Origin of the sequence: Pacificibacter marinus (assembly GCF_900109555.1) — a bacterium.
In the GTDB taxonomy this organism is placed as follows: Bacteria; Pseudomonadota; Alphaproteobacteria; order Rhodobacterales; family Rhodobacteraceae; genus Celeribacter; species Celeribacter marinus_C.
Map to the genome: position 1 here is coordinate 115,344 of NZ_FNZV01000001.1, position 115,343 is coordinate 230,686.

General features: G+C 52.9%; 110 protein-coding genes and 1 pseudogene (2 of these 111 cut by a window edge). 44 read left to right on the forward strand and 67 right to left on the reverse strand.

Annotated features, from left to right (window positions below; all coding sequences use genetic code 11):
- Together BM025_RS00525 and BM025_RS00530 are read left to right on the forward strand one after the other, a co-directional pair.
- On the forward strand, window positions 1–1,078 hold the 3' portion of the coding sequence (locus BM025_RS00525; protein WP_085847427.1) for a CoA-acylating methylmalonate-semialdehyde dehydrogenase. 422 nt of this gene lie to the left of the window's left edge; the window shows 1,078 of its 1,500 coding nt (coding positions 423–1,500); the start codon falls outside the window, past its left edge; its stop codon occupies window positions 1,076–1,078.
- Window positions 1,079–1,250: 172 nt separating this feature from the next.
- Window positions 1,251–1,454 (forward strand): YgaP family membrane protein, encoded by a 204-nt coding sequence (locus BM025_RS00530; RefSeq protein WP_085847426.1) that lies wholly within the window; start codon window positions 1,251–1,253, stop codon window positions 1,452–1,454.
- A gap of 6 nt (window positions 1,455–1,460) precedes the next feature.
- Here BM025_RS00530 and BM025_RS00535 read toward each other — a convergent pair whose 3' ends face one another.
- From BM025_RS00535 to BM025_RS00585, 11 genes are all read right to left on the reverse strand, one after another.
- Window positions 1,461–2,117: a Crp/Fnr family transcriptional regulator gene (locus BM025_RS00535; RefSeq protein WP_085847425.1), complete on the reverse strand. Its 657-nt coding sequence runs from the start codon at window positions 2,115–2,117 to the stop codon at window positions 1,461–1,463.
- A 50-nt stretch (window positions 2,118–2,167) separates the two neighbouring features.
- Window positions 2,168–2,602: a DUF302 domain-containing protein gene (locus BM025_RS00540; protein WP_085847424.1), complete on the reverse strand. Its 435-nt coding sequence runs from the start codon at window positions 2,600–2,602 to the stop codon at window positions 2,168–2,170.
- Between the two features lie 93 nt (window positions 2,603–2,695).
- A complete protein-coding gene (locus BM025_RS00545) occupies window positions 2,696–3,766 on the reverse strand; it encodes a c-type cytochrome (RefSeq protein ID WP_085847423.1) in 1,071 nt (356 codons plus the stop codon).
- On the reverse strand, window positions 3,750–5,045 hold the full coding sequence (soxC, locus tag BM025_RS00550; protein WP_085847422.1) for a sulfite dehydrogenase: 1,296 nt from the start codon (window positions 5,043–5,045) through the stop codon (window positions 3,750–3,752). Before soxC ends, BM025_RS00545 begins: the two co-directional genes overlap by 17 nt.
- A gap of 93 nt (window positions 5,046–5,138) precedes the next feature.
- A complete protein-coding gene (soxB, locus tag BM025_RS00555) occupies window positions 5,139–6,836 on the reverse strand; it encodes a thiosulfohydrolase SoxB (RefSeq protein WP_085847421.1) in 1,698 nt (565 codons plus the stop codon).
- A 141-nt stretch (window positions 6,837–6,977) separates the two neighbouring features.
- Window positions 6,978–7,838, reverse strand: coding sequence for a sulfur oxidation c-type cytochrome SoxA (soxA, locus tag BM025_RS00560; protein ID WP_085847420.1), 861 nt, complete (start codon window positions 7,836–7,838; stop codon window positions 6,978–6,980).
- Between the two features lie 29 nt (window positions 7,839–7,867).
- Window positions 7,868–8,197 (reverse strand): thiosulfate oxidation carrier complex protein SoxZ, encoded by a 330-nt coding sequence (gene soxZ / locus BM025_RS00565; RefSeq protein ID WP_085847419.1) that lies wholly within the window; start codon window positions 8,195–8,197, stop codon window positions 7,868–7,870.
- A 30-nt stretch (window positions 8,198–8,227) separates the two neighbouring features.
- The gene (gene soxY, locus BM025_RS00570; RefSeq protein WP_085847418.1) at window positions 8,228–8,644 is read right to left on the reverse strand and encodes a thiosulfate oxidation carrier protein SoxY; all 417 of its coding nucleotides are present in this window, start codon (window positions 8,642–8,644) and stop codon (window positions 8,228–8,230) included.
- Between the two features lie 39 nt (window positions 8,645–8,683).
- Complete coding sequence (soxX, locus tag BM025_RS00575) at window positions 8,684–9,157, reverse strand: sulfur oxidation c-type cytochrome SoxX (RefSeq protein WP_085847417.1); 474 nt, start codon at window positions 9,155–9,157, stop codon at window positions 8,684–8,686.
- A 142-nt stretch (window positions 9,158–9,299) separates the two neighbouring features.
- Entirely contained in the window at window positions 9,300–9,905 is a 606-nt protein-coding gene (locus BM025_RS00580) for a thioredoxin family protein (protein WP_085847416.1), read from the reverse strand.
- Between the two features lie 3 nt (window positions 9,906–9,908).
- Window positions 9,909–10,664 carry a cytochrome c biogenesis CcdA family protein gene (locus BM025_RS00585; RefSeq protein ID WP_085847415.1) on the reverse strand — a complete coding sequence of 252 codons (756 nt, stop codon included), beginning with the start codon at window positions 10,662–10,664 and terminating at the stop codon, window positions 9,909–9,911.
- Window positions 10,665–10,798: 134 nt separating this feature from the next.
- Here BM025_RS00585 and BM025_RS00590 point away from each other — a divergent pair, with 134 nt between their 5' ends.
- The 4 genes from BM025_RS00590 to BM025_RS00605 are packed head-to-tail and all read left to right on the forward strand — an operon-like array spanning window position 10,799 to window position 13,243.
- Window positions 10,799–11,239: a thioredoxin domain-containing protein gene (locus BM025_RS00590; RefSeq protein WP_244515367.1), complete on the forward strand. Its 441-nt coding sequence runs from the start codon at window positions 10,799–10,801 to the stop codon at window positions 11,237–11,239.
- A gap of 22 nt (window positions 11,240–11,261) precedes the next feature.
- Window positions 11,262–11,762 (forward strand): GlcG/HbpS family heme-binding protein, encoded by a 501-nt coding sequence (locus BM025_RS00595; RefSeq protein ID WP_085847414.1) that lies wholly within the window; start codon window positions 11,262–11,264, stop codon window positions 11,760–11,762.
- An 18-nt stretch (window positions 11,763–11,780) separates the two neighbouring features.
- Window positions 11,781–12,146: an ArsR/SmtB family transcription factor gene (locus BM025_RS00600; RefSeq protein ID WP_085847413.1), complete on the forward strand. Its 366-nt coding sequence runs from the start codon at window positions 11,781–11,783 to the stop codon at window positions 12,144–12,146.
- Window positions 12,147–12,178: 32 nt separating this feature from the next.
- On the forward strand, window positions 12,179–13,243 hold the full coding sequence (locus BM025_RS00605) for a YeeE/YedE family protein (protein WP_085847412.1): 1,065 nt from the start codon (window positions 12,179–12,181) through the stop codon (window positions 13,241–13,243).
- On the opposite strand, the gene BM025_RS00610 is transcribed toward BM025_RS00605, so the two are convergent.
- The gene (locus BM025_RS00610; RefSeq protein WP_244515369.1) at window positions 13,244–14,491 is read right to left on the reverse strand and encodes a glycerate kinase type-2 family protein; all 1,248 of its coding nucleotides are present in this window, start codon (window positions 14,489–14,491) and stop codon (window positions 13,244–13,246) included.
- Window positions 14,492–14,578: 87 nt separating this feature from the next.
- Between BM025_RS00610 and BM025_RS00615 the strand changes: the two genes are divergently transcribed.
- Window positions 14,579–15,154: a pyridoxamine 5'-phosphate oxidase family protein gene (locus BM025_RS00615; RefSeq protein ID WP_085847410.1), complete on the forward strand. Its 576-nt coding sequence runs from the start codon at window positions 14,579–14,581 to the stop codon at window positions 15,152–15,154.
- A 9-nt stretch (window positions 15,155–15,163) separates the two neighbouring features.
- On the opposite strand, the gene BM025_RS00620 is transcribed toward BM025_RS00615, so the two are convergent.
- Window positions 15,164–15,814: a response regulator gene (locus BM025_RS00620; protein WP_085847409.1), complete on the reverse strand. Its 651-nt coding sequence runs from the start codon at window positions 15,812–15,814 to the stop codon at window positions 15,164–15,166.
- Between the two features lie 372 nt (window positions 15,815–16,186).
- On the opposite strand from BM025_RS00620, the gene BM025_RS00625 reads away from it, so the two are divergent.
- Entirely contained in the window at window positions 16,187–16,594 is a 408-nt protein-coding gene (locus BM025_RS00625; protein ID WP_139204520.1) for a putative pterin-binding protein, read from the forward strand.
- Entirely contained in the window at window positions 16,591–19,218 is a 2,628-nt protein-coding gene (locus BM025_RS00630; protein ID WP_085847407.1) for a hybrid sensor histidine kinase/response regulator, read from the forward strand. The genes BM025_RS00625 and BM025_RS00630 overlap by 4 nt, the downstream gene beginning before the upstream one ends.
- A gap of 5 nt (window positions 19,219–19,223) precedes the next feature.
- Here BM025_RS00630 and betA read toward each other — a convergent pair whose 3' ends face one another.
- Genes betA through betI form a run of 3 tightly spaced genes read right to left on the reverse strand, consistent with a single transcriptional unit; the run spans window position 19,224 to window position 22,991 of the window.
- Window positions 19,224–20,882 (reverse strand): choline dehydrogenase, encoded by a 1,659-nt coding sequence (gene betA, locus BM025_RS00635; protein ID WP_085847406.1) that lies wholly within the window; start codon window positions 20,880–20,882, stop codon window positions 19,224–19,226.
- Window positions 20,882–22,354 carry a betaine-aldehyde dehydrogenase gene (gene betB, locus BM025_RS00640; RefSeq protein WP_085847405.1) on the reverse strand — a complete coding sequence of 491 codons (1,473 nt, stop codon included), beginning with the start codon at window positions 22,352–22,354 and terminating at the stop codon, window positions 20,882–20,884. Before betB ends, betA begins: the two co-directional genes overlap by 1 nt.
- Window positions 22,355–22,382: 28 nt before the next feature.
- A complete protein-coding gene (gene betI / locus BM025_RS00645; protein ID WP_085847404.1) occupies window positions 22,383–22,991 on the reverse strand; it encodes a transcriptional regulator BetI in 609 nt (202 codons plus the stop codon).
- 111 nt (window positions 22,992–23,102) lie between these two features.
- Here betI and choX point away from each other — a divergent pair, with 111 nt between their 5' ends.
- The 3 genes from choX (at window position 23,103) to choV (ending at window position 26,001) form a co-directional block, all read left to right on the forward strand.
- The gene (choX, locus tag BM025_RS00650) at window positions 23,103–24,023 is read left to right on the forward strand and encodes a choline ABC transporter substrate-binding protein (protein WP_085847403.1); all 921 of its coding nucleotides are present in this window, start codon (window positions 23,103–23,105) and stop codon (window positions 24,021–24,023) included.
- A 95-nt stretch (window positions 24,024–24,118) separates the two neighbouring features.
- Complete coding sequence (gene choW, locus BM025_RS00655) at window positions 24,119–24,955, forward strand: choline ABC transporter permease subunit (RefSeq protein WP_085847402.1); 837 nt, start codon at window positions 24,119–24,121, stop codon at window positions 24,953–24,955.
- Complete coding sequence (gene choV / locus BM025_RS00660) at window positions 24,952–26,001, forward strand: choline ABC transporter ATP-binding protein (protein WP_085847401.1); 1,050 nt, start codon at window positions 24,952–24,954, stop codon at window positions 25,999–26,001. Before choW ends, choV begins: the two co-directional genes overlap by 4 nt.
- 70 nt (window positions 26,002–26,071) lie before the next feature.
- On the opposite strand, the gene BM025_RS00665 is transcribed toward choV, so the two are convergent.
- Genes BM025_RS00665 through BM025_RS00675 form a run of 3 tightly spaced genes read right to left on the reverse strand, consistent with a single transcriptional unit; the run spans window position 26,072 to window position 31,229 of the window.
- Window positions 26,072–29,110, reverse strand: coding sequence for an efflux RND transporter permease subunit (locus BM025_RS00665; protein WP_085847400.1), 3,039 nt, complete (start codon window positions 29,108–29,110; stop codon window positions 26,072–26,074).
- Window positions 29,107–30,180, reverse strand: a complete 1,074-nt coding sequence (locus BM025_RS00670; RefSeq protein ID WP_085847399.1) for an efflux RND transporter periplasmic adaptor subunit — start codon at window positions 30,178–30,180, stop codon at window positions 29,107–29,109. Before BM025_RS00670 ends, BM025_RS00665 begins: the two co-directional genes overlap by 4 nt.
- Entirely contained in the window at window positions 30,177–31,229 is a 1,053-nt protein-coding gene (locus BM025_RS00675) for an efflux RND transporter periplasmic adaptor subunit (protein WP_170842077.1), read from the reverse strand. The genes BM025_RS00670 and BM025_RS00675 overlap by 4 nt, the downstream gene beginning before the upstream one ends.
- A gap of 169 nt (window positions 31,230–31,398) precedes the next feature.
- Between BM025_RS00675 and BM025_RS00680 the strand changes: the two genes are divergently transcribed.
- The 6 genes and pseudogenes from BM025_RS00680 to BM025_RS19690 form a co-directional block, all read left to right on the forward strand.
- Window positions 31,399–32,037, forward strand: a complete 639-nt coding sequence (locus BM025_RS00680) for a TetR/AcrR family transcriptional regulator (RefSeq protein WP_085847397.1) — start codon at window positions 31,399–31,401, stop codon at window positions 32,035–32,037.
- A gap of 527 nt (window positions 32,038–32,564) precedes the next feature.
- A complete protein-coding gene (locus BM025_RS00685; RefSeq protein ID WP_090875121.1) occupies window positions 32,565–34,163 on the forward strand; it encodes an OpgD/OpgG family glucan biosynthesis protein in 1,599 nt (532 codons plus the stop codon).
- Window positions 34,160–34,354, forward strand: a complete 195-nt coding sequence (locus BM025_RS00690) for a hypothetical protein (protein ID WP_085847396.1) — start codon at window positions 34,160–34,162, stop codon at window positions 34,352–34,354. The genes BM025_RS00685 and BM025_RS00690 overlap by 4 nt, the downstream gene beginning before the upstream one ends.
- Before the next feature lies 1 nt (window position 34,355).
- Window positions 34,356–36,152: a glucans biosynthesis glucosyltransferase MdoH gene (mdoH, locus tag BM025_RS00695; RefSeq protein ID WP_085847395.1), complete on the forward strand. Its 1,797-nt coding sequence runs from the start codon at window positions 34,356–34,358 to the stop codon at window positions 36,150–36,152.
- Window positions 36,139–37,278, forward strand: a complete 1,140-nt coding sequence (locus BM025_RS00700) for an OpgC family protein (protein WP_244515371.1) — start codon at window positions 36,139–36,141, stop codon at window positions 37,276–37,278. The genes mdoH and BM025_RS00700 overlap by 14 nt, the downstream gene beginning before the upstream one ends.
- 4 nt (window positions 37,279–37,282) lie before the next feature.
- Window positions 37,283–37,432, forward strand: a pseudogene (locus BM025_RS19690) (IS30 family transposase); the annotation flags it as partial.
- Here BM025_RS19690 and BM025_RS00705 read toward each other — a convergent pair.
- The 5 genes from BM025_RS00705 to BM025_RS00725 form a co-directional block, all read right to left on the reverse strand.
- On the reverse strand, window positions 37,421–38,461 hold the full coding sequence (locus BM025_RS00705) for a DUF475 domain-containing protein (RefSeq protein WP_090875157.1): 1,041 nt from the start codon (window positions 38,459–38,461) through the stop codon (window positions 37,421–37,423). The pseudogene BM025_RS19690 and the gene BM025_RS00705 sit on opposite strands and share 12 nt — an antisense overlap.
- A gap of 68 nt (window positions 38,462–38,529) precedes the next feature.
- Window positions 38,530–40,143 (reverse strand): dipeptide ABC transporter ATP-binding protein, encoded by a 1,614-nt coding sequence (locus BM025_RS00710; RefSeq protein ID WP_085847393.1) that lies wholly within the window; start codon window positions 40,141–40,143, stop codon window positions 38,530–38,532.
- Window positions 40,136–41,059, reverse strand: a complete 924-nt coding sequence (locus tag BM025_RS00715) for an ABC transporter permease (protein ID WP_085847392.1) — start codon at window positions 41,057–41,059, stop codon at window positions 40,136–40,138. The genes BM025_RS00710 and BM025_RS00715 overlap by 8 nt, the downstream gene beginning before the upstream one ends.
- An 11-nt stretch (window positions 41,060–41,070) precedes the next feature.
- Window positions 41,071–41,985: an ABC transporter permease gene (locus BM025_RS00720; protein ID WP_085847391.1), complete on the reverse strand. Its 915-nt coding sequence runs from the start codon at window positions 41,983–41,985 to the stop codon at window positions 41,071–41,073.
- Between the two features lie 87 nt (window positions 41,986–42,072).
- On the reverse strand, window positions 42,073–43,584 hold the full coding sequence (locus BM025_RS00725; RefSeq protein ID WP_085847390.1) for an ABC transporter substrate-binding protein: 1,512 nt from the start codon (window positions 43,582–43,584) through the stop codon (window positions 42,073–42,075).
- A 345-nt stretch (window positions 43,585–43,929) separates the two neighbouring features.
- Between BM025_RS00725 and BM025_RS00730 the strand changes: the two genes are divergently transcribed.
- Genes BM025_RS00730 through BM025_RS00740 form a run of 3 tightly spaced genes read left to right on the forward strand, consistent with a single transcriptional unit; the run spans window position 43,930 to window position 47,182 of the window.
- Entirely contained in the window at window positions 43,930–45,150 is a 1,221-nt protein-coding gene (locus BM025_RS00730; RefSeq protein WP_085847389.1) for a sialidase family protein, read from the forward strand.
- A 1-nt stretch (window position 45,151) separates the two neighbouring features.
- Window positions 45,152–46,267, forward strand: coding sequence for an iron-containing alcohol dehydrogenase (locus BM025_RS00735; RefSeq protein ID WP_085847388.1), 1,116 nt, complete (start codon window positions 45,152–45,154; stop codon window positions 46,265–46,267).
- 33 nt (window positions 46,268–46,300) lie between these two features.
- Window positions 46,301–47,182 (forward strand): dihydrodipicolinate synthase family protein, encoded by an 882-nt coding sequence (locus BM025_RS00740; RefSeq protein ID WP_085847387.1) that lies wholly within the window; start codon window positions 46,301–46,303, stop codon window positions 47,180–47,182.
- 16 nt (window positions 47,183–47,198) lie between these two features.
- Here the strand turns inward: BM025_RS00740 and BM025_RS00745 are convergent, their stop codons facing one another.
- Both BM025_RS00745 and BM025_RS00750 read right to left on the reverse strand, forming a co-directional pair.
- Window positions 47,199–47,933, reverse strand: coding sequence for a FadR/GntR family transcriptional regulator (locus BM025_RS00745; protein WP_085847386.1), 735 nt, complete (start codon window positions 47,931–47,933; stop codon window positions 47,199–47,201).
- On the reverse strand, window positions 47,933–49,066 hold the full coding sequence (locus BM025_RS00750; protein WP_085847385.1) for a four-carbon acid sugar kinase family protein: 1,134 nt from the start codon (window positions 49,064–49,066) through the stop codon (window positions 47,933–47,935). The genes BM025_RS00745 and BM025_RS00750 overlap by 1 nt, the downstream gene beginning before the upstream one ends.
- Before the next feature lie 164 nt (window positions 49,067–49,230).
- Here BM025_RS00750 and pdxA point away from each other — a divergent pair, with 164 nt between their 5' ends.
- Window positions 49,231–50,205: a 4-hydroxythreonine-4-phosphate dehydrogenase PdxA gene (pdxA, locus tag BM025_RS00755; RefSeq protein ID WP_085847384.1), complete on the forward strand. Its 975-nt coding sequence runs from the start codon at window positions 49,231–49,233 to the stop codon at window positions 50,203–50,205.
- 243 nt (window positions 50,206–50,448) lie between these two features.
- Here the strand turns inward: pdxA and BM025_RS00760 are convergent, their stop codons facing one another.
- From BM025_RS00760 to deoC, 8 genes are all read right to left on the reverse strand, one after another.
- Window positions 50,449–50,859 (reverse strand): putative quinol monooxygenase, encoded by a 411-nt coding sequence (locus BM025_RS00760; protein ID WP_085847383.1) that lies wholly within the window; start codon window positions 50,857–50,859, stop codon window positions 50,449–50,451.
- 14 nt (window positions 50,860–50,873) lie between these two features.
- Window positions 50,874–51,962: an ABC transporter ATP-binding protein gene (locus BM025_RS00765; RefSeq protein ID WP_085847382.1), complete on the reverse strand. Its 1,089-nt coding sequence runs from the start codon at window positions 51,960–51,962 to the stop codon at window positions 50,874–50,876.
- Window positions 51,963–52,050: 88 nt separating this feature from the next.
- The gene (locus tag BM025_RS00770; RefSeq protein WP_085847381.1) at window positions 52,051–53,502 is read right to left on the reverse strand and encodes an extracellular solute-binding protein; all 1,452 of its coding nucleotides are present in this window, start codon (window positions 53,500–53,502) and stop codon (window positions 52,051–52,053) included.
- Window positions 53,503–53,551: 49 nt separating this feature from the next.
- The gene (locus BM025_RS00775; protein ID WP_085847380.1) at window positions 53,552–54,580 is read right to left on the reverse strand and encodes a carbohydrate ABC transporter permease; all 1,029 of its coding nucleotides are present in this window, start codon (window positions 54,578–54,580) and stop codon (window positions 53,552–53,554) included.
- Entirely contained in the window at window positions 54,577–55,452 is an 876-nt protein-coding gene (locus BM025_RS00780; protein WP_085847379.1) for a carbohydrate ABC transporter permease, read from the reverse strand. Before BM025_RS00780 ends, BM025_RS00775 begins: the two co-directional genes overlap by 4 nt.
- Entirely contained in the window at window positions 55,449–56,411 is a 963-nt protein-coding gene (rbsK, locus tag BM025_RS00785) for a ribokinase (RefSeq protein ID WP_085847378.1), read from the reverse strand. The genes BM025_RS00780 and rbsK overlap by 4 nt, the downstream gene beginning before the upstream one ends.
- Window positions 56,412–56,455: 44 nt before the next feature.
- Complete coding sequence (locus tag BM025_RS00790) at window positions 56,456–58,819, reverse strand: aldehyde dehydrogenase family protein (RefSeq protein WP_085847377.1); 2,364 nt, start codon at window positions 58,817–58,819, stop codon at window positions 56,456–56,458.
- Window positions 58,820–58,824: 5 nt separating this feature from the next.
- Complete coding sequence (deoC, locus tag BM025_RS00795) at window positions 58,825–59,829, reverse strand: deoxyribose-phosphate aldolase (RefSeq protein WP_085847376.1); 1,005 nt, start codon at window positions 59,827–59,829, stop codon at window positions 58,825–58,827.
- 131 nt (window positions 59,830–59,960) lie between these two features.
- Between deoC and BM025_RS00800 the strand changes: the two genes are divergently transcribed.
- Window positions 59,961–60,725 carry a DeoR family transcriptional regulator gene (locus BM025_RS00800; RefSeq protein WP_085847375.1) on the forward strand — a complete coding sequence of 255 codons (765 nt, stop codon included), beginning with the start codon at window positions 59,961–59,963 and terminating at the stop codon, window positions 60,723–60,725.
- Window positions 60,726–60,824: 99 nt separating this feature from the next.
- On the opposite strand, the gene pcaF is transcribed toward BM025_RS00800, so the two are convergent.
- Genes pcaF through BM025_RS00815 form a run of 3 tightly spaced genes read right to left on the reverse strand, consistent with a single transcriptional unit; the run spans window position 60,825 to window position 63,426 of the window.
- On the reverse strand, window positions 60,825–62,030 hold the full coding sequence (pcaF, locus tag BM025_RS00805; RefSeq protein ID WP_085847374.1) for a 3-oxoadipyl-CoA thiolase: 1,206 nt from the start codon (window positions 62,028–62,030) through the stop codon (window positions 60,825–60,827).
- A 2-nt stretch (window positions 62,031–62,032) separates the two neighbouring features.
- Complete coding sequence (locus BM025_RS00810) at window positions 62,033–62,707, reverse strand: 3-oxoacid CoA-transferase subunit B (RefSeq protein WP_085847373.1); 675 nt, start codon at window positions 62,705–62,707, stop codon at window positions 62,033–62,035.
- Window positions 62,707–63,426 (reverse strand): 3-oxoacid CoA-transferase subunit A, encoded by a 720-nt coding sequence (locus tag BM025_RS00815; RefSeq protein ID WP_085847372.1) that lies wholly within the window; start codon window positions 63,424–63,426, stop codon window positions 62,707–62,709. The genes BM025_RS00810 and BM025_RS00815 overlap by 1 nt, the downstream gene beginning before the upstream one ends.
- A 131-nt stretch (window positions 63,427–63,557) precedes the next feature.
- Between BM025_RS00815 and BM025_RS00820 the strand changes: the two genes are divergently transcribed.
- A complete protein-coding gene (locus BM025_RS00820) occupies window positions 63,558–64,316 on the forward strand; it encodes an IclR family transcriptional regulator domain-containing protein (RefSeq protein WP_085847371.1) in 759 nt (252 codons plus the stop codon).
- Window positions 64,317–64,326: 10 nt separating this feature from the next.
- Here BM025_RS00820 and BM025_RS00825 read toward each other — a convergent pair whose 3' ends face one another.
- The 4 genes from BM025_RS00825 to pcaC all read right to left on the reverse strand — a co-directional run bounded on the left by BM025_RS00825 (window position 64,327) and on the right by pcaC (window position 67,179).
- Complete coding sequence (locus tag BM025_RS00825; RefSeq protein ID WP_085847370.1) at window positions 64,327–65,397, reverse strand: 3-carboxy-cis,cis-muconate cycloisomerase; 1,071 nt, start codon at window positions 65,395–65,397, stop codon at window positions 64,327–64,329.
- 72 nt (window positions 65,398–65,469) lie between these two features.
- Window positions 65,470–66,069, reverse strand: a complete 600-nt coding sequence (gene pcaG, locus BM025_RS00830) for a protocatechuate 3,4-dioxygenase subunit alpha (RefSeq protein ID WP_085847369.1) — start codon at window positions 66,067–66,069, stop codon at window positions 65,470–65,472.
- 2 nt (window positions 66,070–66,071) lie between these two features.
- Window positions 66,072–66,800, reverse strand: a complete 729-nt coding sequence (gene pcaH / locus BM025_RS00835) for a protocatechuate 3,4-dioxygenase subunit beta (RefSeq protein ID WP_085847368.1) — start codon at window positions 66,798–66,800, stop codon at window positions 66,072–66,074.
- Entirely contained in the window at window positions 66,793–67,179 is a 387-nt protein-coding gene (pcaC, locus tag BM025_RS00840; RefSeq protein ID WP_085847571.1) for a 4-carboxymuconolactone decarboxylase, read from the reverse strand. The genes pcaH and pcaC overlap by 8 nt, the downstream gene beginning before the upstream one ends.
- 166 nt (window positions 67,180–67,345) lie before the next feature.
- Between pcaC and BM025_RS00845 the strand changes: the two genes are divergently transcribed.
- Window positions 67,346–68,260: a LysR substrate-binding domain-containing protein gene (locus tag BM025_RS00845; RefSeq protein WP_085847367.1), complete on the forward strand. Its 915-nt coding sequence runs from the start codon at window positions 67,346–67,348 to the stop codon at window positions 68,258–68,260.
- Between the two features lie 20 nt (window positions 68,261–68,280).
- On the opposite strand, the gene pobA is transcribed toward BM025_RS00845, so the two are convergent.
- Window positions 68,281–69,450, reverse strand: coding sequence for a 4-hydroxybenzoate 3-monooxygenase (gene pobA / locus BM025_RS00850; protein ID WP_085847366.1), 1,170 nt, complete (start codon window positions 69,448–69,450; stop codon window positions 68,281–68,283).
- A gap of 94 nt (window positions 69,451–69,544) precedes the next feature.
- Between pobA and BM025_RS00855 the strand changes: the two genes are divergently transcribed.
- The gene (locus tag BM025_RS00855; protein ID WP_085847365.1) at window positions 69,545–70,408 is read left to right on the forward strand and encodes a helix-turn-helix domain-containing protein; all 864 of its coding nucleotides are present in this window, start codon (window positions 69,545–69,547) and stop codon (window positions 70,406–70,408) included.
- Here BM025_RS00855 and BM025_RS00860 read toward each other — a convergent pair.
- From BM025_RS00860 to BM025_RS00900, 9 genes are all read right to left on the reverse strand, one after another.
- On the reverse strand, window positions 70,405–71,979 hold the full coding sequence (locus tag BM025_RS00860; RefSeq protein ID WP_085847364.1) for an acyl-CoA dehydrogenase family protein: 1,575 nt from the start codon (window positions 71,977–71,979) through the stop codon (window positions 70,405–70,407). The two genes, BM025_RS00855 and BM025_RS00860, sit on opposite strands and share 4 nt — an antisense overlap.
- Before the next feature lie 146 nt (window positions 71,980–72,125).
- Window positions 72,126–73,001, reverse strand: a complete 876-nt coding sequence (locus BM025_RS00865; RefSeq protein ID WP_085847363.1) for an amidohydrolase family protein — start codon at window positions 72,999–73,001, stop codon at window positions 72,126–72,128.
- A gap of 11 nt (window positions 73,002–73,012) precedes the next feature.
- Complete coding sequence (locus tag BM025_RS00870) at window positions 73,013–74,827, reverse strand: feruloyl-CoA synthase (RefSeq protein WP_085847362.1); 1,815 nt, start codon at window positions 74,825–74,827, stop codon at window positions 73,013–73,015.
- Window positions 74,828–74,836: 9 nt separating this feature from the next.
- Window positions 74,837–75,283 carry a MarR family winged helix-turn-helix transcriptional regulator gene (locus tag BM025_RS00875; protein WP_085847361.1) on the reverse strand — a complete coding sequence of 149 codons (447 nt, stop codon included), beginning with the start codon at window positions 75,281–75,283 and terminating at the stop codon, window positions 74,837–74,839.
- A gap of 24 nt (window positions 75,284–75,307) precedes the next feature.
- A complete protein-coding gene (locus BM025_RS00880; protein ID WP_085847360.1) occupies window positions 75,308–76,630 on the reverse strand; it encodes a TRAP transporter large permease in 1,323 nt (440 codons plus the stop codon).
- Window positions 76,630–77,121 carry a TRAP transporter small permease gene (locus BM025_RS00885; protein ID WP_244515373.1) on the reverse strand — a complete coding sequence of 164 codons (492 nt, stop codon included), beginning with the start codon at window positions 77,119–77,121 and terminating at the stop codon, window positions 76,630–76,632. Before BM025_RS00885 ends, BM025_RS00880 begins: the two co-directional genes overlap by 1 nt.
- Before the next feature lie 50 nt (window positions 77,122–77,171).
- Window positions 77,172–78,209: a TRAP transporter substrate-binding protein gene (locus tag BM025_RS00890; protein WP_085847358.1), complete on the reverse strand. Its 1,038-nt coding sequence runs from the start codon at window positions 78,207–78,209 to the stop codon at window positions 77,172–77,174.
- Between the two features lie 121 nt (window positions 78,210–78,330).
- The gene (locus BM025_RS00895; protein ID WP_085847357.1) at window positions 78,331–79,122 is read right to left on the reverse strand and encodes a crotonase/enoyl-CoA hydratase family protein; all 792 of its coding nucleotides are present in this window, start codon (window positions 79,120–79,122) and stop codon (window positions 78,331–78,333) included.
- Window positions 79,123–79,157: 35 nt separating this feature from the next.
- Entirely contained in the window at window positions 79,158–79,925 is a 768-nt protein-coding gene (locus BM025_RS00900; RefSeq protein WP_085847356.1) for an SDR family NAD(P)-dependent oxidoreductase, read from the reverse strand.
- 308 nt (window positions 79,926–80,233) lie between these two features.
- Here BM025_RS00900 and BM025_RS00905 point away from each other — a divergent pair, with 308 nt between their 5' ends.
- The 6 genes from BM025_RS00905 (at window position 80,234) to ptsP (ending at window position 86,925) form a co-directional block, all read left to right on the forward strand.
- Window positions 80,234–81,568, forward strand: a complete 1,335-nt coding sequence (locus BM025_RS00905; protein WP_085847355.1) for a 3-deoxy-D-manno-octulosonic acid transferase — start codon at window positions 80,234–80,236, stop codon at window positions 81,566–81,568.
- A 177-nt stretch (window positions 81,569–81,745) separates the two neighbouring features.
- Window positions 81,746–82,171, forward strand: a complete 426-nt coding sequence (locus BM025_RS00910) for an NUDIX hydrolase (RefSeq protein WP_085847570.1) — start codon at window positions 81,746–81,748, stop codon at window positions 82,169–82,171.
- 89 nt (window positions 82,172–82,260) lie between these two features.
- On the forward strand, window positions 82,261–82,755 hold the full coding sequence (locus BM025_RS00915) for a DUF1178 family protein (RefSeq protein ID WP_085847354.1): 495 nt from the start codon (window positions 82,261–82,263) through the stop codon (window positions 82,753–82,755).
- Window positions 82,756–82,913: 158 nt separating this feature from the next.
- Window positions 82,914–84,149: an aspartate kinase gene (locus tag BM025_RS00920; RefSeq protein WP_085847353.1), complete on the forward strand. Its 1,236-nt coding sequence runs from the start codon at window positions 82,914–82,916 to the stop codon at window positions 84,147–84,149.
- 100 nt (window positions 84,150–84,249) lie between these two features.
- Window positions 84,250–84,444 carry a DUF6500 family protein gene (locus tag BM025_RS00925; protein ID WP_244515375.1) on the forward strand — a complete coding sequence of 65 codons (195 nt, stop codon included), beginning with the start codon at window positions 84,250–84,252 and terminating at the stop codon, window positions 84,442–84,444.
- 228 nt (window positions 84,445–84,672) lie between these two features.
- The gene (gene ptsP, locus BM025_RS00930; RefSeq protein WP_085847351.1) at window positions 84,673–86,925 is read left to right on the forward strand and encodes a phosphoenolpyruvate--protein phosphotransferase; all 2,253 of its coding nucleotides are present in this window, start codon (window positions 84,673–84,675) and stop codon (window positions 86,923–86,925) included.
- 21 nt (window positions 86,926–86,946) lie between these two features.
- On the opposite strand, the gene BM025_RS00935 is transcribed toward ptsP, so the two are convergent.
- Window positions 86,947–87,723 carry an EcsC family protein gene (locus BM025_RS00935; protein WP_085847350.1) on the reverse strand — a complete coding sequence of 259 codons (777 nt, stop codon included), beginning with the start codon at window positions 87,721–87,723 and terminating at the stop codon, window positions 86,947–86,949.
- A gap of 48 nt (window positions 87,724–87,771) precedes the next feature.
- On the reverse strand, window positions 87,772–88,263 hold the full coding sequence (locus BM025_RS00940) for a GNAT family N-acetyltransferase (RefSeq protein WP_085847349.1): 492 nt from the start codon (window positions 88,261–88,263) through the stop codon (window positions 87,772–87,774).
- 149 nt (window positions 88,264–88,412) lie between these two features.
- Here BM025_RS00940 and BM025_RS00945 point away from each other — a divergent pair, with 149 nt between their 5' ends.
- Window positions 88,413–88,997: a flavin reductase family protein gene (locus tag BM025_RS00945; protein WP_085847348.1), complete on the forward strand. Its 585-nt coding sequence runs from the start codon at window positions 88,413–88,415 to the stop codon at window positions 88,995–88,997.
- Between the two features lie 101 nt (window positions 88,998–89,098).
- Window positions 89,099–89,509 (forward strand): DUF6641 family protein, encoded by a 411-nt coding sequence (locus BM025_RS00950; RefSeq protein WP_085847347.1) that lies wholly within the window; start codon window positions 89,099–89,101, stop codon window positions 89,507–89,509.
- 108 nt (window positions 89,510–89,617) lie between these two features.
- On the opposite strand, the gene BM025_RS00955 is transcribed toward BM025_RS00950, so the two are convergent.
- The 3 genes from BM025_RS00955 to BM025_RS00965 form a co-directional block, all read right to left on the reverse strand.
- Entirely contained in the window at window positions 89,618–91,162 is a 1,545-nt protein-coding gene (locus BM025_RS00955) for a SulP family inorganic anion transporter (protein ID WP_170842101.1), read from the reverse strand.
- A 260-nt stretch (window positions 91,163–91,422) separates the two neighbouring features.
- On the reverse strand, window positions 91,423–92,058 hold the full coding sequence (locus BM025_RS00960; protein ID WP_085847345.1) for an aminotransferase class IV family protein: 636 nt from the start codon (window positions 92,056–92,058) through the stop codon (window positions 91,423–91,425).
- Window positions 92,055–93,200, reverse strand: a complete 1,146-nt coding sequence (locus BM025_RS00965) for an aminodeoxychorismate synthase component I (RefSeq protein ID WP_085847569.1) — start codon at window positions 93,198–93,200, stop codon at window positions 92,055–92,057. Before BM025_RS00965 ends, BM025_RS00960 begins: the two co-directional genes overlap by 4 nt.
- A 161-nt stretch (window positions 93,201–93,361) precedes the next feature.
- Between BM025_RS00965 and BM025_RS00970 the strand changes: the two genes are divergently transcribed.
- Both BM025_RS00970 and BM025_RS00975 read left to right on the forward strand, forming a co-directional pair.
- Window positions 93,362–94,234, forward strand: a complete 873-nt coding sequence (locus BM025_RS00970; RefSeq protein ID WP_085847344.1) for an S-methyl-5'-thioadenosine phosphorylase — start codon at window positions 93,362–93,364, stop codon at window positions 94,232–94,234.
- 4 nt (window positions 94,235–94,238) lie between these two features.
- Complete coding sequence (locus BM025_RS00975) at window positions 94,239–94,775, forward strand: adenine phosphoribosyltransferase (RefSeq protein ID WP_085847343.1); 537 nt, start codon at window positions 94,239–94,241, stop codon at window positions 94,773–94,775.
- A gap of 91 nt (window positions 94,776–94,866) precedes the next feature.
- On the opposite strand, the gene BM025_RS00980 is transcribed toward BM025_RS00975, so the two are convergent.
- From BM025_RS00980 to coxB, 10 genes are all read right to left on the reverse strand, one after another.
- Entirely contained in the window at window positions 94,867–96,282 is a 1,416-nt protein-coding gene (locus BM025_RS00980; RefSeq protein WP_085847342.1) for an FAD-binding oxidoreductase, read from the reverse strand.
- 21 nt (window positions 96,283–96,303) lie between these two features.
- The gene (locus BM025_RS00985) at window positions 96,304–96,894 is read right to left on the reverse strand and encodes a GNAT family N-acetyltransferase (protein WP_085847341.1); all 591 of its coding nucleotides are present in this window, start codon (window positions 96,892–96,894) and stop codon (window positions 96,304–96,306) included.
- A 2-nt stretch (window positions 96,895–96,896) separates the two neighbouring features.
- Window positions 96,897–98,153 carry a M16 family metallopeptidase gene (locus tag BM025_RS00990; protein ID WP_085847340.1) on the reverse strand — a complete coding sequence of 419 codons (1,257 nt, stop codon included), beginning with the start codon at window positions 98,151–98,153 and terminating at the stop codon, window positions 96,897–96,899.
- Complete coding sequence (thrC, locus tag BM025_RS00995) at window positions 98,150–99,532, reverse strand: threonine synthase (RefSeq protein ID WP_085847339.1); 1,383 nt, start codon at window positions 99,530–99,532, stop codon at window positions 98,150–98,152. Before thrC ends, BM025_RS00990 begins: the two co-directional genes overlap by 4 nt.
- A 26-nt stretch (window positions 99,533–99,558) precedes the next feature.
- Window positions 99,559–100,227, reverse strand: coding sequence for an SURF1 family protein (locus BM025_RS01000; protein ID WP_085847338.1), 669 nt, complete (start codon window positions 100,225–100,227; stop codon window positions 99,559–99,561).
- A 98-nt stretch (window positions 100,228–100,325) separates the two neighbouring features.
- Window positions 100,326–101,129, reverse strand: a complete 804-nt coding sequence (locus BM025_RS01005; protein ID WP_085847337.1) for a cytochrome c oxidase subunit 3 — start codon at window positions 101,127–101,129, stop codon at window positions 100,326–100,328.
- Window positions 101,130–101,171: 42 nt separating this feature from the next.
- Window positions 101,172–101,753 (reverse strand): cytochrome c oxidase assembly protein, encoded by a 582-nt coding sequence (locus BM025_RS01010; protein ID WP_085847336.1) that lies wholly within the window; start codon window positions 101,751–101,753, stop codon window positions 101,172–101,174.
- Window positions 101,753–101,917, reverse strand: a complete 165-nt coding sequence (locus BM025_RS01015) for a cytochrome C oxidase assembly protein (RefSeq protein ID WP_085847335.1) — start codon at window positions 101,915–101,917, stop codon at window positions 101,753–101,755. The genes BM025_RS01010 and BM025_RS01015 overlap by 1 nt, the downstream gene beginning before the upstream one ends.
- Window positions 101,918–102,868: a heme o synthase gene (gene cyoE, locus BM025_RS01020; RefSeq protein ID WP_085847334.1), complete on the reverse strand. Its 951-nt coding sequence runs from the start codon at window positions 102,866–102,868 to the stop codon at window positions 101,918–101,920. It abuts the gene before it with no gap.
- 127 nt (window positions 102,869–102,995) lie between these two features.
- A complete protein-coding gene (gene coxB, locus BM025_RS01025; RefSeq protein WP_085847333.1) occupies window positions 102,996–103,862 on the reverse strand; it encodes a cytochrome c oxidase subunit II in 867 nt (288 codons plus the stop codon).
- A gap of 177 nt (window positions 103,863–104,039) precedes the next feature.
- Between coxB and tldD the strand changes: the two genes are divergently transcribed.
- The 8 genes from tldD (at window position 104,040) to BM025_RS01065 (ending at window position 114,518) form a co-directional block, all read left to right on the forward strand.
- Window positions 104,040–105,461, forward strand: coding sequence for a metalloprotease TldD (gene tldD, locus BM025_RS01030; protein WP_085847332.1), 1,422 nt, complete (start codon window positions 104,040–104,042; stop codon window positions 105,459–105,461).
- Between the two features lie 248 nt (window positions 105,462–105,709).
- Entirely contained in the window at window positions 105,710–106,852 is a 1,143-nt protein-coding gene (gene dprA / locus BM025_RS01035) for a DNA-processing protein DprA (protein ID WP_085847331.1), read from the forward strand.
- Between the two features lie 223 nt (window positions 106,853–107,075).
- Window positions 107,076–109,709: a type I DNA topoisomerase gene (gene topA / locus BM025_RS01040; protein WP_085847330.1), complete on the forward strand. Its 2,634-nt coding sequence runs from the start codon at window positions 107,076–107,078 to the stop codon at window positions 109,707–109,709.
- A gap of 158 nt (window positions 109,710–109,867) precedes the next feature.
- On the forward strand, window positions 109,868–110,572 hold the full coding sequence (locus tag BM025_RS01045; RefSeq protein ID WP_085847329.1) for a CoA transferase subunit A: 705 nt from the start codon (window positions 109,868–109,870) through the stop codon (window positions 110,570–110,572).
- Window positions 110,572–111,201, forward strand: a complete 630-nt coding sequence (locus tag BM025_RS01050) for a 3-oxoacid CoA-transferase subunit B (protein WP_085847328.1) — start codon at window positions 110,572–110,574, stop codon at window positions 111,199–111,201. The genes BM025_RS01045 and BM025_RS01050 overlap by 1 nt, the downstream gene beginning before the upstream one ends.
- Before the next feature lie 182 nt (window positions 111,202–111,383).
- Window positions 111,384–112,430: a lysylphosphatidylglycerol synthase transmembrane domain-containing protein gene (locus BM025_RS01055; protein WP_085847327.1), complete on the forward strand. Its 1,047-nt coding sequence runs from the start codon at window positions 111,384–111,386 to the stop codon at window positions 112,428–112,430.
- Window positions 112,411–113,757 (forward strand): FAD-binding protein, encoded by a 1,347-nt coding sequence (locus BM025_RS01060; protein WP_085847326.1) that lies wholly within the window; start codon window positions 112,411–112,413, stop codon window positions 113,755–113,757. Before BM025_RS01055 ends, BM025_RS01060 begins: the two co-directional genes overlap by 20 nt.
- The gene (locus BM025_RS01065) at window positions 113,754–114,518 is read left to right on the forward strand and encodes an SDR family oxidoreductase (RefSeq protein ID WP_085847325.1); all 765 of its coding nucleotides are present in this window, start codon (window positions 113,754–113,756) and stop codon (window positions 114,516–114,518) included. Before BM025_RS01060 ends, BM025_RS01065 begins: the two co-directional genes overlap by 4 nt.
- Window positions 114,519–114,590: 72 nt before the next feature.
- Here BM025_RS01065 and BM025_RS01070 read toward each other — a convergent pair whose 3' ends face one another.
- Window positions 114,591–115,343, reverse strand: the 3' portion of a protein-coding gene (locus BM025_RS01070) for a lytic transglycosylase domain-containing protein (RefSeq protein WP_244515377.1). The gene runs 102 nt beyond the window's last position; 753 of the gene's 855 nt are visible here — the last part of the coding sequence; its start codon lies beyond the right edge, outside the window; it ends in the stop codon at window positions 114,591–114,593.

The following is a 115,343-nucleotide window of genomic DNA, read 5'->3' on the forward strand; positions in this document are numbered from 1 at the left end:
TGTTGTCACAGGTATTACACCATTTAACTTTCCAGCGATGATCCCATTGTGGAAAATGGCCCCTGCAATTGCGTGTGGCAATGCGATGATCTTAAAACCATCCGAGCGCGTGCCCTCAACCGCGTTGCGTTTGGCAGAACTGTTCACCGAAGCGGGCCTGCCAGATGGGGTTTTACAAGTTGTGAATGGCGACAAAGAAGCCGTTGACGCGCTGCTTGACAATGACACGGTCCAAGCTGTTGGTTTTGTTGGCTCGACCCCAATCGCGCAGTACATCTACGGGCGTGCGGCCAACAACGGCAAACGTGCGCAGTGTTTCGGCGGTGCGAAAAACCACATGGTCATCATGCCCGATGCAGACCTTGATAAAGCGGCTGACGCTTTGATCGGTGCTGGTTTTGGCGCGGCTGGCGAACGCTGCATGGCGATCTCGGTGGCTGTGCCTGTGGGCAAAGACACGGCTGACAAACTGGTGGCAAAATTGCTGCCCCGTATCGAAGCATTAAAAGTCGGTCCATACACTTCAGGCGACGACGTTGACTACGGCCCCGTAATCACTCCAGCGTCTTTGGAACGCATCACAGGTCTGATCGCTTCTGGCGTAGACCAAGGCGCAACCTTGGTCACAGATGGCCGTGATTTGAAGTTGCAAGGTTATGAAAATGGCTACTTCATCGGCCCATCATTGTTTGATGATGTAACGCCAGACATGGACATCTATAAAGAAGAAATCTTTGGCCCTGTGCTGTGCAACGTGCGTGCAGAAACCTATGAAGAAGCGCTCAAATTGGTCATGGACAACGATTACGGCAACGGCACTGCGATCTACACGGCGGATGGCGACACGGCCCGCGATTTCGCATCCCGCGTCAATGTTGGCATGGTCGGCATCAACTTCCCTGTGCCTGTGCCCTTGTCTTACTTTAGCTTTGGTGGCTGGAAGAAATCTTCCTTCGGCGATTTGAACCAATATGGTCCAGATGCGTTCAAATTCTACACCAAAACAAAAACAGTCACAGCCCGCTGGTTCTCTGGCATCAAAGACGGCGCAGCTATGGCATTCAAAGAACTCGACTAAGATCACTATCACAAATCGAACATTTTGGGCGGTCTTTCAAATGAAAGACCGCCCTTTTTATATCATATCAAACATTTCGTGATCTTGACGTAACTTATCTGCCTTTGTGATCTAGTCACAGAAGCCCGCGCCCATGTGTGCTATACTAAGGTGAACACAAAAGGAGAGAACCATGTTTTCTAAGAATGTCGGCAAAACGGATCGTCTAATCCGCATCATTGTTGGTCTTGCACTGCTCGCAGGATTTGTGGTCAGCCCCGATGCAAGCTACCGCTGGCTCTACCTGATCGGCATCGTGCCTTTGGCAACTGGCCTGATGAGCAGTTGCGCATTGTATTCGCTCTTTGGCCTCAACACCTGTTCAGCCAAAAAGTAGCCAATATTACGCAGCTTCGGACAAAGCAATCAAAGCTGATCTGTCCAACAAAGTCACTGCGCCGCGGGCCGTTGCAACCCATCCGCGGCGTTGAAATTCTTGCAACTGACGTGAAATCACTTCACGTGCAGTGCCCAACTCTGCGGCCAATTGGGCGTGTGTTGCGGTCAATTTTTGATCTGCCCCCGCCAGTTCAACCAACTTATGCGCCAATCGAATATCGACCTTTTGAAAAGCGACCTCTTCGATCACATGAAACAGATCAGTTATGCGGCGCGAATATGCAGCAAACACAAAGTTGCGAAACGATTTTGATCCAGCAACAAGATCATCGAACACAAGGCGCGGGATCGCCACAGCCTGCACCTCGGTCTCGGCGATGCCCTCTGCAGAGTAATCTTCATAGGCCAGCAAACACGCCGTGGTCAAAACACAGCTTTCGCCCGCATGAACGCGGTACAGCACAATTTCACGCCCGCCTTCGGTGACCTGCTGCACCCGAACAACGCCTTCAAGCAGCAAAAGCAAGTTGTCAGGCGACTTGCCTGGACCAAACAAAACAGTGTTTTTGGGCAACGTCACGATGTTAGATTTCGACACCAAAGTCTTTCGCAAGCTGTCATCAAGTTGGGACAGCCCCGCAAACCGATCAATCCAGTCCATTGTTATCCCTGATGTCTTGTGCCGCATTTTTGCGGTGCATCTATTTGTTTTTAAAATGAAATAGCTTCAGATGCGATCTCGCCCAGCAGGTCTTCGACCAACTGCATCGGTCCCTCGGGATAATCACGGTGGCCGATGGTCACTTTGCCATTTTGGTCGGCCACGAAAATCGAATATGGGCAATGCACGATGTTCATCGGATCGGCTTCCATCACCTGACGCGAGACAACCGCAGAGCAGAACAAAAACACATCAGCATGATCGAACAGCACCACATCAGACCCCACATCTTTGCGGGTACGTTCCAACATATCGCCCGTGTACGAGCGGTAGTCGATCACCAGACCTTTAGACACAATCGCATCTTCGACAGCAAAAGTAGCATCCTCGAATGTGCCGTCATAGTCGTACAAAATCGCTTCTTGCGCGATGGCAGGTGCGGATAGACCAAGCACCAACCCCAAGGCAAACAGAGTGTATTTCATGGCAAGACTCCCTTTTTAATCATCATAGCATAGACCAACCCCAAAGACGAAAAAAGACGGCATGATGCCGCCTTTTCGTAATTTCAAGACTTCTTACTGTGACACAGATTTAAGATATTCAATCACAGAGGCAATCTCGCTGTCTTTTTTCAAACCAGCGAATGACATCTTGGTTCTTTTGAAAACGGCTTTGGGTTTGGCCAAAAACTCAGCCAGCAGAGCCTCATCCCACATGCGACCTTGTTCTTTGGCTGCCAGAAAATCTTTGGAGTATTTAAAGCCATCAACATGGGCGATCGGCGCACCGATGACACCATTCAAAATGGGTCCCGTTTTGTTTTTGGCATCCTCGCCCACTTGATGGCAGGCTTTACATTTCTTAAAAACCTTTTCGCCTTTGGCTGCCAAATCGGCGTCAAATGAGGCCACAATATCCACTGGTTCAAGTGGCGCGACTTCAACGGCGGGCTCTTGAGGCGCTGTCTCAACGACTGCAGCTGGTGCCAGTGCGGGTGCCGGTGAAGACGTTTCTTCGGGTGTCACATCCAACACCGCAGCCCGCATTGTAATTTCAACACTGTCTTTGCAATTGTCGTAACAGGCAGTGTCCGAGGTGAACTGTGAATACTCGGTCTGCGGCCGATCATCGATGATAAACCCGTCGGCGTTTGGCATCTCGACCTCAAGAAAATTATCTTGGGACAGTACGAAATCTTCTTCAACCAAATCGTTGGAATACAAAATATACGCCACCATGGCATAGACATCATCATCCGATATGGTTTGCGCCGCGCCAAAGGGCATAGAACGGCGCACATAGTCAAAGGTGGTCGACAGATAGGGCCAATACGATCCAACCGTTTTCGTCGGGTCCTCATGATCAAGTGTGTCCATGCCGCCAGCCAGTTTGGGCCAGTTGTCAACACCTTCGGCAAATTCACCATGGCAGCTAGCACAAGTTTCTGAGAAAATCATTTCACCATCTTCGACAGATCCAGACCCAACGGGCAGTCCCGTGCCATCAGGTGACACGTCTTTGTCCCACGCTGCAATTTCTGCAGGCAACGCTGCGCGGCCAAGGCCCAGATCGGCAGCAAAACTTGGGGCCGCGCCACCTGTGACACAGGCAGCAGAGATCAAGGCTACTTTAAGATACTTCGACATTTTCTGCCTCCCCAGTTTCTTTCACCCACCACGTTTGAATGCAGTTGTTATGGTAAACAGAGTTGAGCCCACGCACATCGCGCAGTTGATTTTTGGTCGGTTGCACATAGCCGGTGTCATCATGACAACGACTTTGCACGAACATCTCAGACCCATCCCAATCGATATCCAAATAGAACCTTGTCAACGCCATAGGCTGGCCAGCGGCGGCCAAACGCGCCTTTTGCCACGTCTTGCCACCATCAATTGTCACATCAACGCCAGTGATCGCTCCACGCCCAGACCACGCCAGTCCGGTAACGACCAAAGGCCCTTTGCCGTGCGTGATCGGCGCTTGTGGGCTTGGCGAGGTCACAACAGATTTTGCATCCATCACCCACGTCCATTTACGCGCTGTGCCGTCTTCCAATGTATCGGTGTATTTTGATGTTTCTTCACGGGATTCAATAGCTTGCGCGGTGACTTCGATACGACGCAGCCATTTGACCCATAGATTGCCTTCCCAGCCGGGCACGACCAAACGCACAGGGTATCCGTGTTCTTTGCGCAGCGCTTCACCGTTGGCTTTGAACGCGATCATCACATCGTCCAGCGCCTTTTCCAGCGGAATTGAACGCCCGTTTGACGAGGCATCCGCGCCCTCGACATAAATCCATTTGTCTTTGAAATCGCCAGCAGAGGTCAAGCCCGCTTCATCCAAAAGCGTGCGCAAGGACACGCCGGAGTATTCCATATTATGGATCATCCCATGGGTGAACTGCGCGCCATTCAACTGCGCGCCGGCCCATTCCATGCCCGTGTTGGCAGCACATTCCAAAAAGAACGTTTTGTTGACACGAGGGAAGCGTTCCAGATCAGCATAAGTAAACACCAAAGGCGTATCGACCAAGCCGTGAATCATCAAACGGTAGTCTTCTTTACGCAGTTCAATCGCCCCTGAGTGGTGTCGCTCAAACGCGCACCCTTGGGGGGTGATAGTGCCATCAAGCGCATGAATTGGCGTAAAGTTGATCGAAGAAATCGTATCAGCTGTCAGCCATTCCACATTGCGGCGGATGACATCAGATTCAAACTCAATCGGCATCCCGTAAGGCGTTGCATCAACGCCATCCCCCGTGCCCGAGGCCCAATCTTGCACTTGGGTGATCAAGGGATCAGGAGCATTTTGCGCAGCCGCGCCGCCCGCCGCAAGCCCTGCGCCTGTGGCCGCAGCACCGCGTAAAAATGCGCGTCGTGATGGCACTGGCCCCTGTTTTGGATCGTGTGATGTGTCACTCATGGGGATGTCTCCCTTAGGTATTCTTTCATTCAATTATGTGAATGAAATTGGAATTAAAACGCCGCTTGCCCAGACCAGACAAGCAGCAAGCTCTTAGGCGCCGGCCACTTTGACCGACGTATTTTCAGTGGGGCGCACTGTACCAATTTTACGAATGTGATCTTCCACCACGTTCCAAATTTCGGGGCCCTCAGTGCCTTCATTGACCGACGCCCAGCCCGCAACCACATAGGATTTCGCGGGATCAAGCGCTTCGCCCGTTTTCAGCATAGTGATTTCTGAAATTCGCGACCCTTGGGGTTTGGTCACATCGATCCGATACCCAAGCCCACCAAGGCGCACCATATCGCCGCCCTGTTGATAATAGGGATCGGGGTTAAAGATGTTATCCGCCACGTCTTCCATGATGGTTTTGATATACTCCCCCGTCATTTCCGTGCGGTAAGCATTTGGGTAACTCATTGATGTCGCGTTAAAAATATCTTCACGGGTGATTTGATCTCCGGGCATCAAAGACGGTCCCCAACGCACACCGGGGCTCATGGCAATGTCTGCTTCGCGTTCAGACAACAGCGCATCACAGATCAGATCATCCCAAGTGCCGTTGAAATTACCACGCCGATACAGCACGCCATCTGTTTCGCCGATCACTTCGGACATCTCAGTCTCGTAAGGCGCGCGCTCTGCATCAATCACCGCAGTGACCGCTTTGTCTGGCTCGATCACATCGGCGAAAATCGGTATCAATTTGTGACGAAAGCCCATCATCCGCCCGTCACGCACATCCAAATCGACGCGGGACACGAATTTGCCGTTGGACCCAGAGGCAACGATAATCGTCTCGCCCACAAGCACAGGTTCGGGCAGCGCATCATGAGTGTGACCCGACAAGATCACATCAATGCCAGTGACCAAGCTGGCCATCTTTTTGTCCACATCAAAACCATTGTGCGACAAGAGCACCACAAGTTCAGCCCCCTGCCCGCGCACTTCATCCACAACCTCTTGCATCCGCTCGGTGCGAATGCCGAATGAATATTCGGGGAACATCCACCCCGGATTGGCAATGGGCATATACGGAAAGGCTTGGCCGATGACGGCAATTTTCACGCCACCGCGCTCAAAGAATTTATAGGGGGCGAAATCTTCGGCGGGCTCATCCCATTCCGCGTCAAAAATATTCGCCCCAAGCGCAGCAAAAGGCAGGTCTTGCACAATTTCACGCACACGATCAGAGCCAAGCGTGAATTCCCAGTGGAACGTCATTGCATCAGGTTTCAACGCATTCATCACGTTGACCATGTCTTGGCCTTGGGTGTGGTGGCAGGTGTAAGACCCGTGCCACGTATCACCGCCGTCCAGCAACAAAGCGTCGGGGCGCGCAGCACGGATGGAATTGATCACCGTAGACACTCGGTCCAACCCGCCAACTTTACCGTAAGCCTGCCCCAAGGCGGCAAAATCATCATAGGTCAGCGCGTAATGTGATGGGGAGCCATCTTCAATGCCATACAATTTACGAAAATCAGCGCCCGTGACATGCGGCACTTGGCCTTTGTTGCCACCAACGCCGATGTTGATTTCGGGTTCGCGGAAATGGATCGGCTTGAGTTGCCCATGGATATCGGTGACATGAATCAACGACACATTCCCAAAGGTGTCAAAATCAAGCAATTGGTCTTGGGTCAAAAGCTGCTGCGCCGCAAGACGCGACCAATTGCCAAAACCAGACGCGCCGACAAGCGCTGAGGTGGCCATGGACACTTGAAGAAAATCACGACGATTGATCATGCTGGGCTGCTCCGTATTTTGCATAACTCTGAGCTAAAATTCACAGGCCTAAGCCTTATGTCTCACAGTTTCATGCGTAAACTTGAATATGTCAAAGAAAATAAAACCCCGCTCGGACAAATCCAGCGGGGCCTTACAGATTTAGTTGCGCACTGACGGTCCTTCGACCGACAAACCATTGCCGCGTGATGCAACATAAAGTTCAAGCGCGATAAACTCGGGCGATCCCGGGTTAAAGGTTTCCGCACGCGTATCGCGCACACAGCCTTTAAACCGTGACTGGATGCCATTGAGTTTGGCATTTTTCAAACGGTACGTTGGGAAACCGTTGACCTGACCTTGGGACAAATGGTCCGCGCGGATCATGTTGCCATAGTTGTCTTCGTGGCAATTGGCACAAGACAATTCAAGCTGGCCAAAGCGCGTGTAGTATAGCTCTTTGCCCGTTTCCCACACAGATTGCGCAGGGCCGTCGATAGCAACGTTCACAGGTGTCCCACGTGCAGCGACAGCCAACATAGCTTCGAAATTCAACATCTTAGCGCTGTCGTATTTCTCAGCTTCAGCGCCCATCTGATTGGTCAGACAATCGTTGATTTGCATCTGCATGGTGCGCACTTCGCCAGCGGCCTCATTCCATTTTGGATATGTGGCACGCACGGTGGACAGGCTTTCAGGCCCATCATGACAGTCCGCACAGGATTTACCCTCAGAGCCCATCACAGCTGCGAACTGGTCGAGACCGACATCTGCGCCAAGCATCCCTGGGTTGTCAAAGTCATCCATTTGCATGACCTGCGTGTCATCGTTGCGAAAGCGCCAACCAGATAAAATCTCATCAAGACTGTCCGACAAATGCGCCGGAGCGGCAGTTTTCGTCACGATACTCAGATCGCCGTTGACGATCAGTTCTGCGTCTTCATCGGCAAGCACAGGTGCTGCAAATGCAAAAGCCGAAAGAGCCGCCGCGCCGAGCACTGTGCGATGCATTTTCGTTTTCATGCGTGTTTCCTCCCTAAGCACTTGGTGATTTATGCGACTGCGATGTCTTTTGTTTCTTCGTAAATATCGCCGTCATCATCATACCAAGTGAATTTAAATTCGCCTGCTTCGGGAACCATCGCGTCGAATTCAAAATATGGATTGGTCGAAATCGCCGCTTCCATTTTAATATCGATGACGGACTGGCCGTTAAAGTCGCAGGTAAAGCGATTGATGATCGAACGCGGAATGACGTTGCCGTCACTGTCTTTGCGTTGACCGGATTCCATCTTGTGAGAGATGAGTGTTTTGATGGTGATTGTCCCGCCAGCTGCTGCCGACTTGGGGACTTTCACGCGGGGTTTTACACCTGATGCCATTGATATGGTCTCCTAAATTAGTCGGTTGAATTAGCCGCCGCAGCCGCCGATGGTCACTTTCACAAGGCTCGACGCTTTCACGAACGACCCATCTGCAAGTTTCGCAATCGCAACCACGTCTTGCGTGCCAGCCAACCGCATCCGTGTGGACGCAGATTGCGACCCTGCCAACGGACCAAAGTTAAAGGTCGCCACGCCAGGCGTTGGATTGCCCGTCGCAAGAACCATAATAGATGTCGCACCGGGGGCATCGACAGCAACAGGTACAGTGTTACCATTTTCAGCAATTTCAGGCGCCGTCAAAGTGATCCCGCCTGTGCCAACTTTAGCACCGCCAGTGAAGACAGCAATCGCATCATCGGCAGCAGCCACAGCGCGCAGCGGCAGCAAAGATGCAGCAGTTGCACCAAGTCCGAGCGCCAAAGCGTCACGTCGTGTGAGATTCATAGTGTTCTCCTCAAAAATTCTCTTGGACTGACAAAACGATCACTCGTCTTTCAGTGTCATCAAGTAGGCCACCACATCTTCGACCTGCTGCGCAGACAAAAGAGGGGGCAAATCACCCTCGGCAGCTTTGCCAGTGTAGGCATTGCCCGGACGGATGTAGCCGTTGGTTTTGTAAAAAGCGGGCATCATTGTGCCCTCGAAGATCATCTTGGCGTTAGCCACGATGCCGCGCAATTGCGCCTCTTCCCAGCGAGAACCTGCACCATCTAGCATAGGGCCGATTTCGCCGTGGAACGGAACATCCGCATAAGCTTCGGCGGCGTGACAAGAAACGCAGTTTCCGAGACTTTTAGTGGTTGCGATTTTGCGACCGTTTTCAGCATTGCCAGCTGTGCCAGACAAAGATTGTTCGATTGCGCCATCTTCAAAAGCGACGTCATTTGGCGCCACCTCTGCGAGTGCAGCACCGGCGGTTAGGCCAAGTACGACGAGTGTCGTTGCGATGCGTTTCATGTCTCCTCCCAAGAAAGACTTGTTTATTATGGTGTACCGTAGCCCACCGTTTCGGTTTCGCGCAAGAACAAATTCAAAAAATGGAATTTTTTATGTGTTCGGGCAGTTTAGCAAAGCTTTACCCACTCGCGTTACCTTAGAATCATTCGACATTAACCTTGAGTGTACCAGTTTCTTGCTGCTGAACCACTTGCTGTGCATGATATTTTTGAAATGGTAGCGCATCATCGTAGCCATGCTCTAAAACCCACGTCATCATATTATAGGTGGTCAGTCGACCAAAGGCACCGGGCACGGTGGACACTGCGGCTTGTGGTGCGCTGAGCCCCTGTTCAACGGTTTCGGGAAAGAAAAACGTGGTGGGCGTGAACAAGACACGCCACTTTTGCACCATCTCTTTTTCAGGCAAAACCTCGCCATCAAAATCGGTCACTTCGATGTCACCAAACATGTTGATCTGCACAACGAAAAAGTTGTCTTCGATCAATTGCGTGATTTCAGGATCAGGAAACACCTGTTCGTGCATTTTGGTACAATAGATGCATCCACGCTGTTCAATCATCACCATCAAGCGTTTGCCCTCGGCCGTGGCTTCGGCCAGATCTTCGCGCAAATCTTTGAACGTATCACGCTGCCACGAGGTTTTGTGCAGACCGTCATCGCCCAACTCGACCGCCCCCGCAGACACAAGCCCACAAGTCATGATAAAAGCAGCAAGGCCCAAGGCCCGTCGTGTGAATTTAAACATCGATCAAAGACTCCCTGTTGATCCGATTTTGGTAAATGCAGGAAAGGTTTCCAGCATCCAAGCCGCGATCATGTTGACGGAATTTGTGAGAATAAGAATGGCAAAGACAATCAAGAACACGCCCATTAGCTTTTCAACTTTAGGCAAATGACGGCGGAACTTGGCCGCAAAGCGCAAGAAAGGCTTGATGAAAATGGCCGAGATCACGAATGGCAAAGTCATCCCGACACCAAAGACAAGCATCAGAATCAATCCTTTAACCGCCGTTTCTTCGATAGAGGCCGTAAACACAACAGCCGTCAAAACGCCGCCCACACAAGGCGTCCATCCCGCAGCGAACGCAAGCCCGACCACATAAGAGCCAAGCACGCTCATGTTAGACGTATCGCCAGCGTCCATCTGAAACTGTCGGTTTAAAAAGCCGATCCGAATAACGCCTAAGAAATGCAGCCCCATGATGAAAACAATCGCACTGGCAAGGATGCGAAACACGTCTTGTTGGCCGCGAAACACCTGACTGAATGAAAAAGCGGCAGCGCCAAGCCCCACAAACACGGTGATAATCCCCAGTGAAAACATGATGGACGACACCACAGCACGACGCCGCACACCGGCAGCAAGTTCGCCATCTTCATTGATTTCGCCCATGGACGTGCCTGCCATATACGACAGGTAAAACGGCACAATCGGCAAAATACACGGGGAAAAAAACACGATCAACCCGCCTATAAAAGCGGAAATCACGGTTACATCTAGCATCTTAACCCTTCCCTGCTTGCACGAATATGTGGCTTTAACCTTTGGTTCGGCAAGCTTGTATTTCGAACACATTCAAATTATGTTGATTGTTAACGACCCGTCAACATATCATTGCGCAATGGCCAGAAATACATATGCACACACGCCGCCAAATCCTAGTCAATATGGCATCTGTCCTGCTTGCGGGCGCTCTGAGCGTGATCGCGGTTGCGACACAAGCTGAAAACGCCTCATTGCAAAGCGGCGCACAACACGGTGCCGCTTTGATTATGGTTGAACAACAAGGGTGCATCTATTGTGCCCGTTGGAATGCTGAAATTGCGCCAATTTACCCTAAAACGCCCGAAGGACATTTCGCGCCGCTGCGCCGGATTGATTTACACGATCCACGCCCAGACGACCTAACATTCGACGGCCCTCTGGTCATCACGCCGACCTTTGTTCTGACCATCGACGGACAGGAAACCGCACGCATTGAGGGCTACGGCGGTGATGAATTGTTTTGGGCCATGCTGACTGTCACTTTGCGAAATCACAGTGATTTTGCCGCATATATGATTGACGAAAAACAATAAACCGAAACGGGAGGAAACTGATATGAACCGGATTTTGACAGGGCTTGCCCTTTTGATTGCAACCGCAGCACCCAGCTTTGCCGATGAAGACGACGCGTTCGTGTCCTTCAAAGTGCTCAAACCAGAAATCGCCCGCGTTGCGGCTGTGGCGGCCATGGAAAGCTGCCGCGCGCAAGGCTACCAAGTCGGCGTGATGGTGGTGGATCGCTTTGGCATCCCCCAAGTTTACGTGCGCGATCGCTTTGCTGGACTGCATGTATTTGAAACAGCGCGGCGCAAAGCATGGACCGCCGTTTCCTTTCGCACATCGACGCTTGATCTTGGTGCTATCACGGCCCCCGGCGAGATGATGGCAGGTATCCGAGAGCTGACAGAACCGCTCGCACTTGGGGGCGGACTTATGATTGAAGCTGCGGGTTCTATTGTCGCTGGAATCGGTGTATCAGGGGCACCGGGCCCCGATATTGATGAGCGCTGTGCTCAGGACGGGATTGATGCGATTATCGATGATATCGCATTTTAATGATGAGGGACTGGGGCGATGAATTCTCCTTTGCCAGTATTTTCGGACGATCTGTCTGAGGCGGAACTCGACAAAATGATGTCGAACGCTTGTGAGGCGTCAAACTTGCTTAAGGCGCTGTCACACGAGGGCCGCTTGATGATTTTGTGTCATCTTGTCACTGGGGAAAAATCTGTCACGGAGCTTGAGGATCTTTTGTCTGCGCGCCAAGCCGCCGTCAGCCAACAACTGGCTCGGTTGCGACTTGAGGGGCTTGTGACGCCTCGGCGCGATGGCAAGGCGATTTATTATTCCTTGACCGATGATCGTCCCAAACGCATCCTTGAAGTTATCTACGAGCTGTTTTGCAACGTGGCTGATGGTGCGGAAAAGCGCGGCGACTAGCCCCTGTTCTCCCACCATGAGGGAGGTTCTACATGCTTGATACTCTAAGCTTTGACAATTTAAGTCCGGGCGCGATTGCGGCTGCACTGGGCTGTGCTGGCGGCATTGGTTTGGGCCTTGCCGCACGCCTTGGGCGTTTTTGTTCATTGGGGGCGATTGAAGATGTCCTTTATCAAGGCTCAAACACCCGCGCACGCCAATGGGGCGTCGCGATTGGTGTCGCTGTCATTGGCGTTTTTGCCCTTGTCAGTTTGGGATTATTTGATCCGCGCCAAACCTTATACCTTGCCAAACAGTGGTCCCCCACCGCGTCCATTCTGGGCGGGCTGATGTTCGGCTATGGCATGGCGTTGGCTGGCAATTGCGGCTTTGGCGCTTTGGCGCGGCTTGGCGGCGGCGATCTGCGTAATTTTGTCATCGTCATTGTTATGGGCTTGGCAAGTTACATGACGTTGAATGGCCCGCTGGCGGCCTTGCGCGTGGCGATATTTCCACCGCAACCAGCCGAAAGTCCCGCTGGCGCAGCGCATTGGCTTCACGCCCATGGGATGCCATTGGGCGCTTCAGGCATGATCATAGGACTGGTGATTTTGGCCATTGCGCTTGCCTCGAAACACTATCGTCAAGAGCACAAGTCTATCGCTTGGGGCGCAGTCGTCGGGGCTGTGATTGTGGCTGGCTGGGCCAGCACATCTTGGGTGTCTTATGCCACATTTGACGCCTTGCCCGTCGAGTCGCACAGTTTTGCCGCCCCAATCGGTGACACACTGTTTTACATCATGACCTCCTCTGCAACATCGCTCACATTCGGGGTTGGGTCCGTGATTGGCGTGCTTATTGGTGCGGCCATCGGCGCACTGATCAAAGGTCATTTCAGATGGGAATCTTGCGATGACCCGCGTGAATTGAAACGTCAAATCGGTGGCGCTGTACTGATGGGAATCGGGGCGGTTTTGGCCTTTGGATGCACCATCGGCCAAGGTATTTCCGCCTTTTCTGTCCTTGCGTTTTCGGCACCAATCACCGCAGCCTCAATCATCGTTGGGGCTGCCGTGGGATTGCACCAGTTGATTTATGGCTTTTCGATCAAAGCCTAATCAATTTAAGATAAACACCTGAAGGTCCGCTACGTTTGTGCCTGTCGCGCCTATTTTCAACAGATCACCCGCAGCTTCCAAGCCATGATAGCTGTCGTTTTGGTCCAAGATTGCATCCAGATCGACGCCCGCATTTTCGAGACGGTCCAATGTGGTTGCATCAACAAGCCCGCCCGCTGCGTCGGTGGGACCATCACGCCCATCAGTGCCGCCAGACAAAAAGACATAGTCGCTTAGACCACGCTCTTTCGCCAACTTAGCCACGCGTAAAGCAAGCTCTTGATTGCGCCCGCCAAGCCCCTGCCCTGTCACCTTAACTGTGGTTTCACCACCGAAAAGATAGACGCCCTTTTCACGCACACATTCCAAAATGGCATGCGCGGCACGATCCACATCGCCCACCAAAGGCGCGGGAAACACGTGAACGCCCTGCGCCACACCGCCACCAGCAGCGCGCGCCATAGCAGATACGGACCGACGGTTGGACCCAACAAGGAACGTATCACTTGGCGGCAAAGGGCCAAGTTCAGGTTCGGGCATTTGTAAATGAGCGCGGACAGAATGAGGCACACTGTCCCAAATATTCAAGGCTTTCAAAGCGTCAGCCGCGTCTTCTCTGCTGCCAATGGGCGACACAGAAGGACCAGATGCGATCGCACGCAAATCATCATCCACCACATCAGACAACACCAAAGTGGTCACATGCGATGGGGCGGCTGCACGCAAAAAACCACCGCCTTTGAGGCGCGACAATTGCTGGCGAATAAGGTTCATCATCACGATATCTGCCCCAGACGCCAAAAGCAGCGCATTCACAGCGGCTTTGTCTTCAAGACTGACGCCCATGACGGGCGCGGGCAGCAAGGCCGATCCACCGCCAGAAATGAGAGCAATCACATCGCCCTTAGCCATACTCAGCGCCCCTTCCACACGAAGTGCCGCGCGCGCGCCTTCGGCGTCGGGCACAGGGTGGGCCGCGGCCAGCACCTCAGCTCCGTCAATAGGGCACGCATTTTCATAATTGGTGACAACGACGACTTTTTCAGCATTGATATGTCGCATCGCAGCTTGCGCCATGCTGCACGCCGCTTTGCCAACAGCTATGATCGTTGGACGCGAAAACGTCTTGTTTTTCAGCGCCTCTTCAACGCCGCGCGCAGGATCTGCGGCACGGACGCCTGCCATAAATATATCAAGAGCGCGCTGTTTCATGTCGGGGGAATTCGATGTCTCGGTCGGTTCGGTCATATCAATATGCATATGTAATCGTCGCATGTCGACGACAAGACGTCCAGCTTACTTGCAAAACGAATTGTCACACGGCACTTTAAATTTATGACTGATGACATCAACGCACCACATCCGACAGACCTTGCACAGGTTTTGAACTTTGCTTGGGCTGCCTTGGCGCCGCAAATCGTGCAAGATAGGCGTAAATCGCAGGTCGTCACGCTGTCCACCATTGATGCCAGCGGTGCCCCTGCTGCGCGCAGTGTGATTTTGCGCGACAGTGATAGACCCCGTGGATCAATCGATATATTTACGGATGCCGCTACACCCAAATGTACTGAAATCGCGAATGATCCGCGTGTTGCTCTGACGCTTTGGCGGGCAGATATGGAACTTCAGTTGCGCATAACTGGCTTGATGGACATCATCGAAGGGGCTGCTGCCCACGTGGCATGGTCTAAGCTACCGGAGCATGCTTTGCCCAACTATGGTGTAACCCCTGCCCCCGGTGCGCAGATTGCGTCAGCCACATCTTACCAACGCAGTCCTGATGCCGCGCGCTTTGCGATTTTACGACTGACGATTGCAGACTTGGATGTTGTCTCACTCAAGTCTCCCACACATACACGCGCACGTTTCGAGCGCCGTGATGGTTGGCGTGGGGTCTGGCGAGCGCCATAAGTCAGCCGCCTAAATCAAGCATTTTTGACGTGCGACCATCACTGCATGAGTGCGATTTTTAGCATTAAGCTTGTTACAAACCGTGCGCATCTTCATTTTAATGGCCCCCTCGGTGCTGTTCATTTCCAAAGCAATCACTTTGTTGGTTTTTCCCTCGGCCACAAATTGTAAAATGTGTCGTTCGCGATCGTCAATTTGAGATTGTATTTTTGAATTCAATGCGCCGCGCCGTGACAGTGATAACGGAATAAATTCATGACCATCAGCAATCAAACGCAGGATTGTGGTAAAGCTTTTAAAGGGGTGTTGTTTGGATATAAATCCTTTCGCCCCCAGTTCTATCGCCTGCCACACAAAGTCATCATCTGCGGTACCTGAAAACACGACCACAGCCGCGCCTTGAGCCGCATCAATGACCCGTTTTACGGATACAAGCCCCTCCATACCCGGCATCGAGATATCAAGCATAACAATGTCAAATGTGCTCGACCCATGCTGAAGCAACTCAAGCGTCGTGCCCAGAGTGCCGCAAACTTCAGCGACAAGATCAGGTTCTGAACTTAAAACAACACTCAAAGCATCAGCCAGAAGACTGTGATCGTCAGCGATCAAGATTGATATTTTTTTGTTTATTTCAATATTTTCAAGCGATAGAGGCACAGCATCCCTTTGGATAAGATTGGTTATTTACGCATTCAGCAAGCGAAGCCAAACGCCAAGAAGACGCATTGACTGGTCGTGAACAAATACACAATTTGTACGATCCGCATAGCCCTTGAAGTGCTAAATTTTGAGGCAAGTCCTAAAAATTGGCCGAAAACCTGTCGCCTTTAACCATCCTTAACCTCATTGGTGCATATTTATCGAATGATGAAACTGCTTATCCCTTTTACGCGCCCCCTGCGCCTGTGCCCTATACGAAACAAAAAACGGGCGTCCCACGTGCGGATTTTCACGACCCTTATCTTTTCGTTCTTCATGGGGCTTTTTCTGCCTGCATCATCTTTTTCTGCGGCGACGGAGAACTATATTTTGACACTGCGAAACAGTGCTACTGCCATAGAAACTTATCTGACATATCAAGATATTGAAGCGCTTGAACAAGTGTCATTCGAAACCTCCACGCACTGGAATGACGGCATTATGACCTATACAGGGCCGTCTTTGGCATCCGTACTTGCCTTGGCTGGCCCTTACGATAAATCTGCCCGTATAAAAATCACTGCCGCCAATGACTATTCACATATCGCAACACCAGATTTGATTTCAAAGACCTATCCAATCCTTGCGAATAAAATCAATGGTGAACCGTTTTCTTTGCGTGAAAAAGGCCCTCTTTGGGTCATGTACCCATTTGATAGGCATGCAAAATTCAAGACAGAATCACATTTTTCTGCTTCTGTTTGGCAAGTGGTTGAGATTGAAATCTTACCTAAATGAATCCCTTTTCTCACGCACCACTTGATGAAAAAAACATAGACGATAGCCCCGTCCGGGGGATCGTCTTTGTCCTTATCGGTTGCGCGTTCATTCTTGCACTGCTTACCATGTCAGTTTTCTTATCAAACAAAGTGCGCGAATTTTCTTTTGCCCGCTCAGATAGTCTGGCTTGGAATTTATCACAAACGGAAGTTGCTTTTCGTAGATATCAAGTAGAGTTGGCGACAGCGATAGATCTCACTCCTGCTTACGGCAACACTCCAATAGAAGCCTTGAAAGCGACGGCTTTAAAATTTGATCTTTTTTATGCGCGTACAGAAACAATTTTAGGCCGTTCAAAAAGCTATCCATCATCCGCTGAAATGTCTGCCCAGCTTGAGGATATTCTGTCATTTAGAACAAAAACTGCAGCTATTTTAGACAGATCTAGCCCCCTAGCGCTTGTTGATCTAAGAAGAATGCAGCAGCAGGCATACGGCATAAGTAATACCATCCGAATATTTACCCTGAACGCTTTAAGTGAAACGGTGTCATTCCAAGAGACTGCACGCGCAAATCTACATATCGCGCTGGAACGTTATTTTTTGGTATCATTGGCCCTATTGGTTTCCACAAGCGCAACAGCGCTCATCATGGTGTACTTAAGACGGCAAGTCAGTAGAAGTGCTAAACGTCAAAAGAGAATTTCATCTTACCTTTTCAAAGTATTAAAAGCATCCCAAGACGCTATATTCGTACTCGACAAAGATTTTAATATCTCTGAAGCAAACCCCGCAGCACAGAACATGTTTGAATGCCCGCGCAGTGAAATCATCGGCGCCTCAATCATAAACATGTATACACCACGCAAGTTGCGCACTCCATTTCGCAAGCTATTGCAGGACACCCTGAACAATGTTTCGATACATGACAGTACCGATTTGCATAGGTCTGTTTGGGCACAAACACGCAAAGGGATCGTCTTTCCAGTTGAATTAACCCTTGTTCGAGATCGCGGACTGCACGGAGAACCAATATTGATTGGCTTTTTGCGCAATACATCACATGAAATGAAAGCGCGTCGACGCGTGCGGCGCGCATTGATCCGTGCGAAAAGCGATGCCTCAGCCAAGAGCCGCTTTTTGGCGACCATGAGTCACGAAATGCGGACACCGTTGCACAGTGTCATAGCCGCACTTGATATGATCGAATTAGACGCTGTTGAAGCAAACGCAGCAAACCTTATAAATCTTGCAAAAACGGCAAGTGAATTTGCACTCACTCAAACCAACAATATATTAGATATTACGAAAAATGCGGCGCAATCGAAATATGCCCATCCGGAAAGCTTTAGCCCCAAGGCCATCATTCAAAACATCTGCGATCAAGTCAGTGCCCTGTCACAAGGACGCGGAAATACCTTTAAAATTGAATGGAGTGGCCCAAGCAGCAACTTTGGATTAAAAGATGCATTTTCAAAATCGGCGTCTAATCTTATCTCAAATGCAATCAAATTCACCCAAAATGGTCAAATCACAGTGTCAGGATGCAACGTACTGATTGACCATAGGTTAACCACTCGCATCACTGTGACCGATACGGGAACGGGTATCACTTCCGATGATCAAGAGCGCATCTTTGAAGACTTTTACTCAAACACTTCAAAAACGGATGGCACTCTGCCAGGAACCGGGCTGGGCTTAGGAATTGTGCGCCGTTCAGTCGAAGCCATGGGGGGCACCATCGGGTTTAGTTCAAAACACAACGAGGGCAGCCAGTTTTGGTTTTCAATGCCTGCACAAATAGAACAAACCGTCCCTAAAAATATAAACCAAGACACACGAAATGAGACACACGAGGGTCAGAAATTGGACAAGCTCACTCAACCACAAGTAATGACCAAAACCGCCTTAAACGTTCTGATTATAGAGGATCATCCAACCAACATACTCTTGCTTCAACAGATGCTTGAACGCATGGGCCATCGCGTGACCACTGCGCAAAATGGCCTTGCTGGTTTACAAAAAGCGTATCACTCCGCCTATGATCTTATTCTCAGTGATGTCAACATGCCGCAACTGAACGGGCTAGACACAGCCCTTTGTATCCGTCTGTTCTCGCTTAGTAAATCGGCATGCATTATTGCCGTCACCGCGCACCCAGAGATGGAAGTCAAAGAAAGTATCGAAATATTCGAACACGGTATCGATGGCATTATCTCAAAACCATTTACCCAAGATCAACTGCGCCTTCGTATCGCGGAAATCCAAAAAGAAAAACATGAAGCCGCGCCAGACATACCCAAACGACGAGAGGATAAAGCTGCACAAACGGCTTTGGAGCTTGCAGAGTTAGGCATGCAGCCGTCTGAAATATCAAACCTTATTGAAAGATCCTTCGGAGATGCAACAAACATAAAAACACTACTCAACTTGGCATTTAACACCATAGACACAGTAAACTGGGCAGAACTGGGCGCTGCGGCACATTACGCTGCAGGCGGGCTATATGCCCTTGGCCATGTTGGACTTGGCGATCTGTTAATTGCAATCGAAACGGCCTGTGCACGCACAGACAAACAGCGTTTAAACGCCCTAAATTGGGTTCTAAATGCCGAGTTGACGCGACATGAACAAGCCGCTTGATACAATTACCGTTGTGCCGTTTTCCAGTCAGGGTGTTCCCACGGTATGGAATGATCTTGTTCCAACATTGGTTTTCCCAAAATATGGTCTGCAGCCTTTTCACCGGTCATGATTGATGGCGCATTCAGGTTACCATTGGTTATTTGTGGAAAAATTGAACTGTCGGCGACACGCAAATTCTGCACCCCTATGACACGACACTGAGGGTCGACAACGGCCATCGGGTCATCCACTGCGCCCATTTTACAAGTGCCGCAAGGATGGTACGCGCTTTCAACATGCTCACGCACAAACGCATCAAGATCGGCATCTGTAGTCACAGATGAACCGGGCTGTATTTCATCACCTCGATACGGCGCAAAAGCATCTTGTCCCAGAACTTCGCGCGTCAGCCGAATACAGGTGCGGAATTCTTGCCAATCTTGATCTGTAGACATGTAATTAAATTCAATTTTGGGCGCATCCGCAGGATCACTTGAGCACAATGAAATTTGCCCGCGTGAGGTTGAGCGCATCGGACCAACATGTGCCTGATATCCGTGCCCTTCGGCGGCGACTTTACCGTCGTATCGCACCGCTATCGGCAGAAAATGGAACTGAATATCGGGGTAATCAATACCCGCTTTGGACCGAATAAACCCAGCGCTTTCAAATTGGTTTGAAGCGCCAAGCCCCGTGCGGGTGAACAACCATTGCGCACCGATCAAAGCTTTTCCAAATAGGTTCCAATACTTATACAAAGACACCGGTTTTATCGCAGCTTGTTGAATATACAATTCAAGGTGGTCTTGCAGGTTTTGACCGACGCCGGCACGGTCAGCGACCACATCAATGCCATGCTCAGCCAAGTGCTTGGCTGGACCAATCCCTGAAAGCATCAACAATTTTGGTGAATTGATAGAGCTTGCGGATATGATCACTTCAGCGTTCGCGTGAATGCATTCACGTTTGCCGCCCCGTTCAATTTCAACACCTATAGCGCGCCCGTTTTCGATCACAATTTTATGCGCAAGTGCACGAACAACCCGACAGTGGGCATGCTTTAATGCAGGCTTAAGATAGGCCTTATAAGCGGACCAACGCGTGCCTTTATAAATAGTCGCATCAAAGGGGCCAAAGCCCTCTTGCTGCTGACCGTTGTAATCGTCGGTTACGCAATAGCCAGCTTGACGCCCCGCTTCGACAAAGGCTTTGGTCAATGGATTTTTACGTTTACCGCGTGTCACATGCAGCGGGCCATTTTTGCCGCGCCATGCAGGATCGCCCCCGTGACCGCCCGAATGCCAATGTTCCATACGTTTGAAATAAGGCAACACATCGGCGAAACTCCAGCCTTTGGCACCCATCTCATCCCATGTGTCAAAATCACGAGCGTGACCGCGCACATAGATCATCCCATTGATTGAGGACGAGCCCCCCAGCACTTTCCCGCGAGGCGTCGCCATGCAGCGGCCGCCCAAATGCGGCTCTGGTTCTGACTGGAACCCCCAATCATAGCGGCGCATGTTCATCGGGTAGGACAATGCAGCGGGCATTTGAATAAACGGCCCTGCATCCGTGCCGCCATGCTCAATGACAATGACGGATTTACCAGCTTCAGCCAAACGATATGCAATCGCACATCCTGCAGACCCAGCCCCTACAATAACATAATCTGCTTGCATCAAAACGGCGCTTCCGTGCTGCTTAGGGCCACATAGATGGACTTAATTTGACTGTAATGTTCGATCGCGGCTTTTGAATTTTCACGCCCAAGACCGGATGATTTCATCCCCCCAAAAGGGGCCTCGACGGGGGTTAAATTATAGGTGTTGATATAGCATGTTCCCGCCTCAAAGGCTTGCGCGACACGGTGTGCACGGGTCAAATCACGCGTAAACACGCCCGCAGCCAAGCCAAATTCCGTGTCATTGGCGCGCTGCACAACTTCGTCTTCGCAAGTGAATGTAAGCACAGACATCACAGGCCCAAAAATTTCTTCGCGGGCGATGGCCATGTCATCGGTGACGCCATCAAACAGTGCCGGTTCAACATAAAACCCAGCGCGATCAATACGTTTACCGCCTTTGACCAAACGCGCGCCCTGCGCAATGCCTTTGGCAACATAGCCTTCGACAATATCGCACTGCGCAGCGGACACCATGGGGCCAATGGTGGTGGTCTCGTCCATCGGATCGCCAATCACGGCATTGTCCATACGCTCGGCCACGCGGGCCACGAAAGCCTCGGCAATAGTTTCATGCACAAAAACGCGCGTACCGTTTGAGCAAATCTGGCCTGTGGAATAAAAGTTGCCATTGATCGCGCAAGACACCGCGTTTTCCAAATCGGCATCCTCGAACACAACAATCGGAGACTTACCACCAAGTTCAAGTGTCGCGTGCTTCATCCCCGCAGCAGCGGCAGCGTAGACTTTGCGCCCTGTCGGAACTGACCCCGTCAAAGACACTTTTGCAACGCGCGGATCATCGATCAAAGCAGCGCCAACATCACCGTAGCCTTGGATCACATTGAAAATTCCAGCGGGCACGCCTGCCTCGATCAAAATTTCGGCAAACTTAAGCGCGCTTAGAGTGGTCATTTCGGATGGTTTGAAAATCATCGCATTGCCGCAAGCCAAGGCGGGTGCCGCTTTCCATGCCGCAATTTGGATCGGATAATTCCATGCACCAATGCCGACACAAACACCCAAAGCTTCGCGGCGGGTGTAAACAAAATCACCGCCCGCCACAGGAATTTGTTCGCCTGTAAGCGTGCCAGCCAGACCGCCAAAGTATTCAAGCGCGTCAGCAGCAGATGCGGCATCCGCCACCAGAGTTTCCGACAAAGGTTTACCTGTGTCGTAGCTTTCTAGCACTGAAAGTTCGCGATTTTTGTCACGCATAATATGCGCCGCACGCGTCAAGACCCTGCCCCGCTCAGTGCCAGACAAAGCCGCCCAAGCCTTTTGCGCACTGGCGGCGGCACACAAAGCTTGTTCAATAATCGCAGGCGTCGCGCTGTGAAGCTCAGCGATTTGCATCCCCGTTGCAGGGTATACTGACGTAATCACTTGCCCCGCAGCGTCTTCAACATAGCCCCCATTGATGAAATGGCTTGCGATGGGTTGCTGGTTTGGAGTGGTAATAAAAGTCATTTGGGGCCGTCCTAACGTGTAAAAATTGTCATATCGCGTGGGTCTTTGGGGCTGCAAAGAGGCAAGTATCTTGGCACTCGGCCTCGATCGCTTGCAACACTTCTGCAGCACCATCAAAGGCAACCACGGCATGGCTTTCCAGCGCACAGCGCAAGTAAAGCCCATCAATCAACCCAGCAATTCGCCGTGCTGCCGGATCAGCTTGCGCCCCAATCAAGGGACGTAAATTGTGCACAAGGTTGCTGTGCAAGCGTCGCTGATAAACATTCAAAAGCCGCTTGGCGCGACTGGATTTTAGCGCAAGCGCATAAAACACCACCCAAGCAGACATGGTATTGCGGTCCAGACTGCTGGCACCGAAACAGGCCTTTGCGATCGCGGTCAATCGATCTTGTGGGCTTTGTGCCGATTTCATCATCCGCGAAACATCATCGCTATAGCTCGACAAAATCGCCCGCATCGCAGCCAAGAACAAACTGTCTTTGTCTTTGAAATAGTGAAACGCCAACCCCGAAGACACCCCTGCCCGCTTGGCGATTTGCACAGTCGTCACGTCAAGTGATCTGGCCGCACCGATTTCAAGAATCGTTGCGTTGATAAGATCGGCGCGGCGTTCGCGTTCTGGTCTGCGTTGCATTGTATGCCTCGTGTCGGCTGTTGTCTTTTTTTCGAACCATGTTATGAATTGACTGATCAATCAATAGGCGGAAAGCATTTTCCGCTGTCAAAGTCCAAATCGGGGTCTAGCATGAAATTCGCTCTTACAACATCCATCATCGCTCTCACAGCCACAACCGCTTTTGCTGACTGTACGTCAGTTTCGTTTTCAGACGTTGGCTGGACAGACATCACAGCGACCACAGCAGCCACAACCACAGTCCTAGACGCATTGGGCTATGAAACAAACGTCAGCGTCTTGGCTGTGCCCGTGACCTATGTGTCGCTCGAAAAAGGTGACATCGACGTTTTCTTGGGCAACTGGATGCCCACTATGGAAGCCGACATCGCGCCCTACCGCGAACGTGGCACAGTCGACACCGTACGCACCAACTTGGAAGGCGCGAAATACACACTTGCGACCAACGCAGCTGGCGCCGCTTTGGGCCTGACAACATTTGCAGATATCGTGGCACAATCAGATGCGCTTGACGACACGATCTATGGCATCGAGCCAGGCAATGATGGCAACCGCTTGATCATGGATATGATTGCAGACAACGCATTTGATCTCAAAGAATTTGACGTCAAAGAAAGCTCTGAACAAGGCATGCTCAGCCAGGTGTCTCGCCTGTCGAAAAAAGACGAACCTATCGTATTTCTTGCGTGGGAACCCCACCCAATGAACGCCAACTTTGACCTGACATACTTGGATGGTGGCGATGATTGGTTTGGCCCGAACTTTGGCGGCGCGACAGTGCACACCAACACCCGTGCAGGATACGTCGATGAGTGTCCAAACGTTGGTAAACTATTGCAAAACCTAGAGTTTTCACTTGCCATGGAAAACGAAATCATGGGCGCGATCTTGAACGATGGCGTTGAAGCAAATGAGGCCGCAAAAGCATGGCTCACAAGCAACCCACAGGTTCTCGGCGCTTGGTTGGACGGTGTCACAACTGTAGACGGCGGAGATTCAATGACAGCCGTTAAAGGCGCGCTTGGTCTTTAATCTGCATTCGAAATGACAGAGGCCCCGTGCAGTGTACGGGGCTTTTTCTATGCCCTCGCAAATGCGGGCAAACACCATAACAAAGGAGTGGATTTTTGGACTGGCTCACATCGCAAAAGATCCCCGTTGGTAAAACAGCGAGTGCCATTTTTGATTGGATTCAATCACGTGCAGAGGGGCCCCTTGATGCGATCAGCGTCGGATTGGAAGCACTGATTGACGGTATTTTGTGGCTACTTCAAACCCCGCATCCGCTTGTGATCATACTGGCCTTTGCCGCGCTGACATGGATCATTCAGCGCAATTGGAAAACCAGCGTTCTTGTGGCTGTCGGATTTTTGTTCATTCTCAATCAAGACTACTGGGAAGAAACAACAGAAAGCCTGACCTTGGTTCTATCGGCCTGTGTTGTGTGCATGTCGATTGGTGTGCCCATTGGTATTGCAGCCGCGCATCGGCCCCGATTGTACGCGGCAATGCGCCCTGTTTTGGATTTGATGCAAACTCTGCCTACGTTTGTCTATCTCATTCCAGCTATTATATTTTTCGGCATTGGCATGGTCCCGGGCTTGATCGCAACCGTTGTGTTTGTTTTGCCCGCCCCCATTCGCCTGACACAGCTTGGGATCGCATCAACGCCCAAGCCTTTGACCGAAGCCGTGCGTGCCTTTGGCGGCAGTGAACGCGATGTTTTGATCAAATCCGAACTGCCACACGCAATGCCCCAAATCATGGCCGGCCTAAACCAAACCATTATGCTTGCGCTTTCAATGGTGGTGATCGCGGCCCTTGTGGGTGCGGATGGGTTGGGTGTCCCTGTCGTGCGCGCGCTGAATCAAGTGAACACAAGCCTTGGATTTGAAAGTGGATTTGTCATCGTTGTGGTATCGATCATTCTGGACCGCATGCTCAACAAAGGAGCAAAATCATGAACGCTATAAACATAGACGCGTCCAAAATTGCTGTCAAAATTGATGCAGTTTCCATCGCATTTGGGAATGATCCAGCAAGCGCTTTGCCGATGATGGACGCAGGGCACGACCGTACAGAAATCCAAGAGGCCACGGATCAAGTATTGGGGGTGCATGACTGCTCACTCGAAGTGCAAGACGGCGAGATTTTGGTTTTGATGGGCCTGTCTGGCTCTGGAAAATCAACGCTTTTGCGGGCACTGAATGGGTTAAATCCTGTCGTACGCGGCAGCGTGTCGATCAAAGATGGCACGGGCATGACCGAAGTCACCGGCGCCCCGGTACAAGAGTTGCGCCGCTTGCGCCGCGAACGCATTGCAATGGTGTTTCAGCATTTTGGACTTTTGCCATGGCGCAATGTGGCAGACAATGTTGGTCTGGGACTTGAACTTGGCGGAATGTCAAAAACCGAACGGCGCGCGAAAGTAATGGACGTTTTGGGACTTGTGGGCCTGCAAGATTGGGCCGACAATAAAGTCAGTGAGCTGTCTGGCGGCATGCAGCAACGCGTTGGTTTGGCGCGCGCTTTTGTTACGGAAGCGCCAATTTTGCTAATGGACGAGCCATTTTCGGCGCTTGATCCTTTGATCCGCACCAAGCTGCAAGACGAACTTTTGGATCTGCAATCCAAGCTGAACCGCACCATCGTTTTTGTCAGTCACGATCTGGATGAAGCCTTTAAACTTGGCAATCGCATCGCGATTATGGATGGCGGGCGGATCATACAATGCGGCGCTCCGCATGACATCGCCACCCAGCCGAAGAATGATTATGTCGCGGATTTCGTCGCTCATTCAAACCCGTTGTCGTATCTTGCGGTGGGCGATGTGATGGAAGACATCACACCAAATGCACAGGGCGAAATAGATATTGAAACGCCCGTCTCAGCAGCGCTCGATCAGATTGTTGATCAAAAAACACCGCTCATCATTATGAAAAGCGGCGCTCCTGTCGGGCAAATCAGCGCCAATGGGTTGCTCAAACGATTGGCGCAACGCAGGCTTTAAGATGTGATTATGCCCCCTTAGTTCGCAAAAAAACGGCGGCCCCAACATATCATTGGGCCGCCGTTTTCATTTAGTCTGGGCGTTTGACCCTAAACACGGCTAAGTACAAGGCAGGCACAAACACCAGCGTGATGACCGTTCCTGCGATAATCCCGCCCATCATTGCAAAGGCCATTGGCCCCCAGAACACCTGACGTGAGATCGGGATCAGCGCCAAACTGGCCGCAGCTGCGGTCAGCAAAATGGGTCGTGCTCGCGCATCACTGGCATCAAATACAGCGGTCCAAGCATCGCGCCCCTTACCGCGCAAGACTTCGATTTCGGTGACCAGAATGATCGAGTTGCGGATCAAAATACCCACCAGAGCTAGAACACCAAGGATGGCCACGAAACCAAGCGGCGCGCCAGATGGCAACAAGGCCGCGACGACACCGATCAAACCCAAAGGTGCTACACAGAATACAATGAACCCCAATCGGAACCCTTGCATCTGCACCATGATCAGCGTCAGCATGATCAGCAACATAACCGGAACGACCGCAACGATTGGTGCTTGGCTTTCTTCACTCGATTCAACAGATCCGCCAACCACAACTTCATAACCAAACGGCAAATCTTGGTTGAAGGCTGCGATTTTTTCAGACAACGCCGCGACAATTGTAGCAGGTTGATCTGAGGTTATAATCGCTGCTTTGACGGTGATGGTGGGCGCACGATCCCTTTGGTGAATCACGGGCTGCTCCGTGTCATATCCAAAGGTCGCGATAGAGCGCAGCGGGATCGACCGCCCCTCAGATGTTGCGAGCTGCAAGTTGGACAATGCTTCAACAGACTGGCGATCCTCTTTGTCACCACGGGCACGAATATCGACCAAATAGTTTTCATCGCGCAAGGACGTCACGGATTTACCATTGTAAATAGTGTTCAGCGTTGCAGCAATATCGCTGGACGACAGTCCAAGCTGGCGGGCTTTGTCTTGCAAAATATCAATGCGGACCACGCGTGCAGGTTCATTCCAATCCATAACAATGCCGCCCAAACGGTCATCCGTTGAGATCAAGGCCGCCAATTCACGCCCACGATCACGCACAACATCCAGATCAGATCCACTCAGCCTATATTGCACAGGCCGCCCGACAGGTGGGCCAATTTCCAAAAGCTTGATAAAGATATCAGCACTCGGAAATTTGGTGAGCGCAATGTCATTCAATTTCACACGCAAAGCATCACGGGCTTCAATCGAAGGTGTTTGGATCACAATTTGCCCCGTGTGTGGACCAGGGGTAGGCACGTCATATGACAACAAGAAACGCGGTGCACCACGGCCAACATAAGATGTCCAAAACAGAGTGTTTTCATCATCCGCTAAGTAGGTTTCAAAACGATCCATTTGCGCTTGGGTTTCTGAAATCGACGTATTTTGCGCCAGAGCTATATCAACGATCAACTCAGGGCGATCAGAGTTTGGAAAGAACTGCTGTTCCACAAACCGCAGCCCGTAAATGGAGACTGCAAAAACAATCAGCGTGGCACCGATTGTGACCCAGCGAAACCGCATCGCGCGCAACAATACAGCATGAAACCCGCGACGGAATCGCCCGGGTTTCGCATCATGATGCTTCATCTTTTTGGGCAGCAATGTCACCCCGATCAACGGCGCGAACAGCACAGCCACGACCCAAGACACAGTCAAGGAAACCGCAATTACAACGAACAGCGAAAAGGTAAATTCACCCGCCGCTGAAGTGTTCAACCCAATCGGGATAAACCCGGCCACAGTGATCAGCGTGCCCGTCAACATCGGAAAGGCAATCGACGTCCACGCGTATGAGGCAGACGCGATACGACTTTCACCCTTTTCCATCCGCGAAATCATCGTTTCAATCGCAATCATGGCGTCGTCCACGAGCAGCCCCAAAGCGATGATCAACGCCCCTAGAGAAATGCGCTGCAAGGTCAGCCCCATGTAATCAATGATCACAAATGTAATCGCCAAAACAAGCGGAATGGTCAGCGCCACGGCCAAACCAGCGCGCATCCCAAGACTAACAAAACTCACGGCAAGCACGATCAAAACGGCTTCGATAAGCGCCTGAATGAAATGGCCGACAGCTTCGTCCACCACATGCGGTTGGTTGGCAACTTGGTGAATTTCGATCCCAATCGGCAACTCTGTAATCGCATGATCAATCACTTGATCCAGCGCGACGCCAAAGTCCACAATGTTGGCCCCTTGGCGCATGCCCACAGACAGCCCAATGGCGGCTTGGCCATTAAAGCGGAACAGTTCAGAGGGCGGATCTTGATACCCACGTTGAATATCTGCCACGTCGGTCAGGGGGAAAAATTGATCCCCGACCCGCAAGTTAATATCTGCAAGGCTGTCCGCATCCGAAAACTGCCCAGCCACGCGCACCAAAATTTGTTCTGGTCCCGCTTTGATCACCCCCGAGGGCAAGATCGCATTTTGCGCGGCAAGCGTTCCCATCACGGCATCGTGATTTAAGCCAAGAGCAGCCATACGTTCGGTTGAGAAATCAAGATAGATCACCTCATCCTGAACACCGTAAATGTCAACTTTACCTGAATCATCAAGAGCTTGGACTTCTCGGCGCACCTCTTCGACAAAATCGCGCACTTCGCGTGGCGAAAACCCGTCATAGGTAAAAGCGTAAAGGTTGCCGAACACATCCCCAAAATTATCATTGAACTGAAAGCCGGAAAATTCTTCGGGGAACTCTCCACGAATGTCGCTCATCATACTGCGCACACGCTGCCAAATACGTGGTAGTTCCCCCGCATCGGTTGAGGCCAAAAGTTCAATATAAACAACGGATTGCCCAGCGGCGGTCACAGAGCGCGTGAAATCAAGTTCGGGCAGTTCTTCGAGCTTTTTCTCAATTCTATCGGTGACTTGAGACAGTGTTTGTTCAACATCCGCCCCCGGCAACGCGCCTGAGACGATCATGGTTTTGATCGCAAAATTGGGATCTTCTTCACGGCCGATGTTCATGTATGAAATCGTGCCAGCAACGATGGAAACGATCATTAAGAACCAAACAAACGATCTATGTGAAAGCGCCCAATCGGACAGATTAAAACGGTTCATTGGGACATACTCCGTCCAATATTTTGTCCTTCATGCAAAGAATGGATGCCGCGCAAAACGACCTCATCCCCAACAGCGATACCTTTGGTCACGCGCACGCGATCACCAAAGCGCGCACCTAAAGTCACAGGTTGCAGTGAAACAGTGTTTTGCGCCCGCGAAACCAGCCACACGGCAGACGTGCCGTTTTGGGTCAACACGGCATCATACGGCACGCTTACAACCAATGCGTCATCGGCAATGGCATTCATTTGCACAAGCGCCCCAAAGCGAAACTCTTGGGGGGGCGACGACAATAGAAAATGTGCGCGCCGCGTACGTGTCGTGCTTTCGGCGACGGGATCAATCCGAAACAATGTGGCCGTTGTTGTGCTGTTCGGGTTGGCCACCAAAGCGACATCAAAGCGCATGCCAATGTCCAGATCCGCCAGCCCCTGTTCGCTGACGTCCACAACAGCCTCACGTTCATCCGTGCTGGCAAGTCTGAGCACTTCAAGCCCCTGAGAGACAGATGCGCCAGTATCCAAAAACGCCCCTGTGATCACCCCGTCTTGCGGAGCACGTAATATGCCAAGGTCGAGTTTATCTTGCGCGCGCGCCAAATTGGCTTGTGCTTGTTCTAAACCCGCTTGGGCCGCGACCAAAGCACGCTGTGCGTCTTCTTGACGTGTGATTGAATCCACCCCACGCGTGGCCAATTCCGTCGCACGATTGGCCGCTTGTTGCGCGGCACCAAGATTGGTTTCTGCCACCAAAACACCCGCTTGCGCACTGCGCAGCTCGGCTTGAAAATCTTTCGGATCAAGGCGGGCCAGCTCATCCCCTTTGAACACAAGCGCACCAAGGTCAACACGGCGCTCAACCAAAGTTCCGCTGAGTGGAAACCCCAGTGATACTTCATTTCCAGCCGCAACAGTTCCAATATAAGTGATTTCATCCAACACGCCTGCGCCCACAATTTGTGTCACAACGGGGCGCGGAACAGTTGATACAATTTCAAAAGATAGATCGGATTCAGCCAGTGCAGGTGTCGCCAACATCAAGGCAGATAAAAAGATAAAACGGTTCATTGATCAACCTCTTCTGCGGCTTGCACAAGACGCCCAGGGAACAACAACTGCGTACCCGCAACGATGACCAAAGTCCCTTCTGCAATCCCATCTTTCACAACAATGCGCCCCGTTTCAAATCGCTCCACGGTGATCACTTGTGCGGAAACCGTCATCGTTTCAGGGTCGACGACCCACACAGCAGGCCCTTGAGATGTGGCGCTCATTGCACTGTAAGGCACGACGATGCCCGCGCCTGCCGACACAATCGTACTGCCACGCACCGCATCACCATACTCAACACCAGCAGGCCGTTGTTCGACACTCACCTTGACCGCCACAGTGCCTTTGGTCGGATCAATTAACGGTGATATTTCGCGAACCGTGCCCGTAAAAGCCTGATCAGGGTGCCGCAAAGGCGTCATTTCCATTGTCTTAAATCCACCCGCAGTGGTCAGCAAACTTTCAGGTGCGTCAAACAGTGCGTCAACCGCGTTTCCCAAGGCCAATTCGACAACGGGTTGCACCGCGCCGATCACCTGCCCGGGCTCCACATGACGCGCAATAACAGTTGCCGCGTCGGGGGCCGTCACGACCGTATCCTCAAGCGCCTTTTGCGCCAAATCAAGATCAGCACGGGCTTGGGCCAACCCGCCTTCTTTCACGCGGGCCTGATCGGCTGCGGCATCGCGCGCCACACGCGTCGTTGCCCCGCGTTCCAGCAAAGAATCTTGGCGACGCAAATCTTCTAACGCTTGATCAAGATCAGCGGACGCAGTCGACACAGCGGCACGTGCGGCCCGTAAAGCTTGCTCTTGCTGAATAGCATTTATGCGCGCCAAAACGGTCCCTGCGGCAACAAAATCGCCCTCTTGTACATCAACGCTATCGACCCGCCCCCCGCTGGGGAATGAAACGCTTAGCGAATCTCGGGCAACAATTTCGCCCGTCAATGAAATGCTGCGTTCGATAACCGTGGATTGCGCTGTCACCATTTCCACCACCAAAGGTGTTTCGGCCATGGCGGAACTCGCTGTCGCACTGGCCAAAATCAACAGGCGCAGCGGCACTGTTATTTTCTTAACATATCTAAAGTACATCAACTCACGCGAACCTTCTACTATGCGGTCTATCGCGTGGACCAGAAGGTCAATACGAAATATCAATTCTAAATAGCGACCGCTATCTGCACCGGATATAAAGCTGGCACATTCAGATTACAACTGATATCTGAATTATATGAATACAATACTAAAACCAGCAACGTCCCGTGCAAAATCACAACAAAAAACCCGCAAAGCTCTGCTTAAAGCGGGTGCGACTCTTATTGCGCGAAATGGATTTTCCGGCGCATCTGTACGCGATATCGCGAGTCTGGCGGGCTATACTCAAGGAGCTTTTTACTCCAATTTTCAAAGCAAGGATGACTTGGTTTTTGCCATCATGCGCGACATGTTTCAGCAAGCCTATGAAACAATCACATCCGCCGAAAAATCAAATTCCACGTCGCCTGCGGACCTCGCACAAGACATCACGACTTGGCTGAATGATCTTTGCAGCTCGAATGAAAAAGCGCAGCTTGAAACCGAAATCAGCCTGCACGCCATGCGCGACGAAAAATTCGCCCTCAGCTTTTATGCCCTTCTGGACGATCACTCACTTAAAATGACGCAAATTTTAGAGAAAATCGCACATGAACGACAGCTAGAGCTCTGCGTCCCTGTCGAAAAAATTGGTAAAGGCATGATTGCTATGGCGCGCGGTTTTAACCTGATGATGCCGCACCGCGACCCAAAAGTCGTCTCGGACACTTTGCAGATTTTCCTCGAAGCCGTTTTGCAAGCTCGGACAAAACCCAAAGTGCACAGCAAGCCGTAAGGACAAGCAGCTGAACACTATATCCTCAATAGAAAATGATACATCAAACCGACGCGACTGAATAAGGCAGAAAGCTTTGACCTCCTACGCATCTGACCTAAGCGCATTTCGCATGCCATTCTCATCAGCGGCTCTAGAAATCATTGATCACGCCGGAAGCCATCGTGTACGGCATCAAAGTTCCGCAAGGCGAAACCAATCACATCTAATTTGCATCTTTCCTTGCGAAGGTTGCGCGCAAAAGAACGTAACAAACTGCGATAAGATCAGTCGCAGACTACAGCTCAACCGCCACAATTCTAGCGCGCCTCCACCCCACTGACCGCCCGTTTCTTAAGCTAAATGTCGCACCTTGCCACCGCCCAGCCCCATTTTGAGCGAAGCGCCGCCGATTTTGTTTAGCCAAACCCCAATTCACGCCAATCTCAGGTTTCGCGACTTGAAATTCCTACATCTCAGTATTGTACTTGCTGCAGCATGTCAGTAATTACAGTGTCTTGTCAGGAAGTTAAGGGAATTTATTTCTTATGCTCAAATGTGAAATACGCGGGTCCATCACGCGCCGCCATGCCATCACTGGTTTGCTGTCCACGGTCGCTGCAACAGCGCTCGCGGCGCCTATGTCTGCGCTGGCCCAAGAATTAGCAGAGGTGCCTGAAAAGACACCATTCAACTTTGATTTACTCACCGAGCAAATGCGCGCGGCGGCACTCCAACCACCAAAACCAGCAGACGCCATCGAAGGCTTTTTGACAAAACTTTCCTATGACGACTATCAACGCGTGCGTTTTGATCGCAAACGGACCCGCTGGGCCGATGCAGAAAACATGCCTTTCCACCTGAATGCCTTTCACCCTGGCTGGCTGTTCAACGAACCTGTCCTTCTCAATGAAGTCGTCGATGGCATCGCAACACCGATGGGCTTCTCGACTGCGGATTTCGATTACTCCGATGTAAAGGCCGAAATTCCGGCCAACTTTGAAATGCCCGGCGTCGCTGGCTTTCGGTTGATGGCCCCCCTTAATCGCGCTGATCATTATGACGAGCTTGTTGCGTTTTTGGGCGCGAGCTATTTTCGCGCTCTTGGGCGTGACAATCGTTACGGCCTGTCGGCACGGGGCTTGGCGGTCAATACCGGCATGCCCAATGGGGAAGAATTCCCTCGTTTCACAGACTTCTGGCTTGAGCGCCCGACACAAAATTCTGACAGGGTTGTACTGTATGCCGCGCTTAAATCAACATCCGTCACAGGGGCATATAAGTTTGTCATAAAGCCCAGCCAAACCACAGTTATGGAAGTCACCGCACGACTGTTTATGCGCAAAAATGTGCAGCAATTGGGGATCGCCCCGCTGACGTCAATGTTCTTGTTCGGCGGCGCAGATCCTGGGGATTTCAACGACTTTCGCCCCGCCGTACACGACAGCGACCATTTGGTCCTGAATACGCAAAACGGTGACACGTTCGTGCGGCCTTTAACCAACCCGGGCCAGCTTGGGCATTCTTATCTGACGGCGCAAAACCCGATGTCTTTCGGTTTGATACAGCGGCAGCGCGACTTTGACCAATACCTCGACGCACAAGCGCACTACGAACGACGCCCGTCACTAATGGTCGAACCGATTGGTGAATGGGGTCAAGGCTCTGTGCGTCTGATGGAAATTCCATCCGATCTAGAAGGCAATGACAACATAGTGGCCTACTGGGTGCCTGAAACGCCCCCAGCCAAGGGGGAAAGCCTAGAGGTTTCGTATCGTTTGCATTGGGGCATGTCGCCAAGCGGTGACAGATCATCTGATCGCGCCCAAATCGTGCGAACCCGTATCGGCGATGGCGGCGTTGCAGGCGTACAAAAAGAAACTGACAGAATAAAATTTGTCGTGGACTTTAAGGGCGGTGCTCTTTCAAAGCTGCCGGACGACGCGGATGTCGTGCCGCAGGTCACTGTTTTGCGCGGCAAACTTGCCCAAGCAATCTTTTCGCGTGTTGACGGGACTGATTTGTGGCGCCTTGTCATAGAAGCCGTGCCCGATAATTCTGAAACTTCGATGGAACTTCAGGCCGCCATCAATGGTTATGGTCACATCCTGACCGAAACATGGCTGTACCAATGGAAAGCGTTATGACCAAAACGACACTTCAAAATGATGCTGGAACAGCTTGTATCTCTGATAATCCAGAGGCATGGGGTCCGCCCGAGGCCCCACTTGATATGCCACTCCAAAACCTGACCCCTGCCCCTATTGATCTTAAAATAGCGAACCAGATACGCCATCTGTTGGCAGGTCTGCGTATCGGACTTCGACACGAGATATAATTTGAAAACGCACACGGATCTTTCGCCAGACCCAGCGACGGTTGTGGCACGGACCTCTGCCATCTCATTCGCCGTCGTCGCTGCCGTCGCCGCATGCTTGCTCGTGGTCGATGCTGACCGTCAGGATGGCTTTCAAATATGGGATGTCTTTCGCGCAGGCTTGATCTTTTTGACCACATGCTGGCTGGCATGGGGCGCCGCGCTGGGGTTGATCGGGCTGTCACCAAGACACCAAACACGGGCTCAACAACCGACAGATTTGACGGCAAAATCGCTGTCCGCCACAGTTGTGCTTGTTCCGATCTGTAACGAAGACCCCATTGCAACCTTTGCAAGGATCGCGGCGATGGATCACTCCATTCGTGCAGCGGGCCTAGGTCTGGACATCGTGATCCTGTCGGACACGCGTGCCGAAGACAAACAAGCAACTGAGCATGCCGCGTTTCGGATGCTGATTGCAGAAACCCATGGATCAGACCACATCTATTACCGCAACCGCAAAGACAATCGCGGGCGCAAGGCGGGCAACGTCGAGGACTTTATCGTCAAATCTGGTGGCGCATATAAGTATGCCGTGACGCTTGATGCAGACAGCCTGATGTCGGGGGCCGCCTTGCACACCATGATCTTGCGCATGGATGCGGACCCCAAGCTGGGATTGCTTCAAACCTTACCGCAGATCACGGGTGCAAGCAGTTTCTTTGCCCGCGCGATGCAGTTTGCCGCGGCGTTTCACGGGCCGATTTTTACCAAAGGACTTGAACGGATGCAGGGGGCTGTCGGGCCATACTGGGGCCACAACGCCATCATCCGCATCGACGCCTTCGCGCAATCGTGCCGTTTGCCCGAACTTGCTGGCAAAGCACCTTTTGGTGGTCATATCCTGTCACATGACTATGTCGAGGCGGCTCTTTTGGCGCGCAACGGCTGGCGTGTGATTGCCGACCACAGCATCGATGGATCCTATGAAGAAGGTCCAGAAAACGTTTTGGCATATGCGAAACGTGACCGCCGTTGGTGTCAGGGCAACCTGCAACACATGAGGCTGCTTTTTGCTCCGGGCCTTGCGAATTGGAGCCGGCTTGTTTTTGTCCAAGGCATCTCTGCATATCTCGTGTCACTGTTTTGGGCAGTTTTCCTTGTTAGCACAGTCAGCGGCACCATTTTTGCGCCCGAACCCGATTACTTTCCAGAACCCAACCAACTTTTCCCAGTATTCCCATCCGATCGCAGTCGGGAAATCTTTGCCTTGGCGCTTGGGATTATCGGGCTGCTGATCTTGCCAAAAATTGCCATTCTGGTGAACGCCGCGATGACGACACGCACACGCAACTTTGGCGGAACAGCGCGGGCATTGTCGTCAGTCCTGTTTGAAATACTGCTCACCTCGCTGCTGGCACCAGTTATGCTTGCGTATCAAACGCGCGCCGTGTTGCAGGTGCTGTTGCGCCAAGATGGTGGTTGGCCAGCAAATGCGCGTGGCGAAGGCCCCCTGACCGTGGCAGAGGCCGCGCGATCCTCTCTTTGGATCGTCACCATTGGCGCGCTCTCGTTGTTGGCAATCTGGTACCTTGCGCCAAACCTGATGATCTGGCTGCTTCCCGTGACATTGCCGATGATCGCCGCGCCATTTTTAATTTCGTGGTCGTCCCAACCCGTCGCGGCGCATCACTTTACCGTTCCCGAGGACATGAACATGCCGCCAGTCGTCAGCGCGTTTCATGCCATCCACGCCAAGTGGCGCACCGACACGCACGGCTCAATGTCGGCAGAAAAGGCATCCAATGTCCCAGCCTGATATCGCCCCCCCTATGCGACGCCCCCGCGACACTAAGATCGATGCATTTCGGGGATTGCTTTTGGTGATGATCTTTATCGATCACGTGCCGGGAAATTGGTACGAAAACCTCACATTGCGCAACTTGGGTTTCTCTGATGCCGCCGAAAGCTTTTTTCTTATGTCAGGCATAGCAGCCGGATTGGCCTATACGGCGGGCTTAACGCGCGCACGCGACGTTGGGCTTTGGGCTGGTATTGCACCGATCTGGAAACGCGCTTGGGTTCTTTATCTGTCCCATATTTTTCTAACCGTGGCAGGAATTGCGATCTTTGCCTTCAGCGCAGAATTTTTTGGCCTGACCGGACTTTTGGCGAAAAACAACCTGCGGCAAGTCTTTGAAAACACCGGCCCTGCCATCATTGGTATCGTGACGCTGGGACATCAGATTGGCTACGTTAATATCCTTCCTGCCTACTCAGTTCTTTTACTTGCAGCGCCATTTGCGATCCTTGTGGGGCGACGTAGGCCCTATATTCTACTCACTGTATCTGTGCTGCTTTGGTTTTTCATAGGACTGTTTCGCCTGAATATTCCGGCCTACCCAAACTCTGGCGGCTGGTTCTTTAATCCGCTCGCTTGGCAGCTTATCTTTGTCATCGGCTTGCTAACGGGAATGGCCCTGCGCGACGGAAAACGGTTTATTCCCAAAAGCCGGGTACTGTTTGTGGTGGCCGTTGGATGGCTCGTGTTCGTTTTGGCATGGCGCTACGTTCCGGGCTGGGGGGCGACCTTAAATCATGGAATGGCAAAGCTTTCGTCATTAGGCCTGCCATTTCATTTTACGTCACATGACAAGGCGTTTCTGCCACTGCTGCGCTTACTTCATGTTTTAGCGCTGGCCTATGTGATGTCGTATCTACCGTTCGTTACCCGCATCAGCGCCCACCCCTACGCCGAGCCTCTGCGCGTGATGGGCCGCCAAGGGCTGCTGGTCTTTTCCGCAGGGGCCTTGATGTCCCTAGCAGGTCAGGCTGCCCTCGTGTATTTCAAAGGGGTGACTATCGTGCCATGGCTTCTGGTGCCTATCGGCGTCCTAGCCCTATGGGGTCTTGCTTGGATCGGGGACTGGAAACGTCGAACGTGACAACACGCAACCACATGGTCAAATTACCGATGCCGTTTCGATCTTGAAGCGCCCTGCTGTGGTTGAGGATCGCGCAATGCCAGAACATTAGGAAGGCGACTTGATCTTCGATTCAAGAAATACGCATATTTCACATGTCGCTTCACGCTTTACCTTGACGATTAAAGCGCAATGACGACAGCAATGACGTCCCGATAATGGCGGCACCGATCAGTCCAGTTATAACCTCAGGCACATGAACCGCGCTTTGAGCAAACATGATCAGCGACAGCGCAAGAATAGAATAGAACGCGCCGTGTTCGAGATAACGAAATGCGTTGAGCGTTTTTTTCTCGACGAGCATGATTGTCATCGACCGCACGTACATCGCGCCAACCCCCAGACCGATAGCGATCAGAAAAAGGTTCTGCGTCAGGGCAAATGCGCCGATGACCCCATCGAACGAAAAGCTTGCATCAAGGACTTCAAGATACAAGAAGGCACCAAAAGTCCCCTGCCGCGCCCCCCCCATCGCGGCACCACTGTCCACAACATCACTTGAATCCAAAATATGACTTAACCCGTCAACGCACAAAAACACGACCGCGCCCACCAAAGCAGGTACAAAGAATTCACTTTGTTTGGCCTCGGGTAGGAAGCTGCCGAAAATTAAAATCGCAAACAACACCATGCCATAGCCAAGCCCTTTGATCGCCGCGCCTTTTTTAAGGTTCTTTTCGATTGAACACAGCCAGTCGATGTCTTTTTCATGGTCGATAAAAAAATCCAACGCCACCAACATCAAAAACGTTCCACCAAAGGCTGAGATCGACAGGTGGCTTTCTTGCATCAAGCGCGCGTATTCTTGCGGCTCTGAAATCGCAAGGTGCAGGGCCTCAAAAGGGCCGACCCAAGCGGCAATGGCGACAATCACAAGCGGAAAAATGATCCGCATTCCAAACACCGCAATCAGAATGCCCCAAGTTAAAAAACGGCGCTGCCACAGAGGCGACATGGTTTTCAATTTGTTCGCGTTCACGATTGCATTGTCAAAGCTCAGCGAAATTTCCAAGACGACAAGAACGGCCCCGATCAACAAAAACGTCACCGCGCCTGACGCCGTTCCTTCGGTTTTCCAGCCCAACCAATAAGCAGCAATCAAGCCAAGGACCGTGATCAAAAAAGACCATCTGAAATAATGCATTGTCGTCTTCATGGTGTTCTTTCATCTGTGTGGTTTAAGCGGTTGGCGTGGTGCATCGGCCCAATGGCCTAAAGGGCCAATCGGGCGTCGCGGCGTTGTTTTTGCACGGCGGGATCAGGATCAAGCCCTGCCGCCAAAAGACGCTTGGTATAGGGTTTGCGCGGCGCTTCGAAAATCTGTTCGACAGAACCGTCCTCAACAATTTCACCTGACTTCATCACCAAAACACGATCGGCAAAATCACGTACGACGGGCAGATCATGCGCAATGAAAATAAAGGCAATCCCCAGATCATCCCGAAGCTTTCCCAACAGCTCAATCACTTGGGCTTGGATCGACACATCCAGTGCGGAAACCGCTTCGTCACAGATGATTAATTCTGGTTCAAGCGCAAGAGCGCGGGCAATGGCGATACGTTGACGTTGACCGCCAGAAAATTGATGCGGATAGCGTTCTGCATGACCAGCCTCTAGCCCGACTTGGTCCAAAAGTTCCTCGACACGCGCGCGCCATTTGTCTTTTGGCAAAACATCGCGATGTATCGCCCATGCTTCTGAAATAATTTGGAAAACCGTCATTTTTGGGTTCAAGGATTGTGTCGGGTCCTGAAACACCATTTGAATTTCACGACGGACTTTCGACATTTCTTTTGGCGTCTTTGTCAGCAGGTCTTCCCCCTTCCAAAGGGCTTTGCCGCCGCTTGAGCTTTCAAGACGTAAAACAAGCCGCGCAATGGTAGATTTCCCTGATCCGCTTTCCCCAACAACCGCCAAAGTTTCTCCTCGACGCACGTCGAACGTCACACCTGACAAGGCATGAAAAGTGCCGTAACTTTTCTGCAATCCCTGTACGCAAAGAATAGGCGCGGCGGAAGGGTCAGGCTGGCGCATCACCCCTTTGCCCGGCGCGGCCGCGATCAGCTTTCGCGTATAGGGATGTTGCGCATTATGGTAAATGTCATGGGGGCGACCCGTTTCAACGATGCAGCCTTTTTCCATCACCACAAGCCTGTCAGCGACATCAGCCACAACACCAAGGTCATGGGTGATCAGCACAAGCCCCATGCCTGTCTCATCTTGAAGCTCATGCAAAAGGGTCAGCACCTCGGCCTGCACCGTCACATCTAGCGCCGTCGTGGGTTCATCAGCGATCAAGATGTCAGGCTTTAACGCAAGCGCCATCGCGATCATCAAGCGTTGCCGCTGACCACCAGAAAATTCATGTGGGTATTTGTTCAAGGCCCCTTCGGGATCAGGAATGCCAACCCGTTTGACCAATTCCAAAGCACGCGCGCGGGCTTGCGCCGCGGGGCGTCCATGCGCCGTTACGGTTTCTTCAATCTGCCAGCCAACGGTGTAGACTGGGTTGAAATGGCTCATCGGGTCTTGGAAAATCATCGCAATCCGTTTGCCGTTCAACGCACGGCGCGCCTCATTGTCCAGCTGCAATAAATCCTGCCCATCAAACAGAATCTCGCCAGATGTGATTTCCCCCGGAGGGCAATCAATCAAGTTCATGATGGCCGATGACGACACCGATTTACCAGAGCCAGATTCCCCCAAGATCGCCAGTGTTTCACCGCGATCAAGGTGCCATGACACATCATTCACAGCATTCACAAAACCCTGTGCAGTGTGAAAGCGAACCGATAGATTACGGACTTCTAAAAGATGATCAGTCATTGGATTTTCCTCCAATTTCAAGACGCCAGCGTTGCGTCGGATCAAGGGCGGTGCGCATCCAAGAGGACAATAAATTCAAAGACATCGTCGTCAAAATGATGATCAGACCCGGCCAGAACGCCAACCACCAAGCAGACGTCAAATACTGTCGACCTTGGCTGACCATCAAACCCCAAGTGATTTCAGGGGGTTGGATGCCAATTCCAAGAAATGAAAGCGCACTTTCGGCCAGCATGACAAATGCAAAATCGAGCGTCGCGATGGTGACAAGTGTTGGAAAAATCATCGGCAGGATATGACGAAAAATGATCCGCCCAGAGGAGGCTCCCATCACTTGGGCCGCTTGCACGAACATGCGTTCGCGAACTTCTAAGACTTCGGCGCGCGTGGTGCGCAGGTAAATCGGGATACGCGTGATGGCGAGGACGATGATCAAATTCCCCACGGACGGTTCTAAAATATACAGAACGATCACAGCCAACAAAAGCGATGGAAAGGACATGATAACATCCGCAAAGCGCATGATGATTTCACTCGGCCAACGGCCAAGGTACCCAGCAATAAGCCCAAGCGTGGCTCCAATCGTGATCGACAGCGCAACAGCACCCGCAGCAACCATCATCGTGTTTTGCGCTGCCACAACGATGCGTGCAAAAAGTGGGCGACCCAAGGCGTCTCCGCCAAGAAAATAAACCCAGCCACGGTCCAATACAAACGGCGGCGCATTGCGCGCCCGCAGGTTTTGTTTGCCCGCAACATCTTCAAGCAAGCTTGGCCCAATCAGCGCGCACAGGACAACAAGCAGCAAAAATGTGGTGGCAAAAAAGGCAAACTTATCAGCCCAAAGCATGGAAATGAAACGCCCAAAAACGGTTTTACGATGTGGGCGAACGGTGGCGGCAACGTGTTCTGACATGACCAAAGCTCCTAGGTGCGAATACGTGGATCAAGGATGGCATAGGCCAAGTCGATCAACAGATTCATGATGAAGATAGCCAAAGCTGTGACCATGATTGCGGCAAGAATGACATTGAAATCGCGCTGTAAAATGGCATCGATCATCAACTTGCCGACCCCCGGAAACCCAAAGATCGTTTCAACGATCACCGCACCATTCAACAAAGCTGCGGCTTGATCGCCGATCACTGTGATGACGGGCAACATGGCGTTGCGCAACGTATGGACAAAGATCAGACGATTGTTTTTCACACCCTTAGCGCGCGCGGTTTTAACATAGGCTGATCCAAGCGCGGTCAACATCGATCCGCGCACCACTTGAAGGATCAAGCCAAAAGGCCGCAAGAATAGGATCGTGATGGGCAAAACCCAGTGCCAAACGGTGCCCGTACCAGAGGTCGGCAACCAGCCCAGCTGTAGCGAAAAGACAACGATCGCCACAATGGCAATCCAAAAATCAGGGGCAGATGCACCGATCAGCGACAGCAACGAGGCCGCGCGATCAAAGAGCGACCCAACTTTAAAGGCTGCGATGGAACCGACAACGATTGCTGCGATTGTCACTAAAGTCATCGTGATCGCGGCAAGCTGTAACGTCCAAACAAAGGCTTCCAACACAACATCAAGTGCGGGGCGTGCGCGTCGCAAGCTGTCGCCAAAATCACCGCGCAGCAGATCTCCAACATAGTGACCAAATTGCACAAGAAGCGGATCATTCAACCCATGAAGTTCGCGAAAGTTTTCGCGCATGCTTTCCGACGCATCCACAGGCAAGAACAAAGCCGAAGGATCCCCCGTCAAACGGGACAAAAAGAACACGAGGATCACAAGCCCGAACAGTGAAATAAGACTGGAAATCGCACGTTGGCCGATCCGGTTTTTCATGAAAATGCCCTGTATGTTTTGGTAGGAATTCAAGGATGACTTTGCGCGGATCACGGCCCGCGCAAAGTCGTTTTCTATCAACTGGGTTTAGTTGAATGTAATGTCAGCCAATTGCAAAGCGCCATTTGTGGCGATTGTTGGTGTGAAATTCACATTCTCGCCGACACGGGCAAAGCCAACCATGTGGAACAACAAACCATCTGACGCGATTTCATCGTGCAAGTAGGCAAATGTATCTTGCCACAATGCCACACGTTCGTCGCCTGTTGCGGCTGTCGCGCTGTCGATCAAAGCGTCCAGTTTAGGATCCATGATGCCAGACTGGCGGCCTTCTGAATGGTATTTGAAGAACATGGAAAACACAGGATCGCCACGTGAATTGTCATGTTGCGCGCCAACCAAGTAAGGCGTGCCATCTACGAATGGACGTGAATAAAACTGTTCATGCTCAGCCACTTCCACCATTTGCAAACGGGCGTTAAAGCCAGCATCGCCAAGCATAGATGTGATCGCTTCATAGACCTCAGTCGCCCCTGGGAAGTTGCCAGTACGGCCAACAACAAGGAATTCAGTATCCACAGGCACACCATCTGCAGCCGCTTCAGCCAGCAATTCTTTGGCGCGTTCAAGATCGTATGTTGGTGCTGCGATATCTGGGTTCCAGCCCAATGTGGATGGTGGAACAATCGCAACGGCGGGGATCACACCCTCGGACAAGATCGTGCCGATAAAGGCCTCGCGATCAATCGCAAGGTTCAGCGCTTGACGCACACGCAGATCATCAAACGGCGCAGTGCCATGATCTATGCGCAAGTAAGTGGTTTCTGAGTTGGGATAAGACGCATCTGTTGCCGCATTGCTTGCCTCGATTGCAGAAATTGAGGGCGCGATATCAGCTTCGCCCGCTGCAACCATAGCTGCCCGCACTGCAGGTTCAGACCGGAACACATATGTTGCTGTTTCAACAGCTGGCGCTTCGCCCCAGTAATCGTCGCGGCGTTCCAAAGTGATGTTTTGACCCACATTCCATTCGGCCAACGTGTAAGGACCAGTGCCGATAGGGTCGCGGGTAAATTCCATCGCTGTTTCAGATGGCACGATGGTCAAAAGCGAAATCAACAATGGCATGATAGGCTGCGCTGGCACGGATTTGATGTCGAGTGTGTTGTCATCAACGGCCGTAAACGTCAGATCGATCCCTTCGTAATACCGCGAGATTTCACAGGTGTTCGCATCGCTTTGTGTGCGTTCAAACGAATGGATCACGTCAGCAGCATCAAAAGCGGTGCCGTCTGAGAATTTCACACCTTGGCGCAGATTGAAACGCCATGTATTGTCATCCACCATGTCCCAGCTTTCGGCCAAGCGGGGCATAACGCCCTTATCGCCGCGCACGTCAAGTTCGGTCAGGGTTTCTGAAATATTTTGCAGCACAACGCGGCCAATGTTTGACCGTGTCGCCATACATGGATCAACAAGATCAAGTTCTTCGCTGAGAACGATGGTCACGCCCTTGTCTTGTGCAAATGCCGCGCCGCTGAGCGCGGGCACCATTGCGGCAGCCAGCACCAAGCCAGCAGTTAGGTTAGTCGTTTTCATGATATCCTCCCAAATGTATGAAACCCGCAGACAGAGGCTTATGGACACTCCCCCCAATAAACAGAACCCTGCGGCGACGATCATTTGCGATCAACAAAAGAATACAATCTTTTGAAACGCCGCCAACAATTGCCAACCCGATATTGGTAAAGTTGTATCAGGATGTCAAATACCGTTTCCATATATCGTAATATTATTTTTAAATTATTGTTTTTAAAGTAATTATTACGCAACCACCGCCCTACAACCCACAGCGTAGCGTTATAACTTCTTGACAACTTTACATGTTTGAAATCAATTAAGGCGACTCGATAAGCAAAACGAACAAACCCATAGGAGAGCAGCGTGAAGCCAGATGAGATTGCCAGCCAGATGACTGGTCTTGTAACACCACAGGGTGATACTCAGTCCGCAATTCTGCGATCCCCTGCCATTCAAAACCACGCCGCATTTCTTGCGCCCCTTGCTGGCGGAGACTTGGCCTGTGCGTGGTTTGGCGGCTCGCTTGAAGGCAAATCAGACATTTCGATTTACGCATCAATCTTACCTGAAGGCGCAGACACATGGTCGCCCCCATCACAACTGTCCGACCAATCAGATCGCTCTGAACAAAACCCCGTCATTTTCACCGCACCTGATGGTCAAATTTGGCTTTTCAACACAGCGCAACCCCATGGAAACCAAGACGAATCTCGCGTTTACATGCGAAAAATCACCCGCGCGGGGACCGCGTTGCAATCAGGGGCAGCACGCGACATCGGACTGCCCCTAGGAACCTTTATTCGCGCGCCCATCACAGTGCGAGATGATGGGGCGTGGATGTTGCCTCTTTTCATCTGCAACCCGCGCGATGGCCTGCGCTGGACAGGTGCTTTTGACACTGCCGCCTTAGCCATATCCACTGACAGCGGCGCGACATGGACCGTGACCCACGTCCCTGCCTCAACCGGATCGGTCCACATGACCCCTGTACCGCTGAACGATGGCAATATGGCAGCTTTCTATCGTCGCCGTCAGTCGGATTGGGTTCACAGGTCTGAAAGCACGGACGACGGGCGCACATGGTCTACCCCGCAGCCCACGGATGTTCCAAATAACAACAGCTCAATTGGTGTTTGCACCCTTGCAGACGGGACTTTGGCAATGGTCTGCAACCCTATTTCGGCGGCCCAATCCCAATCTCGACGCACCTCCTTGTATGACGAACTGGAAGATGTGGATGACCGCCCTGATACCCAGCCAAATGACGCAGAGGGCCAGATCGCACCAGAGGGATGCACACCGATTTGGGGCGTTGAACGCGCACCCTTATCCCTGTGCCTCTCATCTGACGGCGGAAAAACATTCACCCGGCGCCATGTTATCGAAACCAGCACAGGTGCTTGCCTGACGAACGACTCGATTGATGGAAAAAACCAAGAATTATCCTATCCGATGATCCTGCCCCGCAAAGATGGCGGTCTCGACATCGCATTCACGCTCCACCGCCGCGCAATCAAACACATTCGAATTTCGCCACAGGCGCTGGCCGACATCCGCGCAACGCGCACCCAAGAGGGGACCTAATATGAGCACCATGGATCGCAAAATCACACTGCACCAACCCAAACGCCTTGAGATTGGTCAGGGTACTGCAGCATTGCTGGGCACTTGGGCCTCAGGGGCAAAGCGCCCATTGATCATCGCCAGCGCCCCAACAGCACACTATGCGGATCGACTTGGACTAACAGGCGACGTGAAAACCTACAGTGACGTGCCGCCAGAACCCGCAGTTGGGGATCTTGAAGCCGTCTTGGCCGTTGCGCGAGAGGTTAAGCCCGATCTTGTTGTGGGACTTGGCGGCGGGTCTGTCATGGATCTCGCCAAATTGGTGGCCGTTTTGTGGGATGGCACGGATACGCTTTACGATGTCGCGGGCCCCAACAAGGTTAAAGGGCGCAAAACTGCCTTGGCGCAGATATCGACCACAGCGGGAACAGGATCAGAAGCAGGCATTCGCGCCCTTGTGACGGACCCTGCAACTAAAGCTAAGATCGCTGTAGAAAGCCCGCATATGCTGGCGGACATCGCTATCCTTGATCCCGAATTGACCTATTCTGTACCAGCAGCCATTACGGCAGCGACAGGAATTGATGCGATGGCACATTGCGTTGAAGCCTTTACCAATATCAACGCCCATGACCTGATCGATGGCTATGCGCGTATGGGATTTAACTTGGTGGGCAAATACCTTGCACGGGCGGTTGAAAACGGCAAAGACACCGAAGCGCGCGCGGGCATGATGTTGGCATCATACTATGGCGGCATCTGTTTGGGACCAGTGAACACCGCCGCTGGGCATGCTTTGGCCTATCCGCTTGGAACAAGATTGTCTTTGCCCCACGGGCTGGCAAACGCTATCATTTTCCCGCATGTCTTGGCCTTTAATGAATCTGCCTGCACGCATAAAACAGCCGAAGTCAGCGCCGCGCTTGGCCTGAATTCCGGCACAGACCTCACCCAAAGTGCTCATAAGTTTTGTGCAGACCTTGGCGTGGAAATGCGCCTCTCGCACCATGGCGCCAAGCAAGCAGATCTGGCAGATTGGGCCGCCGAAGCCCACGCCATTCGCCGCCTGATGGACAACAACCCACGCGAGATGAGCGTCGATGACGTCACCGCAATTTACAACGCGGCCTATTAAGTTACTGCCCTATTTGGCACAGAAGGAAACCCTATGACCTCAACAGCTTTTGTAGCGCTCGTCACCTGTTTTGATAACGACGAAAACCTTGATCTCAAAGCAACACGGGCACAAGTGCGCCGTCAGGTCGCCGCAGGAAACGCGATTATGGCCGCAGGCACCAATGGTGATTTCTCAGCGCTCACCTTTGACGAAAAGGTGCGATTGCTGGATGCCGTGAAAGACGAAGCAGGTGATAAAGTGCCCGTTTTTGCCAATGCAGGCATGCCCGCGACCTATGAGACCGAACGCCTTGCCAAGGAATTCGACCGCATTGGACTGGATGGCATTGCGGTCATCACGCCCTATTTCATTGACTGCACTCAAGACGGAATGGAACGGCATTTTGCACGTGTGGCCGATGCCGTGCAGGCGCCCGTTTACCTGTATGACATCCCCGCACGGACACAAAACCACATCGAGCCCCAAACCGCCGCGCGACTTGCGAAGCACGGCAATATCAAAGGCATCAAGGATTCAGGTGGTGCGCAAGACACCCTTGCGGCTTATCTGGAAGTGGGGCGCAATGCTGCGGATTTTGAGGTGTATTCCGGGCCTGACCATCTGGTTCTTTGGGCACTTCAAAACGGCGCTGCGGGGTGTATTTCCGGCCTTGGGAATGTGCTGCCAGACACTTTGGCAGAGCTTATCGCAGCCTTTGATGCAAATGACTTAGCCCGCGCCGAAGCCGCGCAGGCCCGCTACACTGCGTTTCGCACCGACCTTTATAAGCTTGGCTATCCGCCCGCCTTGGTCAAGCGCGCGCTTTGGTGCATGGACCCATCCGTCGGGGCCAGCCGCCAGCCAGCCTTGGTGCCAAATGCAGATCAAGATAAAGCCATTCGCCACGTCTTGGCAAAATACGATATTGCGTAAATTCAACGTGCTGGGCTTACAGCTTTAGGTCCAGCATACTGCCGCCAAACAGCCGCTCGCGCGAGTGACTGATATGGTTAAACATGACCTCGCGGGCGCGTGGTGCATCTTGTGTGTAAATAGCATCATAGATTGCGTGATGTTCGGCCAACACATCTTCCAATGCAGCCGCGCCATCAGACATCAACGATTCCCCATGCATTTTCATCCCCACATGGATGTGCTCGCGTAGAGCCTTCAGCGTTTCGACGTAATATGAATTGTTCGCTCCGCCAGCCACAGCAACATGAAACGCGAAATCGGCGTCTTCTCGGTGCAATTGCGATCCTGTTGCCTCTGACAACATCGAAAGAGCGGCCTTCAGATCTTTCAACACAGCATCGTTACGGCGCAGCGCGGCAAGGCCCGCGGCCTCGACTTCAATCGTCAGACGAAATTCATAGCACCGTTGAATATCGGCAATCGTTTCCACCTTGGCAAATCCCAAAGCATTACCTTTTTTGATGCGCACAAAGTTTCCCGCCCCTTGGCGAGAATAAATCAGCCCTTGTTCACGCAGCCGTTCCAAGGCCACGCGCAACACGGGACGCGACACACCAAATTGCGCAGAAAGTTCATTTTCGGCGGGCAGTTTTTCATTGACGTTATAATCGCCATTGTTGATCCGCGCATGCATCAAGTCATAGACCTTGTCAGCCAACAGAGGGCGAGACCGGTTTTCCGGCTGCGAAGTTTCGACGGACTGGGACATTACAGGCTTTCTGAATTTGCTGACTTAGGTAAATCATCTTGCTCACATTCGACCAAATGCGCAAGCCGAGTAAGCAGATTTACATCCCCAAAGCCTCCGGATTTTGTGACGATATCAATTGGTCCCCATGGGGCAATCCCACGACACAGCGGCAAGCCCTCGCAGACTTCGGTGATAACATCAAAGGTATTAATCTCAAGACGATCGAGAATGGCATTTGCGGTTTCACCACCGCAGACCAAAAGCGTTCGCGGCCGATACTGACCTAGCGCGGCGCAAAGACTCGTTGAAAGTTGCCGTCCCGCCTCATAGCCAGAGATGTCGAACGCCCCCTTCGTGAGCTGAAGTGTCGTGACCGCCCCTGTTTGATGGACCTCGGAATTGACGCCATTGGGGGCCATTTGGATAGGATGCGTTCTCGCGAGCTGTTCGGCCTGCGCCACCGTGATCGGATCGCGCGACCCAACCGCAACCCAAAGCGGACCATGCAAAGACGTGAACTCGGACTTTTGAGGGTCAGTTTTTTTATGCGCCGATGGCCGTTCCAATGACTGAGCCGATAACCGCGCCATTACCCGTGCCAGCGCAAACGCCAACCCACGCGCCCCAACCCACAAAGAAGCCTTGGGCGCTAAAGCGATCAAGCGGTCAAGGTCATCAAGATCATCGACATCAGGGATCACACTGTCATCGGGAAATTTGTCCGTCATAGTGCAAGGGTTTGCGAGGCCAGAACCAGATCCGACACCAACCAAAAACCCATTTTTTTGAATGCGCCCCATGTCAGGTATAGCGGGAACTGCGATGATATCAGTCCGGCCAGACAGATCTGCAAGCGCAGCTGTTTCAGCTTTAATATGCCCCTTTAGGCGGGAATCGACCTTTTTGATAAGGGTAGGAATGCTGGCCAGATCAAGGCGCTGAGCGATGGTCCTGATTTTATCGACGGCCTGCGCAGCACTGCCTTCGCGACTGTTGGTATTGATGCACAAAACATCAACGCCCGCAGTCACATCAGCGGTCAAATGATCAACATCGCGCAACACACGCACCACTGCACCAGGATGCGCAAAAGCAACGGCGCTATCCAAAGCCCCTGTCAGGTCGTCTGCGATGATAAGGATATCAACCAAGAGATCACCCGCCTTATTGGTAAAGTAATAAATTACTCACTTTTATCGATTAAACCTATATTTAATAGCATATTTTTCAAACATCAAGCTTTACAAGCCCATCATAATGAACTTATTTACCAATAAGTTATATTTTACAATATTGCAGTATTTTGGAGACTCGCATGCCCAGATCAATCGTCATCACCATGGGTGATCCGTCAGGCGTAGGTGCCGAAGTCACAGCCAAGGCCCTAGCCCAAGCCAGCATTAAAGATCGCGCGCGCACTGTTGTCATCGGGGACCGCCCGACAATGGAACTTGCCGCCTCTATTTGCGGTGTTGATCTGCCCATTATAGGGCCTGACGATACGGAAGACGGGATTTGCGTCGAACATATCGAAGTCGCCGGCCTGCCCCGCCAGTTCGGTCTGCTTGATCCGGCCTGCGGCGAAGCATCGTTTCGCTACATTGAACGCGCGGTCGAAATCACCAGCGCCCTACCGGGCAGTTGCATTGTCACCGCCCCGATCAACAAAGAGGCACTGAATGCCGCAGGTCACCATTATGACGGCCATACAGGCATGTTAGCCCATCTCACAAAGTCAAAATCATCGTGGATGTTGTTGGCTTCGGAAAAGCTATCGGTCGTGCATGTCTCGACCCATGTGTCCTTGCGCGATGCCATTGAACGCGCGACGATTGAGCGGGTTTTAGAAACCATTCGCACTGGCAACACACACCTAAAGCGTATGGGGGTTGCAGCCCCGCGCATTGCCGTTGCTGGCATCAACCCACATTGTGGTGAAAACGGCCTATTCGGTACTGATGACGACACAGCACTGCGCCCCGCGGTTGCCGCCGCACAGGCAGAGGGCATTGATGTTGTCGGGCCTATATCTGCAGATACGGTTTACTATCGCGCCTATCAGGGGGCCTTTGATTTGGTGATTGCCCAGTACCACGATCAGGGTCACATTCCGATCAAACTGGTCGCCTTTGACACAGCCGTCAACGTGTCATTGGGATTACCGATTGATCGTTGCTCTGTCGATCACGGAACAGCTTTTGATATCGCAGGGAAAAATATTGCGGACCATACAAATATGATGTCAGCCCTAAGCTATGCATCACGCATGGTATCGGCAGGGAAAAAATAGCGCCAACCTGCGCGGCCACCTAAGCCGCCTGTCCTGCGCCATATGAAATGTCAGGCATAACGCTCGAACATTTGGTTGGGCAACGTGAACATCAAGAGGCACGCAAACGAACTCTAAGATTTCTGCTCAACCGTGCGAACGTTGGACACGGAAAAACGATCTGTTGATTGCGCTTTGCGGCCCCTGAAACAAGCGCCGCAAAACTATCATCTGTCTCTAAGTGTTCACGTGCCGCAAAGTGGCTTACCGCGTCAAGTAATAGCCCGCCCGTACAGGGGCAAAGGTCAAAGACCCACCAAGGCGCGCGTTCCAGATCGCCTTTTCATCGTCGGACCAGCTCGTGTACAAAACCAAATCCGTTGGCTTCACAAGAATGCTTTCGCTGACTTTAGCGATATGTGCTTTCACCGCGGGATTGTCGAAATGCGATACCAAAGCGTCTGCGCCGTCAAAAATCTCAAGCCACCGATAAACGACAGCATCAGGGCCTTCGGACACGCGGGTCAAAGCGTGCACCACCATTCCCGGTTCGGTTTCTTTCACCTTGTTGTCAATCTCGATGCCCGCAGCTTCGTATTCAGCACACCGATCAGGGTGGACGTGTTCGAAAGCTTCAAGCACCACAAAAGCAGCGGCATTGGGGGTATCTGTCATGTTGGCTCCTTGAGTTAGCGAATGGCGCGCCCATCGCCGGCGCGAAAGAAATGTAGCTTGTCCAAATCGAAATGGATCTGACGGCGCTCGCCCGGCTCGGCGCGTGTGCCCGCAGCCACTTGGCCTGTAAATTTCGCCCCTGCCGCAAGACCAATCAACATGGTGTGCGGGCCCAAAGGTTCGATATCGACCACTTCAATCTCGACAGATGGCCCTGTGCCGCCCGTGTCAAACGTATGCTCAGGACGAATACCCATAACGCAAGGCTGCCCCACGTATGAGATCAAGGCAGGCACACGGTCTTTTGGCAAAGCAAACTGTACGCCAGCAGGTCCGCAAAAATGCAAAGTGCCGTCGATGTCTTCGATCTGCCCATCCAACATATTCATGCTGGGCGCTCCGATAAAGCCAGCTACAAACTGGTTTGCGGGGCGTTCATACAGCGTGATCGGATCTGCGGCTTGTTCAATCACACCATCGCGCAGCACAACCACGCGGTCCGCCATAGTCATCGCTTCGACCTGATCGTGGGTGACATAAACCATCGTGGTTTTAAGACGGCGGTGAAGTTGCTTGATCTCAACCCGCATCTCGACCCGCAGCTTGGCATCCAGATTGGACAGCGGTTCGTCGAACAAAAACACATCGGGGTCACGCACAATCGCGCGGCCAATGGCGACACGTTGACGTTGGCCACCAGACAGTGCTCCAGGCTTGCGGTCTAGGTAATCGGTCAGGTTCAAAATACGGGCAGCATTGGCGATGGCAGCCTCGGCTTCGGGTTTGGCGACACCGCGCACTTTCATGCCATAGCCGATATTATCGCGCACACTCATATGCGGGTAAAGCGCGTAGCTTTGGAAGACCATGGCACAGTTGCGCAAACCGGGGCGCAAGGTGGTGACATCACGATCACCGATTTTCATTGTGCCGCCCGATTGGGTTTCCAATCCGGCAATCATACGCAGCGTTGTTGACTTGCCACAACCCGATGGGCCGACAAGCACAACGAACTCCCCCTCTTCAATCTCAAGGTCCATGGGCGGGATCACTTCAACGGCCCCGTAGGATTTTGTCACGCTGCTCAGTGTTATATTTGCCATTGGGATGTCTCTTTTATTCGGTAAGCATGTCGGGAAAGTACCGCCCGCCCCGCGAAAGGCGGACGGCACCAGTTGTCTTGCCTCTGCGTTACTGTACAGGCAAGCCCATAGAGGCGCGGTATGCAGCAAGCTGGGTGTCACGACCGAATGTTTCGGTCAATTCATTCCAACCTTCGGCAACGATATCCAGAGCTTCTTGAGCACTCACATCGCCAGCAAGGGCGCGTGACAATTCGATTTCAAGAATTTCTGTGTACGAGAAATACCCCGGCAAACGCATGTCCAATGCAACGTTGTCAGCTGTGACAGCATCGCGTTGAGCACCCAAGTATTCTTTGGCTTCGCGGTCTGAGAACAACTCAGACCAACGATCCAAATTGGTGGTGTGCGAAATACGATAAGGGTTTACGCCTGTGCCGCCTGTGACCGCAGCAACACCTGACACGTCTGGGCTCGACAGGTATGAGATGAAATCCCATGCGGCCTCTTGGTTTTTCGAACTTTTAGGCACAGCCGCCTGCCAGCCACCAAAGGCCATGAAAGACGTATCAACGGGGGCATCAAAGCTGTCCCATGCGCCTGTCTTGTAGTTGTAGACCTCGGTCGAGGATGGCAACACCGCCGATCCCACATTGCCTGATACAGTCGATTGCTTTGGATCTGCCGCGATCACGCCCGTGTCACCCCAGCCGATAGATTGCGCCACTTGACCGCCAGCAAAGGCCGCGTTGACTTCGCCAAACGAAAAGTTAAGCGCGGATGGCGGTGCCAATTTTGACGTGCGGATGTATTCCTCAAGGCCGCGCACCCATGCTGGGTTGTTGACTTGGGCGTCCATCGTTTCAGGGTCAAAGAACATCGCCCCTGGCAGATCGGGGTGTGATGCATACGCGGCAACGTGGCTGAACAAGAACCAGAATTGTTGCCCCCCACGACGGTACGCTTCGGCTGTGCCGTACACACCATCCACGTCATTTTGGAAGAACTCGGCGATATCCAAGTACTCATCCCATGTCGCAGGAACAGCCAGATCGTGACCGTATTTTTCTTTGAACGCTGCTTTGTTGGCTTCGTCTTCGAACAGATCGATCCGGTACGTGTATGTGTGAACGTCGCCGTCCATCGTTTGTGACAACACTTCGCCGTTCCAAACCATCAAGGCTTCGCGGTATACAGGCGCGATGTCCATCCAGTCTTCGCCTTCTTGATACTTCGCAGGCATCGGGGTCAAATACGGCGTGAAATCAGGCGCCCATGCCGGTGCAAACGCGATGACGTCAAACGCGCTGTCGCCGGCAACCAAAGTGGTCACGATTTTTGGGTAAAGCTCGGACCATGGGAATTCCACGACCTTTACAGAGCCACATGTTTTTTCCGCCCAACCTTCAGCAGCCAATGCCAGCGCCGACGCGATGTAGGGGCCGGTTTGTGTGGTCGCCGTAATTTCGACGCCTGTGTAATCTGGGGAACAGGCCATCGCCGTTCCCGCAGCCATGATCAGCGCAGCTGCGCCCACCGTTGTTTTAAGTTTGTTGGTCATCTTATTTCTCCTCCTCGAGAAAGCCCCTCCCTAGGGCCGTTGCAATAAACTATTTCACAGCGCCGCTCAGCAGCCCTGATCGCATGAGCCGTCCCAACAGCCCCGCGACGATGATCATCGGAACAATCGCAACAAGTGCAGCGGCTGAAATGGCCCACCACTCATCACCGCGCTGGCTGTTTTGACCCGCAATCAGCACGGGCAAGGTTTGCCATTCCGAGTTGGTCAAAAAGAGCGCGAACAAAAATTCGTTCCATGTAAAAGCCAAGGTGATCACAAAGGTGGCGATCAAACCGGGGCGTGACATTGGCAAGACAATGCCAAAAAAGATCCGCCAATGTGGTACGTTGTCGACCATGGCAGCCTCTTCCACCTCAAGTGGCAGTGCCGATATAAAATCGCGCATCAACCAGACCACGATGGGCAGGGAAAAGGCGACATACGCCAGCGTCAGCCCCAAATAGGTGTCGGTCATTTTAAAGCCAAGTTTGCCCATTTCCGTGTAGAGCAGGAACAGCGCAAAAGCGACGACGATAGGCGGAAACAACCGCTGACTGACGAACCAAAACACGATGTCATCATTGCCCAAAACCTTGCCCGGCAATGGGAATCTATTGGCAAACACCGACAGCGCCAGCGCACCTGTAAAGGCGATAATCGACGCGCTTGCAGGGGCAATGCCCAAGACATCACGCCCCAGTAAAAAGCCGCCCATCGCAACGACAAAGAACAATACGCCAGACAACAACCGCACTTTGAACGGAAAACGCACCAGCGCATAAGCCGCCATCGCGCCCAGCAAAGTGGCAAACATCGCAGAGGACACCGCGACAATGGCCGAAGACCAAAAGTTTGAATAAAACTCGCCACGCAGGCCAGACAAAAGATCGGTCCACGCCTTTATCGTTGGCTGAAAATCAACAAAGGGCAGATACGTCGGCCCGCCCACAACATCAGGCGGCGCTTTGAACGATGTAATGGCGACCCAATACAGCGGAAAAATGGTGAATAAAAACCAAAGGCACAAAGCCCCAAAAGCAAGCCAGCGGCGGTTTCCAGACAGATCACGAACGCTCATTTGTACTTCTCCAAGTAAGGTTTTAACAGAGCGAGATACACAAGGCTCAGGATCAAAACGACAGCAAGGAACAAGAAACTCAGTGCCGAAGTGTAGCCAAGGTTGAATTTCTTAAAGCCCTCTTGATAGGCAAACAAAGTCAGGGTTTCCGTGGCGATCCCCGGCCCCCCGCCTGTCATCACAAACACCGTGTCGATGATTTTAAAGCTCTCAACGATGCGAATGAAAATGACCGCGGCAGAAATCGGCAACATCATCGGAAATGTGATCGACCAAAACTGCTGCCAAGACGACGCGCCTTCAAGTTCGGCGGCCTCATACACATCATCAGGTAGGCCTTGCAGACCCGCCAAAATCAATAGGATGACAAAGGGTGTCCACTGCCAAATCTCAACGGCAATCAACGATCCCATCGCCCAGTTTGCTTCTGTCAAATAGGGTAAATTTGGAAAACCAAAAAATGTCGCAACCTGATTGAGCGGCCCCATCGAAGGGTTCAAAATTTGCCGCGCCACCAGTGCCACTGCGACAGGTGCGACCAACATTGGCAACAAAAATGCTGTGCGGAAAAAATCAGCGCCACGCACTCTTTTCACCAAAGCCAGCGCCACGCCAAACCCAATCACGAATTGAAAGGCAACCGATATAAACGCGATGATAGACGTGGTTTTCACCGTTTGCCAAAATCGTGGATTGCTTAACAAATCAGCGTAATTATCCAACCCGACAAACCGCGCAGGCATCGGCGGGACCAACCGCAACGACATGAAACTGTTGGCCAAAGAATAGATCAGCGGAAAAATGGCCATAGCCAAAACCACCAAGAAAGCTGGCCACAAAAAGAAATACTTAATCGGGTCATCGCGGTTCATGCGCGGCCCTCCGATATGCGCAAAAGGGCGTCGATTTCATCACGGGTGGGCATGGCAGGTGCCGTGCCACGGCGCGTGACCGCGATCCCCGCTGTGGCACAGCCGAACTGCACCGCGGCTTCGACTTCTAGCCCTTCTGAAAGGGCCGTGGCAAATCCGCCGATAAACGCGTCCCCTGCCCCAGAAGTATCAATCGCTGGCGCATTTGAAATCGCAGGGATCAAGCGGCTTAAAGTGGGCGAATGGATGTAGACGCCCTTTTCGCCCAACGTGATCAACGCGGTTTTTACACCCAGTTTTAGGAACTCTTCGCCTGCGCGACGCGCGTCTTGTTCGGTTTCAATCTCGAATCCGACAATCGCGGCGGCTTCGCTTTCATTGGGCACGAAATAGTCGGTCAAACCATAGCACGCCGCATCAAATGGATTGGCTGGCGCAGGGTTGAAAACAGTTGTCACCCCTGCAGTCCGTGCGATTTGCAACGCTTTCAATGCCGCCTCGGCAGGTTGTTCTAGCTGCGTGACAAACACGTTCGCCGCTTCAATCACATCGCGGTGCTTTTCGACATCCGCTATGGAAATTGTGCCCGCTGCCCCCGGATAAACGATGATGGCATTGTCGCCTGTTTCGTCATTTACAAAAATAAACGCCGCCCCAGATGGCATATCGTCCATCACTTCGATCTCGGCGGTCACGCCGGTTTGTTCATAAATCTCAAGTGCCATCTTGCCGAAAGGATCATTGCCGATCTTCGAGATAAAGTGCACGTCAGCGCCCGCACGGCCCGCTGCAACAGCTTGGTTTGATCCTTTGCCGCCGGGGCCTAGCGAAAAGCCACTGCCAGAAATCGTTTCGCCAATTTTCGGCATCCGGCTTGCGAGATACGCCGTGTCTGCGACATAAATTCCAAGGATCGCAATCCCCGTGCCTCGTGCTTGTGTTTGTGTTTGCTTGTCCATAACGTCCCTCCTCCCCTAGGTGCGTTTAAATGAGGTGCCTTAAATTATGCTCCGTAAGGCACCCAAATATTTTTGACCTGAGTGGCATGCCGCAAGAAATGCTCGCCCTCAGCATCTGGACTGTTCCAGTCCCATGCGCGGCCATTGTCCGTAAACGTCCGTTTCAGATTGCTGACAGACAACTGTTCAACAGTCCGCGCCAGTTCCGCCGACCCAAACGCCCAAAGCGCGTTGACGTCATTGTGCTTGGCCAACTCGGCCCCCAATGCGTTTGGATCACCCGTGACAATGTTCAAAACGCCTGCAGGCAAATCGGATGTTTCCGCGACTTGATAAAAATCGGTCACAGAAAACGGATGCGGCTCTGACGGGATCGCGACAACGCGGTTGCCAGTGGCAATCAAAGGCGCCACGGCGGATACGAATCCCAACAAAGGCGCCTCTGGTGGGCAAATAACCCCGGCGACGCCAATCGCCTCAGGCACAGCCAAAGCCAAACCCCGCATCGGCGGCATATGCACCGTGCCCTCATATTTGTCGGCCCACGCGCCATAGCTGAACAGGCGCGCGATGGATGCAGCAACTTCGGCCTTGGCTTTATCGGCTTTCACACCGGTCATATCGCGCAGACGGTCGGCAAATTCATCGGCACGCGCCGATAGGTTTTCACCTAAGTAAAACAAGATTTGCGCACGGTTGTGTTGTGACTTCCCACCCCAGCTTGCAGCCGCACGTGCCGCCTCAACCGCGTTGCGAATGTCTTTGCGGTTGCCCAGACCAACAGCACCCAAAACCTGCCCATTGGCCCCCACAACTGATGTGGAATGATTGCCATCAGGGCGTGCCTGTTTGCCGCCGATAAACAGCTTGGCGGTGCGATCAACCGCATCCAGAGCAAAGCCTTTAGGTTTGGCGGGTGCGACTGTTTTGCGTAGTGCAGCTTTGGCAAACGCACGTGGGCGCAAGTAATCATAGCACCCTTCACGGCCGCCCTCGCGACCAAAGCCGCTTTCTTTGACGCCACCGAAACCAACGCCTGCATCCATGACATTTGTGCAATTGACCCAGACGATACCCGCCTCAACGGACGCGGCTAAATCCAAGGCTTGGTTGATGTTTTCGCTCCAGATACTCGCGGACAACCCATAGCGTGAATGGTTCGCCAACAGCACAGCTTCGTCTGGTGTGCGGAATGTCATCGACACAGCGACAGGGCCGAAAATCTCTTCGCTTGCTGCCTCTGCAGTGGATGGCACATTGCACAAAACAGTCGGCGGATAATACGTACCGCCCTCTGGCAGCGCGACATCAGCTTGCAAAAGCTGCGCGCCCTGTGCGACGGCACGGTCCACCATGCCTGAAATGCGCGCCCGTTGATCGGCGTCGATCACTGCCCCCATATCGATGGTTTTGTCGAGAGACGTCCCAACGCGCAACCCCTGCATCCGTGTGTTCAAACGGGCGTAGAAATCGGCTGCGATGCCTTCTTGCACCAAAATACGTGAGCCTGCACAGCACACCTGACCTTGGTTGAACCAGATCGCATCAACGACGCCTTCAACTGCGGCATCCAAATCTGCATCTTCGAACACGATAAAGGGCGACTTGCCGCCCAACTCAAGCGTCAAAGACTTGCCACTGCCCGCAGTTGCAGCGCGGATTTTGCGCCCCACGTCAGTTGAACCTGTAAAGGCAACCTTATCAATCCCCTCATGACCCGCCAAAAACGCGCCAGTTTCGCCCTCGCCCGTCACGATGTTGAGCACACCGTCAGGCAGCCCAGCGGCCTGCGCCAATTCGGCAAACAAGAGCGCTGTCAGCGGTGTGGATTCTGCGGGCTTCAAAACAACAGTGTTGCCAAGCGCTAATGCAGGCGCGATTTTCCACGACAACATCAAGAACGGGAAGTTCCAAGGAATAACCTGACCAATCACACCCAAAGGATCGTGGTTGGGGAATTGGCTGTCTTGCAACTGCGCCCAACCCGCGTGGTGATAGAAATGACGCGCGGCCAAAGGAATGTCGATATCGCGGGTCTCGCGGATCGGCTTGCCATTATCAAGCGCCTCGACCACGGCAATCAAACGCGCGTTGCGCTGAATGATCCGCGCCAAAGCGTAGAGTTTCAAAGCACGTTCATGCCCTGACAAAGCCGCCCAACCTTTTTGAGCTTTGCGTGCGGCTGCAATCGCAATGCCTACATCGGCCGACGTGCCGCGTGATACCTGTGCCAGAACCTTGCCTGTGGCAGGCTCAAACGTGTCAAACCCATCAGCAGGGTCCGTGAATTGCCCCCCAATAAAGTGGCCAAAACGGTGATCATGTGCGGCCAACCAATCGCGGGCAGCACTGTCGTCTTCGTTGCTTGGGGCATAATCCATAGTATCAAAATAGCTCGCTACACTCATTGTCATCATCCAATCGGGTGGCGGTTGAGGGCACTGTAGGCGCCAGTTGTCCGGTGTTCGAGCTGACGCTCAATATCAGCCAACAGCGACGACGCGCCGATGCGAAACAGGTTTGGCTCTAGCCACTCACGGCCAAGCTCTTCTTTCATCAAGGCAAAATAGGTCAAAACATCTTTCGCCTTGGACACGCCTCCAGCAGGTTTGTACCCCACTTTGACGCCGGTCATGGCCTGATATTGACGGATCGCGCGCACCATTGTCAGAGACACGGGCAAGGTGGCATTCACCGCCTCTTTGCCTGTCGAGGTCTTGATAAAATCAGCCCCCCCCATCATGCACACAAGACTGGCTTTCGCGACATTGCGCAGCGTTTTAAGATCGCCTGTGGCAAGGATCGCTTTGACATGCGCATCACCGCATGCAGCGCGGTACTCTTGCATCTCAGTGTACAGCGCCTGCCAGTTTCCGGTCAGCACATGTTCGCGAGTGATAACGATATCGATTTCTTCGGCACCATCCGCCACCGATGCTTCGATTTCGGCCAACTTCGTGGCGTGCGGACTTAACCCTGCTGGAAATCCGGTAGACACCGCCGCGACAGGAATACCTGTGCCCTGCAGCGCATCAACAGCTGCAGCGACAAAACGGTGATACACACACACCGCGCCCGTGGTAATGCCACGATCGCTCATGCCAAGCATATTCAAAATATCGGGGCGTATGGGCTGCGCGGCCTTGGCACACAAGCGACGCACGCGCCCCTCAGTGTCATCGCCGCTCAACGTCGTCAGATCGATACAGGTCACAGCTTTCAGCAACCACGCGCTTTGCGCATCACCTTTTACAGCACGACGCCCTGGCAGCGCAGCAGTGCGACGCTCAGACGCCGAGCGATTGACGCGCACAGCATTGATTGCACCAAGATCCAGCGGCATGCCGTCATTGCGACGCTCATGGGGGGCAACCGGAACCACATCTGTGGATACTCGGGTCAGTCTTGTTTCGGACATATGATCCTCATCTCACCTCGCGTCCCACAACTGCGGTTCGCTTCCTCTTACAAAAAGGTTATTATCGAATAGCGTTGCGATTGCAACTATTTTTTGTTATCTTTGTAACATTAACGTCGGAGCCTGATCTAATGACAAACGAACGCTCAACGGGCCGCGCACCCGCAAAGAAAGAAGCGCGGCTTCAACAGTTGCAAGAAGCGGTGCAACATAACAAAAGTTTGCACGTTCGCGATGCTGCAGAGCTGTTGGATGTCTCAGAAATGACGGTGCGCAGAGATCTGCGCGAGAATGAGAAAACCTTTCATTTCTTGGGCGGTCACATCGTTTTGGCCGATGCAGGACTGCGACGTGCACCTTATGATCTAACTGAGGCAGCAGATTTAAACGAGGCGGCAAAACGCGCCGCCTGTGCGGCCTGCATCCCACTTTTACGTGCTGAAGAAACGCTTTTCATGGATTGCGGCACCACCCTGCCCCACCTTATCAGTTTGATTCCAAATGATATGAAGCTGACAATAATATGTTACGCTCTTAACACTGCGGATATGGCGGTGCGCAAACCAAACGTCAAATTGGTGATGTTGGGCGGCGTCTACAATGAACCCACAGCCTCATTTTATCCGGTAGAAGAAGACGGCACGCTAGACGCCTTTGCCATCAACCGCGCCTTTATATCTGCCGCCGGCGTCGATCCGCGTCTTGGGGCGACCTGCACCACCTTTCGTGAAGCCGCATTGAAACGCGCGGCCATGGCGCGGGCGCAAGAAAATCTTCTAGTGGTCGACAGTTCAAAATTCGGCCAAGTGAAACCAGCCGCCATCGCCGCCTTGTCCGATTTCGACCAAATCGCCACCGAAGATGGTTTGATCAGGCCAAGCAGCCTGTTGTCATGATCTTTAAAACTTAAAATGCAAAAGCCGCCCCAAAGGACGGCTTTCAAACTCAGACTTGCACTGCACGATCTGTGCGGTCAAAACCGCGAACGATCCGCTTTATACCGCCTCGATCGCCACAGCGATGCCTTGGCCGACGCCAATACACATCGTCGCCAAAGCGCGTTTACCGCCTTTAAGCTTTAATTCAAGCGCTGCAGTGCCCGCGATACGCGCGCCGGACATGCCCAAAGGATGCCCCAAAGCAATCGCGCCGCCATTTGGATTGACCCGAGGATCATCGTCCGCAATGCCCAGATCGCGCAGAGTGGCCAAGCCTTGTGACGCAAAGGCTTCATTCAACTCGATCACATCGAAATCATCAACGGTCAGATTCAAGCGCGCCATCAATTTTTTGGACGCGGGCGCAGGACCAAAACCCATGATACGTGGCGCGACGCCTGCTGTGGCCCCGCCCAAAACTTTCGCAATCGGTGTCAGTCCGTGCTTTTGCGCGGCCTCGCGTGTCGCCAAAATCAACGCAGCAGCCCCGTCATTCACACCAGACGCATTGCCTGCCGTCACAGTCCCGTCAGCTTTTACAAAGGTCTTGAGCTTTTGCAATTGCTCCAACGTGGTGCTGGGGCGCGGGTGTTCGTCTGTATCGACAACAATCGCGTCGCCACGGCGCTGCGCAATCGTCACGGGGGTGATTTCTTGCGCCAAGCGACCGCTTTGCATCGCCATGCCAGCTTTGACCTGCGATGCCAGAGCAAACACATCTTGATCCGCGCGATTGATGTTGAAATCCTCGGCTACGTTTTCCGCCGTCTCAGGCATGGAATCCACACCATGCGCGGCCTTCATCAGCTTGTTGACAAACCGCCAACCGATGGTGGTGTCATGTACTTCCGCGCTGCGCGAATAGGCAGTCTCGGCCTTGGGCATCACAAACGGCGCGCGCGACATGGATTCCACGCCGCCGACCACGACCAGTTCCATTTCGCCCGCCTTAATCGCCCGCGCGCCCGTGATCAGCGCATCCATGCCCGAACCGCACAAACGGTTCATCGTTGTGCCTGGCACAGTGTCAGGATATCCCGCCAATAACAATGACATACGCGCCACGTTGCGGTTGTCTTCACCCGCTTGGTTGGCGCAACCAAAGATCACTTCGTCAATTGCTGACAGGTCCAAATCGGGGTTGCGCGCAGCCAAAGCTTTCAACGGCACAGCGCCCAAATCATCGGCGCGCACCGAAGCCAAAGCTCCACCAAAACGCCCAATTGGCGTGCGGATATAGTCGCAAATATAAACCTCAGTCATGTTCAAAGCTCCGGTACACTTAAATCGGCTACAGGACCATCTGTGTGCAATGTAGCGCCTGTGAGCGCTTGCAATTCATCCATGGAAATATCGCTCAGTTTTTCACGTAACACGAATTTTCCACCCTCGATATCCACCACCGCAAGCGAGGTATAAACGCGTGTCACGCAACCCACACCCGTCAGCGGGAATGTGCAGGTCTCGACCAACTTGGGTTTGCCATCTTTGGTGACGTGATCTGTGATCACCGCCACGCGTTTGGCGCCGTGGACCAAATCCATCGCGCCCCCCACGGCTGGCACACCTTTTGATCCGACACGCCAATTGGCCAAATCGCCGTTTTGCGCAATCTGATACGCGCCCAAAATTGCCACGTCCAAATGCCCGCCACGCACCATTGCAAAACTATCGGCGTGGTGAAAAAAACTAGCGCCGGGTTTGAGCGTGATCGCCTTTTTACCCGCATTAATCAGATCCCAATCCTCGGAACCCTCGGCTGGTGCTTGACCAAATCCAAGCACGCCGTTTTCCGTGTGAAACACAGCTTCGCGCCCCTCGGGTTGGAATTTCGCGACCATTTCAGGAAAGCCGATCCCAAGGTTTACATAAGCCCCATCTTCGATATCTTGCGCCGCGCGCCACGCGATTTGGGCATTGGTGAGTTTTGTATAGGTCATCAGTGAACGGCTCCTGTGCGCACGAGAATTTCTTCTTGTTGGGGTGATTTCACCTCGACCACGTGATCAACGAAAATACCGGGGGTGATCACCTGTTCGGGGTCAATGCCGCCAGCCTCGACCAGATCAGATACCTGTGCGATGGTCACATCTGCGGCCATGCACATCAGCGGATTGAAATTGCGCCCTGCCAAACGGTAGGTGAGGTTGCCGTGTTTGTCCCCAAGCTGGCCTTTGACGATGGCAAAATCAGCTTTCAACCAGCGTTCTTGCACGTAATGCTTGCCGTCGAATTCTTCAGTCGGCTTGCCGATCGCCAATTCGGTGCCAAAAGATGTGGGCGTGTAAAAAGCTGGAATGCCTGCCCCCGCCGCGCGAATGCGTTCGGCCAATGTGCCTTGGGGCACCAATTCCAATTCGATTTCGTCCGCAAGGAATTTTTCGTTAAACGCTTCTGCATTGGATGAACGTGGAAAAGAACAAATCATCTTTTTGACCATGCCAGCTTTGATCATCGCTGCGATGCCAACAAAACCATTGCCCGCATTGTTGTTGATCACAGTCACGTCTTTGGGGCTTCCGGTTTCGCGAAACCGATCAATCAAGGTGTGGATCAACTCAATCGGGCTGCCAGAGCCACCAAAGCCGCCGATCATCAACACCGCGCCATCGTGAATATCTGCGACAGATTCGGTCAAAGTGGAAATGGATTTGTCCATGCCGGTCTCCTGTAAAACAAGCGCCCAGACAGATTCTGGGCCTTGGACAAACCCTACCCCTATGGTGAAACACGCGACAGCAATTTGTTCGCATATTGACCTTTGTTCAAATAGAGTTAAATTCTGTGCGCATGTTGAACAAACCCACAGATCATATCGCCTCTTTCGCCAAAGGCCTGCGCGTTATCGAATGTTTCGGTGCGGACAGCCCACGCTTGTCCATCGCTGAAGTCGCCCAGATAAGTACCCTTGACCGCGCCACTGCACGCCGTTGCTTGTTGACATTGCATCACGAAGGCTATGCGGATTATGACGGAAAATTCTTTACCCTGACGCCGAAAACCCTGCGGTTGGGCATGGGGGCGCTGGCGTCCCTGCCCTTGCCGCAAATCGTGCAACCTTGGCTCGATCAACTGGCAGAACAAATTGGGCAAAGCTGTTCTGTTTCCATTTTGGATGCAGGCGAAATCGTATATTTGGCACGTGCGGCACAAACCCGCGTGATGTCCATCGGGTTGATGCCCGGATCACGCTTGCCCGCACATTGCACATCAATGGGGCGGGTTTTACTGGCGGCATTGCCTTTGCGAGATGCCTGCGCGGTGATTGATCAGGCAGATTTAAGCCCGCGCACCGCGCATAGCTTGACCGACCCGACCGAAATCATGGCGCGTGTGGCAGATGCCAAACGCGATGGCTATGCGGTGATAGATCAAGAGATTGAAATGGGCTTGCGGTCTATTGCGGTGCCCGTTTTCAATGCCCGCGGATTGGTCGTGGCCGCCCTCAACACTGGGATGGCCGCGACACAAAATTCAGCACAAAATTTGATCGACACCTACCTGCCGGCATTGTTAAAAGTGCAAGCTGGCCTGCAACGCGTACTGTAACGCGACAGATTTAATCCGCTGCGCCAATCCGCTCAATCCGCGTGCATAAATCAATCGCAGCGGCCAATCCGCGCCCTGTGGCTTGCGCCATTTGAGGCAAGAGCATCCATTCCAAAGACCACGCAGCACCTGAGCGCTCTTGTTCATGGACAAGCGATTGATGCATCCCGCTGATTTGGGTCGCATTGAACCGCGCCAACGTGACCAAAAGTTCTGCCAAAACAGGGTTTTGTTTGTGCGGCATCGCAGATGACCCACCGCCGCCAGACATGCGCAATTCGTCAATGCCTTGCTGCGCCATCAGGCACATATCTTGGCCAATTTTGCCCAATGTGCCTGATACCAAAGACAAAAATGACGCGTATTCCGCCACGCTATCACGCATGGCATGCCACGCTTTGTCATTTGGCGCGAGGCCCAAGGCCTTAGCCACATCTGCAACAACGGCATCAGCATGTGCGCCCAAAGCTTTGCGATCCCCAGACGCCCCTCCAATTTGCACCACCTCAACACGCGGGCGCAGTTGATCCAGACGTTCCAAGTGGGTCGCCACGGGACGACGCCATGCCTCAATACGATCACGCACAGTAATCGGCGTCGCGGCCTGCATCCGCGTGCGACCCATCATCGGGCGGTCACCGAATTTGGCCTCAAGCGTTTTCAAAGAAGTCTCAAGTTCCATCAAACGGCCCGCGATCAAAAATGATGTTTCGCGCAGGGTTAGAACCAGCGCTGTGTCCACCACGTCTTGCGATGTCGCGCCTTTGTGAACCGCGCCGGCATCCGACACAGTCGTGCCCGCAGCAGCTTTCATCTGCGCGACCATACGCGGGATCGGAACCCCGTCTTTGCCCAACCCAGCGCGAATGTCATCCACATCAAACGACATGGCTTCAATCGCTTTGGCGGCCGCTTCGCCCACATTTTTGTCGCCCAAAACATGCTCGCCCAAAGCGCGGCTCCACGCAGCCTCAAAGGCAGTCATATGGGCCAGTTGTGTGTCGCTCGACCAAATATCAGCCATCGCATCATCAGCAAAAAGCCCGCCGAGCCAAGGGTGGTCAAAGGCGCTTGTGGTCATGGATCATATCCTTAAATGGGGCGAAAGGGCGACCAAAGCCGCCCCTTTTCAATCACTACACATCAGATGCGCTTAGATGTCGAGAAACACCGTTTCGCCGTCACCTTGCAGACGGATATCAAAGCGATATTTGCCCTCACCCGTCTTTTTCGCAATCAGCGTTTGCACGCGTGGGGTCTGTTCAATCCGCGACAAAAGCGGATCACCCGCGTTGTTTTCATCATCGAAATAGATGCGTGTTTGCAGACCAACATTGATGCCACGCGCGACGATCCAAAGCGAAATATGCGGTGCTTGCATCACGCCATACCGCGATCCAACACGACCCGGCTTTACAGTCCGCAACGTGAATTCGCCGGTTTCAGCATCGGCCGCAAACCGACAGTATCCGTGCACCTTAGGATCAGCACCATCCTGCTTGGAAAACTTGCCCTGCGCATCTGGCTGCCAACTTTCGATCAACGCATCGCGCAGCGCCCAGCCCGTGCCATCGTAAACAGACCCAGTAATTTCAATAACTTCGCCTAATGCACCCTCTTCAATCGGGCTTTGACCAAGTTCTTCGTCATAGTAATTTTCCATGCCAGCATGCGCTTGAATCAAACCGATATGCACATATGGACCAGCCGTTTGCGATGGCGTTTCTTGTAAAACATCGAGAGATTGTACCATTCTCAAAGCCCCTCCAACTTGTTTTCAAACATCGTTTGGCGACGCCCGCGCAACACGATATCAAATTTATACGCCAAGAAATCCAACGGTCGTGATTTGGAAAAATCAAGCGGCGCGACAAGGCGATCCAACTGACTGCGATCTTTGATCGTCGCCGCGATAGGACAGTGATTGATCAACGGATCACCTTCAAAGTACATCTGCGTGATCAAGCGCTGGCCAAAGCCAGACCCGAACACAGAAACGTGGATATGCATGGGGCGCCAATCGTTGCCACGGTTCGGCCACGGGTACGCGCCAGGGCGAATGGTCAAAAATTCATAGTACCCGTTTTCGTCGGTCATCGTGCGACCGCACCCACCAAAATTCGGATCAAGCGGCGCAAGATAACCGTCTTTTTTGTGACGATACCGCCCGCCTGCATTGGCCTGCCAAATCTCGACCAAAGTGTTGCGCACAGGACGATTGTTTTCGTCCAAAACGCGCCCATGCATCAAGATGCGCTCACCAACAGCAGGTGCTTCGCCGCGTGTGTAATTCAAAATCAGATTGTTGTCGTGCGGGCCAAATTTGTTGTGACCGAATGCGGGCCCAAACTCTTCTGACGCAGAACTTTCCATCGACACCAACGCCCATTTCGGTGAGCGCGGCACAGATGTTTTATAGGCCGGATCATAGGGCACGGGGTGAATATCACGGTTGCGGGGCATCAAAGCGTCTTGATCACGCATCAGATGAATCCTCCATTTCAGCGTAGGTAGCTTTCGCCAATTTGATCGCATGGTTCGCACGTGGGACGCCTGCGTAAATGGCAACATGTTGGAACGCTTCCATCACATCGCTTTGACTTGCGCCCGTGTTTGCTGTGGCGCGAATGTGCATCGGAATCTCTTCGAAATTACCAGTCGCAGCCAACAAGGCCAGCGTTAACATCGATCTTTCGCGGCGTGAAATCGCATCAGACGACCATACAGTGCCCCACGCGCTTTCAGTAATAAGCGTTTGAAACCCAAGATCCAGCTCGGATTTATTGGCCTCTGCGCGATCCACATGAGCGTCCCCCAAAACCTCGCGGCGGGTCTTCATGCCTTGATCAAAACGTGATGTCATCAAGCGGTCCTTTTTAAAATCTGTCGTCAATTCAATTGCACCACACGCCGCATTACGGCGCTTTTGAAACGCATCTGCATGACGTCCTCTTCTGAACTGTTTTGCCATAGCTTTCATGCAAATAAAAATATAATAATCATCAAATAACATAACCCACAGGTTATCAATGATTGATCCACGCATTCGCTTTCGCCACTTAAATTGCTTTTTGGAAACCGCGCGCCTTGGCTCTTTGTCGATGGCGGCCCAAGCATTGCATGTCTCGCAACCTGCCGCATCCAAAAGCATCAAAGAGTTGGAAGACATTTTAAGCGTCAGCCTGTTTGACCGCTCTGGTCGCAGGCTGGTTTTGACCCATGCAGGCCGCACATTTCAACAACACGCGGGCGCTGCCATGATCGATTTGGGCCGTGCCCAAGACATGATCCGCGACATCCCGCGCCAAAAAACCAAACTGGCCATTGGCGCTTTGCCCACCGCCGCTACAGACCTTTTGCCGCGTGCCTCTTTGCAGTTTCAGTCCGACAGACCCGATTGTTTGATCCGCGTCAGCACAGGTCCGAACTGGATGCTTTTATCGCAACTGCGCGAAGGCATTTTGGATATGGTCGTGGGCCGTATGCCCCAAAGTGGCACGATGGACGGGCTGTCGTTTCGCCAGCTTTATTCCGAACGTGTTGTGCCCGTGGTGCGCCCTGATCACCCGCTTGATCGCGCCGATTGGTCCCCCCAAGACTTGCGGGATTTCCCGCTGATGTTACCCCCCTCTGGCGCGGTTATATCGCCCATGGTGCGGGCCTATTTGTACAACAACGGGATTAGCAATCCTGATCCAGAATTTGAAAACGTATCTTTGGCCTTTGGCCGGCATGTGGTGCAAAACTCAGATGTGGTTTGGTTCATTTCACAAGGGGTTGTGCGCAATGACATTGCCGCAGGCACGTTAAAATCACTACCACTTCAAGATGTTATGCTGGGCGGGCCCGTTGGTGTATCGATGCGGGACAGCAGTTTGATTACACCAGAACAACGCCATCTTTTGGAATGCCTGGTGGATGCAGCCAGCGTGCCTCACCCTTAAGCGCCTTCAAAACTGCCCCATCAGAACGGCAAACCAATATAGTTTTGCGCCAAATCTCGTCGCGCGGTTTCCGATGTTTTCAGGTGGCTAAAAGTCGCTTTGCGCATCTGCGCGGCAAAGCTGTCTTCGCCATCAAACTGATGCATCATTGTGGTCATCTGCCAGCTAAATCGCATGGCTTTCCAAATCCGCTCAAGCGCCTTTTCCGAATAACCATCGATGCCGCTGAGATCATTTTCTTTAAACACTTTGATCAGCGCGTCTTTCAAATAATGCACATCCGACACCGCCAAATTCAGTCCCTTAGCACCGGTTGGCGGCACAATATGGGCAGCGTCCCCGACCAAAAATAGATTGCCCCATTTCAAAGGCTCAGACACGAAAGAGCGCAACGGAGCGATGGATTTTTCAATGGACGGTGCCATGACAACTTTGTCCGCAACATGCGTAGGCAGGCGTTTTTTGAACTCTGTCCAAAAGCGTGCGTCGCTCCAATCTTCGACCTTATCGGTCAGCGGCACTTGTACATAATGGCGCACAAGATTTTCGTTGCGCATCGACGCAAGTGCAAATCCGTGCTTGGAATTGGCGTAAATCAACTCATCGGCAATTGGCGGCGTTTCAGATAAAATCCCAAGCCAACCAAAGGGATAGACCCGCTCAAACTCTTGGCGCACATCGGCAGGAATGGTTTTGCGCGACACCCCGTGAAACCCATCACAGCCAGCAACATAAGCGCACGTCACACGGTGACGCACCCCGTCGAGCGTGTAGTCCACATAAGATTCCGCCTCGTGCAAATCGTAGATTTCCACGTCCTCAACGCCATGAATGATCGTCGTGCCCATGGCGTCTTGGGCCGCGTAAAGATCGGTGGTGACCTCGGTTTGGCCGTACACCATCACCTGTTTGCCAGTCAGCGCATGAAAATCAATGTGCACAATCTCGTCATCATCCGACAAATAGCACCCATCATGCGGGTAACCTTGCGCATCCATCCGCGCGCCAACACCCGCTTCACGCAGCAATTCAACGGTGCCCCATTCCAACATTCCGGCACGAATACGCGACAACACATGTTTACGGCTTGCGCGTTCCAAAACGACAGTCTCGATGCCATTTTTGTTCAACAATTGCGACAACAGCAGCCCAGATGGACCACCGCCGATGACTGCGACTTGCGTTTTCATAACTCTCTCTTCCCTCGGTGCGTAAATCCCACTTTATGCGCATCTCAGCGCCTAAGGAATGGACGCGCAAAGCAATAAATGGTACTAATCATGCATGAACATTCCAAAACCTATCCCCGTTTTCACCCTATTTGGGGAACAAGGCAGCTTTCCCGATGTGGTACATTGCGAGCGCATTCACGCCCGTGCAGGACTGACAGATTGGGTCATATCCCCTCATCGACACGACCAAATGGCGCAAATATTTCAAATCGAAAGCGGCGCTGCCTCGGTGCAAATCGATGGTACAACGCTAACCCTTTCAGCCCATGAATTCCTATATATACCTGATAAAATCGTACACGGTTTCGACTTCACACGCGGGACTGAGGGACTTGTTCTCTCATTTCCCCTACCGGTCTTGACCTCACTTGCGCCGCGCACCCCCGCGCTGACACAGCTTTTATCAACCCCCAGCATGGGACAGGTTCCGAAACCCATGGCACAGTTGCTTGTTCAGCTTGCAACCTGTTTTGACACCTCTGGTACATTTCGCACCCAAAGGCTTGTGGCGCTCAGCCATGCCATTTTAACCGAAGTTGCCGAAATAAGCGCAAAATCCACAACGCTCTCAGCAGGGCATCAAACATTGGAACAGTTCAACATGCTCCTGCAACGCCACCTCAACGATGGCTGGCGGCCCAGTGATTTCGCCAGCGCATTGTCGATCACAACGGGCCATCTAAGCCGCATTTGCCGACAAACCACAGGGAAATCAGTGTCGGCATATATTGAAACAACCGTGATGACCGAAGCCAGCCGCCTGCTGGCATTCACGCGCCTGTCGGTGGCAGAGGTGGGCTACCGATTGGGCTACAATGATCCGCCCTATTTTTCACGCCGCTTTCGCAAGGTCTGCGGCATGACACCAAGCGCCTATCGCGCTCGATTTTTGACCCAAACCAGCGCCGCCGATTAAAACGGCAAAGCAACAGGCAAAGGACGCCGCGCAACCCGCGACGCCAAACGGTCAATCCGATCAGCATCACCTGATTGCTGTGCAACTTCGGACATACGCACCCAAACAGCGCGAAAAAACAACTCGGCTGTCAGTGCCATAAACTCATACCCAAACAAGGTTGGGTCATCAGCGGCCTCAACTGTGGCTCGTGCATTTTTCCATGTCTGGGTCAGTTTGTGCAGCTCGACTGTCTGACCAAGTTCGCCGATCAAACATTCAAATGCATCGGCACCAGCACCGCCTTGCGCGCGCAATCCTCGCGTCACCAAACCCGCAGCATGAATGCCATTGGCGCCTTCATAAATGGATGCGATGCGGGCATCGCGCCATGTTTGCGACACACGGTATTCGGTGAGATATCCATATCCCCCAAGCACTTGCAGTCCTAAATCCGCAGATGTGATCCCTGCTTCAGTGCAAAAGACTTTGCAAATCGGCGTTAAAAAATCGACCAACTCTGGGCGTGCCCCCAGCGCCAATTCGACTATCGCAACATGCGCCATCGCCCGCGCCCCAAGTGCAAGACTGTCTTGGGTTTCCAGCATCCGAATAACATCAGCATGGTCGCTCAATACGGCGTCATGCCCCTCAGATGTGCGCCCTTGCTTGCGTTCTTTCGCATAGGTTGCGGCAATATCATGGGCACGCGCGGCGTGGGCCACACCTTGCAATGCCACGTCCAAACGCGCGTGGTTCATCATGGTAAACATGGCCTTTAGGCCCGCCCCCTGCGCGCCGATCAATTCTGCCTGCGCCCCGTCAAATGACATCTGACATGTGGGCGATGCGTGCAGGCCCAATTTTTCTTCGATCCGCGTGACCGTGATGGCATTTTTAGTGCCCCCGACATCGCTGGGACACAAGAACAATGACAGTCCCTTGACCCCGTCAGACACGTCACCCGTGCGGGCCAAAACCAGATGCAAAATACCGCTCGATAGGTCTTGATCTCCACCAGAGATAAATATCTTTTCACCGTGAATTTTCCAAGTCGCACCATCGGCCACCGCTTTGGTGCGGATGCGTGACAAATCCGACCCTGCGCCAGATTCTGTCAAGCACATGGTCGACAGCACATCCCCCGATGCAAGGCGCGGAATCCAGTCGTTTTGCTGCGTCTCACTGCCAAATTTTAACAGGGTTGAAATAGCACCAGGCACAAGATTGCAGACCATTTGCAGCGCGTGATTACCGCCAGAAAACACTTCAGACACAGCTGCTGCCGTCAGCGTATCCATCTGCAGGCCTCCGAATTTTTCAGGCGCGGTCAGGCCTTGCCACCCGCCTTCGACCAGTTGTGCAAATGCGTCTTTATAACCATCGGGCATCAAGACTTTGCCATCTTGCAAACGACACCCTTGTGCATCGCCTTGTGCGTCAATGGGGGCCAAAACGCCCTCGGCAAAGCTTGCAAAGTGCGCAAGAATTTCACCCGTCATATCGCCATCAAACTGATCGATCCGCGCTGCCTCAGCCACATGAACCAAAGACCAAATAATGTCAGCACTCGGGGATTTGAACGGAGTCATTGCATATCCTTTTAGACGAAAGGGGCGAAAATTCTGCGCAGAAAACGGGTGGAAACGTGACAGGAGCCATACACAAAGCTGACAGACTGCCGACGCTGGCCCGACAGAAAACCGATAGATATCAGACGCTAGTTTTGGGGTTAATGTCAGGCAGACACACCCAGCAACCGCATGGCGTTTTCTTTCAAAATGAGCGGGCGTACGTCGTCGCGAAACTCTGCTTGATCAAACGCATTGAGCCATTTTTCGGGTGCAATCATCGGCCAATCAGATCCGAACAACATTTTCTTTTTCAGCATCGTATTGGCGTAGCGGATCAAGATCGGCGGGAAGTATTTTGGCGACCAACCTGACAGGTCGATATAGACGTTTGGCTTATGAGTGGCGATTGAAAGTGCTTCTTCTTGCCACGGGAAACTTGGATGTGCGAGCACGATAGGCATGTCGGGGAAATCGACGCAAATATCGTCTATATACATAGGGTTAGAATACTTAAGGCGCATCCCATTACCGCCGCGCATGCCCGCCCCAACGCCTGTTTGACCGGTGTGAAATAGCGCGGGTTTGCCCGTTTCAGCTATGGCTTCGTACAGATCGTAGGCCATGCGATCATTAGGGTAGAACCCTTGCATGGTTGGGTGGAACTTAAAGCCTTGGACGCCGTGATTTTCGACCAAATCACGTGCTTCACGGGCGCCCATTTTGCCTTTGTGCGGATCGATAGAGGCGAAGGGGATCAAGATGTCATCGTTCTTGGCGCAAGCGTCAGCGACCTCATAATTGTCATAGCGGCGATAGCCCGTTTCGCGCTCGGAATCGACAGGAAAGATCACCGCAGCGATATTCATCTCACGGTAATGCGCAGCGGTTTCATCGATGGTCGGCGGGTGCGCCCAAGGCGCGCCAAAGTACTTTGCCATCGTGCTTTGCAACGCGTCATAACCATCATCCGCGTGACATCCACAGGCCTCTTCGGCGTGGGTATGAAAGTCGATGGCACGTACTTTTGAAAAATCTACCATAGTTTTATTCCTTAAATCCGGATCAACGCGGGATCTTCGTTGTCGTACAAACGTTCGATCAAATCAGCGCGACGCGTGATAATTTTGCGCACATTCAACGACCCTTTGTCGGTGATCTCGTGGTCTTTCAGCGAAGGTGCTTCAGATAAGATTATGGCACGTGAAATACGCTTGGCAGAGCCTGAGGATGTACTGGCAAGTGCTCGCAAACGTTCATCAATTTGGGCGTGCAATTGCGCGTCAATCACTGCACCGTTCGAGGAGTTGTCACCGTGAACCTGCGTGGGGCGAGGAAAAATAAGCAGACCAATTTGATCACGGTCATGACCGCAAATCACCACGTCTTGCACCAAACCCTGCAAAACATCCAAAGCATCAAGACGCAGCTTGCCCGCCTGTACCCAAGTGCCCGTTAACAATTTGAAGTCCTCTGACACGCGACCATCAAACACCAGACCACGGTCGACATCATTCACGTCAACAAACTTGACCGCATCGCCCGTGATCAAAAAGCCATCATCATCAAAAGCTTCTGCAGTTTTCACCGGATCTCCATAATAGCTTTTCATGATGTTGTGCCCTTTGACCCGCAACTCGCAGCGCATTTCATCATCTGGCAAAAGCTTAATTTCAGTCCCCGGAAGAGGCACGCCAATCACACCAGAGCGTCCGATGGGTTCGTGCAGCATCACAGTCGCAGGCGCGGTTTCGGTCATCCCCCACGAGGAAATCATCAAAGGCAAACGCCCGCGTTCTTGCATCGCGGCCCGTTCCAGAGATGTCCAAACATCTTGCGGCAGGGACGCGCCAGCGTAGAACAACATATCGAGATCGCTCATATAAGCTTTGCGCAGCTCTGTATTGGTGTCCATTTCCGCAGCAAGCATTGCAAATCCCACAGGCACATTGAATGCCAAAGTGCCGGGACGCGACATGATATTTTCCACCGTGCGCGCAAAGCCCTTTTTGGTAGGTTTTCCGTCATCAATGTAGAAGGTGCCACCATGGGCGAGCATCATGTTGACGTTATGCGAGCCACCGAACACGTGGTTCCATGGCAGCCAGTCGTTGATCACTGGTGGGCGCTCTTTGAGAAAGGGCAGTACTGACGCCATTTGCGCTTGGTTGACGCACATCATCTTTTGCGTGGTCAAAACGCCTTTGGGATCGGATGATGACCCCGAGGTGAACAAGATTTTTGCCAGCGTGTCAGGCGTGACCTTGGCATGAACTGCGTCCACATCGACGGATGCGTCACCTTTCAACAAATCAGAAAAAGCTGTCACATCACGGAGGGCACCGTCAGTTTGGCTGGCGACAATTTCCACACCGTCCAGATTGGGCAAACCAATCGCTGTGGCATAACGTGCGGCATCATCCACAAAGGCCATCGCGGGTTTGATTTTATCGAGCACGTAAATCAAACGGCCATGGGCCTCGGTGATCAGTGAATATTGTTCGGCCAAGGGCGATGTCGGCACGCCGGCATATTGTGCGCCCAGCGACAAAAGCGCGTGATCGACAGAGTTGCCAGACATTATCACAATCGGCGTATCTGGCCCCATGCCACGTGCGGCCAAACTGGATGCGATACCACGAACGGCTGCCAACACCTGCGCATAGGTCAATTCGCGCCACCCATCACCGCTGCGTTCAGCCAAGAACACGCGATCAGGGGCCTCGTGTGCCCATTTGTGCAACCAAACGCCTGTGTTTTCCACGACAGCATCCAAGGGATGGCGGCTTTTCAAAATGATGTGGTCTGCGGATTTCGTCGCCTCAACAGCATGCGGGACCAAATTCAGGCCTGTTGTTTGGTCAATCATATGTCACCCTTAGGTTTGCGTTTTAGGTGTATCGATCCGCCCCAAAAGGCCACGCAATGTATCGCGTTCATTCTGGCTTAAATCCGAAAATATTTTGTCTTCGTGGGCGTGCACCACTTGGTTGGCTTTGGCCAAAAGTGCCGCACCTTCGGGCGTTGTGTGCAGCGCGTATGACCGCCTATCGCCTTCAACCCGATTGCGCGAAATCAGGTCTGTGTTTTCCAATTCATCGACCAAAACCACCACACCAGAGCGTTCAATTTTTAACGTCTGTGCCAGTTGTGATTGGGTCAAATTGGGGTTCTCGGCGACCACGTTAAGCGCCGAGAATGTCATTGTGCGCAGGCCCAAAGGCTCAAGCGATTTCATCAAATCCGCATGGACCAAAAGATAGACCCGTTTCAAATTGTAACCTGCAAATTGGCGCAGATTGAGATCTGTCATTTCATGGGCCATGGGAACGTCCTTGTTGAGAATGTGCTAGTTGGCGACCAAATCGACGAGCCAAAAGCTCAGAACTGGGAAGCTCACCAAAAGCGCAATGCGGCAGAATTCCGCGATGATAAAAGGGGTGGCCCCGCGAAAGATTTGGCTGGTCGGAATGTCTTTGGCCATGGACGAGATCACGAATAAATTCATGCCCACAGGCGGTGTGATCAACCCCATTTCCACCACCACAAGCGTAATAATGCCAAACCACATCGCTTGTTGTTCTGGCATAAGTCCAAAATCAAGCGCCATGATGGTTGGAAAAAACACAGGGACGGTCAGCAAAATCATCGACAGACTGTCCATGACGCAGCCCATAACCAAGTAGAATGCCACCATTGCCAACATGATCCACATCGGTGCGATATCTACACTGCTGAAAAAATCCGCCACTTCTATGGGCATCCGGCTGAGCGCCAAAGCCACATTGAAAATGTCCGCGCCAAAGACGATGGCAAAGATCATCGCAGAAGACGCAGCTGTGTCGATCAAGCAATCCACAAGGCCCCGCAGGCCTAGTTTGCGCGTGCCAAACCCCACAAGTAGAGTCATGACAACACCGACAGAAGCCCCTTCGGCCGGGGTGAAAAACCCGCCATAGATGCCGCCCAAAACGACCACAAAAATCAAAACAATGTGCCAGATTTGTCCCAAAGATTTAAGGCGCACAGACAGCGGAGCTTTGGCTTGTCTGGGGGCCTCATTGGGGAACACACGCACATAAATCGCGATGGCGATAAAGAAGCCAGCCACGGCCAAAAGCCCTGGGATCGTCGCTGCCAAAAACAGCTTTACGATGTTTTGCTCAGTCAAAAGAGCATATATAATCAACACAATAGAGGGCGGTATCAAAATCCCAAGCGTCCCGCCAGCCGCCAAAGACCCTGCTGACAAAGCGCCAGAATATCCAGCTTTGCGCATCTCGGGCAGTGCCACGCGCGCCATTGTCGATGCCGTAGCCAAAGACGATCCTGAGATTGCCCCAAACATCGCACACCCCGCAACCGATGCCATCGCCAATCCGCCGCGCAAATGGCCGATCCAAGCGTTCGAGGCGGAAAACAAAGACGCTGAAATGCCAGAGCGCGTGGCGATGTGGCCCATCAGAATAAACAGTGGAACGATGGCAAATTCATACGACATGAATTTATCGACCCACGCGCCATTGAGATAGGCCAGCAAGCCTTGTGTGCTCGACAAAAGAATGTAGCCGACAGCGCCAATAACCCCCATGCCCAAAGCGATAGGCATGCGCAAAAAGATGAGCAACAAAAGCACGACGACCATCAAAGTCGCGATTGTAAAAGCATCCATTATGTCGCCTCCAAAGCGCGAAAAATCGGGCTGATCATCGGTAGCCCCGTGATCAATGCGACAATTGAGGACAACCCAGTGCCAAAGACAGCAGGCACAAACGCCCACCAAACTGAGGCTTTCAGCAACATGGTTCGGTCCCCGTATTCGTAAATATGTCCAAGGCCGATGATCAGGCGCCAGCACAACACAGCCCAAACAGCAGCAAAGCACAGCGTCCAGAATCCATCGATGCGTTTTTGCGTCGACTGCGACAAACGCAGCGTGAACAAATCAACCATGACGTGGCCTTTGTTCAATTGACACAAAGGTAAGAAAAGCGAGGCGCAGGTCACACAGACCAATTCAACGAGTTCGAAATCCCCACGTACGCCGCCAAATCCGAGGTTCCTCATCACCACGGAATAGGCCACCACCAGTGAGGCTACGAAAATCGTAGCCCCCCCGATGCCAGCACTGACAAGGCAAAGTGTACGTAGCCCGCGGTGCACGAAGGTTGCCCCTCCCTGCACCACTGTGTGTTGCGCCTGCTCTGTCATATTTAGCCCGCGTCAAGCAGTTCGTTGATACGGTTCAAAATGGCTTGCCCATCGTGCCCTGCATCATTGAGTGTTGTTGCCCAAGCTTCATGGATCGGTTTCGCCACCTCAGACCAGCGCGCGATTTCATCGGCTGGGATCTGGTGAATTTCGTTACCGTTCTTTTCAACAACTGAACGACCAAAAGCTTCTGCGCCGTCGAATGTTTTACCAACACGCTGTGACAGTTCGATACCGGAATGCGCATCAATCACACCGCGCAGATCGTCGCTCATGCCCTCGTATGTTTTTTCGTTCATGACGATTGCAAACGGGTTGGTGTAGATGCCGCGCGCGCCGGGCGCCGCTTCGGATGAGAAACTGGTCAGTTCTTGAAGTTTGTACGCAGGCACAACTTCAAAGGGCAAACAGCAGCCATCAATCACGCCATTGGTCAGACCAACGACCATGTCAGACACAGGGAAAAACACAGGCTCTGCGCCAAGGGCAGCCAAAAGATCGCCAGTGCCTTGGTTTGGCGCGCGCATTTTTGTGCCGACAAGATCAGCCGCAGACAAAACTGGCGCTTTGGTTGTGTGCATCTTGCCGCCATCGTGCGTGTGGAACGCAAGCGTTTTCAAACCCTTGTATTCACCCTCACCGAATTCATCCATGATCTTGTGCATCACAACAGATGTTTTTTCAGCGTTGGTCACCATGAAAGGCAGGCCTAAAGTTTCAGCCACCAAATACCGACCAGTTGTGTAGGCGGGCAAGGTCCATGAAATGTCGCAGATACCTTGGCGGGCTTGGTCTGCAAGTTGACCTGGCTTGCCGCCAAGTTGCATCGCTGGGAACACTTGCACATCGAGTGCCCCGCTGGACGCCTCTACAAGTTCCGCAGCCCATGTGTCAAAGAATTTGCCCATAGGCGCTTGGGGTGGCAAAAAATGGTGAACCCGCAAAGTTTGCTCAGCAGCGTTTGCTTGTTTCAAGAATGCAGGTGTCGCCAAAGCGGCCCCCATTGTGGCCATAGCGGCGCGGCGTGTTAAAGTTGTCATTGGTCGTCCTCCCTAAAATTTCAATCTGATGTGGTGTGCAAAACGCAATATTGTTGGCGAAGTTACGCACACATCAGTCTTTTCTCGTGGTGCCTCCCAGCACGACAAGTCTTTCATATGCCTACCGGAAAACCGGTCTGCGTTTTTCCAAAAAGGCATTCAGGCCCTCAGCAGCATCTTCGCTGGTTTGCGACACAGCCGCACACAGACTTTCTGTAAACAGACCATCTGCGCGAGACATATCTGAAATCCGGCTGATTGCTTGGATCATCATATAGTTCGACAGACTAGCATTTTTCGCGATGCCTTCAGCCAGTTTGCGTGCCAAAGGCAGCGCCTCTCCCGTGCTTACGCTATAGTGTGTGAGCCCCAAATCAAGCCCTTGTTCCGCGTTATATTTGCGGCCTGTTAACATCATCTCGCCCATGCGGTCCGCGCCCATAATACGTCCAATGCGCACGGTTGCGCCACCGCCGACAAAAATACCGCGCATGCCTTCGGGCAGTTGGAAAATTGTGCCCTCTTCCGCGATGCGCACATGGGTGGACGCGGCAAGTTCAAGCCCGCCACCGATCACAGCGCCAAACATTGCAGAGACCACAGGCAAGCCGGAAAACTGGATCATATCCATCACGCGATGCCAATTGCGAGAATGGCGCAGCGTGCCTTCGGCGTTGCGCGCTTTGTGTTCTGACAGATCAAGCCCAGAGCAATAATGCCCCGCAGTGCCCGTCAAGACCACCACACGTACGTCTTCAGGGGGCTTGGCAAAAAACGCTTCGATTTCATTCAAAAGTTCATCGCACATCGCATTGCGTTTATCGGGACGGTTCATCGTGAGCGTGGCAATAGGGCCATCGATATCGATCAAAAGCATGTTGGCTTGGGCGGTCGGCGCGGCAGTATCTGACATAAGACTTGGGTCTTTCTTGCTTTTGGTATCGGCGTTTATTTGATCGGCATCCGCGTGGCCGCATCAATGCGGATCACAGTACCGTTGAGCATCGGGTTCTCAACAATGCTTTGAACAAGTTGCGCATATTCATCGGGCGCGCCCATACGATTTGGGAAAGGGACATTGGTTAAGATTTGCGCTTTCGCTTCATCGGGCAACCCCGCACTCATGGCGGTTTCAAACAACCCCGGTGCGATGGTCATCACGCGAATGCCAAAGCGTGCCAACTCGCGCGCGGCGGGCAAGGTCATTGACGCCACGCCACCTTTGGACGCGGCATAGGCGGATTGACCAATTTGGCCATCTTCAATCGCGACAGAGGCGGTGTTGATGATCACCCCGCGCGCACCATCATCGCCTTGCGGGTCAAGCTTGGCCATTGCGCGTGCTGCGATATTCAAAACGGTATAAGTGCCGATCAAATTGACGCGCACAGTGCGATCAAACGCATCGATAGTCAGCGTGCCATCGCGGGGCAAAATGCGTGTGGCCGTGCCGATCCCAGCGCAAGACACCACAATCGACGGGGCTGAGCCAAGCGCATCATGCGCCGCAGCAAATGCTGCTTCGACCTGATCCGCATTCGACACATCAGCCGCAAGCGCCAGACCACCGATGTCATTCGCTACGCTCTGCGCAGCCTCAAGGGATACATCCAAAACGGCAACACGCGCGCCTTGCGACGCCAAACGACGTGCAGTCGCTGCGCCCAAACCACTTCCGGCACCTGTGACAAGTGCGACGGCTTTATTGACCTGCATGGATTCCCCTCCCATTTGGGATGCAGAATGCAGTTAGCAATACTGTTCTGTCAATGAACAATTAACTCAGCAAGTCTTTTGCAGAATGCATACATAAATAAAACAATATAAACAGATACTTAAATCATCTAAATCTATAACTTCATACAGCGTCATAATATTTTAAAGTTCCACCACAGAACCAAAACGCACAAATCAATACGCGGCACGCACGATTCCAAACTAGTCTTCCCCACAGATCAAGCCCCTTTAGCTGAGGCGCAAAACGCACTTCCCCTTGCCAAACTCAGGCTGGCCCGCGTAGAGCAATGCTCACCGAAACTGTGCGGACCAACCTCGTGTACCTATATCGCCTTCTTTTAACCTTAGCCGCCCCTTTGGCTGCCTTGCTCGCGCTGCGCCAAATCCTGCGCGGTAAAGAAACGCTCGCGAATTTAAAAGAACGCTTTGGTGCGGGACTGGGATCAACAGTCATCTTTCCAGGCCCCACTTTTTGGGTTCACGGCGCTTCAAACGGGGAATTAACCGCGGGCCGTGCGCTGATCGAACAGGCGCTGAACCGTGATCCAAGTCTGCACATCATCGTCACCGTAAACAGTGTAAGTGCCCGTAAACTGGTGCGGGAGTGGGATATGGACCGCGTCACCGTTAGACTGGCCCCGATCGATTTGAAACGCACGGTTCATCATTTCATCGCCTGCACGCAACCTGATCTGTTGCTTACGATTGAAAATGAAATTTGGCCCAACAGGTTCACCCAATGCGCCAAAAACGGTATTCCCGTGATCATCGTCGGGGCACGCATGTCTGCAAAAACTGCACAGGTTTGGCACAAATACGCCCCTGCCCTGCGCGGCGTGACAAAACTGACATGGAACGCGATCACAGCCCTCGCGCCGCAAGACACAGCATCACAAGAGCGTTTGGTGGATTTGGGGCTTGATCCTAAATGCCTTTTGCCGCTGATGAATCTCAAAAGCGGCGTGGATGCGACCACTGCGCCCCCCGCTGACGCTGCTGTGCTGCGCGCCACATTTCACAAAGACCGTACTATTTTGGCGGCGTCCACCCATGACGGCGAAGACGAAAGCGTGCTGGACTGCTTTGCCCAACTGCAAAAAAACCATCCTGATTTAAAACTGGTAATCGCGCCAAGACACCCTGTACGCGCAGCTGCAATCGCAGAATTGACCACAGCGCGCGGCCTGAGCGTCGCGCGGCGCAGTGCGGGGGACACACCGATGGGCGCCTCTGTTTATTTGGCTGACACCTTGGGTGAAATGGCGCTTTGGTATGCTGTCGCGGGTTTCACCTTTGTCGGAGGATCATTGGTGGATCATGGTGGACACACTCCATTTGAGCCCGCGCAATTTGGCTCGGTCATTTTGCACGGCCCCTATGTATCCAATCACGCGACCGCCTTTGACGCTTTGGCGCAGGCCGGAGGCGCGATCAAAGTGCGCAACGCTGCCGACCTAGCAACAACGCTGGACGCGCTTTTGCTTGCCCCGAATGAGGCAGCGGCACTGACTTTGGCCGCAAGCCATGCCTTGGCCCAGATCCGCACCTCTGAAACTGCAACAACCGCCTTTTGGAACTCGGTTGATCATGCTGTGCAAAATCGCAAAACGTTGAGCCATTAAAAAGAACGACACATTTAAAAAATGTACCTCGTAATCTATTATTTACGCAAAAGTCGTTTGCTAAACAGATGCGATTTGTTAGGTTTTTGAAAAGATGTGAAAAAGGGTGCCGGAGCAGATGACGTGAACGCCATACCGACCAAACAACGCCCATTGCGTCTTTTAGGCGCAACAAAAATGGGTGTCAGAACCCAATTCGGCGCGTTGTGCTGGCGTATCCGTAAAGACAAAGTGGAAGTCTTGCTGGTGCAAACACGTCGCAGCAAAAGATGGATCGTTCCCAAAGGTTGGCCCATGGAAGGCCAAACGCCCGCCAAAGCCGCCTCAACCGAAGCGTTTGAAGAAGCGGGCGTGGTTGGCAAAGCCAGTTCCATTTGCATCGGCCTGTACAGCTACACCAAATACCCACGCACAAGCGAAGACCCTTTGCCCTGCATGGTCGCTTTGTTTCCGCTCAAGGCTGAAAAGGTATTGCAAGAGTATCCTGAAAAAGGTCAACGAAAACGCAAATGGGCGTCTCCACGCAAAGCGGCACAATTGGCGGATGAACCCGAGCTTGCACAAATTCTACGCCACTTCGATCCGCGTCTGATGCGCCTATAACACAAGCCTATGTTGTTTTTTATGAAATAGACTACATTTGTATATCACCAACTAAAGCCGCTCTCAGACCTTTAAAAGCAGTGCCCCACATGATCCGATACACCTTGAAATGTCGCAAAGACCACAGCTTCGAAAGCTGGTTTAAATCTGCGAGCGCATTTGAAACACTGCACAGCGCGGGGCAATTGTCGTGCCCGGAATGCGGTGAGACGCAAATCACCAAATCGCTTATGGCCCCCCAAGTGAGCACGGCACGCAAGACAAATACGTCTGAAATTCCCGATGAACGCACAGAACCAGCCGTGCCTGCAACGCGCGCGTCACAGCAGACAGAACCACAAGCCGTTGATGCACATAAGGCAGCACATACAGATGTATCCCTGTCGAAGATACGGGACCATATCGAGAAAAACTCTGACTACGTCGGAACAGACTTCACCAAACAAGCCCGCGCGATGAATGATGGCGAAGCCCCTGCGCGGTCCATTTACGGCGAAGCCAAACTCGAAGATGCAAAAGCCCTGATTGACGAAGGCGTCGCTATTTTGCCGCTGCCATTCATGCCCAGACGCAAGCTCAACTGACGACACAAAGCGGCTCAACACATCAAACGCCATATAATTTGCGGCGCAGGCATATATTTTCGCAACTCACAGTGCAATCTAGCTATGGCCTCTCTTGCACTTTGCCCAAATGCATCCTACCACACCGTGATTATTCCAGACGGGGGAGAAGGCCACAGATGCCAGTTCTCGTAATGAAATTTGGCGGCACTTCTGTCGCCACGCTCGATCGCATCAAACGTGCGGCAAAACGGGTCAGCCGCGAAGTTGCCAACGGCAACGACGTGATTGTTGTTGTCTCAGCCATGTCTGGCGAGACAAACAAACTTGTTGGCTATGTCAATGAAACCTCTCCGATGTTCGATGCGCGTGAATACGATGCCATCGTGTCATCCGGTGAAAATGTCACGGCAGGCCTAATGGCGCTGACGCTGCAAGAGATGGATATCCCTGCACGCAGTTGGCAAGGCTGGCAAGTGCCGCTCAAAACGTCGTCAGCGCACGGCGCGGCGCGCATTGATGATATCCCAACAACCAACATCAATGACAAGTTTGGCGAAGGCATGAAAGTCGCGGTTGTCGCGGGCTTCCAAGGCCTCTCAAACGAAGGCCGCATCACCACGCTTGGGCGCGGCGGGTCTGACACGACGGCTGTGGCCTTTGCTGCCGCCTTTGACGCGATCCGTTGTGACATCTACACAGATGTGGACGGCGTCTACACCACCGACCCGCGCATCACCGACAAAGCGCGCAAGCTGGAAAAGGTGTCCTTTGAGGAAATGCTGGAACTTGCATCTTTGGGCGCTAAGGTTTTGCAAACCCGCTCTGTTGAATTGGCCATGCGGTTTAAAGTGAAACTGCGCGTGCTCTCGTCTTTTGAAGAATATGACCCCAATGCTGGTACATTGATTTGTGCCGAGGAGGATATCGTGGAAAACAATGCAGTCTCCGGCGTCGCAGCCTCACGCGATGAAGCCAAAATGACGCTCGTGTCTGTCGCAGATCGCCCCGGCATCGCTGCAGCCATCTTTGGCCCACTGGCCGAGGGCGGCGTCAACGTCGACATGATCATTCAAAACATCTCAGAAGAGGGTCGCACCGATATGACCTTTTCTTGCCCTGTTGACCAAGTCGCCCGTGCAGAAGCCGCGTTGGCAGCAGCCAAAGAACGCGGTGACGTGAACTTTGAAGCGCTCGTGTCTGACAAAAACGTCGCGAAAATTTCACTTGTTGGCATCGGCATGCGGTCCCAATCTGGCGTAGCGGCCAAGATGTTTAAAACGCTGTCTGACGAAGGCATCAATATCAAAGTTATCGCCACCTCAGAAATCAAAGTTTCAGTTTTGGTTGATCGCAAATACACAGAGCTGGCCGTGCAAGCGCTGCACGACGCTTTCGAGCTTGAAAAAGCTTAAGTCACGCGACGTGCACTAAAAATTAAGCCTCTGCCCGATCCGGTGCGGGGGCTTTTTAATTTGAAAAGGGCAAAACATGCGCGACAGCTTGAGACAGAAAATGATTACAGTGTGCGATGCTAAGATCGCGGCCAAAGGCGACACCGCAGGCCTGTCATTTTACGCGTTTTTTGCCAATAAAAACGATGACCCTGCACTGTTGATGGAAGCGGCCACATGGTGGATTGAAACCCACCAGTTGGATCATTTTGAAAAGGCAGTGAAAATCCGCGACATGGCCCTAAAAGCCACATAATCCAAACGGCATCTCTGTTGCGTGCCTTGAAAACCAAAGCCACAAATGCTGCAACTGCAAAGGCATCAACTTGCATATGCAGCACCAAGATACGGTTTTTATGCGGTTTTTTCGCTCAAACACGAAAAGACACAGCCCTTTTGCTTGTTTTTCTATAGGCAAGCCCCCTATCTATGCTCTAATGAATGAAACGCCTGAAACAGGCAAACTTTGAACGGGCAGGTAGACATGTCGGAAAGCCGCGAAAGCGAAAGTCGAAAACTGCTTGGTCGCCTCAGAGACACACTCGCCGAAGACGGCGCGGGGCAAGCACGACTGGATCGCATCACAAATCTCATCGCCGATTCTATGCGCACGGAAGTGTGCTCAATTTACTTGTTTCGTGACAGTGAAACGCTAGAGCTTTGCGCCACCGAGGGCTTGAACGCCGAAGCGGTCCACCAAACGCGGTTGCGCATTGGTGAAGGGCTTGTTGGCTCTGTCGCGCGCACGCGGCGCACCGTCAACACAGCCGACGCCCCTTCTGCCAAGGGATTTCGGTACATGCCTGAGACTGGCGAAGAGATTTATTCTTCGTTCCTTGGGCTGCCGATCCAACGCCTTGGTGATACGCTTGGTGTTCTTGTGGTCCAATCCAAAGAAGCCCGCGAATTTTCCAATGACGAAATTTACGCGCTTGAAGTTGTCGCGATGGTTTTGGCCGAAATGACCGAACTTGGGGCTTTCATTGGCGAAGAATCCGCGCTTGGCGCGTTGCACCAAAACCCTGTGATGTTCCGCGGTGCAACAGGCCAAGAAGGCGTCGCAGAGGGCCATGTTTATCTGCACGAGCCCCGCGTTGTTGTGACAAATCCTGTGGCTGATGATCCTGATGTGGAATTGGCGCGCCTGCAAGAGGCCGTCAACACGCTGCGTATTTCAGTCGATGACATGTTGTCAGACGTCGAAACCAAAGAAAAAGATCAACGCGAGGTTTTAGAAGCCTACCGCATGTTTGCCAATTCGCGCAGCTGGATGCGCCGCATGGAAGAAGACATCAGTGGCGGACTGTCGGCAGAAGCGGCGGTGGAAAAAGAACAATCAGCCGCCCGCACCCGCATGTCCAAAGTTCCCGATGCCTATCTGCGCGAACGGCTGCATGACTTGGACGATTTGTCCAACAGAATGCTGCGTCTTTTAACAGGCCAAGGCGCGGACACCGGCGCAGAGATGCCAGACGACCCCATTTTGGTCGCCCGCAACATTGGTCCCGGTGAGCTGCTGGAATATGGCAAATCCCTGCGCGGGATTGTTTTAGAGCAGGGCTCGGTCGGATCACACGCCGCAATCGTGGCGCGTGCGCTGGCCATTCCGCTGATCATTCACGCAAGTAAAATCACAACTGAAGCACTCAACGGCGATGCAATTTTGCTCGATGGCGACCAAGGTCTTGTACATCTACGCCCCGAAGACAGTGTTGCAGCGGCCTTTCGTGATAAAATCGCGATGCAAACAGAAGCCAGCAAAGCCTATATTGACTTGGTCGGTAAAAAAGCCACCACGCCTTGTGGTAAAACCATTGCACTGCACATGAACGCTGGCCTTATGGCAGATCTGCCATCGCTTGCGTCCTCTGGCGCTGACGGTGTCGGGCTTTTTCGCACAGAGCTACAGTTTTTGATCCGCAATTCAGTGCCAAAACGCGGCGAGCTTGCAACGCTATACAGCAGCGTCATGGACGCGGCGCGTGGCAAACGCGTGGCCTTTCGCACGCTCGATATCGGGTCAGACAAAGTCCTGCCCTATATGAAGCCCCAAGACGAACCCAACCCCGCAATGGGCTGGCGTGCAATCCGTGTGGGTTTGGATAAACGCGGCGTGATGCGTATGCAGCTGCAAGCGTTGATCCGTGCCTGCGCTGGCCGACCTTTGACTGTCATGTTCCCATTCATTGCGCAGTTCGAAGAGTTCCGAGCAGCGCGCGCGATGGTGGATGCAGAGATTGAGAATGAAAAGCGGCTGGGCCACGTTTTGCCAACATCGGTCGAAGTCGGCGCAATGCTAGAGACGCCATCGCTGGCTTTTGCGCCCGACCAGTTTTTCATGGAAGCAGACTTTATTTCAATTGGCGGCAACGATCTAAAGCAGTTCTTTTTTGCCGCAGACCGCGAAAATGAACGTGTACGCAAGCGCTATGACACGCTGAATATCTCATTCCTTAGCTTTATTCGCCAAATCGTCGAACGCTGCGATGCGCATGGCACGCCTGTGTCGTTTTGTGGCGAAGATGCGGGGCGTCCACTGGAAGCGGTGTGTTTCGCTGCGATGGGACTGATGTCGCTGTCCATGCGACCCGCATCTATCGGACCAATCAAAAATGTGCTCCGCCAAGTCAATTTGGACGATATCGCAGAAATCATCAATGCGGCAGCTAAACGTGGTGATCAATCCGTGCGCACAGAAATTGCGGCCTATATGGTTGATAACGGCGTCACGCCCTAATCCAAACGTGGGCCTATGTGGTTATGATGACGCGATTTCGGCGCGCAGCATGTCTTTAAGCGTCTCATAGCTTTCGCCGCTGTCCTCAGACAAACGCAGCATCCCAAAGGTCACATGCGCCATATCTTGGTAATATGCGGTGTAGGCATAGTTGGTCGCGGCCCCAGCCACAGCACCAAGCACAGGCACGGTCTGCGCCGCCAGCTTTTGCCCCAACACAATAGACAGACGCGGCGCAACACGCGCGATAATGCCATTGAGCGTTGCGCCTGTCAGTGATGTACGGGCCGCTAAAAATCCCAAATCGGCCCCGTCATCATCATCCAGCGGCCCTGCGGCGGCAAAAACATTGATGCAAGCCTTGCGAATATCAGACCTCTCGGGGTCAAACCCGTGCTCTACAGCCACCGCTTGGATCGCGTGCAACAAGATTGTTGTGGTCACAGGCAATTCAGCCAAAGCGGTCGGTAATCCACCGATCCCGCCCACGGCACCAAGCCCTGATGAGATCGCTTTTGACAGCCAACCGCCACCTTCAAACCCGTTTTTACGCGACCGAGCAGCACCTGAAAATGCAAGTTCAAGCGCAGACAGCGTCACCGTTTCCAGTTGAGTTTTGATCGGCGCGGGCAGTTTTCCAAACAAACCATCGGCGGTGTTGCCCACCATATTAAGCAGTTGCATGCCCGGATTGTTGGCGCGCTTTAAACGTGCGGCAAGGGCCCGAATGGCTTGGGGTGTAGGGGCCTGCAAAACAGCGGCTCCTGCGTCATACAAAATCGGCGATTTATGTTTCATAAATCCAATGTGGGGAAGACAGCGGCATTTGCCAAGGGCGCTGTGCGATCAAATACTGCGTTGCACAGTGCCAGACACGCCATTCCATGCGCCGTCCGTCAATTCCACGCCCAATACACGATCAGGGTTAGTTGGCGGTGGCATTTCCACTCCGCGCAGTTTTTGGAACCCAAACCGTTGATAATAAGGCGCATCACCCACCAACATCACACGGTCCCATCGCAGCCCACGCGCCCGCTCCATACTCTCTTGCATCAACAGCCCGCCCAAGCCCTCGCCCTGACGAGTTGGGTGCACAGCGATTGGCCCAAGCAGCAAAGATGTTATCTTTTGTGGCCCAATATGAACTGGCCAGTACCGAATAGCGGCCGACACAATGCCCAGTTGGTCGCGTGCTACAAGGCACAGATCGACAACCTTAGGGACGCCATCACGCAAGCGGTACGACGACAAAGCTTCGCGCCCAGGCGCAAAGCAAGTGTCGTATAGGCCTTCGACCTCCTGCAGGTCATCGGCATGTTCGATGTCGAGTTTATACACCCAAACCCCCCGTTTGCGCCGTCCTTTTCAAAGGCCTCATGCGCAATGTCATATTTTGCTCGAATTTTTGCTATCACGGCACTAGGTAAGGGGCAACGCATCACGCACACCAAGACGCGTGTTTCAAATCGCACAAAATGAGACCCATAATGTTTTATCGCCCCCAAGACGGCCATACCCTGCCCCACAATCCTTTCAACGCCATCGTGTCGCCACGCCCGATTGGTTGGATTTCCTCGCGCAGCGCAGATGGCACCGACAACCTTGCGCCCTATTCGTTTTTCAACGCGGTCGCCTATGTGCCTCCTCAGGTGATGTTTTCATCGGCGGGACGTAAAGACAGTTTGAACAACATTGAATCCACGGGGGTGTTTGCCGTCAATCTGGTCGGCGCGCCGATGGCCGATGTGATGAACAAATCGTCACAAGCTGTTGCGCATGACGTTGATGAATTCGCCCATGCGGGCATCTCTAAGCTTGAGTGCGAAACCATAGCCTGCGCGCGTGTGGCAGATGCGCCGGCGACACTGGAATGCAAAGTCACGCAGATCATCCGCCTGGCAGGCATAGACAACCATGCCGTTTTTGGCGAAGTCACGGGCGTGCACATGCGCGAAGATTGCATTGTCGACGGGCGCTTTGATGTGGTCACAGCACAGCTTTTGTCGCGCCTTGGGTATCGAGATTACGCGCAAGTGACCAAGCTGTTCGAACTGAAACGGCCCGATGATTAAACCCACGCCGCTTGGCTGACATTGGCTTTGCGCAGCGCAATGCCACAGCAATGCTGACACCAATATAATAAAAAATGCTCGTATGGGCTAGGAGACATAGAATGAGTATTTTAGCGCAACTGGACGTTTCAAACCGGATTATTTCAGCCCGCCAACGTCGTAAACCCGATACGGTTGAATACCGGCGTAAAAAACTGATCGCCAACATCGAAGAACAAATCGAACTGGCAACACTGGCTCTCGCGCAGAAACCGATGGAACTCAAGCGTAAGCGTGGGCACAGCATCGTCGCAGTGAAACCGCGCATCTGGTGGAAAACAACATCCGATGGCAGTGTGTTCACTATGATTAGGTTCAACCGTGAAGCGCTTGTCATCGACATGCGCGGGACCTCTATCGAAGTGAGCGCGTTGGAGCACCTGCCCGAGATTTACCGAACGGTCATCAAAGCTGTCCAAGCGGGGGAACTTGACCGCGCGATTGAGAACGTCGTAAATGCCAAACGCGACTGAGGCCTGTTTGATTTAAAAACGCCGCTCGATCTTTTGTGAAACAGTATGATCAATACGTAAAAAGGCCCCCCAATTTGGGAGGCCTTTCGCATTTTCTATGCCTGCGTTTTAGTGACCGCCAGCCAAAATTCCAGTGCGGACCGCGTAATCCGTAGCGATTTCATAGTCAGGATCATCATCACTATCGACCATCAAGTGACCCGCTTTGGTCAGCAAACGGTGGCAATCATGGCTTAGATGACGCAATTGGATTTCTTTGCCAGCAGCCTCGTATTTGGCTGCGATACCTTCGATTGCGTTCAGCGCCGATTGGTCGGCCACGCGACTGTCAGCAAAATCCACAATCACAGTGCTTGGATCGTTCGCAACATCAAACAATTCACCAAATCCTTCGGCTGACCCAAAGAACAGCGGCCCTTGAATGCCGTAGACTTTCGCACCCTCAGGGGTCTCAGATACCTTGGCATGAATGCGCGATGCGTTTTGCCATGCATAGGCCAAAGCCGACACAATCACCCCCACAACCACAGCAATCGCGAGGTCTTCCAGCACGGTCACAACAGTCACAAGCACGATGACGAAAGCATCAATGCGAGGCACTTTGCGCATTACCTTGAATGAATTCCAAGCGAATGTGCCAATCACAACCATGAACATCACACCAACCAAAGCGGCCAATGGAATGGTCTCGATCAGAGGCGACGCAACAACGATGAACAACAGCAAAAAGATCGCAGCTGCAAAGCCCGCTAGACGCGTGCGTCCACCAGATTTCACGTTGATCATAGATTGTCCGATCATCGCACAACCGCCCATGCCGCCAAAGAAACCCGTGATCACATTGGCCACACCTTGGGCAAAACATTCTTGGGTCACGCCGCCGCGTTCGCCCTTCATTTCACCCACAAGATTGAGCGTCAAAAGGCTTTCGATCAGACCAATCGCGGCCAAAATCAAAGCATAGGGAAAGATCACATGCATCACCTCAAAGAATTGTGGCATGCTGTCAAACATCGGCACCATCGGCACGTGGAATTTCGGCAAACCACCCTCGATAGATGCCAAATCACCAACGCGTGGCACTGGAATATCAAAGACAATCACCACAACCGCCGTGATCAAAATTCCGGCCAAAGGCGCTGGAATAATGTTGGTGAACTTAGGCAAGCCCCAAACAACAGCCATAGTCAAAGCCACAAGACCCAACATCAAGACCAGCGTCCCTGTGGGCATCCACGCCATGTTACCGGCAGCATCCGCAACCTTAAACTGGGTCATCTGTGCCAAGAAAATCACAATCGCCAAGCCGTTTACAAAGCCAAGCATCACAGGATGCGGCACAAGGCGAATGAATTTCCCAAGTCGGAAAACTGCGGCCAATATCTGTAAAATGCCCATCAACACGACCGTGGCAAACAGGTATTCAACCCCGTGGTCCGCGACCAAAGCCACCATGACAACAGCCAAAGCGCCCGTTGCACCCGAAATCATCCCCGGACGCCCGCCAATCAGTGACGTCACAAGACCCACTAGAAAAGCCGCGTAAAGCCCGACAAGCGGGTGAACCCCCGCAACAAAAGCAAAGGCCACAGCTTCGGGCACCAAAGCCAAAGCCACCGTCAGACCAGACAAAATGTCCGTCTTGGCCTGCATCGGCGTCAGGCGCGTATTGCCAGAATTTGGCAACGATAGTTTCTCCGCAAAAGCGGCAAGAGTCGATTGTGTCACGGGTTCATCCCAATTTTAGATTGTACGTTTGCGCGGCGTATACCACGGGTTTTCTCGGGTGTCACACACTCCGTGTGCGGGCACAGGAAAGCGCCACACCTGTTGCTGTGTTGCTAGACGATGATTAAGCCGCAGAGCAGAACAACCATATATAGAGGTGGAATTTTCACGACCACGTGCTGAGATTATTCACCAGAAGTGATCAGACGCACGGGAATCAACCCGCGCAATGAATTGCCGCAAAATAACACCTGTGAGCTGCGCATGTCTTGCAGTGTTAACACGGCTTCACAAGCGCGATCTGTCTGCAAAAGCTCTGCACGCAGCACACCAGGCAAAAGCCCACAAGACACGGGCGGCGTCAAAATCGCATCGCCATTTTGCACGAACACATTGGTGATCGTGCCCTCGCAAACCTCACCGCGTTCATTGAGAAAGATCAGCTCATCCACGCCCTTGGGCAGCGCCGCGCGGGCCGTGTCATAGAACGCGCGATTGGTGGTTTTGCGGGCCAGCCATGGGTCGGCACTGTCCAGCCGTTGATCTGAAACTGCGATAGTCCAATCGCCAGTCGTCGGCACCAGCGGCCAATGTTCCAGCCTGCCCTGCCCCTGCGCATCCACGGTCAAACGCACACGCAAATCGTGTTCAGCATACAAATTTTCGAGCAAAGCACACAGTTGTGCCTCTGGAAATGGCAGATCAAGATCGCAGCATGTGCGCGCCATACGCGCCAGATGACGTTCTTGCCGCAGAGCACCTGTATTGGCAGACCATCTGAGCGTTTCAATCACGCGAAACTGTGGGGGAAAATCAGTCATAACCGAGCGAACTCCGCTTTGAGCAAGGCCTCGTTGTACTCGTCTTCGGCGTCGCTGTCATAGACCAATCCGCCACCGACATTCAATTGGCCTGTCGTTGACCCCGCTTTAAAGGCAAGCGTGCGGATCGCCACATTAAACTCAGACGCACCATCGGGCGCAATCCAACCAATTGCACCGCAATAGGCACCGCGCGGGGCTTGTTCCAACTCATCGATAATCTGCATTGCGCGGATTTTCGGCGCGCCAGTGATCGAGCCGCAAGGAAACAACGCCTTGCACAAGCTTTCAAAATTCACATCAGGCAAGAGTTGCGCTGTCACGGTCGAGGTCATTTGAAACAGGGTCTCATAGGTTTCGATTTCAAAAAGCGATGGCACTTTGACGCTGCCAATTTCACTCACGCGCGACACATCATTGCGCAATAAATCCACAATCATCAAATTTTCAGCTTGGTTTTTTTCAGACCCCGCAAGCCACTCTTTGGCCGCAGCATTTTGCACAGGGTCTTGTCCCCGTGGCGCAGTGCCCTTCATTGGGCGCACGGTGATTTGGCCATGGGCATCGGTTTTAAAAAACAGCTCGGGCGAGCGCGACAAGAATGTGTGATGATCGGTTTCAACCAACGCCCCGTATCGCACAGGCTGACGAACTTTGAGAGCTTGGTACAATTGGCGCGGCGTTGCATCGCTTTCAATGCCAATGGGAAAGGTCAAATTGACCTGATAACAATCGCCGGCTTTGATATAAGATTTCGCCTTTGAGAACGCAGACTTATAGTGATCTAAGTCCCACAATGGCGTCAAACATGTTTGCACATTTCCAACATTATTTACGTCAGATGCACTTTTAGGCGCCTTAAACACACCAAATTCCAACAAAGGAAGGTCATAGTCATCCCGCTGTAAAGGTGCGAGCGCTGGATCTAAAAACACTCCAAGATCATAGGACATATAGCCCGCAATCCAGTGACCTTTATGTTTGGCATCTTCAATCGCGGCAAAGGCTTGGGGCAGGTCATCAGCACAGTGCGCACGGATTTCGGACAGTGGTGCGTCAAACACTGTGCCCTGCGCGTTGGTCATATCCAACGCTATTTTGGATGCCCCCGCGAGAGGGCCTGTATCGAATTGTATGCGCATGACGTCTCGCTTGTTTGTCGCGCTTTTACTGACTTTTGCCGCAATGGGCCAGCCTGCAACGGACACCTTGCGTAGATATCGGGGTACAAACCGAATTGTCCCTTTTCGCCATTGTTATATGCGCCTAGGCTTTGGGAAACGTATACTTTTGCGAGGGCACGATGGAACGAATGATTGGTGTGATGGGCGGCTCAGGCGTCTATGAAATTGACGGGCTGGAAAATGCGACATGGCAAAAGATTGAAACGCCTTGGGGCGATCCGTCGGATGAAATTCTCACTGGTACTTTGGATGGTGTCAAAATGGCATTCTTGCCGCGCCATGGACGTGGGCACATCCATTCCCCCACAACCGTGCCTTACCGTGCCAATATCGATGCCCTGAAACGCCTTGGTGTCACTGACCTGTTGTCTGTTTCAGCCTGCGGATCGTTCCGCGAAGAAATGGCCCCCGGTGATTTTGTCATTGTAGATCAGTTCATTGACCGTACGTTTGCGCGGGAAAAGTCATTTTTCGGAACTGGCTGCGTTGCCCATGTATCTGTCGCGCACCCTGTCTGTGAACGTCTGTCTGGGTTGGCTTATGAAGCCGCGCGCGCGACAGGCGTGACTGTTCACAAAGGTGGCACTTATCTGGCAATGGAAGGCCCGCAATTTTCCAGCATTGCCGAAAGTAAAATGTACCGCGCATGGGGCTGTGACGTGATCGGCATGACCAATATGCCCGAGGCAAAACTCGCCCGTGAGGCTGAGATTTGCTATGCCAGCGTGGCGATGATCACGGATTTCGACAGTTGGCATCCAGAGCACGGCGCGGTTGATATCAACGCCATCATCGCAACGCTTGGGGCCAATTCCGACAACGCGAAATCACTTGTCGCTGCCATGCCCCAACTTTTGACATCTGCATATACCTCTTGCAGTCACGGTTGTGATCGTGCTTTGGACTACGCGATTATGACAGCGCCAGACAAACGCGATACGACTGTTTTGGCCAAGCTTGATGCGGTCGCTGGCCGTGTTCTAAAAGGGTAAGTACATGCAACACAAAACCGTCAAAGATTACATCCGCACCATCCCCGACTTTCCGCATGAGGGGATTATGTTTCGCGATGTCACCACCTTGTTTGCAGATCCACGTGGGATGCGATTGACGATTGACCAAATGCTCGCCCCGTATGTTGGCATGCAAATCGACAAAGTCGTGGGACTTGAAGCACGCGGGTTCATCTTGGGGGGGGCCGTGGCGCACCAACTGTCCGTCGGGTTTGTGCCAGTGCGCAAGGCTGGCAAATTGCCCGGCTCAGTGATTTCGCAAGACTATGAATTGGAATACGGCACCGCGACCGTTGAATTGCATCAAGACGCCATCAAGGCAGGCGAGAAAATTCTTGTGGTTGATGATTTGCTGGCCACAGGCGGCACCGCCGAAGCTGGGATCAAACTGATCGAGCGTCTGGGTGGTGATATCGTGAGCTGCGCGTTCATTGTGGATTTGCCAGAACTGGGCGGACGCAAACGTTTGGAAGCCATGGGGTACGATGTAAAAACCCTGTGCGATTTCGACGGGGCGTAATCGCGATCCATCGCCAAGTCACTGACCATCTTTAAATAAATCAACGCCCTGCTTTTACCAGCAGGGCGTTTTTTAGTGGCATTTTATAAGATCACAAAGCTCGCAGCACAGCGCCTGGGTTTAAGACGCCTTTGGGATCGAGCGCTTGTTTGATGCTGCGCATTGCGGCCAGTTTCACAGGGTCTTGGTAGCGTTCCAGATCTTCAACTTTCAGCCGCCCCACGCCATGCTCCGCGCTGACAGAGCCGTCATACGCGTGGGTCAAATCATGCACGCATTTTTTCACCGCGCCGCGAATATCATCGAAGTCCTTGCGATCACGGCCTTTGGCGGGAAACACATTATAGTGCAGGTTTCCATCGCCAAGGTGGCCAAAACAGTTGATCCGCACATCGCCCAAAGCCTGCAATTTGGCGATGCCTTCGGGAATAAAATCAGGGATGCGCGACAAAGGGATGGAAATGTCATGGGATGAAATCGACCCGATATTGCGATTGCCAACGGGGATATGTTCCCGCACAGACCAGAATTGTTGGCGTTGTGTTTCGTTTTGCGAAATGACCCCATCCGAAACCAATTCTGCCGCATGTGCTTTTTCAAACAGAGCCAGCAGCATCTCTTGCGGGTCACTCTCGCCAGATAGGCCAAGGTCGATTAAAACCGACCAATCGGGGTTGGTTCCAAACGGTTGACGCACATCGGGCAGCGTTTCCGTGAGAAAATCAAGCCCAACGCCAGACATCATTTCAAAGGCAGAAATCCCTTCACCCACCGTGGCTTGCGCCAAGGCCAGCAGATCAATTGCACCTTGCGGATTGTCCACGACAAAGATCGCGGCGGCCTCATGTGTCGGGCGCGGGAACAGGCGTAAAGTGGCGGCGGTGATGATGCCAAGCGTGCCTTCAGAGCCGATCATCAGATTTTTCAAATCGTAACCGGTGTTGTCTTTGCGCAGGCGTTTCAGCCCGTGCCAAATCGTGCCATCAGCCATCACCACCTCAAGCCCCAAACACAGATCGCGGGTGTTGCCATAGCGTAAAACATTCAACCCACCTGCGTTGGTCGCCAGATTTCCACCAATGCGGCATGATCCCTCGGATGCCAGCGACAATGGGAACAAGCGATCCACAGCTTCGGCGGCGGCTTGCACATCGTGTAAAATGGCACCGGCTTCGACCACCATCGCGTTTTCGGTTGGGTACACAGCACGTACAGCTGTCATGCGCTCAAACGAAATCACAACGGGCGCGGGACCAGAGTGCGCCACCTGCCCCAACACCAATCCCGTGCCCCCGCCCAAAGGGACAATGCCAACACCAGCCTCATGACACAGGCGCGCGATTGTCGCGACCTCGTCAGTGCTGCGCGGCTGCGCCACGATCGCGGCCAATCCCACATGACGCCCCCGCGGATCATCAAGTTCACCGTCTTTTTGCGCCCGCAACGTGCCCTCAGGCAAAGCGGCGCGCAGGGCGTCAAGAAATTCAGGAGTGACAGGGTTGAGCATGTTGATCTCCGTTAGGCTGAGTTAGGCCAAGCCCACTTGTGTTGGTCCGCGACGGTCATTGCGCAAAGACGCGTATAAAACATGATTGCGCCAGCGCCCGTTGATTTGCAGATAGGACTGCGCGACGCCCTCGTATTTGAAACCAGCTTTTTCGAGCACACCGCGCGATGCGACATTTTCTGGCAGACAGCCTGCTTCGATCCGGCTTAGGTCAAGCTTGGTAAACGCATAATGAACGACCGCTTCCAATGCCTCGCGCATATAGCCTTGGCGGGCATACTCGAATCCGATCCAATAGCCCACAGACCCTGCTTGGGCGGGACCGCGTCTGATATTGTCCAACGTCAAAGCCCCCATGACTTGGTTGTCACTGCGGCGGGTTAAAAACAACGGCAAAGCAGTTTGCGACACGACAGAGCGCTGCGCCCAATAGACGCGATTGGTGAACCCTTTGCGCGACAAATGATCTGGCGACCATGTGGGTTCCCATGGCTGCAAGTATTCCACGCCCTGCGCCCGCAAACCGCGCCACACATTATAATCCCCATGCACCGGCAACCTTAGCGTCATACGCTCGGTTTCGATTTTAACCTTGGGGCGGCGGGCAAACATGGTTAGACAAGCCTTGCCTTGAGCACATCAAGCGTTGGTGCGCTTTCTGCGGGCCCATACAGTGCCATCGCCGTGCGGCCTGTGCCCATCTGACTGATGAAATTGCGCACACCGTCGACGGTCACCGCGTCAATCTTTTCAACGGTTTCGGCCAGTGTCGGCACCCGGTCCCAAATGCCGATCATCCGCGCATTGCGTTCGACCCGCGCGCTAGGGCTTTCAAGCCCCATCAAAAGACCCGCTTTGATTTGCGCACAAGCACGCATCACTTCGGCCTGAGACATGTCATCGGCAGAGCGTTTCAATTCATCCATGGTCAACTCGGTCAACTGCGCCACATCTTCCGCAGATGTGCCCGCATAGATCGTCGTTGTGCCCGTGTCGGAATAGGCCCCGCTTTGCGCATAAATCGTATAGCACAGGCCCTTTTGTTCGCGAATGGATTGGAACAACCGCGAAGACATACCACCGCCAAGTGCCGTGCTGGCGGCTTGGGCGATATAGATATCTTGGTCACGGTAGCTTGGCCCCTCAAAGGCTATGGCCACATGCACTTGTTCCAGCGTTTTATTCTTGCGAAATTCGCCGCCCACAAAGGTTGCGGGATCGGCGTGATCGCTGCCGTGGGCTGTCAAATGACCAAAGAGCTTTTCAGCCTCTGCCACAATTTTATCGTGATCAACATTGCCAGCAGCCGACAAAACCATGCGCTCAGGCGAATAGTGTTCTTGCACAAATCCTGCAAGATCTTCCCGCGTGAACGCCCGAACACGCTCTTCAGGACCCAAAATCGTACGTCCGACCGCTTGATCGGGATAGGACACCTCTTGCAGCCAATCGAAAATAATATCATCTGGCGTGTCCAATGCTTGGCCGATTTCTTGCAAAATCACACCACGCTCGACTTCCAATTCACGCGCATCAAAAATCGGGTTCAGCACAATGTCGGCAATGACATCTAGCGCCAAAGGCACGTCTTCTTTCAAAACGCGTGCGTAATAGGCCGTCGTCTCGCGCGATGTATAGGCATTGAGATACCCACCCACATTTTCCAAAACTTCGGCAATTTCCAAAGGCGTACGGCGTGCCGTGCCTTTGAATGCCATGTGCTCTAGAAAGTGCGCGATGCCGTTTTGCTCTAGGCGTTCATGCCGCCCGCCCGCTTGGACCCAAACACCAATTGAGGCGCTTTCCATAGAGGGCATATGTTCGGTAACGATGCGCAGTCCATTGCTGAGCCGGTGTGTTTTGAGGCTCAAGAAAGGCGCTCCTTAACCAATGTTTTCAATACTTCAAGATCGTTCGGCACCACTGTAAACCGCTCGTCGCGATCAAATAGCCCCGCCATATGTGGGGGCAAGTCAGGGTGGATTCCGCAGGCCGCTTTGACCGCTGCAGGGAATTTCGCGGGGTGAGCCGTGGCCAATGTAATCATCGGCACCTCTGACAGGTGATCCTCCGCCACTTTGACGCCAACTGCGGAATGCGGGCAGAGCACTTCGGTGGTGCGGATCTGCATATCTTTGATCGTGGCAGAGGTTTCATCCTCAGAGGCACGACCTGACAAAAAGGTCTCGTTCAAGATTTGCATCGCCCCTTGGGAGATTTTAAATTCACCTGATTTCAGCTCGTCCATCAGTTGCGACACTGCGCCGCCATCACGCCCGTAAGCGTCAAACAAAGCGCGTTCAAAGTTGGATGACACTTGGATGTCCATTGAGGGCGACATGGATGGTGTCACGCCCTCTTTCGTGTAGGCACCCGTTAGCATCGTGCGGTGTAAGATGTCGTTTTGGTTGGTCGCGATCACCAAGTCTTTGATCGGCAGGCCCATTTTCTTGGCAATATAGCCCGCGAAGATGTCGCCAAAGTTGCCTGTCGGCACGGTGAATGACACGTCACGATGCGGTGCGCCGAGCGACACTGCAGATGAAAAATAGTACACAACCTGCGCCAAAACGCGGCCCCAGTTGATGGAATTGACAGCTGCCAATTTGACTGTGTCGCGAAAATCAATATCGGCGAACATATCTTTGAGGGCCGCTTGGCAATCGTCAAAATCGCCTTCAACCGCCAGCGCATGCACGTTGCTCTCGCTTGGCGTGGTCATCTGGCGACGCTGCACATCAGACACGCCGCCATGCGGGTACATGATGAACACATCGACGTTGTCCAATCCTTTGAACGCTTCAATCGCGGCGGATCCTGTGTCGCCTGACGTTGCGCCAACAATAGTCACGCGATTGCCAGAGCGCGACAAAGCCGCTTGGAACATCTGGCCGATCAGTTGCATGGCAAAATCTTTGAACGCCAACGTCGGTCCGTGGAACAGTTCCAACAAGAAATGGTTGGGGCCAAGCTGCACCAGCGGCGCGCGGGCATCGTGACCGAAACCTGTGTATGATTTCGCAATGATTTCTTTGAATTCGGCGTCGGTAAACGTCTCGCCGATAAAGGGCTTCATCACCCGAAAAGCGATCTCTTCGTAGGATTGCCCTGCCAAAGCCGCGATGTCATCTGTCGACATCGTTGGGATGGTTTCAGGCACATACAGTCCGCCGTCAGAGGCTAAACCAGTGAGCATTGCATCTTCGAAAGACAAAGCGGGCGCGGTGCCGCGTGTAGAAATATATCGCATGGGGCCCTATCAGAGTTGGGATCGCGTTAAACTGTTCGGGTTTTGATACGCCACAGAAGGAAGAGTGTCATCCCAAACCAGACAAATGCCAATGAAAACCACGTGATTGCATAGCCAAGGTGATCATTTTTGATCCCCGTGATGCCGACAGGCATGGCCTCAACCCCTTGACCCGTGTCCGCGCGCGCGACAATCAGCACTTCGGACGTGTCCAAAACTGTCGCCATCTCTGCAATATCACGACCAAACCAAATGTTCTTGACCATGTCCGGTTCGGGGGTGGAGCTGTTCATATCATCGGGCCAATGCAGATTGCCGATGATCGTCGCGGGGCCACTGGGGCGAAAGGTGTCTTTGGCATCTGGTTTGATAAACCCACGATCCAACAAAACCCGCCGTCCGTCGTCCAATTCAAACGGGGCGATCACACGGTAGCCTGCGCCGATTTGCAAACGCGACACCAGCACATGCAGTTCCTCTTGCCCGATGGTGCCAGACGCCGTGACAGGCATGTATTTCATATCCGTCGAAATCATAGCGGGCAAAGGCACGGGGTCCGCTGATATTTCGGCGGTGATTTCGGCCAAGACGCCCTCTTTCCACGCCAAACGTTGGACCTGCCATGTGCCAAGCCACAGCAAAATAGCGATACCAACAACTCCGATGAGAATCGGAACAATCATGCGTTTTATCATGGGACGACTTTCTGAAATGCATAAGGGCGCAGCAATGCCACGCCCTTGTTTTTTATCTCGTGTTTTGTGCCAAAGTCAAAGCCGCAGCACAGGGGGATTTATTGACCCCAGATGTAGACGGCGACGAACAAGAAGAGCCAAACAACATCCACAAAGTGCCAGTACCAAGCTGCCGCTTCAAAGCCGATGTGATCATCAGGTGTGAAGTCGCCCTTGATTGCGCGGATCAAACAGATGGTTAGGAAAATCGTCCCAACCAACACGTGGAACCCGTGAAAGCCTGTTGCCATAAAGAAGGCGCCGTAAAAGAACTCGCCGCCAAATGTCCAACCTTCGTGGACCAGCAATTCGTAGTATTCATACGCTTGGAACATTGTGAACACAGCGCCAAAGCCAACACCGATGGCCAGACCAGCCACCAAGTCTTTGCGGATGTTGCCGTGGACCAAAGCATGGTGTGCCCAAGTGACCGCACAGCCAGACAAGAGCAACAACAAGGTGTTGATCAATGGCAGGTGAAACGCATCAACAGGGATAATTTCAGGTTTAAGGTATTCTGTGCCCGCATATTCATACATCGGGAAGATTGCATTTTTGAAAAATGCCCAGAACCAAACCACAAAGAACATAACTTCGGACATGATGAACATGATGAAGCCATAACGCAGACCGATGCGCACAACGGGTGTGTGATCGCCCGCTTTGTTTTCCAAAATCGTTTCGCGCCACCAAGCCCACATCACGTAGAGCACAGCAACGAAACCGATAAGGAACATCCAAGGCGAATCTTTGGCCATCCATATGACCGCGCCAAAGAACATGACAAAGGCTGCGATGCCGCCCAAAAGCGGTTTCGAGGATGGTGGCAAGATGTGATAATCGTGGTTCTTTACGTGAGCCATAGTATTGCGTCCCTCTCCCTTGGGGTATTTTCCCTAATGGGTTCAGTTGAGATCAGTAGCCGTTGAAAAATCGCTTTGCAAAGCAGCAAGTTCCGTGGGCAGATCGGTTTCGTAGAATGTATACGACAAAGTGATGCGATGTACATATTTCGCGTCACGGTCGGTGGTGATTTCGGGGTCCACATAAAAGGTGACAGGCATCATCACGGTCTCTCCGGGTTGAAGCACCTGTTCTGTGAAACAAAAACAATCGATTTTGGTGAAAAATCCGCCAGCCTCATAGGGAGCAACATTGTAAGACGCAGTCCCCGCGATCACGCGGTCAGTGGGGTTGTGCGCCTCATAAAAAGCCAGGCCGGTCTCGCCGATCCGCAATTCCATCTCGCGCACGTCAGGTTTGAATTCCCATGGCATGGACGGGTCTGTGTTGGCATCAAAACGGATTTTGATGGTTTCATCCAAAATCACATCCGAGCCTGCGTCAGCTTCCAGCGTGGTCCCACCAAATCCTGTTACAGCGCAAAACCAGCTATAGAACGGGACAGAGGCCCAAGCGAAACCACCCATCAAAACAACAACACCAACCAGTGTTGCCGCCGTTTTTTGTGGACCTTGCAGTGCCATTATTCATGCGCTCCTGCGCTACCGACATTGCTTACATCAACTGTGGTGACTTTCACCACGGTGAGGCCAAGGATCAGCACAACAAAAAGGCCAAGCACAAGAGCAAGCCCGACATTGCGCGATTTACGCCGCGTGTGCAGTTCGTGAAGTTTGGTGATCGCCATTTAGAAAGGTCCCCCAATGCCCATGCCACCCAAAAGGCCGCTGAGCATAGCGTCAAACATAAGCGCGGTGAAATGCGCGAAAAGATAAACCAACGAGAGCTTAAAGAAAGATCGCTCTGTTTTGAAATTATCCGCCTTTGACGCCGCATCATCGCGCCGCCAAATCTTTACAGCACCGACGATAAACAAAGCGTTCATCACAACAAATGCGACAAGATAGCACCAGCCCGCGATAGACGTGAACAACAACGCGCCTGCTGTTATGGCCAGGATCAGCGTGTACACAAGAATATGATTGCGAGTCGAACGCGTGCCATGGGTTACAGGCAGCATCGGCACCTTAGCTTTGTCGTAATCGGAATTCATGAACAGGGCCAAAGCCCAGAAATGGGGTGGCGTCCACATGAACGTCAGGGCGAACATCAAACAACTGGTCAAGGTGATGTCACCCGTCACGACAGCCCAACCGATCATCGGGGGAAACGCGCCAGCGGCCCCACCAATCACGATGTTTTGCGGTGTCGAGCGTTTCAGCCACATGGTGTAAACCACAGCATAGAAAAAGATCGTAAAGGCCAAAAGCCCTGCCGCGACCCAGTTTGAGGCCAACCCCAACATGACCACAGAAAAAGCAGACAGGGTCACACCAATGGCAAACGCTTCGCCCTCAGACACTTTGCCTGCGGGAATAGGCCGGCCTTTGGTGCGCTTCATCACGCGGTCGATGTCGGCGTCATACCACATGTTCAAAGCGCCAGAGGCCCCGCCTCCGATGGCAATGCACAAGATCGAAAAGAACGCCACAAACGGATGCACAGTTCCCGGTGCCACGATCAATCCGACCATTGCGGTGAACACGACAAGCGACATGACACGTGGCTTCAACAAGGCAAAGAAATCGCCAAATCCTGCTTCACGGTCGTCTTCAAGTATGATCGTTGCGTCGGTCATTCGGGTGCCTTACTGGAGTGCCGCTGCGCCAAAGACAAATCTGGGCTGCGCGCCTGTTGGGTAGAATTAGCTCATTTGACAGGCGGGGCGATATGAATCGCCCGCGCCCTGATGTCGCACAGTGTGCTTATTGAACAGATGCCAATTGGATCAGCTCAGGTGTTGTGCCTTCGAGTGACGCAAATTCTTCTTTCGCGCCAGCCAACCAAGCATCGTAATCTTCTTGCGATACAACTTTCACAGTGATCGGCATAAACGCGTGGTCTTTGCCGCAAAGCTCAGAACACTGACCAAAGAAGGTGCCCGTTTTTTCTGCTTTGAACCAAAGTTCTGCCACACGGCCAGGCACCGCATCTTGTTTCACGCCAAACGCTGGGATCGTCCAAGAGTGGATTACATCCGCGCCGGTTACGCCCATGACGACTGTTTTGCCAACAGGCACAACAACGGCCGTGTCTGTCGCGAGCAAGTAAAAGCTTTGGTCGTAACCGTATTCAGCCAACTCATCACGCTCAAGCTTGTAGCTGTCAAAGCCAAAACCTTCGTCAACATATTCGTAGCCCCAGTACCATTGGTACCCTGTGACCTTGATGTACATGTCGCCTTCTGGAATTTCTTGTTGCTTGAACAACACTGGCAAAGAAAACGCGCCAATCACAGCCAGAACAAGAATAGGCACGATCGTCCATGCAATCTCGATAGGCGTGTTGTGCGTAAAGGTCTGTGGCTCGGCGTTTGTTTTGCGGTTGTAGCGGATCATCACCCAAGCCATCAAAGCGCAAACAAATAATACAATAAGACCAGTGATCCAAAGCAGCAGGTGGTCGAGCCCCTGCAAATCACGGGCCAGTTCAGTGGCCGCAGGTTGAAAACCCATTTTTCCATCAACGGGCGCGCCCAGCAATTCACCCGCTTGCTGTGCCATGGCGGCACCGGAAACGGTGGTGGCTAAAACTGTGGCGGCAAGGCCGGACAAAAAGCGTTCTGTGCGCATGTTTTTTTCCCATTTCGCAAGCGCAACAGTGATATGTGCGCCGCAGTGCCCGAAGATCGGACGAATTTCGTTTGAGTCTTACCCACCAAAAACCATATTAGGCCCGATGGAACAAGAATTCTGCGTCGCCATTGACCGTGTTTTTTGATTTAGATCAAGTCCCCAAGGAGAAAATAGATGCCAACGAGACGTTTTGACCCATTCGAGACCCTGTTGGATCAGGCTCAAGCCCTTTCCATTCTGCAAAATGCGACAGCAGGTGCCGATGATGGCGAACTTTTCTTTGAACGGCGCACATCCGAGGGCCTCGTTTTAGATGACGGGCGAATCCGTAACGCCACTTATGACGCATCCGAGGGATTCGGTCTACGTGCTGTGCGCGGTGAAACCGCAGGATACGCCCATTCGACCGAAATTTCCGAATCGTCGCTCATGCGCGCAGCTGAAACCGCGCGTTTGGCCGTGGGCGATGGCGGCGGCACGCTGGCCGATGCCCCGCGCGCCACAAATGTCAAACTCTACACCGATGAAAACCCGATGGACGGCGCCGCCTTTGAAGTCAAAATCGACACGCTCAAAGAAATCGACGATTTCCTGCGCAGCCTAGATCCACGTGTGGTGCAAGTCACCGCCTCAATCGCTGCCTCACACCAAGAGGTGTTAATTTTACGCCCCGAAGGCACGCTTGTCTCAGATCAACGCCCGATGGCGCGGCTCAATATTTCCGTCATCGTCGACAAAGATGGCCGTCGCGAAAGTGGTTCTGCGGGCGGCGGCGGGCGCACGGGGCTGCTCGGCATGCTCAGCCCTGATCACTGGAAATCAATCGCGCGCGAAGCCCTGCGTATAGCCTGCGTCAACCTAGAAGCCGTCCCTGCCCCAGCTGGCGTCATGGATGTGGTGCTTGGCAACGGCTGGCCCGGCATTTTGTTGCACGAAGCCATCGGCCACGGGCTTGAGGGGGATTTTAACCGCAAAAAAACCTCAGCCTTCGCGGGCCTCATGGGGCAACAAATCGCGGCCAAAGGCGTCACTGTTTTGGATGATGGCACGATCCCTGATCGGCGTGGCTCTATTTCCGTCGACGACGAAGGCACGCCCAGCGCGAAAAACACATTGATCGAAGACGGTATTCTTGTCGGCTACATGCAAGATCGTCAAAACGCACGCCTGATGGGCGTCGATGCCACCGGAAACGGGCGGCGCGAAAGCTATGCGCACACCCCCATGCCACGCATGACCAACACCTATATGCTCGGTGGTGACACGCCCCCCGAAGATATCGTCGCAAACCTCAAAGACGGTATCTATGCGGTTGGGTTTGGTGGCGGACAAGTTGATATCACCAACGGAAAATTCGTGTTTTCGTGTACTGAAGCCTACCAAGTTAAAAACGGCATGATTGGCGCACCGGTGAAAGGCGCGACACTGATTGGCGATGGAGCCACGGCGTTGAAACACATCCGTGCCTTGGGCAACGATATGGCGCTTGATCCTGGCATGGGCAACTGTGGCAAAGCTGGTCAATGGGTGCCCGTTGGCGTTGGACAGCCCACAACGATGATCAGCGAATTGACCGTAGGTGGCTCGGCCACTTAACCCCAATAAAGGTTAACGTGATCCCTGCCGATGTTGGAACGATATAAGTAAATGTAAGCAAAAGGCGGTCTTTGGGCCGCCTTTTGGCTGTCGTCTTGCAATTCAGACGGCGTAATTTGCACCTAAAACACTGAAAACAACGCAAATGCAGCCAAATTCAATAAATTTGAGGGTTTATCAGTAACGGTAACGGGTCGTTAACCAATTTGCGCGATGGTGTAATTGCAAGAGACGGAGAGAGCGGTCAAATGGATTTCATCCCTTCCCACCACCCCCTCACCCCACCCCACTCTGCGGAAGATCGCGCCGTCTGGCTCCGTCTCTTGCGATCACGCCGCGTTGGCGTTTCCACCTTTTTCAGACTCATGAATGATCACGGATCGGCCACAGCCGCCCTCACAGCTTTGCCCGAAATTGCGCATGAAGCTGGCGTGCGTGACTATAAAACCTGCCCACAATCCGTCATAGATGAAGAACTGCGTGCAGGTCACGAAGCCGGTGCGCGGCTTTTGGCTGTGGGTGATCCACAATATCCCAACGCCCTTGCCCTTATTCCAGATGCCCCTCCACTTTTGTGGGTTAAAGGTGACATGTCCCTGTTTGAACGCCCGATGGTGGCTTTGGTCGGGGCGCGCAATGCGTCCTCATTGGGGCTGCGTATGGCGCGTGCATTGTCACGTGATTTGGGGGCCGAAGGGTTTGGAATTGTCTCTGGAATGGCACGGGGCATCGATGCCGCCGTGCATGACGCAGCAATCGAGACGGGCACCATTGCCGTGCTTGGTGGCGGGTTAGATGTGATCTATCCAGCTGAAAACAAAAATCTCTATCATAAAATCGCTGAGACGGGCGTGATCGTCTCAGAGCAACCTATGGGCATGAAACCCTTTGCGCGTCATTTCCCTATGCGCAATAGAATCGTATCCGGCATGGCGTTGGCGACAATCGTTGTGGAAGCTGCGGCCAAATCCGGCTCGCTGCTCACCGCGGGCAATGCGATGGAACAAGGCCGCGAGGTCATGGCCGTTCCGGGGCACCCCTTTGATGGGCGCTCGTCGGGCTGCAACAACTTGCTGCGCGATGGGGCCAGCCTGATCCGCGGGTCGCGCGATGTCATTGATGTCCTGGCCAATGCGTCGCCTTTGGCAATCACCGCGATGGAGACCCCTGTTGAGGCGCTTGTACCAGTTGAACCACAGACCCGCACATTCAATGATCACACCGCGTTACACGGTGAAATTCTATCGCGTCTTGGTGGCGCCGCCGTTCCCGAAGATCAGCTTATCCGCGACATCGGTGTGCGTGCAGAACAGGTCAGTTCGGAAATTATGTCACTGGAATTGGATGGCCGTATCATGCGCAAAGCTGGCGGCCTATTGTCGCGCGTCTAAATTCATCGATAGCAAAAACCGAGCATAGAAAACTGTACACGCTGGCTTGTTTCAAAAACTTCATGATCAATTTTCTGCCGTATCCGAGGCCCCAAAAATGGGCAAAAATCTAGTGTGTACGAAAGATATTAACGTGTTCTCACGATCTTTCATTGACAATCCGTAGTTGCGCAACCCATCTTGCCCCGCCATAAGGCCATCAAAGTCGTATAAAGGATGTATTATGCCAGTTGTTGTTGTCGAATCCCCAGCCAAGGCCAAAACGATCAACAAATACCTTGGAAGCGACTACACCGTTTTGGCGTCCTACGGCCACGTCCGTGACCTGCCAGCCAAGAACGGATCGGTCGATACAGACAATGATTTCGAGATGATTTGGGACATCGGCGCAGACAGTCGCAAACACGTCAAAGCCATCGCAGATGCCCTTAAAGACGACGACGTACTGATCCTCGCGACTGACCCCGACCGCGAAGGCGAAGCAATTTCATGGCACCTGCAAGAAGCCCTGACCAAACGCCGCGCGATTAAAAAATCCACGGCTGTGTCGCGTGTTGTGTTCAATGCGATCACCAAAACCGCCGTCACTGAAGCGATGAAAAACCCGCGCCAAGTCGATGTGCCTCTGGTCGATGCTTATTTGGCACGCCGCGCTTTGGACTATCTCGTGGGCTTTAACCTATCGCCTGTGCTGTGGCGCAAATTGCCCGGCGCGCGCTCTGCTGGTCGTGTGCAATCGGTCTGTTTACGCTTGATCGTGGAACGCGAAGACGAAATCGAAGCCTTCAACCCACAAGAATACTGGTCCGTGAAAGCCGTGCTGGAAACCCCACGCGGGCAACAGTTTGAAGCACGTTTGACGCAGCTTTCGGGCAAAAAACTAGATAAATTCGATCTGGGCGATCGTTTGACGGCGGAAATGGCTGTGCAAGCCGTGTCGTCGCGCGATCTGAAAGTGGTATCGGTTGAGGCAAAACCCGGCACGCGTAACCCATCTGCGCCATTCATGACATCGACCCTGCAACAAGAGGCCAGCCGTAAATTCGGTATGGGCGCGCGTCAAACGATGAACGCCGCACAACGCCTATATGAAGCGGGTCTCATCACCTATATGCGGACCGATGGCATTGACATGGCACCAGAAGCCATCACCGAAGCCCGCGATGCAATCAAAGCGCGTTACGGCGATAAATACGTGCCCGCGTCGCCACGTGTGTACAAAAACAAAGCCAAAAACGCGCAAGAAGCGCACGAATGTATCCGCCCGACAGAGTTGAACAAAGGCCCAAAAGAAGCGGCCCTGTCAGACAGCGACCAAGCCAAGCTTTACGATCTGATCTGGAAACGCACCATTGCATCGCAAATGGAAGCGGCGCGATTGGAACGCACCACAGTTGATATTGCCTCTGCAGATCAAGAGGTTGTACTGCGCGCGACAGGTCAAGTTGTAGCCTTTGATGGCTTTATGGCCGTCTACACTGAGGGCAAAGACGACGCTGAGGGCGAAGAAGACAGCGCGCGCCTGCCACAGATCATGCAAGACGAACCTGCCAAAAAAGTTGCAGGCGCGCTCAAAGCCGACGCAGAAGGCAAAGAAGCCGCACTTGGCGCAGCAGATGCCGTACTTGGCATGCAGCATTTCACCAATCCGCCCCCCCGCTACACCGAGGCCACGTTGGTCAAACGCATGGAAGAATTGGGCATCGGACGCCCGTCAACCTATGCGTCGGTTTTGACAACGATTGTTGAGCGCGAATATGTGCGCAAAGAACAAAACCGCCTGTTCCCAGAGGACAAAGGCAAGATCGTCACGATCTTTTTGACCAACTTCTTCCGCAAATATGTCGGCTATGAATTCACGGCTGATCTGGAACGCGAACTTGATGAAGTCTCTGCAGGCGAAATGAATTACAAAGACGTGCTGAACCGCTTTTGGCGCGACTTTTCTGCCGCGATCTCTGAGACCTCTGATTTGCGCATTTCCGAAGTGCTCGACAAACTTGACGCGGCCCTAGCACCCACGCTCTACCCTCCACGTGAAGATGGCACAGACCCCCGCATTTGCCCCAAGTGTGGTGCGGGCAATCTGCACCTGAAAACATCGCGCTCTGGTGGGTTTGTCGGCTGTTCCAACTACCCTGAATGCCGCTACACCCGTCCGATTTCGGGCGAAGGTGCGGAAAGCTACGAAAAGGTTTTGGGCGAAGACAACGGCGATGAAATTTCACTGCGCTCTGGTCGCTTTGGCCCCTATGTGCAGCGCGGCGAAGCCACGGCAGAGAACAAAAAACCACCACGCACGTCCTTGCCCAAAGGTTGGGCGCCGGAAAGCATCGATTTGGCCAAGGCTTTGACGTTGCTCAATTTGCCGCGCGAAATTGGCATCCATCCCGATGGCGGCGCGATTGTGGCCAACCTTGGGCGCTTTGGCCCCTATGTGATGCACCAATTGCCCGATGCGGAAAAACCGGTTTACGCCAATCTGAAAGAGACCGAAGAGGTCTTTGAAATTGGCATGAATTTGGCGATGGAAATGATCACGCATAAACGCGAAAATCCTGGCCGTGGTCGTGCGGCAGCCAAGGCGCTTAAAGAACTTGGCGACCACCCAGATGGTGGTGCGATCAAGGTGATGGACGGTAAATTCGGGCCTTATGTGAAATGGGAAAAGGTCAACGTGACCCTGCCCAAAGAGATCAAGCCCGAAGACATCACCGTCGAACAAGCGCTTGAATTGATCGCGACCAAAAAGCCCGCCAAGAAAAAGCCTGCGGCGAAAAAGAAAGCGGCACCGAAAAAGGCCGCAGCCAAAAAACCAGCGACGAAAAAAGCCCCTGCTGCTAAGAAAAAAACTTAGGCTGTCCTTACGGCTCCGCTCGTTGCAGCCAAGATAAAAACATCTGATCGCTCGCCAGTGTTGGCGGGCGATTTGCATTTTTGCAGTGCAGCATTTTCATTGACACGCCCCGTGCAATTGCGTCCAATTGCACGAAATGGACACTGAGGGAGAGAGCATTGAAAAAAGTATATGGGTCCGCGCAGGATGCGCTGGACGGCATTTTAACAGACGGCATGTTGATCGCTGCGGGTGGATTTGGCCTGTGTGGCATCCCTGAACTGCTGATCGATGCCATCGTGCAAAGCGGCGTGAAAGATCTCACAGTGGCGTCAAACAATGCTGGCGTTGATGATTTCGGCCTTGGCAAACTTTTGGCCACCCGCCAGATCAAAAAAATGATGTCGTCTTATGTGGGCGAAAACGCTGAATTCATGCGTCAATATTTGAGCGGCGAGTTGGAACTAGAGTTCAACCCCCAAGGTACATTGGCCGAACGCATGCGTGCAGGCGGCGCGGGCATTCCCGGTTTTTACACCAAAACAGGTGTGGGCACAGTGATTGCTGAAGGCAAAGATGTGAAATCATGGAACGGCCAAGACTACATTCTGGAAGAGGGTATTTTCGCCGATATTTCCATCGTGAAAGCATGGAAAGCTGACGAGACTGGCAACGCGATCTTCCGCAAAACGGCTCGCAATTTCAATCCGCCAGCAGCCATGTGTGGCAAGATATGCATCATGGAAGTCGAAGAAATTGTGCCCGTCGGCAGCCTTGATCCCGATACGATCCATTTGCCCGGTATCTATGTGCATCGCCTTGTACAAGGCGCCCATGAAAAACGCATCGAGCAGCGTACAGTTCGCACACGGGAGACCTCATAATGCCTTGGGATCGCAATCAAATGGCCGCACGCGCGGCACAAGAACTGCAAGACGGCACCTATGTGAACCTTGGCATCGGCATTCCGACCTTGGTGCCAAACTTCATTCCCGAAGGTGTCGAAGTGGTGCTGCAATCGGAAAACGGCATGCTCGGCATGGGGCCCTTTCCCTATGAAGGCGATGAAGATGCGGACCTGATCAATGCGGGCAAACAAACAATTACCGAACTGCCAAACACCGCCTATTTCGATTCCGCGCAGTCTTTCGGCATGATCCGCGGTGGCAAAATTGCGATGGCGATTTTGGGCGCGATGGAAGTCGATGAAAAAGGCGATCTGGCCAACTGGATGATCCCCGGAAAATTGGTCAAAGGCATGGGCGGCGCGATGGATTTGGTCGCAGGCGTCGGCCGCGTGGTTGTGGTCATGGATCACACCAACAAACATGGCGAAAGCAAGCTGTTGAAATCCTGTACCTTGCCGTTGACAGGCAAAGCGGTTGTGGACCGTGTGATCACCAATTTGGGTGTGTTGGACGTGGTCGAAGGCGGTTTGAAAATCGTTGAGACCGCCGATGGCGTGACCCAAGCAGAACTGCGCGCGGCGACATTGGCAACAATCGTCAACTGAACCGTTTCAACCAAAACCAAACAAAGGCCCTCATCCGTTGGGGGCCTTTCGTATAAAACAAAATGCCACGCACCATATCTCTGCTTCGTTTCTGTTTATTTTCACCAGTGTTTTGTCTCGCTCTATTGTCGCTAAATCCGCAACAGAACCACAATATCGCCCCAATCTGTCGCTAGAAACACATGCAATCAGACGAAATGGACCAGATGCGCCCCGAGCAGCCCACACTTTCTCATCCCAAAATCCCCGTGCCTGTGCCTGCGCCCAAACGCTTGCGTGAACGTGCTGTTTTTTTTGGGCTTTTAACGTTGCTTGTCGTGGGACTTATGGCCGCAGCCGCCGCCACTGGATGGCAAGAAACGCTGCATCAAATTGCCAAACTATCCGCGTGGCAAATCCTTGTGCTTTTGGGGCTATCTTTGCTCAACTACGGTTTGCGCGGCTTGCGCTGGCATCTATTTGCCTCACATCTTGGATTGCAATTGTCCTTGCTCACAAATATGCGCCACTTCTTAGGGGGTTTTGCGATGACCGTAACCCCCGGTCGTGTGGGTGAATTGGTACGCATGCGCTGGATCCGCCGCGAAACAGGGTGGCCGGTGGACCGCACTGCGCCTTTGGTTCTGGTAGACCGCGCTTCTGATTTGGCGGCTATGGCGATAGTGATGGGGGCCGCGATGCTTTTATCTGGCACGCATATTTCAGGTGGTGTGCCCGTTATCATCTTGGCGCTGATTGCCGCATTTATCGTCACGCGCCCTCGGTTATTGGCGTGGGTGGCACAAAAGGGCCACGCCATCACAGGCAGATTGCCACGCATATTCGCCCGCGTGCGCCGTGCAGCCAGATCGCTTGAACCCTTTGCTGCGGGTGGCACTTTGTTCCAAGGCTCCGTTTTGGCTTTGTTTGGCTGGCTCGCCGAAGGCACCGCCTTTTACCTTTTGTTGCATTGGATGGGCGCAGATGTGTCTGCCACGACGGCCATTGCCATTTTTATTTTTTCGACTTTGGCGGGCGGACTCACTGGTGCACCGGGGGGCGTTGGTGGCGCTGAGGCTGCCATGATTGCCTTGCTTGCGTTGCAAAACGTGCCGCTTGCGCTGTCCCTGCCCGCCACTGCCATCATCCGTTTGACCACATTATGGTTTGCCATTGTGATCGGTCTGATTATTTTCCCAATCGCTGAACGCGTATCAAAGAGAGTCCAAAATGAGCTGGAAAACCCTTGAAACCACGGGCTGGGGCCGTGCGCATACGGCAACTGGCGACGTGGCCCGTCCCGAGCGCGCCACCCAGTTGAAACGCTTGTTGGCTGCGGCAATGATGCCTGCGTTCGGGATGCGCCGCTCTTATGGTGACGCCCCTTTGAACTCTGCTGGCCCGTCTTTGGATATGACCCGTCTGGACCGTGTTTTGTCTTTCGACAGCACCACCGGCGTTGTCCATGTAGAAGCGGGATTGCCGATTGGCGATCTGGGCCGGATGTTCGCCGCCAAAGGTTGGATTCCCCCTGTCATGCCAGGCACCGGATTTGCCACCATCGGCGGTTGCATTGCCAATGATGTGCACGGAAAAAACCACCATGTGGTTGGCTCTTTCGGGCAGCATGTTATCGAAATCACGCTGATCCAAGGCGATAAAAGCCGTAAAATCACCCTGAAATCTGCTCCTAATTTGTTCAAAGCCACAGTGGGTGGACTTGGGCAAACAGGCGTTATTGCGTCAGCCAAGCTGCAACTTGCGCCCTGCAAAGGCGATCTCATGGTGCTAACCGAGCGTCGTATCGATGGGCTAGACGATTTTTTCGACGCCTTTGATGACAGTAGGTCCGACTACACCGTGGGCTGGATCGATGCGACAGCCAAAGGTGCCAACCTTGGGCGCGGCGTGTTGGAAGAAAGTGAAATCACCTCGGGCATCAATCCGGGCAGCGGCAAACCGAAATCGGTGCCATTCAATGCGCCAGCTTGGGCGCTGTCCGCCCCTGTGGTGCGCATATTCAACGAGCTGTATTTTCGCCGCGTGCCTGCATCAGGACGCACCAGCGTGAAACCGATCACCGATCCGTTTTTCCCGCTGGATACGATCCACAATTGGAACCGCTTGTACGGCAAAGCAGGGTTTAACCAGTTTCAATGCGTTGTGCCGCTGGACGCCACAAAATGTCTGCGCATCATGTTAGAACGTATTTCGGCATCTGGACTTGCATCGCCTTTGGCTGTGTTGAAAAAAATGGGCCCGGGGCGCGGCGGCTATATGTCATTTCCAATGGAAGGTTACACATTGGCGGTAGATTTCCCCAATCGCAGCGGCGCGGCATACTTGATCCGCGACTTGACCGATTTGGCCAAAGACGCGGGCGGACGAATTTATTTCGCCAAAGACGGTGTGGCACAGGCCAAACAAGTTGAAGGCATGTACCCAGACCAAACAGCATGGCAAAAAGCAGTGGCAAAAGCCGACCCAGACGGAGCGCTGGAAACAGATTTGGTCCGGCGCTTGGAATTGCGCAGCCCGCCACACACAGTGACGCCCGCGACAGGAGGCAATGTATGAACCAGCTTCAAAACCAGAGTTCACAACTTGAAACATGGATCATTTTGGGCGCAACATCGTCAATGGCGCGCGCTTTAGCCCGACAATTGTCGATGCGTGGCGCAAGCTTGTTGTTGTGCGGACGTGATTTTGATGACCTGCGCAGCACGGCGGCCGATTGCATGGCCCGCGGTGCGCATGATGCACAGGCCTGCGCCTTTGATGCGCGTGATACCAATAGCTTTGCCGCGATTATTGACCGAGCTTTGACACAAGAAGGCATGATCAACTGCGCCGTTTTTGTTGGCTCTATGCCGTCGCAAGATGCCATAGATGCGGACCCGAATTTGATCCACGGCACCATCCAAGACAATTACACTGGACCTGCCACATTTTTACAAATGCTCGCGCCCGAACTTGAGGCGCGCGGCGGCGGCACCATTGTTGGTGTGGGATCGGTAGCGGGTGACCGTGGGCGCATCGGCAATTATGTATATGGCTCCGCCAAGGCGGGTTTTGCGACATATCTGTCAGGTCTGCGCAATCGTTTGACCCGTGCGGGAGGGCATGTGGTCACGGTGAAACCCGGCTTTGTGGACACCGCTATGACATGGGATGTCGAAGGCATGTTTTTAGTCGCAGCCCCTGAAAAGGTCGCATCAGACATATTGAACGCCGTGAAAAAGCAAAAGAACGTGATCTACACCCCCTTCTTTTGGCGCTACATTATGCTGATCATCCGCAATATTCCTGAATTTATCTTTAAAAAGATGTCGATTTAACCTCGCATCTGACATGCACGACCACAAAGCACACACGTTATGTCCGCTGTAGTACGTTTAATTGAGTGTCAACTATTTGGCCGAACGCAGGGCCTGTGTCGCAAACACGCAGCCATCTGAATACAAATCAGGCGGCGTGACACATAGGCCCCGCGCCACTTGCCAAGCCGCCAGAACTTTCGGCACATATGTGCGGGTTTCGGAATAAGGCGGCACGCCTTTGTTGTCTTTCACCGCGTTTTCGCCAGCGTTGTAACCAGCTAACGCCAAAATCACGTCGCCTTTGAATTCTTTGAGCAACCAATCCAGATACGTGATCCCGCCGCGAATGTTTTGTGCGGGGTCAGAGGCATCGCTCACCCCAAACCGTGCGGCTGTCGCGGGGATCAACTGCATCAAACCTTGTGCCCCTGCCCCGCTCAGCGCGTCAGTCTTGCCAGCAGATTCCACGGAAATGACCGCCAACGCCAATGCGGGGCTGACATCCGTGCCGATGGAATACATCAAAAGATCGCGCCCATAGGCATTGGCCAAATCCGTCACCATTTGAAACGTGGGTTTGGACAATGTGGCAGCGCTTGCATGGCTCAGCCCCGCCAAAGCAGCAGAAAAGCGTTCAGGGCCAGCGCCAAACAAATCATGCGGCACCGCGTTCCAATACCAATCTTGTAAATCCGCTGACGCAGTGGTGCCAAGCGCCTGAGGTGCCCCCGGCGCTGCGGGGCTTTGCGGGCTACTTGGGGCACGTGGAGCGCTCGGGCGAATTTGCACATCTATCTTGGGCGGCGCCCCTGTTTTTGGGGGCGTCAAACGACGCGAGCGCAC

Excerpts from the sequence above, each read along its gene's own strand:
- BM025_RS00715 (WP_085847392.1), bottom strand. The coding sequence starts at position 41,059 with ATGTCAGAACACGTTGCCGCCACCGTTCGCCCACATCGTAAAACCGTT.
- BM025_RS00580 (WP_085847416.1), bottom strand. The coding sequence starts at position 9,905 with ATGTTTAAATTCACACGACGGGCCTTGGGCCTTGCTGCTTTTATCATG.
- soxA (WP_085847420.1), bottom strand. The coding sequence starts at position 7,838 with ATGAAAACGAAAATGCATCGCACAGTGCTCGGCGCGGCGGCTCTTTCG.
- soxX (WP_085847417.1), bottom strand. The coding sequence starts at position 9,157 with ATGAAACGCATCGCAACGACACTCGTCGTACTTGGCCTAACCGCCGGT.
- BM025_RS00965 (WP_085847569.1), bottom strand. The coding sequence starts at position 93,200 with ATGCGCATACAATTCGATACAGGCCCTCTCGCGGGGGCATCCAAAATA.
- BM025_RS00970 (WP_085847344.1), top strand. The coding sequence starts at position 93,362 with ATGGAACGAATGATTGGTGTGATGGGCGGCTCAGGCGTCTATGAAATT.
- choX (WP_085847403.1), top strand. The coding sequence starts at position 23,103 with ATGAAATTCGCTCTTACAACATCCATCATCGCTCTCACAGCCACAACC.
- BM025_RS00865 (WP_085847363.1), bottom strand. The coding sequence starts at position 73,001 with ATGGTAGATTTTTCAAAAGTACGTGCCATCGACTTTCATACCCACGCC.
- BM025_RS00900 (WP_085847356.1), bottom strand. The coding sequence starts at position 79,925 with ATGCAGGTCAATAAAGCCGTCGCACTTGTCACAGGTGCCGGAAGTGGT.
- BM025_RS00735 (WP_085847388.1), top strand. The coding sequence starts at position 45,152 with ATGAGCACCATGGATCGCAAAATCACACTGCACCAACCCAAACGCCTT.
- BM025_RS01010 (WP_085847336.1), bottom strand. The coding sequence starts at position 101,753 with ATGGCACTGCAAGGTCCACAAAAAACGGCGGCAACACTGGTTGGTGTT.
- pcaC (WP_085847571.1), bottom strand. The coding sequence starts at position 67,179 with ATGACATCACGTTTTGATCAAGGCATGAAGACCCGCCGCGAGGTTTTG.
- BM025_RS01060 (WP_085847326.1), top strand. The coding sequence starts at position 112,411 with ATGAGCTGGAAAACCCTTGAAACCACGGGCTGGGGCCGTGCGCATACG.
- BM025_RS00910 (WP_085847570.1), top strand. The coding sequence starts at position 81,746 with ATGGGTGTCAGAACCCAATTCGGCGCGTTGTGCTGGCGTATCCGTAAA.
- BM025_RS00595 (WP_085847414.1), top strand. The coding sequence starts at position 11,262 with ATGAACCGGATTTTGACAGGGCTTGCCCTTTTGATTGCAACCGCAGCA.
- BM025_RS00960 (WP_085847345.1), bottom strand. The coding sequence starts at position 92,058 with ATGACTGATTTTCCCCCACAGTTTCGCGTGATTGAAACGCTCAGATGG.
- soxC (WP_085847422.1), bottom strand. The coding sequence starts at position 5,045 with ATGAGTGACACATCACACGATCCAAAACAGGGGCCAGTGCCATCACGA.
- coxB (WP_085847333.1), bottom strand. The coding sequence starts at position 103,862 with ATGCGCACAGAACGCTTTTTGTCCGGCCTTGCCGCCACAGTTTTAGCC.
- pcaF (WP_085847374.1), bottom strand. The coding sequence starts at position 62,030 with ATGACTGAGGTTTATATTTGCGACTATATCCGCACGCCAATTGGGCGT.
- BM025_RS00665 (WP_085847400.1), bottom strand. The coding sequence starts at position 29,110 with ATGAACCGTTTTAATCTGTCCGATTGGGCGCTTTCACATAGATCGTTT.
- BM025_RS00845 (WP_085847367.1), top strand. The coding sequence starts at position 67,346 with ATGATTGATCCACGCATTCGCTTTCGCCACTTAAATTGCTTTTTGGAA.
- BM025_RS00600 (WP_085847413.1), top strand. The coding sequence starts at position 11,781 with ATGAATTCTCCTTTGCCAGTATTTTCGGACGATCTGTCTGAGGCGGAA.
- BM025_RS00935 (WP_085847350.1), bottom strand. The coding sequence starts at position 87,723 with ATGAAACATAAATCGCCGATTTTGTATGACGCAGGAGCCGCTGTTTTG.
- pcaG (WP_085847369.1), bottom strand. The coding sequence starts at position 66,069 with ATGGTACAATCTCTCGATGTTTTACAAGAAACGCCATCGCAAACGGCT.
- BM025_RS01000 (WP_085847338.1), bottom strand. The coding sequence starts at position 100,227 with ATGATAAAACGCATGATTGTTCCGATTCTCATCGGAGTTGTTGGTATC.
- BM025_RS00810 (WP_085847373.1), bottom strand. The coding sequence starts at position 62,707 with ATGACCTATACAAAACTCACCAATGCCCAAATCGCGTGGCGCGCGGCG.
- BM025_RS00740 (WP_085847387.1), top strand. The coding sequence starts at position 46,301 with ATGACCTCAACAGCTTTTGTAGCGCTCGTCACCTGTTTTGATAACGAC.
- BM025_RS00690 (WP_085847396.1), top strand. The coding sequence starts at position 34,160 with ATGACCAAAACGACACTTCAAAATGATGCTGGAACAGCTTGTATCTCT.
- rbsK (WP_085847378.1), bottom strand. The coding sequence starts at position 56,411 with ATGGACAAGCAAACACAAACACAAGCACGAGGCACGGGGATTGCGATC.
- BM025_RS00700 (WP_244515371.1), top strand. The coding sequence starts at position 36,139 with ATGTCCCAGCCTGATATCGCCCCCCCTATGCGACGCCCCCGCGACACT.
- betA (WP_085847406.1), bottom strand. The coding sequence starts at position 20,882 with ATGCAAGCAGATTATGTTATTGTAGGGGCTGGGTCTGCAGGATGTGCG.
- BM025_RS00825 (WP_085847370.1), bottom strand. The coding sequence starts at position 65,397 with ATGACCACAAGCGCCTTTGACCACCCTTGGCTCGGCGGGCTTTTTGCT.
- BM025_RS01065 (WP_085847325.1), top strand. The coding sequence starts at position 113,754 with ATGAACCAGCTTCAAAACCAGAGTTCACAACTTGAAACATGGATCATT.
- BM025_RS01055 (WP_085847327.1), top strand. The coding sequence starts at position 111,384 with ATGCAATCAGACGAAATGGACCAGATGCGCCCCGAGCAGCCCACACTT.
- BM025_RS00765 (WP_085847382.1), bottom strand. The coding sequence starts at position 51,962 with ATGGCAAATATAACACTGAGCAGCGTGACAAAATCCTACGGGGCCGTT.
- BM025_RS00790 (WP_085847377.1), bottom strand. The coding sequence starts at position 58,819 with ATGAGTGTAGCGAGCTATTTTGATACTATGGATTATGCCCCAAGCAAC.
- tldD (WP_085847332.1), top strand. The coding sequence starts at position 104,040 with ATGCCAACGAGACGTTTTGACCCATTCGAGACCCTGTTGGATCAGGCT.
- BM025_RS00710 (WP_085847393.1), bottom strand. The coding sequence starts at position 40,143 with ATGACTGATCATCTTTTAGAAGTCCGTAATCTATCGGTTCGCTTTCAC.
- soxB (WP_085847421.1), bottom strand. The coding sequence starts at position 6,836 with ATGATCAATCGTCGTGATTTTCTTCAAGTGTCCATGGCCACCTCAGCG.
- pcaH (WP_085847368.1), bottom strand. The coding sequence starts at position 66,800 with ATGCGTGATCAAGACGCTTTGATGCCCCGCAACCGTGATATTCACCCC.
- ptsP (WP_085847351.1), top strand. The coding sequence starts at position 84,673 with ATGTCGGAAAGCCGCGAAAGCGAAAGTCGAAAACTGCTTGGTCGCCTC.
- BM025_RS00800 (WP_085847375.1), top strand. The coding sequence starts at position 59,961 with ATGACAAACGAACGCTCAACGGGCCGCGCACCCGCAAAGAAAGAAGCG.
- BM025_RS01015 (WP_085847335.1), bottom strand. The coding sequence starts at position 101,917 with ATGGCGATCACCAAACTTCACGAACTGCACACGCGGCGTAAATCGCGC.
- BM025_RS00920 (WP_085847353.1), top strand. The coding sequence starts at position 82,914 with ATGCCAGTTCTCGTAATGAAATTTGGCGGCACTTCTGTCGCCACGCTC.
- BM025_RS00775 (WP_085847380.1), bottom strand. The coding sequence starts at position 54,580 with ATGAGCGTTCGTGATCTGTCTGGAAACCGCCGCTGGCTTGCTTTTGGG.
- BM025_RS00680 (WP_085847397.1), top strand. The coding sequence starts at position 31,399 with ATGAATACAATACTAAAACCAGCAACGTCCCGTGCAAAATCACAACAA.
- BM025_RS01050 (WP_085847328.1), top strand. The coding sequence starts at position 110,572 with ATGCCTTGGGATCGCAATCAAATGGCCGCACGCGCGGCACAAGAACTG.
- BM025_RS00610 (WP_244515369.1), bottom strand. The coding sequence starts at position 14,491 with ATGACCGAACCGACCGAGACATCGAATTCCCCCGACATGAAACAGCGC.
- BM025_RS00820 (WP_085847371.1), top strand. The coding sequence starts at position 63,558 with ATGTTGAACAAACCCACAGATCATATCGCCTCTTTCGCCAAAGGCCTG.
- BM025_RS00630 (WP_085847407.1), top strand. The coding sequence starts at position 16,591 with ATGAATCCCTTTTCTCACGCACCACTTGATGAAAAAAACATAGACGAT.
- BM025_RS00880 (WP_085847360.1), bottom strand. The coding sequence starts at position 76,630 with ATGGATGCTTTTACAATCGCGACTTTGATGGTCGTCGTGCTTTTGTTG.
- topA (WP_085847330.1), top strand. The coding sequence starts at position 107,076 with ATGCCAGTTGTTGTTGTCGAATCCCCAGCCAAGGCCAAAACGATCAAC.
- betB (WP_085847405.1), bottom strand. The coding sequence starts at position 22,354 with ATGACTTTTATTACCACTCCAAACCAGCAACCCATCGCAAGCCATTTC.
- BM025_RS00980 (WP_085847342.1), bottom strand. The coding sequence starts at position 96,282 with ATGCTCAACCCTGTCACTCCTGAATTTCTTGACGCCCTGCGCGCCGCT.
- BM025_RS00860 (WP_085847364.1), bottom strand. The coding sequence starts at position 71,979 with ATGACTCCGTTCAAATCCCCGAGTGCTGACATTATTTGGTCTTTGGTT.
- BM025_RS00985 (WP_085847341.1), bottom strand. The coding sequence starts at position 96,894 with ATGTTTGCCCGCCGCCCCAAGGTTAAAATCGAAACCGAGCGTATGACG.
- BM025_RS00545 (WP_085847423.1), bottom strand. The coding sequence starts at position 3,766 with ATGTCGAAGTATCTTAAAGTAGCCTTGATCTCTGCTGCCTGTGTCACA.
- dprA (WP_085847331.1), top strand. The coding sequence starts at position 105,710 with ATGGATTTCATCCCTTCCCACCACCCCCTCACCCCACCCCACTCTGCG.
- BM025_RS00670 (WP_085847399.1), bottom strand. The coding sequence starts at position 30,180 with ATGAACCGTTTTATCTTTTTATCTGCCTTGATGTTGGCGACACCTGCA.
- BM025_RS00530 (WP_085847426.1), top strand. The coding sequence starts at position 1,251 with ATGTTTTCTAAGAATGTCGGCAAAACGGATCGTCTAATCCGCATCATT.
- BM025_RS00540 (WP_085847424.1), bottom strand. The coding sequence starts at position 2,602 with ATGAAATACACTCTGTTTGCCTTGGGGTTGGTGCTTGGTCTATCCGCA.
- betI (WP_085847404.1), bottom strand. The coding sequence starts at position 22,991 with ATGCAACGCAGACCAGAACGCGAACGCCGCGCCGATCTTATCAACGCA.
- choV (WP_085847401.1), top strand. The coding sequence starts at position 24,952 with ATGAACGCTATAAACATAGACGCGTCCAAAATTGCTGTCAAAATTGAT.
- BM025_RS01005 (WP_085847337.1), bottom strand. The coding sequence starts at position 101,129 with ATGGCTCACGTAAAGAACCACGATTATCACATCTTGCCACCATCCTCG.
- BM025_RS00535 (WP_085847425.1), bottom strand. The coding sequence starts at position 2,117 with ATGGACTGGATTGATCGGTTTGCGGGGCTGTCCCAACTTGATGACAGC.
- BM025_RS00615 (WP_085847410.1), top strand. The coding sequence starts at position 14,579 with ATGACTGATGACATCAACGCACCACATCCGACAGACCTTGCACAGGTT.
- pdxA (WP_085847384.1), top strand. The coding sequence starts at position 49,231 with ATGCCCAGATCAATCGTCATCACCATGGGTGATCCGTCAGGCGTAGGT.
- BM025_RS00760 (WP_085847383.1), bottom strand. The coding sequence starts at position 50,859 with ATGACAGATACCCCCAATGCCGCTGCTTTTGTGGTGCTTGAAGCTTTC.
- BM025_RS00705 (WP_090875157.1), bottom strand. The coding sequence starts at position 38,461 with ATGCATTATTTCAGATGGTCTTTTTTGATCACGGTCCTTGGCTTGATT.
- BM025_RS00925 (WP_244515375.1), top strand. The coding sequence starts at position 84,250 with ATGATTACAGTGTGCGATGCTAAGATCGCGGCCAAAGGCGACACCGCA.
- BM025_RS00945 (WP_085847348.1), top strand. The coding sequence starts at position 88,413 with ATGTTTTATCGCCCCCAAGACGGCCATACCCTGCCCCACAATCCTTTC.
- soxZ (WP_085847419.1), bottom strand. The coding sequence starts at position 8,197 with ATGGCATCAGGTGTAAAACCCCGCGTGAAAGTCCCCAAGTCGGCAGCA.
- BM025_RS00905 (WP_085847355.1), top strand. The coding sequence starts at position 80,234 with ATGCTCACCGAAACTGTGCGGACCAACCTCGTGTACCTATATCGCCTT.
- thrC (WP_085847339.1), bottom strand. The coding sequence starts at position 99,532 with ATGCGATATATTTCTACACGCGGCACCGCGCCCGCTTTGTCTTTCGAA.
- BM025_RS00745 (WP_085847386.1), bottom strand. The coding sequence starts at position 47,933 with ATGTCCCAGTCCGTCGAAACTTCGCAGCCGGAAAACCGGTCTCGCCCT.
- BM025_RS00605 (WP_085847412.1), top strand. The coding sequence starts at position 12,179 with ATGCTTGATACTCTAAGCTTTGACAATTTAAGTCCGGGCGCGATTGCG.
- BM025_RS00855 (WP_085847365.1), top strand. The coding sequence starts at position 69,545 with ATGAACATTCCAAAACCTATCCCCGTTTTCACCCTATTTGGGGAACAA.
- BM025_RS00870 (WP_085847362.1), bottom strand. The coding sequence starts at position 74,827 with ATGATTGACCAAACAACAGGCCTGAATTTGGTCCCGCATGCTGTTGAG.
- BM025_RS00915 (WP_085847354.1), top strand. The coding sequence starts at position 82,261 with ATGATCCGATACACCTTGAAATGTCGCAAAGACCACAGCTTCGAAAGC.
- BM025_RS00780 (WP_085847379.1), bottom strand. The coding sequence starts at position 55,452 with ATGAACCGCGATGACCCGATTAAGTATTTCTTTTTGTGGCCAGCTTTC.
- BM025_RS00950 (WP_085847347.1), top strand. The coding sequence starts at position 89,099 with ATGAGTATTTTAGCGCAACTGGACGTTTCAAACCGGATTATTTCAGCC.
- BM025_RS00685 (WP_090875121.1), top strand. The coding sequence starts at position 32,565 with ATGCTCAAATGTGAAATACGCGGGTCCATCACGCGCCGCCATGCCATC.
- soxY (WP_085847418.1), bottom strand. The coding sequence starts at position 8,644 with ATGAATCTCACACGACGTGACGCTTTGGCGCTCGGACTTGGTGCAACT.
- BM025_RS00770 (WP_085847381.1), bottom strand. The coding sequence starts at position 53,502 with ATGACCAACAAACTTAAAACAACGGTGGGCGCAGCTGCGCTGATCATG.
- BM025_RS00585 (WP_085847415.1), bottom strand. The coding sequence starts at position 10,664 with ATGCTAGATGTAACCGTGATTTCCGCTTTTATAGGCGGGTTGATCGTG.
- BM025_RS00875 (WP_085847361.1), bottom strand. The coding sequence starts at position 75,283 with ATGGCCCATGAAATGACAGATCTCAATCTGCGCCAATTTGCAGGTTAC.
- BM025_RS00590 (WP_244515367.1), top strand. The coding sequence starts at position 10,799 with ATGCACACACGCCGCCAAATCCTAGTCAATATGGCATCTGTCCTGCTT.
- BM025_RS00975 (WP_085847343.1), top strand. The coding sequence starts at position 94,239 with ATGCAACACAAAACCGTCAAAGATTACATCCGCACCATCCCCGACTTT.
- cyoE (WP_085847334.1), bottom strand. The coding sequence starts at position 102,868 with ATGACCGACGCAACGATCATACTTGAAGACGACCGTGAAGCAGGATTT.
- BM025_RS00955 (WP_170842101.1), bottom strand. The coding sequence starts at position 91,162 with ATGCAGGCCAAGACGGACATTTTGTCTGGTCTGACGGTGGCTTTGGCT.
- BM025_RS00815 (WP_085847372.1), bottom strand. The coding sequence starts at position 63,426 with ATGGACAAATCCATTTCCACTTTGACCGAATCTGTCGCAGATATTCAC.
- BM025_RS00725 (WP_085847390.1), bottom strand. The coding sequence starts at position 43,584 with ATGAAAACGACTAACCTAACTGCTGGCTTGGTGCTGGCTGCCGCAATG.
- BM025_RS00895 (WP_085847357.1), bottom strand. The coding sequence starts at position 79,122 with ATGTCAGATACTGCCGCGCCGACCGCCCAAGCCAACATGCTTTTGATC.
- pobA (WP_085847366.1), bottom strand. The coding sequence starts at position 69,450 with ATGAAAACGCAAGTCGCAGTCATCGGCGGTGGTCCATCTGGGCTGCTG.
- deoC (WP_085847376.1), bottom strand. The coding sequence starts at position 59,829 with ATGTCCGAAACAAGACTGACCCGAGTATCCACAGATGTGGTTCCGGTT.
- BM025_RS00890 (WP_085847358.1), bottom strand. The coding sequence starts at position 78,209 with ATGACAACTTTAACACGCCGCGCCGCTATGGCCACAATGGGGGCCGCT.
- BM025_RS00720 (WP_085847391.1), bottom strand. The coding sequence starts at position 41,985 with ATGAAAAACCGGATCGGCCAACGTGCGATTTCCAGTCTTATTTCACTG.